This is a genomic window from Streptomyces sp. NPDC093591, from assembly GCF_044764885.1.
In the GTDB taxonomy this organism is placed as follows: domain Bacteria; phylum Actinomycetota; class Actinomycetes; order Streptomycetales; family Streptomycetaceae; genus Streptomyces.
Genome location: NZ_JBIWIY010000001.1, coordinates 485166 through 600508, shown reverse-complemented (window position 1 = coordinate 600508; position 115343 = coordinate 485166). Strand labels below are relative to the sequence as shown.

The 115343-nt window shown below is 70.7% G+C and carries 86 protein-coding genes and 6 pseudogenes (2 of these 92 cut by a window edge); 45 read left to right on the top strand and 47 right to left on the bottom strand.

Annotated features, from left to right (window positions below):
* Window positions 1–3277: the 5' portion of a pyruvate carboxylase gene (locus ACIREI_RS02555; RefSeq protein ID WP_403326532.1), read on the bottom strand. The gene continues 98 nt to the left of window position 1, outside the view; the window shows 3277 of its 3375 coding nt (coding positions 1–3277); it begins with the start codon at window positions 3275–3277; the stop codon falls past the left edge of the window.
* Window positions 3278–3419: 142 nt separating this feature from the next.
* On the opposite strand from ACIREI_RS02555, the gene ACIREI_RS02550 reads away from it, so the two are divergent.
* The 12 genes from ACIREI_RS02550 (at window position 3420) to ACIREI_RS02495 (ending at window position 24274) form a co-directional block, all read left to right on the top strand.
* Window positions 3420–5495 carry a SpoIIE family protein phosphatase gene (locus ACIREI_RS02550; RefSeq protein WP_403326529.1) on the top strand — a complete coding sequence of 692 codons (2076 nt, stop codon included), beginning with the start codon at window positions 3420–3422 and terminating at the stop codon, window positions 5493–5495.
* 179 nt (window positions 5496–5674) lie between these two features.
* The gene (locus ACIREI_RS02545; protein WP_403326526.1) at window positions 5675–8134 is read left to right on the top strand and encodes a SpoIIE family protein phosphatase; all 2460 of its coding nucleotides are present in this window, start codon (window positions 5675–5677) and stop codon (window positions 8132–8134) included.
* Window positions 8135–8294: 160 nt separating this feature from the next.
* Window positions 8295–13820 (top strand): glutamate synthase-related protein, encoded by a 5526-nt coding sequence (locus ACIREI_RS02540; RefSeq protein WP_403326523.1) that lies wholly within the window; start codon window positions 8295–8297, stop codon window positions 13818–13820.
* Window positions 13821–13825: 5 nt separating this feature from the next.
* Window positions 13826–15535, top strand: coding sequence for a sulfite reductase flavoprotein subunit alpha (locus ACIREI_RS02535; RefSeq protein WP_403326875.1), 1710 nt, complete (start codon window positions 13826–13828; stop codon window positions 15533–15535).
* Between the two features lie 2 nt (window positions 15536–15537).
* Window positions 15538–16446 carry a hypothetical protein gene (locus ACIREI_RS02530; protein ID WP_403326521.1) on the top strand — a complete coding sequence of 303 codons (909 nt, stop codon included), beginning with the start codon at window positions 15538–15540 and terminating at the stop codon, window positions 16444–16446.
* 358 nt (window positions 16447–16804) lie between these two features.
* Window positions 16805–18196 (top strand): family 2B encapsulin nanocompartment shell protein, encoded by a 1392-nt coding sequence (locus ACIREI_RS02525; protein WP_403326518.1) that lies wholly within the window; start codon window positions 16805–16807, stop codon window positions 18194–18196.
* Window positions 18183–19466, top strand: coding sequence for a SufS family cysteine desulfurase (locus ACIREI_RS02520; RefSeq protein WP_403326516.1), 1284 nt, complete (start codon window positions 18183–18185; stop codon window positions 19464–19466). The genes ACIREI_RS02525 and ACIREI_RS02520 overlap by 14 nt, the downstream gene beginning before the upstream one ends.
* Before the next feature lie 1078 nt (window positions 19467–20544).
* A complete protein-coding gene (locus ACIREI_RS02515) occupies window positions 20545–20838 on the top strand; it encodes a hypothetical protein (RefSeq protein ID WP_403326513.1) in 294 nt (97 codons plus the stop codon).
* Between the two features lie 159 nt (window positions 20839–20997).
* Window positions 20998–22182 carry an ABC transporter substrate-binding protein gene (locus ACIREI_RS02510; RefSeq protein ID WP_403326511.1) on the top strand — a complete coding sequence of 395 codons (1185 nt, stop codon included), beginning with the start codon at window positions 20998–21000 and terminating at the stop codon, window positions 22180–22182.
* Between the two features lie 25 nt (window positions 22183–22207).
* Window positions 22208–22450: a hypothetical protein gene (locus tag ACIREI_RS02505; RefSeq protein WP_403326509.1), complete on the top strand. Its 243-nt coding sequence runs from the start codon at window positions 22208–22210 to the stop codon at window positions 22448–22450.
* A 233-nt stretch (window positions 22451–22683) separates the two neighbouring features.
* Window positions 22684–23586, top strand: a complete 903-nt coding sequence (locus tag ACIREI_RS02500) for a class I SAM-dependent methyltransferase (protein WP_403326507.1) — start codon at window positions 22684–22686, stop codon at window positions 23584–23586.
* A gap of 337 nt (window positions 23587–23923) precedes the next feature.
* Window positions 23924–24274 (top strand): acyl carrier protein, encoded by a 351-nt coding sequence (locus ACIREI_RS02495; RefSeq protein ID WP_403326504.1) that lies wholly within the window; start codon window positions 23924–23926, stop codon window positions 24272–24274.
* A 362-nt stretch (window positions 24275–24636) separates the two neighbouring features.
* Here the strand turns inward: ACIREI_RS02495 and ACIREI_RS02490 are convergent, their stop codons facing one another.
* Window positions 24637–25119, bottom strand: coding sequence for a MarR family winged helix-turn-helix transcriptional regulator (locus ACIREI_RS02490; RefSeq protein ID WP_403326501.1), 483 nt, complete (start codon window positions 25117–25119; stop codon window positions 24637–24639).
* Between the two features lie 112 nt (window positions 25120–25231).
* Here ACIREI_RS02490 and ACIREI_RS02485 point away from each other — a divergent pair, with 112 nt between their 5' ends.
* From ACIREI_RS02485 to katG, 3 genes are all read left to right on the top strand, one after another.
* Window positions 25232–25981 (top strand): dienelactone hydrolase family protein, encoded by a 750-nt coding sequence (locus ACIREI_RS02485; RefSeq protein WP_403326873.1) that lies wholly within the window; start codon window positions 25232–25234, stop codon window positions 25979–25981.
* Between the two features lie 184 nt (window positions 25982–26165).
* Complete coding sequence (locus tag ACIREI_RS02480) at window positions 26166–26966, top strand: endonuclease/exonuclease/phosphatase family protein (RefSeq protein WP_403326498.1); 801 nt, start codon at window positions 26166–26168, stop codon at window positions 26964–26966.
* Window positions 26967–27218: 252 nt separating this feature from the next.
* Window positions 27219–29408, top strand: coding sequence for a catalase/peroxidase HPI (gene katG, locus ACIREI_RS02475; RefSeq protein ID WP_403326496.1), 2190 nt, complete (start codon window positions 27219–27221; stop codon window positions 29406–29408).
* Window positions 29409–29563: 155 nt separating this feature from the next.
* Here katG and ACIREI_RS02470 read toward each other — a convergent pair whose 3' ends face one another.
* Both ACIREI_RS02470 and ACIREI_RS02465 read right to left on the bottom strand, forming a co-directional pair.
* The gene (locus tag ACIREI_RS02470; protein WP_403326493.1) at window positions 29564–30016 is read right to left on the bottom strand and encodes a DUF6082 family protein; all 453 of its coding nucleotides are present in this window, start codon (window positions 30014–30016) and stop codon (window positions 29564–29566) included.
* 196 nt (window positions 30017–30212) lie between these two features.
* Window positions 30213–31958, bottom strand: coding sequence for a hypothetical protein (locus ACIREI_RS02465; RefSeq protein WP_403326491.1), 1746 nt, complete (start codon window positions 31956–31958; stop codon window positions 30213–30215).
* Window positions 31959–32104: 146 nt separating this feature from the next.
* Here ACIREI_RS02465 and ACIREI_RS02460 point away from each other — a divergent pair, with 146 nt between their 5' ends.
* Window positions 32105–33211 (top strand): YihY/virulence factor BrkB family protein, encoded by a 1107-nt coding sequence (locus tag ACIREI_RS02460; RefSeq protein WP_403326488.1) that lies wholly within the window; start codon window positions 32105–32107, stop codon window positions 33209–33211.
* An 86-nt stretch (window positions 33212–33297) separates the two neighbouring features.
* Window positions 33298–33699, top strand: a complete 402-nt coding sequence (locus tag ACIREI_RS02455) for a DUF3662 domain-containing protein (RefSeq protein WP_403326486.1) — start codon at window positions 33298–33300, stop codon at window positions 33697–33699.
* Between the two features lie 165 nt (window positions 33700–33864).
* On the opposite strand, the gene ACIREI_RS02450 is transcribed toward ACIREI_RS02455, so the two are convergent.
* The 3 genes from ACIREI_RS02450 to ACIREI_RS02440 form a co-directional block, all read right to left on the bottom strand.
* Window positions 33865–34221, bottom strand: a complete 357-nt coding sequence (locus ACIREI_RS02450; RefSeq protein WP_403326484.1) for a universal stress protein — start codon at window positions 34219–34221, stop codon at window positions 33865–33867.
* Window positions 34222–34266: 45 nt separating this feature from the next.
* Entirely contained in the window at window positions 34267–35694 is a 1428-nt protein-coding gene (locus tag ACIREI_RS02445) for a sugar porter family MFS transporter (protein ID WP_403326482.1), read from the bottom strand.
* Between the two features lie 522 nt (window positions 35695–36216).
* Window positions 36217–36939 carry a FadR/GntR family transcriptional regulator gene (locus ACIREI_RS02440; RefSeq protein ID WP_403326481.1) on the bottom strand — a complete coding sequence of 241 codons (723 nt, stop codon included), beginning with the start codon at window positions 36937–36939 and terminating at the stop codon, window positions 36217–36219.
* Between the two features lie 184 nt (window positions 36940–37123).
* On the opposite strand from ACIREI_RS02440, the gene ACIREI_RS02435 reads away from it, so the two are divergent.
* A complete protein-coding gene (locus ACIREI_RS02435) occupies window positions 37124–37687 on the top strand; it encodes a dihydrofolate reductase family protein (RefSeq protein ID WP_403326478.1) in 564 nt (187 codons plus the stop codon).
* Between the two features lie 146 nt (window positions 37688–37833).
* Window positions 37834–38814, top strand: a complete 981-nt coding sequence (locus ACIREI_RS02430) for an endonuclease/exonuclease/phosphatase family protein (protein WP_403326475.1) — start codon at window positions 37834–37836, stop codon at window positions 38812–38814.
* A gap of 130 nt (window positions 38815–38944) precedes the next feature.
* Here the strand turns inward: ACIREI_RS02430 and ACIREI_RS02425 are convergent.
* A pseudogene (locus tag ACIREI_RS02425) lies at window positions 38945–39163 on the bottom strand (IS1380 family transposase); the annotation flags it as partial.
* Window positions 39164–39279: 116 nt separating this feature from the next.
* On the opposite strand from ACIREI_RS02425, the gene ACIREI_RS02420 reads away from it, so the two are divergent.
* Complete coding sequence (locus tag ACIREI_RS02420; protein ID WP_403326907.1) at window positions 39280–39444, top strand: hypothetical protein; 165 nt, start codon at window positions 39280–39282, stop codon at window positions 39442–39444.
* Between the two features lie 67 nt (window positions 39445–39511).
* On the opposite strand, the pseudogene ACIREI_RS02415 reads toward ACIREI_RS02420, so the two are convergent.
* Together ACIREI_RS02415 and ACIREI_RS02410 are read right to left on the bottom strand one after the other, a co-directional pair.
* Window positions 39512–39796 (bottom strand): annotated as a pseudogene (locus tag ACIREI_RS02415) (GNAT family N-acetyltransferase); the annotation flags it as partial.
* Window positions 39797–40191: 395 nt separating this feature from the next.
* Window positions 40192–40851 (bottom strand): LuxR C-terminal-related transcriptional regulator, encoded by a 660-nt coding sequence (locus tag ACIREI_RS02410; RefSeq protein ID WP_403326473.1) that lies wholly within the window; start codon window positions 40849–40851, stop codon window positions 40192–40194.
* A gap of 404 nt (window positions 40852–41255) precedes the next feature.
* Between ACIREI_RS02410 and ACIREI_RS02405 the strand changes: the two genes are divergently transcribed.
* A complete protein-coding gene (locus ACIREI_RS02405) occupies window positions 41256–42092 on the top strand; it encodes a hypothetical protein (RefSeq protein ID WP_403326470.1) in 837 nt (278 codons plus the stop codon).
* Window positions 42093–42102: 10 nt separating this feature from the next.
* On the opposite strand, the gene ACIREI_RS02400 is transcribed toward ACIREI_RS02405, so the two are convergent.
* The 9 genes from ACIREI_RS02400 to ACIREI_RS02360 are packed head-to-tail and all read right to left on the bottom strand — an operon-like array spanning window position 42103 to window position 51444.
* Window positions 42103–43410 carry a GNAT family N-acetyltransferase gene (locus ACIREI_RS02400; RefSeq protein WP_403326467.1) on the bottom strand — a complete coding sequence of 436 codons (1308 nt, stop codon included), beginning with the start codon at window positions 43408–43410 and terminating at the stop codon, window positions 42103–42105.
* The gene (locus ACIREI_RS02395; RefSeq protein WP_403326464.1) at window positions 43400–44659 is read right to left on the bottom strand and encodes an MFS transporter; all 1260 of its coding nucleotides are present in this window, start codon (window positions 44657–44659) and stop codon (window positions 43400–43402) included. The genes ACIREI_RS02400 and ACIREI_RS02395 overlap by 11 nt, the downstream gene beginning before the upstream one ends.
* Window positions 44656–45699 (bottom strand): [LysW]-lysine hydrolase, encoded by a 1044-nt coding sequence (locus ACIREI_RS02390; RefSeq protein ID WP_403326463.1) that lies wholly within the window; start codon window positions 45697–45699, stop codon window positions 44656–44658. Before ACIREI_RS02390 ends, ACIREI_RS02395 begins: the two co-directional genes overlap by 4 nt.
* Window positions 45696–46577 carry a [LysW]-aminoadipate kinase gene (locus ACIREI_RS02385; protein ID WP_403326460.1) on the bottom strand — a complete coding sequence of 294 codons (882 nt, stop codon included), beginning with the start codon at window positions 46575–46577 and terminating at the stop codon, window positions 45696–45698. The genes ACIREI_RS02390 and ACIREI_RS02385 overlap by 4 nt, the downstream gene beginning before the upstream one ends.
* A gap of 35 nt (window positions 46578–46612) precedes the next feature.
* The gene (argC, locus tag ACIREI_RS02380; RefSeq protein ID WP_403326458.1) at window positions 46613–47638 is read right to left on the bottom strand and encodes an N-acetyl-gamma-glutamyl-phosphate reductase; all 1026 of its coding nucleotides are present in this window, start codon (window positions 47636–47638) and stop codon (window positions 46613–46615) included.
* Window positions 47635–48489, bottom strand: coding sequence for a RimK family alpha-L-glutamate ligase (locus ACIREI_RS02375; protein ID WP_403326455.1), 855 nt, complete (start codon window positions 48487–48489; stop codon window positions 47635–47637). The genes argC and ACIREI_RS02375 overlap by 4 nt, the downstream gene beginning before the upstream one ends.
* Window positions 48486–49793: a DegT/DnrJ/EryC1/StrS family aminotransferase gene (locus tag ACIREI_RS02370; RefSeq protein WP_403326452.1), complete on the bottom strand. Its 1308-nt coding sequence runs from the start codon at window positions 49791–49793 to the stop codon at window positions 48486–48488. The genes ACIREI_RS02375 and ACIREI_RS02370 overlap by 4 nt, the downstream gene beginning before the upstream one ends.
* Window positions 49790–50857, bottom strand: a complete 1068-nt coding sequence (locus ACIREI_RS02365; protein ID WP_403326449.1) for a BtrH N-terminal domain-containing protein — start codon at window positions 50855–50857, stop codon at window positions 49790–49792. The genes ACIREI_RS02370 and ACIREI_RS02365 overlap by 4 nt, the downstream gene beginning before the upstream one ends.
* Complete coding sequence (locus tag ACIREI_RS02360; RefSeq protein WP_403326446.1) at window positions 50854–51444, bottom strand: hypothetical protein; 591 nt, start codon at window positions 51442–51444, stop codon at window positions 50854–50856. The genes ACIREI_RS02365 and ACIREI_RS02360 overlap by 4 nt, the downstream gene beginning before the upstream one ends.
* Window positions 51445–51631: 187 nt before the next feature.
* Here ACIREI_RS02360 and ACIREI_RS02355 point away from each other — a divergent pair, with 187 nt between their 5' ends.
* Window positions 51632–52408: a sulfotransferase family protein gene (locus ACIREI_RS02355; RefSeq protein ID WP_403326443.1), complete on the top strand. Its 777-nt coding sequence runs from the start codon at window positions 51632–51634 to the stop codon at window positions 52406–52408.
* 15 nt (window positions 52409–52423) lie between these two features.
* On the opposite strand, the gene ACIREI_RS02350 is transcribed toward ACIREI_RS02355, so the two are convergent.
* The 7 genes from ACIREI_RS02350 to ACIREI_RS02320 form a co-directional block, all read right to left on the bottom strand.
* The gene (locus tag ACIREI_RS02350; RefSeq protein WP_403326441.1) at window positions 52424–54334 is read right to left on the bottom strand and encodes a beta-galactosidase; all 1911 of its coding nucleotides are present in this window, start codon (window positions 54332–54334) and stop codon (window positions 52424–52426) included.
* Window positions 54331–55842, bottom strand: a complete 1512-nt coding sequence (locus tag ACIREI_RS02345; RefSeq protein ID WP_403326438.1) for a pyridoxal phosphate-dependent decarboxylase family protein — start codon at window positions 55840–55842, stop codon at window positions 54331–54333. The genes ACIREI_RS02350 and ACIREI_RS02345 overlap by 4 nt, the downstream gene beginning before the upstream one ends.
* A gap of 32 nt (window positions 55843–55874) precedes the next feature.
* Window positions 55875–56801, bottom strand: a complete 927-nt coding sequence (locus ACIREI_RS02340; RefSeq protein ID WP_403326435.1) for a transketolase family protein — start codon at window positions 56799–56801, stop codon at window positions 55875–55877.
* Between the two features lie 71 nt (window positions 56802–56872).
* Window positions 56873–57727 (bottom strand): transketolase, encoded by an 855-nt coding sequence (locus ACIREI_RS02335; protein ID WP_403326432.1) that lies wholly within the window; start codon window positions 57725–57727, stop codon window positions 56873–56875.
* A complete protein-coding gene (locus ACIREI_RS02330) occupies window positions 57720–57884 on the bottom strand; it encodes a lysine biosynthesis protein LysW (RefSeq protein WP_403326429.1) in 165 nt (54 codons plus the stop codon). The genes ACIREI_RS02335 and ACIREI_RS02330 overlap by 8 nt, the downstream gene beginning before the upstream one ends.
* A 332-nt stretch (window positions 57885–58216) precedes the next feature.
* Entirely contained in the window at window positions 58217–58957 is a 741-nt protein-coding gene (locus ACIREI_RS02325; protein WP_403326426.1) for a DsbA family protein, read from the bottom strand.
* A gap of 213 nt (window positions 58958–59170) precedes the next feature.
* A complete protein-coding gene (locus ACIREI_RS02320; RefSeq protein WP_403326423.1) occupies window positions 59171–59635 on the bottom strand; it encodes a plastocyanin/azurin family copper-binding protein in 465 nt (154 codons plus the stop codon).
* Between the two features lie 132 nt (window positions 59636–59767).
* Between ACIREI_RS02320 and ACIREI_RS02315 the strand changes: the two genes are divergently transcribed.
* Together ACIREI_RS02315 and ACIREI_RS02310 are read left to right on the top strand one after the other, a co-directional pair.
* Entirely contained in the window at window positions 59768–60343 is a 576-nt protein-coding gene (locus ACIREI_RS02315) for an RNA polymerase sigma factor (RefSeq protein ID WP_403326420.1), read from the top strand.
* A gap of 5 nt (window positions 60344–60348) precedes the next feature.
* A complete protein-coding gene (locus ACIREI_RS02310) occupies window positions 60349–61011 on the top strand; it encodes an anti-sigma factor family protein (RefSeq protein ID WP_403326871.1) in 663 nt (220 codons plus the stop codon).
* 138 nt (window positions 61012–61149) lie between these two features.
* Here the strand turns inward: ACIREI_RS02310 and ACIREI_RS02305 are convergent, their stop codons facing one another.
* A complete protein-coding gene (locus tag ACIREI_RS02305) occupies window positions 61150–62271 on the bottom strand; it encodes a PP2C family protein-serine/threonine phosphatase (protein WP_403326417.1) in 1122 nt (373 codons plus the stop codon).
* 201 nt (window positions 62272–62472) lie between these two features.
* Here ACIREI_RS02305 and ACIREI_RS02300 point away from each other — a divergent pair, with 201 nt between their 5' ends.
* Entirely contained in the window at window positions 62473–65226 is a 2754-nt protein-coding gene (locus ACIREI_RS02300) for a SpoIIE family protein phosphatase (RefSeq protein WP_403326415.1), read from the top strand.
* An 806-nt stretch (window positions 65227–66032) separates the two neighbouring features.
* Here ACIREI_RS02300 and ACIREI_RS02295 read toward each other — a convergent pair.
* The 5 genes from ACIREI_RS02295 to ACIREI_RS02275 form a co-directional block, all read right to left on the bottom strand.
* Window positions 66033–66755, bottom strand: a complete 723-nt coding sequence (locus ACIREI_RS02295; RefSeq protein WP_403326412.1) for an FAD binding domain-containing protein — start codon at window positions 66753–66755, stop codon at window positions 66033–66035.
* Window positions 66756–66974: 219 nt separating this feature from the next.
* Window positions 66975–68096 (bottom strand): acyl-CoA dehydrogenase family protein, encoded by a 1122-nt coding sequence (locus ACIREI_RS02290; RefSeq protein ID WP_403326409.1) that lies wholly within the window; start codon window positions 68094–68096, stop codon window positions 66975–66977.
* Between the two features lie 490 nt (window positions 68097–68586).
* Window positions 68587–68874: a cupin domain-containing protein gene (locus ACIREI_RS02285; protein ID WP_403326406.1), complete on the bottom strand. Its 288-nt coding sequence runs from the start codon at window positions 68872–68874 to the stop codon at window positions 68587–68589.
* A gap of 20 nt (window positions 68875–68894) precedes the next feature.
* Window positions 68895–69119, bottom strand: coding sequence for a hypothetical protein (locus tag ACIREI_RS02280; protein WP_403326404.1), 225 nt, complete (start codon window positions 69117–69119; stop codon window positions 68895–68897).
* A 61-nt stretch (window positions 69120–69180) separates the two neighbouring features.
* A complete protein-coding gene (locus ACIREI_RS02275; RefSeq protein WP_403326401.1) occupies window positions 69181–70239 on the bottom strand; it encodes a phosphotransferase family protein in 1059 nt (352 codons plus the stop codon).
* A gap of 120 nt (window positions 70240–70359) precedes the next feature.
* On the opposite strand from ACIREI_RS02275, the gene ACIREI_RS02270 reads away from it, so the two are divergent.
* Window positions 70360–70533 carry a hypothetical protein gene (locus ACIREI_RS02270; protein ID WP_403326398.1) on the top strand — a complete coding sequence of 58 codons (174 nt, stop codon included), beginning with the start codon at window positions 70360–70362 and terminating at the stop codon, window positions 70531–70533.
* A gap of 56 nt (window positions 70534–70589) precedes the next feature.
* Here ACIREI_RS02270 and ACIREI_RS02265 read toward each other — a convergent pair whose 3' ends face one another.
* On the bottom strand, window positions 70590–71213 hold the full coding sequence (locus tag ACIREI_RS02265) for a TetR/AcrR family transcriptional regulator (RefSeq protein WP_403326396.1): 624 nt from the start codon (window positions 71211–71213) through the stop codon (window positions 70590–70592).
* A complete protein-coding gene (locus tag ACIREI_RS02260; RefSeq protein ID WP_403326393.1) occupies window positions 71210–71542 on the bottom strand; it encodes a non-heme iron oxygenase ferredoxin subunit in 333 nt (110 codons plus the stop codon). The genes ACIREI_RS02265 and ACIREI_RS02260 overlap by 4 nt, the downstream gene beginning before the upstream one ends.
* Before the next feature lie 1263 nt (window positions 71543–72805).
* On the opposite strand from ACIREI_RS02260, the gene ACIREI_RS02255 reads away from it, so the two are divergent.
* Together ACIREI_RS02255 and ACIREI_RS02250 are read left to right on the top strand one after the other, a co-directional pair.
* Window positions 72806–73534 carry a hypothetical protein gene (locus ACIREI_RS02255; RefSeq protein ID WP_403326388.1) on the top strand — a complete coding sequence of 243 codons (729 nt, stop codon included), beginning with the start codon at window positions 72806–72808 and terminating at the stop codon, window positions 73532–73534.
* 149 nt (window positions 73535–73683) lie between these two features.
* Window positions 73684–75903 carry a hypothetical protein gene (locus ACIREI_RS02250; RefSeq protein ID WP_403326385.1) on the top strand — a complete coding sequence of 740 codons (2220 nt, stop codon included), beginning with the start codon at window positions 73684–73686 and terminating at the stop codon, window positions 75901–75903.
* A 242-nt stretch (window positions 75904–76145) separates the two neighbouring features.
* On the opposite strand, the pseudogene ACIREI_RS02245 reads toward ACIREI_RS02250, so the two are convergent.
* The 3 genes and pseudogenes from ACIREI_RS02245 to ACIREI_RS02235 form a co-directional block, all read right to left on the bottom strand.
* Window positions 76146–76604 (bottom strand): annotated as a pseudogene (locus ACIREI_RS02245) (transposase family protein); the annotation flags it as partial.
* Between the two features lie 37 nt (window positions 76605–76641).
* On the bottom strand, window positions 76642–77253 hold the full coding sequence (locus ACIREI_RS02240; protein ID WP_403326382.1) for a DUF998 domain-containing protein: 612 nt from the start codon (window positions 77251–77253) through the stop codon (window positions 76642–76644).
* 172 nt (window positions 77254–77425) lie between these two features.
* Window positions 77426–79372 (bottom strand): BTAD domain-containing putative transcriptional regulator, encoded by a 1947-nt coding sequence (locus ACIREI_RS02235; protein WP_403326379.1) that lies wholly within the window; start codon window positions 79370–79372, stop codon window positions 77426–77428.
* Window positions 79373–79501: 129 nt separating this feature from the next.
* On the opposite strand from ACIREI_RS02235, the gene ACIREI_RS02230 reads away from it, so the two are divergent.
* On the top strand, window positions 79502–80380 hold the full coding sequence (locus ACIREI_RS02230; protein ID WP_403326376.1) for an alpha/beta fold hydrolase: 879 nt from the start codon (window positions 79502–79504) through the stop codon (window positions 80378–80380).
* A gap of 616 nt (window positions 80381–80996) precedes the next feature.
* Here the strand turns inward: ACIREI_RS02230 and ACIREI_RS02225 are convergent.
* Window positions 80997–82244 (bottom strand): MFS transporter, encoded by a 1248-nt coding sequence (locus ACIREI_RS02225; RefSeq protein ID WP_403326373.1) that lies wholly within the window; start codon window positions 82242–82244, stop codon window positions 80997–80999.
* 731 nt (window positions 82245–82975) lie between these two features.
* Here ACIREI_RS02225 and ACIREI_RS02220 point away from each other — a divergent pair.
* The 4 genes from ACIREI_RS02220 to ACIREI_RS02205 all read left to right on the top strand — a co-directional run bounded on the left by ACIREI_RS02220 (window position 82976) and on the right by ACIREI_RS02205 (window position 85947).
* Window positions 82976–83401, top strand: coding sequence for a WXG100 family type VII secretion target (locus ACIREI_RS02220; RefSeq protein ID WP_403326370.1), 426 nt, complete (start codon window positions 82976–82978; stop codon window positions 83399–83401).
* Window positions 83402–83465: 64 nt separating this feature from the next.
* Window positions 83466–85082: a WXG100 family type VII secretion target gene (locus tag ACIREI_RS02215; protein WP_403326367.1), complete on the top strand. Its 1617-nt coding sequence runs from the start codon at window positions 83466–83468 to the stop codon at window positions 85080–85082.
* 17 nt (window positions 85083–85099) lie between these two features.
* The gene (locus ACIREI_RS02210) at window positions 85100–85540 is read left to right on the top strand and encodes a protease inhibitor I42 family protein (RefSeq protein ID WP_403326364.1); all 441 of its coding nucleotides are present in this window, start codon (window positions 85100–85102) and stop codon (window positions 85538–85540) included.
* 17 nt (window positions 85541–85557) lie between these two features.
* Window positions 85558–85947 (top strand): hypothetical protein, encoded by a 390-nt coding sequence (locus ACIREI_RS02205; protein WP_403326869.1) that lies wholly within the window; start codon window positions 85558–85560, stop codon window positions 85945–85947.
* A gap of 26 nt (window positions 85948–85973) precedes the next feature.
* On the opposite strand, the pseudogene ACIREI_RS02200 reads toward ACIREI_RS02205, so the two are convergent.
* Both ACIREI_RS02200 and ACIREI_RS02195 read right to left on the bottom strand, forming a co-directional pair.
* Window positions 85974–86271: pseudogene (locus tag ACIREI_RS02200) on the bottom strand (IS5/IS1182 family transposase); the annotation flags it as partial.
* 219 nt (window positions 86272–86490) lie between these two features.
* Complete coding sequence (locus ACIREI_RS02195) at window positions 86491–87387, bottom strand: aminoglycoside phosphotransferase family protein (protein WP_403326361.1); 897 nt, start codon at window positions 87385–87387, stop codon at window positions 86491–86493.
* Window positions 87388–87529: 142 nt separating this feature from the next.
* Between ACIREI_RS02195 and ACIREI_RS02190 the strand changes: the two are divergent.
* Window positions 87530–87928, top strand: a pseudogene (locus ACIREI_RS02190) (dihydrofolate reductase family protein); the annotation flags it as partial.
* Window positions 87929–87994: 66 nt separating this feature from the next.
* Here ACIREI_RS02190 and ACIREI_RS02185 read toward each other — a convergent pair.
* Window positions 87995–88108, bottom strand: a pseudogene (locus ACIREI_RS02185) (transposase family protein); the annotation flags it as partial.
* 257 nt (window positions 88109–88365) lie between these two features.
* Between ACIREI_RS02185 and ACIREI_RS02180 the strand changes: the two are divergent.
* The gene (locus ACIREI_RS02180; protein WP_403326358.1) at window positions 88366–89103 is read left to right on the top strand and encodes a DUF1963 domain-containing protein; all 738 of its coding nucleotides are present in this window, start codon (window positions 88366–88368) and stop codon (window positions 89101–89103) included.
* A gap of 269 nt (window positions 89104–89372) precedes the next feature.
* On the opposite strand, the gene ACIREI_RS02175 is transcribed toward ACIREI_RS02180, so the two are convergent.
* Together ACIREI_RS02175 and ACIREI_RS02170 are read right to left on the bottom strand one after the other, a co-directional pair.
* The gene (locus ACIREI_RS02175; RefSeq protein ID WP_403326355.1) at window positions 89373–90239 is read right to left on the bottom strand and encodes an ergot alkaloid biosynthesis protein; all 867 of its coding nucleotides are present in this window, start codon (window positions 90237–90239) and stop codon (window positions 89373–89375) included.
* Window positions 90236–90667, bottom strand: a complete 432-nt coding sequence (locus ACIREI_RS02170; RefSeq protein WP_403326352.1) for a nuclear transport factor 2 family protein — start codon at window positions 90665–90667, stop codon at window positions 90236–90238. Before ACIREI_RS02170 ends, ACIREI_RS02175 begins: the two co-directional genes overlap by 4 nt.
* A gap of 91 nt (window positions 90668–90758) precedes the next feature.
* Here ACIREI_RS02170 and ACIREI_RS02165 point away from each other — a divergent pair, with 91 nt between their 5' ends.
* The 3 genes from ACIREI_RS02165 (at window position 90759) to ACIREI_RS02155 (ending at window position 92421) form a co-directional block, all read left to right on the top strand.
* Complete coding sequence (locus ACIREI_RS02165) at window positions 90759–91367, top strand: TetR/AcrR family transcriptional regulator (RefSeq protein ID WP_403326349.1); 609 nt, start codon at window positions 90759–90761, stop codon at window positions 91365–91367.
* A gap of 305 nt (window positions 91368–91672) precedes the next feature.
* A complete protein-coding gene (locus ACIREI_RS02160; protein WP_403326346.1) occupies window positions 91673–91987 on the top strand; it encodes a hypothetical protein in 315 nt (104 codons plus the stop codon).
* A gap of 38 nt (window positions 91988–92025) precedes the next feature.
* Window positions 92026–92421, top strand: a complete 396-nt coding sequence (locus tag ACIREI_RS02155; RefSeq protein ID WP_403326343.1) for a hypothetical protein — start codon at window positions 92026–92028, stop codon at window positions 92419–92421.
* 559 nt (window positions 92422–92980) lie between these two features.
* Here the strand turns inward: ACIREI_RS02155 and ACIREI_RS02150 are convergent.
* The gene (locus ACIREI_RS02150) at window positions 92981–93202 is read right to left on the bottom strand and encodes a hypothetical protein (RefSeq protein WP_403326340.1); all 222 of its coding nucleotides are present in this window, start codon (window positions 93200–93202) and stop codon (window positions 92981–92983) included.
* Between the two features lie 9 nt (window positions 93203–93211).
* Here ACIREI_RS02150 and ACIREI_RS02145 point away from each other — a divergent pair, with 9 nt between their 5' ends.
* The 7 genes from ACIREI_RS02145 to ACIREI_RS02115 all read left to right on the top strand — a co-directional run bounded on the left by ACIREI_RS02145 (window position 93212) and on the right by ACIREI_RS02115 (window position 104871).
* Entirely contained in the window at window positions 93212–93889 is a 678-nt protein-coding gene (locus tag ACIREI_RS02145; protein WP_403326867.1) for an NADPH-dependent F420 reductase, read from the top strand.
* A gap of 354 nt (window positions 93890–94243) precedes the next feature.
* On the top strand, window positions 94244–95782 hold the full coding sequence (locus ACIREI_RS02140; RefSeq protein WP_403326865.1) for an acyl-CoA carboxylase subunit beta: 1539 nt from the start codon (window positions 94244–94246) through the stop codon (window positions 95780–95782).
* A 49-nt stretch (window positions 95783–95831) separates the two neighbouring features.
* Window positions 95832–97643, top strand: coding sequence for a fatty acyl-AMP ligase (locus ACIREI_RS02135; protein WP_403326338.1), 1812 nt, complete (start codon window positions 95832–95834; stop codon window positions 97641–97643).
* Window positions 97640–101704 (top strand): beta-ketoacyl synthase N-terminal-like domain-containing protein, encoded by a 4065-nt coding sequence (locus ACIREI_RS02130; RefSeq protein ID WP_403326336.1) that lies wholly within the window; start codon window positions 97640–97642, stop codon window positions 101702–101704. Before ACIREI_RS02135 ends, ACIREI_RS02130 begins: the two co-directional genes overlap by 4 nt.
* Before the next feature lie 56 nt (window positions 101705–101760).
* On the top strand, window positions 101761–102705 hold the full coding sequence (locus ACIREI_RS02125) for an alpha/beta hydrolase (RefSeq protein ID WP_403326333.1): 945 nt from the start codon (window positions 101761–101763) through the stop codon (window positions 102703–102705).
* Window positions 102706–102827: 122 nt separating this feature from the next.
* On the top strand, window positions 102828–104048 hold the full coding sequence (locus ACIREI_RS02120) for a PucR family transcriptional regulator (RefSeq protein WP_403326330.1): 1221 nt from the start codon (window positions 102828–102830) through the stop codon (window positions 104046–104048).
* Window positions 104049–104229: 181 nt separating this feature from the next.
* Window positions 104230–104871, top strand: a complete 642-nt coding sequence (locus tag ACIREI_RS02115; protein ID WP_403326327.1) for a cutinase family protein — start codon at window positions 104230–104232, stop codon at window positions 104869–104871.
* A 153-nt stretch (window positions 104872–105024) separates the two neighbouring features.
* On the opposite strand, the gene ACIREI_RS02110 is transcribed toward ACIREI_RS02115, so the two are convergent.
* From ACIREI_RS02110 to ACIREI_RS02100, 3 genes are all read right to left on the bottom strand, one after another.
* Entirely contained in the window at window positions 105025–106536 is a 1512-nt protein-coding gene (locus ACIREI_RS02110) for a tryptophan 7-halogenase (protein ID WP_403326324.1), read from the bottom strand.
* A gap of 14 nt (window positions 106537–106550) precedes the next feature.
* Window positions 106551–114590, bottom strand: coding sequence for an SDR family NAD(P)-dependent oxidoreductase (locus ACIREI_RS02105; protein ID WP_403326321.1), 8040 nt, complete (start codon window positions 114588–114590; stop codon window positions 106551–106553).
* A 174-nt stretch (window positions 114591–114764) separates the two neighbouring features.
* Window positions 114765–115343, bottom strand: partial view of a S8 family peptidase gene (locus ACIREI_RS02100; RefSeq protein WP_403326317.1) — the end only. 648 nt of this gene lie beyond the right edge of the window; 579 of the gene's 1227 nt are visible here — the last part of the coding sequence; its start codon lies beyond the right edge, outside the window; its stop codon occupies window positions 114765–114767.

Below are 115343 nucleotides of genomic sequence, written 5' to 3'. Positions count from 1 at the left end.
CTTCCATCTTCATCGCCTCGATGGTGGCCACCGTGGCACCGGCCGCCACCTCCTCGCCCTCCGCGACCGTGAGGGTCACCACGCCGGCGAACGGCGCCGCGACATGGCCGGGGTTGGCGCGGTCGGCCTTCTCCGTCACCGGGACGTCCGAGGCGGCCGCCCGGTCGCGGACCTGGATCGGCCGCAACTGGCCGTTCAGGGACGACATCACGGTGCGCATGCCGCGTTCGTCGGCGTCGCCGACGGCCTGCAACTCGATCAGCAGCCGCACCCCGCGTTCGAGGTCGACGGCGTACTCCTTGCCCGGGCGCAGCCCGTAGAAGAAGTCCTTGCTGTCCAGCACGCTGGTGTCGCCGTAGGTGTCGCGGTGCGTGTCGAACTCGCGCGTCGGCCCGGGGAACAGCAGCCGGTTGAGCGTCGCGCGCCGGTCCTTGGCCAGTCCCTTGCGGTCGTCGGCGCTCAGTTCCTGCACCGGCTTGGCCTCGGCGCGGCCCTGCAGCGCCTTGCTGCGGAACGGCTCGGGCCAGCCGCCGGGCGGGGTGCCCAGCTCGCCGCGCAGGAAGCCGATGACGGAGTCGGGGATGTCGAACCGGTCCGGTTCCGCCTCGAAGTCCTTCGGGGACACGCCGGCGCCGACCAGGTGCAGTGCCAGGTCGCCGACCACCTTGGAGGAGGGGGTGACCTTCACCAGGCGGCCGAGCATCCGGTCGGCGGCGGCGTACATCGCCTCGATCTCCTCGAAGCGGTCGCCCAGTCCCAGCGCGACCGCCTGGGTGCGCAGGTTGGACAGCTGCCCGCCGGGGATCTCGTGGTGGTAGACGCGGCCGGTCGGCGAGGCGAGGCCCGCCTCGAAGGGGGCGTACACCTTGCGCACGCTCTCCCAGTACGGCTCCAGGTCGCCGACGGCCTGGAGGTCGAGGCCGGTGGGCCGGTCGGAGTGGTCGGTCGCGGCCACGAGCGCGGACAGCGACGGCTGCGAGGTCGTACCGGCCATGGAGGCCACCGCCCCGTCCACCGCGTCCGCGCCGGCCTGGATCGCGGCGAGGTAGGTGGCGAGCTGACCGCCCGCGGTGTCGTGGGTGTGGATGTGCACCGGCAGGTCGAACTCCCGGCGCAGGGCCGATACGAGAGTCGCCGCGGCCGGTGCCCGCAGCAGACCGGCCATGTCCTTGACGGCGAGCACGTGGGCGCCCGCGTTCACGATCTGCTCGGCCAGGCGCAGGTAGTAGTCCAGGGTGTACAGGCGCTCGGACGGGTCGGACAGGTCGGAGGTGTAGCACAGGGCCACCTCCGCGACGGCCGTTCCGGTCTCCCGTACGGCCTCGATGGCGGGCCGCATCTGTTCGACGTCGTTGAGGGCGTCGAAGATGCGGAAGATGTCGATGCCGGTGGCGGCCGCCTCCTGCACGAAGGCGTCGGTCACTTCGGTGGGGTACGGCGTGTAGCCGACGGTGTTGCGGCCGCGCAGCAGCATCTGGAGACAGATGTTCGGTGCCGCCTCCCGCAGGGCCGCCAGGCGCTCCCACGGGTCCTCGGCGAGGAAGCGCAGGGCGACGTCGTAGGTCGCGCCGCCCCAGCACTCCAGGGACAGCAGCTGGGGCAGGGTGCGGGCCACGACCGGGGCGACGGCGAGCATGTCCTTGGTGCGCACCCGGGTGGCCAGCAGCGACTGGTGGGCGTCGCGGAACGTGGTGTCGGTGACGCCGATGGTCGGCGAGGCGCGCAGCCAGCTCGCGAAGCCCTCCGGACCGAGTTCGGCGAGCCGCTGCCGGGACCCGGCCGGCGGCTCACCGGCCGGCAGCGCGGGCAGCTTGGTCAACGGGTCGATCAGGTCGGGCCGTTCGCCGTGCGGCTTGTTGACCGTGACGTCGGCCAGGTAGGTGAGCAGCTTCGTGCCGCGGTCGGCGGAGTGGCGGGCGGTGAGCAGGTGCGGGCGCCGCTCGATGAACGACGTGGTGACCTGGCCGGCCCGGAAGTCGGGGTCGTCAAGGACGGCCTGCAGGAAGGGGATGTTGGTGGCCACGCCGCGGATGCGGAACTCGGCCACGGCACGCCGGGCGCGGCCCACCGCGGTGGTGAAGTCCCGGCCCCGGCAGGTGAGTTTGACCAGCATGGAGTCGAAGTGCGCGCTGATCTCCGTACCGGCGTGGGTGGTGCCGCCGTCCAGGCGGATGCCCGAGCCGCCCGGTGAACGGTAGGCGCTGATCCGGCCGGTGTCGGGGCGGAAGCCGTTGGCCGGGTCCTCCGTGGTGATACGGCACTGCAGCGCGGCGCCGCGCAGGGTGACCGTCTCCTGGGCGAGGCCGAGATCGGCCAGTGTCTCGCCGGCGGCGATGCGCAGCTGCGACTGCACCAGGTCGACGTCGGTGACCTCCTCGGTCACCGTGTGCTCGACCTGGATGCGCGGGTTCATCTCGATGAAGACGTGGTTGCCGTCGCGGTCGAGGAGGAACTCGACGGTGCCGGCGTTGCGGTAGCCGATCTGCCGGGCGAACCGCACGGCGTCGGCGCAGATCCGCTCGCGCAGCGCCGGGTCGAGGTTGGGTGCGGGCGCCAGCTCGATCACCTTCTGGTGGCGGCGCTGCACCGAACAGTCCCGCTCGAACAGGTGGATGACGTTGCCCTGCCCGTCGGCGAGGATCTGCACCTCGATGTGGCGGGGCTCGACGACGGCCTTCTCCAGGAAGACCGTGGAGTCGCCGAACGCGGACGCCGCCTCACGGGACGCCGCCTCGATGGCCTCGCGCAGCTGGGCGGGCTCCTCGACCCGGCGCATGCCGCGCCCTCCGCCGCCCGCGACCGCCTTGACGAACACGGGGAAGCCGATGCTCTCTGCGGCGGCGACGAGGGCATCCACGTCGGTGGACGGCTCCGAGGAACCCAGCACCGGCACGCCGGCCTCGCGGGCCGCGGCCACCGCGCGCGCCTTGTTCCCGGTCAGCTCCAGGATGTCCGCGCTCGGCCCGACGAACGTGATGCCCGCCTCCTCGCACGCCCGGGCCAGATCGGGGTTCTCGGACAGGAACCCGTACCCCGGGTAGACGGCGTCCGCTCCCGCGCGGCGCGCCGCGCGGACGATCTCCTCCACAGAGAGATAGGCCCGAACCGGATGTCCCGGCTGGCCGATCTCGTAGGCCTCGTCGGCCTTCAGCCGGTGCAGGGAGTTGCGGTCCTCGTGCGGGAAGACGGCGACGGTGCGCGCGCCGAGCTCGTAGCCTGCGCGAAACGCACGAATCGCGATCTCGCCGCGGTTGGCGACCAGCACCTTGCGGAACATTCTTGATCCCTTCAGCCTGCCGGTGACGGAGAGCACCCATGGTGTCGGCGGCGCCTCTTTCACGCCATGTGAGCCGGGCCACTTGCGGCCTAGGCTGTCCTTGAGCCTCCCGGGTCAAGGGTGAGGTGAGCGAGGTGCCCTCATGACCAGCGCGAGTCACCGCGGTGCACGTGCCCACGATGCGATCGGCGAAACGCCGGACCGGCGCACGTCCGCGGTGGGGCATGCGGGGGTGTTCCAGGACCTGCTGCCGCTCGCGCTGTGGGTGGTCGATGCCGACGGGCTCGTGGCGCAGTGGTCACTGGCCGCGCAGGACCTGCTCGGTCACACGCCGGAGCAGATGGTGGGCCAGGACGCCAGACGCCTGCTCGTGCCCGAGGAGAACCTGGAACTGGCCGACCGGCTGGGCCGGACCGTGCAGACGGGTGCCGCGGTGGTCGCACGGCTGCCCGTCCGGCATCGCGACGGGACCCTCATCGACATGGAGATGTGGCACTGCCCGATCGCGGACGCTCGGGGGCGTACGGGTGTGCTGGCCATCGCGGCGGAGACATCCGCCGTGGAACGGATGCGGGACGCGCTGGCCGCGCTGGAGGGCCTGTTCACGCAGTCCCCCATCGGCCTGGCCATGCTCGGCCCCGACCTGCGTTTCCTGCGGGTCAACGAGGCCCTGGCCCGGATCGACGGCGTCCCGGTGGCGGAGCACGTCGGCAGACGCGTGACCGAGATCGCCCCCGGCGCCGGCGCGCTGGAGTCGGTGATGCGGCAGGTCCTGGACCGGGGTGAGGCGGTGGTCGACTTCCGCTATACCTCCGGCGCGTCGGACCCGGAACGGACGCGGACGTGGTCCTGCTCCTACGCCCCCTTGCTCGGCGGGGCCGGCCGGCGGATGGGCGTGATCGCGTCGCTGATCGACATCACGGAGGGGCAGCGGGCCCATCTGGAGGCGGAGCGGGCACGGCGGCGTCTCGCGCTGCTGGCGGAGGCGGGCACGCAGATGGGGTCCACTTTGGATCTGACGCAGACGGCGCAGGAGGTGGTCCGCGTCCTGGTGCCCCGGCTGGCCGACTCCGCCGACGTCCAGCTGCTGGAGGAGGCGATCGCCCCGGACGAGACCGCCGCGTCGGCGCACGGCGTGGTCCGCCGCGCCGCGGCGGCCTTCACCGATCCGGCCGCACCGGCCGACCATCTCGCGGTCGGCATGACCATGCAGGTCCCGCCCGGCTCGGTGTACGAGCAGGTCATCAGCGCCGGGCGGCCCATGAACCTCTACCTGGGCGACATCGGCCCGCTGATTCCCACGCCCGGCGCCGAACGGCTGCGGGAGTACCTGTACGCCCGCGTGGGCGCGGCACGCCTGGTGCCGCTGGTGGCCCGGGGCACCGTGCTCGGCGCGGTGGTGGTGACCCGCACGCGCGGCCGGGAGCCGTTCGACGACCAGGACACCCTGTTGATCGACGAGCTGGTCGCCCGGGCCGCGCTGAACATCGACAACGCGCGCATGTACAGCCGCGAACGCGACGCGGCCCTCACTCTCCAGCGCAGCCTGATGAACACCGCCCTGCCCACCGTCAGCGGGCTGGAACTCACCGGTCGCTACCTCCCGGCCGGCGACCACGAGGTCGGCGGCGACTGGTTCGACGCCATCGCCCTGCCGGACGACCGGACCGCCCTGGTGATCGGCGATGTGATGGGGCACGGCATCCACGCCGCGGCGGTCATGGGCCAGCTGCGCACGGCGGTACGGACCCTGGCACGCCGGGACACCCCGCCCGACCAGGTGCTGCGCGCCCTGGACGCCGCGGTGGCCGATCTGGGCGACAACGAGATGGCCACCTGCCTGTACGCCGTTCACGATCCGGCCACCGGCCACTGTCTGATCGCCAGGGCGGGCCACCCGCCCCCCGTGTTCGCCGACGAGCGGGGCACGGTCGCTTTCCTGGACGGACCCACGGGACCGCCGCTCGGCGTGGGCCGGCAGGACCGCGATGTCCAGCGGGTGCCCTTGCCGCCGCACAGCCTCCTGGTGACGTACACCGACGGTCTGATCGAGGCCCGCGGCACGGACCTCGACCAGGGCATGCGCCGCCTGGCCCAGGCCCTGCGGCGCCCCGGCCGCCCTCTGGAGGAGCTCTGCGACGGCCTGCTGGCCCACGTCATGCCCGAAGCGGCGGACGACGACGTGGCGGTACTTCTCGCCCGCGCCCTGCCCCGGTGACCCCGGGCGTCGCACCGTCACGGGCAGCACCCGGCGGACCGTCCCGGCCGTGACGACGAAGCACTCGGTGCCCGCACGGCCGATACTGGAGTGAGCCACTGCACGACAGGCATGCGCAACGGCAGGGGCGCCCGGGCCGCCGCACCAGGGCGCCGCGAACGGCGCGAGATGGGTGGGCGATGCACAACACATCCCCTACGTCGCTCAGCGAGAGCCCGGACGATCCGTTCTCGGTGCACCGATCCGCGTCGGCCGTGCTGGACGGCCGCGGACGGGTCGTCGCCTGGAGCGAACAGGCCACCGCGCTCCTCGGGTACCGGGCGGACGAGGTGCTGGGCCGGCCGGTGCGCGAGGTTCTCGTCGACCGCGCGGACGACGCCGTCATCGGCGAGGCGACCGCCGCGTGTCTGCGGGAGCACGGCTGGTTCGGGCTGCTGCCGGTCCGCAATCGCGCGGGCCACCGCGTGTACGTGGGGTTCAGAGCCCGACGGGTCCAGCGACTGGACGCCACCGTCGAGTGGCTCCTCATCGGCTCGCTCGCCGAGGACATCGCCCAGTGGGAGATCGACCGCGCGGTGCTGGACGGCTTCTTCAGCCGGTCCCCCGTGGGCGTCGCCGTCCTCGGCCCCGACCTGCGCGTGGTGCGGGTGAACCGGGCGATCGCGCGGTTCGGCGGACTTCCGACCGAGGGGTACCGCGGGCGCCGCACCTCCGACTTCCTGCTCGGCCCGGACGCGGAACTGATCGAGCAGCGGCTCCGGCGGGTTCTGCGGACGGGCGAGCCCCTGATCTTCGCCGAGCAGCCCTGCCGGTTGCTGCGGGACCCCCAGAAGGAGCTGATCGTCTCGGTGTCCGCCTTCCGGATGCAGGACCCCTCCGGCAGGGTGCTGGGCGTCACCGAGATCGTCGAGGACGTCACCGACCGCCATCGGGCGCGTCGGCGGCTCGCGCTGCTCAACGAGGCCGGTGCCAGGATCGGGAGCACCCTGGACGTGGCCAGGACGGCGCGCGAGCTGGCCGAGGCGGCGGTTCCCGCGCTCGCCGACGCCCTCTCGGTGGATCTGCTGGAGCCCGTGACGCGTGGGGAGGAGCCGGCTCCCGAGGCCACCGGCCCGCTGCGCAGGATGGCGGTGCGCGGCGTCCGGCCCGAGGCCCTGCAGGTGATGTATCCCGAGGGCCATCTGTTCTCCTTCCCCGAGGACACCGCGCCGGCCCGCTGCCTGGCCGAGCGGCGTCCGGTCCTGGAACCCCTTCTGGAGGCCAACCGCGGATGGTTCTCGGTCGACCCTGCACGGGCCGAGAAGGCGCTCGCGCTGGGTGTCCACTCGCTGATGGTGGTGCCGCTGGCCGCACGCGGTGTGGTTCTCGGCCTGGTCTGCCTGTGGCGCTCGCAGCGGGCGGAGCCGTTCGAGGAGGACGACCTCACCCTGGCGGAGGAGTTCGCCGCCCGGGCCGCGGTCTGCATCGACAACGCCCGCCGCTACACCCAGCAGCACAACGCCGCCGAGGCCCTCCAGCGCAGCCTGCTGCCGAGCGAGGTGCCCGAGCATCCGGCGGTCGACACGGCGCACCACTACCTGCCCGCGCATGCCTCCACCGGTGTCGGCGGAGACTGGTTCGACGTCATCCCTCTGTCGGGACTGCGCGTCGCACTGGTCGTCGGCGATGTCGTCGGCCACGGCATGCACGCCTCGGCGACCATGGGCCGGCTGCGTGCCGCCGTGCACACGCTGGCCCATCTCGACCTGGCCCCGGACGAGGTCCTCGCCCGGCTCGACGACCTGGTGGACCACTTGGCCACCGAACAGCGGCAGGCCGACGGGAACACACCGCAGATCGTGGGCGCGACCTGCCTGTACGCGATCTACGATCCGGTCTCCCGGCACTGCGCCATGGCCCGCGCGGGGCACCCGCCGCCGACCGTGGTGGGGCCGGACGGCCGGGTGCGCCCGATCGACCTGCCCGCCGGACCACCGCTCGGTCTGGGCGGGCTGCCGTTCGAGACGGCCGAGCTCGAACTCGACGAGGGCAGCCTGATCGCCCTGTACAGCGACGGTCTCCTGCTGGCCGACAACCGCGACATCGACCAGGGGCTGGCACTGCTGCTCTCCGCGCTGGGCGGTCCGTTCCATTCACTGGAGCAGACCTGCAAGGCGGTGGAGGACGCGATGCTGCCCGACCGGCCCGCCGACGACGTCACGCTGCTGCTGGGCCGCACCCGGGTGCTGGCGGCGGAGAACGTGGCGACCTGGCAGCTGTCGGCGGAGCCCACCGCGGCCGGCCGGGCCCGGTCGCTGGTGCGGGATCGGCTGACCGAGTGGGGGCTGGAGGAGTTCGCGTTCACCACCGAACTGATCGTGAGCGAACTGGTCACCAACGCCTACCGGTACGCCGGCGGCCCGGTGCTGCTGCGGCTGATCCGCAACGGCCACCTCATCTGCGAGGTCTCCGACACCAGCAGCACCTCTCCCCATCTGCGCCAGGCCCGCGGCACCGACGAGGGCGGGCGTGGCCTGTTCCTGGTGGCCCAGCTGTCCGAGCGGTGGGGCACGCGCTACGGCCGCAACCGGAAGACCATCTGGGCCGAGCAGCCGCTGCCCGCGCATATGCGCAGGGCACACACTTGCGGTGGAAGTTAGGTAAGGCTTACCGTTCTCAATCGCACCACTTCAGGGCGTCGACCGCCACACCGGTCCGCCCGCGGCGAGCGCTTCACCGACGCAGCCTGGCCGTTCCTCCCCCAGTGCCCCAAGGGCCTGGGAGGTACCCCAGCCGGAACCCGCTCACAGGACCCGCCACTTGAATCACGTATCCTCCTCGGCCTTCGGTCTGTACGACCCTGCCCGCGACCACAGCGACTGCGGCGTCGGCTTCATCACCCGCCTCGACGGGACGCCGAGTCATGACGTCATCCGCAAGGGCGACGAAGCGCTCTGCGCCATCCCGCACCGTGGCGGCGCGTCCGCCGAGGGTGTCGGCGACGGCGCGGGCGTGAGCGTCGACCTGTCGGTGGAGTTCTTCTCCGCGATCACCGGCGAGAGCCTGCGGGCCGGGCACTTCGGTGTCGCCAACTGCTTCGTGCCGACCGACGCCGGGCGCCGCGACGGCGCCGTGGACCTGGTCGGCCGCAGCATCGCCGAGCAGGGCTTCGACGTCCTGCTGGTCCGCGACGTGCCCGTGGATCACACGGTGGCCCGGCCCGCGGCCGAGCAGTACCAACTGCCCATCGTGCAGTGGGTGTTCCGCGCCCCCGAGGGATGGGAGCGCGCCGACGTCGACGCCGCCGCCCACCGCGCCCTGCTCGCCGTCGAAGCCGTCGCCTACGCCGACGACACGTCGTACGCGGGGCTGTACCCGCTGTCGTTGAGCGCGCGCACGCAGGTACTCAAGGGCCGCCTCAACTCCGGTGAGGTCATCGGGTACTTCCGCGACCTGTGCGATCCGCGGCACTCCGTCAGGTCCCTGTACTTCCACACCCGGTTCTCCACGAACACCGAGCCGCACCCGACCATGGCGCAGCCGTTCCGCCTCATGGCGCACAACGGCGAGCTCAACACCGACCGCAAGAACCGCCTGTCCGACGAGGCGCTCGCGCGTGCCCGCACCCGGAGCATCGTGCGGCCGCCGGGACAGTCCGACTCCAGCCGGCTCGACCAGACCCTGCAGAGCCGGGTGTTCGACGACGGCCTGGACCTCGTCGAGGCGGTCGTCTCGCTCATGCCGCCCGCCTGGGAGAACGACCGCGCCCTGCCCGCCGCCGTCCGGGACATGCTGGAGTACTTCTCGCTGTACGAGGAGAAGAACGACGGTCCGGCCGCCGTGATCTTCAGCGACGGCGACGTCGTCGGCGCCCGCCTCGACCGGCTCGGCCTGCGTCCGCTGCGTACCGTCGAGACCGCCGAGTACCTGATGGTGGCGTCGGAGGCCGGGCAGGTCGCGTTCCCCGACGACGAGGTCGTGCACCGCAGCCGTATCGAGGCCGGCGGCATGCTCGTCGTCGACCACCGCACCGGCCGCCGGATGCGCACCCGCGAGGTGCTGGACGCCCTCGCCGCGCGTCGGCCGTACAGCGAACTGCTCGCCGCGGCCCGGGTGAACCTCGACGACCTGCCAGCCCCCGACTACTATCGCGGCACGACGACGCTCGGGTACGACGGTGACCTCACGCTCGCCGGGCGGTATGTGGCGTACTCGCTGAACCAGGAGAGCTTCCGGTTCATGCTCGACCCGATGCTCGCCGACGGCTCGGAACGCATCTCGGCGATGGGATACGGCAACGCCATCAACGCGCTCAGCGACACCGAGGGCGGTATGGCGAAGTACTTCTCGCAGCGCTTCGCCCAGGTGACGAACCCGCCGCTGGACAGCATCCGCGAGGCCGACGGCATGAGCATGCGGGTCGCCCTCGGGCCGAAGCCCGACGGGACCCACGAGACCAACGGGCGGCAGCTCGTCGTGTCGTCGCCCGTGCTCGGGCACCTCGACATGGTCCGGCTGCGGGATCAGCGGATCGTGCCGCTGGAGCGGTTCGGCATGCTCTACGAGCCGGTGGCCGGGGACGAGTGCGCCAACGCCGACGCGCTGCGGGCCGCGCTGGAGCGACTCTGCGACGACGTCGAGCGGTTCGCCGGCGAGGGGGGCGGCATCGCGCTCCTCACCGACCGGGCGGTCTCGTCGACGCGCGCGCCGCTGCCCGTGATCCTCGCCGTCGCGGCCGTGAACCAGCGGCTCATCGAGACGGGACTGCGGCTGCGCGTGTCGATCGTCGCCGAGAGCGGTCAGCTGGCCTCGTCCCACCATGTCGCCACCGCGCTCGGCTTCGGTGCCTCCGCCGTCTACAGCCTCAGCGCGCGGCTGCGCGCCGAGGAGAAGTACCCGAGTGCCGCCGCGCCCGCGGGCGAGATCACGGAGACCGACCGGGCGCTGGCCAAGTTCCGCAAGGCCGCCGAGAAGTCGCTCGCGAAGACCATGGGCCGGGTCGGGCTGTGCACCGCCGAGAGCTACATCGGCGGCGAGTTCTTCGAACCGAACTACCTCGACACCCGCGACGACATCTTCGCGCGGATCTTCCCGCACATGGATGCCCCGGTCGGTGGTGTCGGCTTCACCCGGATCGCGCAGGCCGCGACGGAGTGGCACGAGCGGGCTCGTACGGTCGAGAGCGACCAGCAGATCCCGCTGCTCGGACTGTTCAAGGAGCGGTCGGACGGGGCCGGGCACTCGTTCGGCGTCACGGCCGTGCGGGGCTTCGGCGACATGACCGAGGAGAAGCCCGAGTTCGGCAAGGACGGTGACCCCGACGCGCTGCGCCTGCTCACCCTCGGCCAGCTCGACGACGCCTTCGGCATCACCGACGCCGCCTACCGCAACACCGGCTACGACGCCCTCAGCGACGCCGAGATCGACGCGTTCCGGATCACGCCCGGGTACCGCGCCTTCCTGCGGACCACGCACGAGGAGCGCTCACGCCGACCGTCCGCGCTGCGTGATGTGCTCGCGCTGCCCGCGGATGTGACCGGGCTGCGTACGCCGGAGGACTTCGCGCGCGAGCTGGGCCGTTTCTCGACGGCCGGCAACGCGAGCGTGACGGTCCGCGGAGTCACCGTGTCCGTCGCGGACGGCTCCACCGTCCGGCTGGGCCTCAACGGAGGAAGAGCCGACCGCCACGCCGCCCTCGCCGACGGACTCGCCCTCGCGTATCCCGGTCAGGTCGAGACGGTGGAGGTGACCGAGGACGGCGTCACCGTCACGGCCACCGGCACCGCCGCCCGCCTCCTCACCCTCCTCGACCGCGCCCCCGACAGCGTTCCCCTCGACGAGGTCCAGCCCGCCCACGAGATCACCCGCTCGCTCGCCTCCGGCGCGATGAGCCACGGCGCGCTCGTGGCGACCGCGCACGAGGCCGTCGCGCACGGCACGAACATGGTCGGCGCGATGTCGAACAGCGGTGAGGGCGGCGAGCACCACACCCGGTACGGCACCATCCGCGGTTCCCGGATCAAGCAGTTCGCGTCGGGCCGGTTCGGCATCTGGGCGGGCTATCTCGCCGACCCGATGCTTCAGGAGCTGGAGATCAAGATCGGGCAGGGTGCCAAGCCCGGCGAGGGCGGTCAGCTGCCCGCGCCGAAGGTCACCGTCGACATCGCGGCGGCGCGTGGCGGCACCCCGGGCATCGAGCTCATCTCCCCTCCCCCGCACCACGACACGTACTCGATCGAGGACCTCGCGCAGCTCATCCACGACTGCAAGGCCGCCCGGGTACGGGTGATCGTGAAGCTGGTGTCCTCGGAGGGCATCGGCACCATCGCGGTCGGCGTCGCCAAGGCCGGCGCGGATGTCATCAACGTCGCCGGGAACACCGGCGGCACGGGTGCCGCGGCCGTCACGAGCCTGAAGTACGCGGGGCGTTCGGCGGAGATCGGCGTCGCCGAGGTGCACCAGGCGCTCGTCGCGAACGGGCTCCGCCAGAAGGTCGTACTCCGTTGTTCCGGCGCGCACCAGACCGGCGGCGACGTCGTCACCTCCGCTCTCCTCGGCGCCGACAGCTTCGAGTTCGGTACGACCGCGCTGATGATGCTCGGCTGCGTCATGGCGAAGAACTGCAACGTCAAGTGCCCGGCCGGGCTCACCACGAACCCCGAGGTCTTCGAGGGCGATCCGCGCGCGCTGGCGCAGTACCTGCTCAACATCGCGCACGACGTCCGGCAGATCCTCGCCCGCCTGGGTCTGCGGTCCCTGCGGGAGGCCCGGGGACGCACGGACCTGCTGCAACTCCTCGACCACCCGGCGAGCGTGGGGCGCCTCGACGTCCGTCGTCTGCTCGCGCGCGTGCCCGAGAAGGCCGTAGCGGACCCGGAGTACCTGGAGAAGGACTTCACCACCGACGACGCCCTCATCGAGCGCGTCAGGGAAGCGCTCCTCGACCGGCGCGAACCGTCCCTGCTCATCGACGGCATCCGCCTCGGCAACAGCGACAAGTCGGTCGGCGGTCAGCTCTCCATCGACGTCGAGCGGCTCCTCAACCACGAGATCGACCCCGTGGGCGCACCCGCCGTCACCTGCGACGACCGCGGCCGCCACCGCCTCGTCGACGACGCCGTCCGCATCCGCACCACCGGCTCCGCCGGACAGTCGTACGGCGTGTTCTGCAACGACGGCATCACCCTCGAACACACCGGCACCGCCAACGACGGCGTCGGCAAGAGCCAGAGCGGCGGGCGGATCGTCGTCCGCGCCCCGGGCGGCGGCAGCGCCGAGCGCGGTGGCAACGTGCTCGTCGGGAACTTCGCGCTGTTCGGCGCGACCGGCGGCCGGACGTTCGTGCAGGGTGAGGCCGGTGACCGGTTCGCCGTGCGGAACTCGGGCGCGACCGCGGTCGTCGAGGGCCTCGGCGACTTCGGCTGCGAGTACATGACCGGCGGCACCGTGCTCAACCTCGGCGGCTTCGGCAAGGGCCTGGGCAACGGCATGAGCGGCGGGTTCCTGTACCAGTACGACCCGTCGGGCGAAATCCGCGACCGGGTGAGCGCCGATTCACTCCTCGTCTTCCCGGTGACCGACACCGAGCACGGCGCCTTCCACGAGGCGGCCGTACGGCTGCTGCTGGCATGGCACCTGGAGGCGACCGGCTCCCCGCTCGCGGCACGGCTGCTGGAGGACTGGGAGGGCGAACGGCGGCACGTGTACTGCGGGATGCCCCGCGCGCTGCTGCTGTACCAGGACGCGACGGAAATCCTCGCCGCGGCGACCCGCAACGAACTCCTCGACGAGCTGGCGACCTCGATCGCCTCCGACAAGCTGCGCGCGTTCAAGGTCGACTACCGCGACCGGCGCACCGTGCTCGGTGGTCGTGCCCCGGCGTTCGGCGATCAGGGCAGCGACGACATGTTCTCGCTGCTGTCGTCGTACACGGTGCTCGGCGTCGCGCAGGACCTCGCGCTCAAGCGGGTGCCCGGGGCGAGTGGCCCGGACGATCCGCGCGTGGCGGAGGCCGTCCGCAACCTCGTCCTCACCGAGGACTTCTTCGTCAAGCAGCGGGTCGTGAAGTATCTGCGCGGCACGCTGGAGCGGTTCGACGACGGCGAGCTGGCCACGCTCATCGCGATCAAGCGCCTCGACGACTACAAGCACGCGCTCCGGCAACGGAACAACCTCAGCGTGGACGCGCCCGGAACCTACGGCTGGATCATGCACCAGAACACCAAGAACGCCGGCCGCGTCCGCGCCGCCCGGTTCGACGAGCTGCTGGCGACGGCGGCGCTCGACGACATCGCCGGACGCCTCAGCCACATGCCGCAGGCCCCGACCGAGACGGTGACCGCGTGACCCTCATGCCCCCGACCGGGTCCCTCATCCCGGCCGACGCGCCGTTCTCCGCCCAGCAGGAGGCCTGGCTCGCCGGGTTCATCGCCGGGATCGCCGCCGCCGGACGCCGGGACGGCGCGGCGCCGGACGCACCCGCCGCGACGATCGACGTCCTGTTCGGCACCCAGACCGGCAACGCCGAGTTCCTCGCCGGTGAGCTCGTCGCCGGGGCCCGTGCCCGCGGCCTCGGCTCCACCGCCACCGCGCTCGACGACGTCACGCCCGAGCGGCTCGCCGCGATGTCCCACGTCATCGTGGTGACCTCGACGTACGGCGAGGGCGAGATGCCCGACAACGCCGGGCTGTTCTGGGAGGCGCTCCAGGCCGAGACGGCGCCGAGGCTGGAGGGTCTGCGGTACGCGGTCCTCGGGCTCGGCGACCAGGGATACGACGACTTCTGCCAGGCCGCGAAGGTCATCGACACCCGCCTCGAGCAGCTCGGGGCGACCCGGCTGCACGAACGCGTCGACTGCGACGTGGACTTCGAGGAGCCCGCCGCGCAGTGGACGGCGGAGGTGCTGGAGCGTCTAGTCGCGGAGACCGGCGCGTCGGGAGGCGCCACGGAGGCAGCCCCGGCCGCCGTGCCGCAGCGCTCCCAGTGGAACAAGCGCAATCCGTACCGCTCCCGGCTCGCGGTGAACCGTCTGCTGTCCTCACCCCGCAGCGCGAAGGAGATCCGCCACTACGAGTTCGACCTCGGCGACAGCGGCATCACGTACGATGCGGGCGACGCGCTGGCCGTCGTACCGGTGAACGACCCGGCTCTCGTCGGGGAGTTGCTGAGGCACCTCGGTGCGGGCGGTGACGAGGAGGCCGCCGAGCTGCTGCGCACCGAGCGTGAGATCCGCACCCCGTCGAAGGAGCTGATCGCGGACCTCGTGGAACGGGCACCGGCGAGCGAACTCGCCTCGGTCGTCGCGCACGGCGACCGGTCCGACCTGGACTCCTGGCTCTGGGGCCGGGACGTGCTCGACCTGCTCCGGGACGCCGGTTCCGCCGCGCCGGGTCTCGCCGAACTCCTGCCGCTCCTACGGCCGTTGCAGGCACGCCAGTACTCGATCTCGTCGAGCCCGCTCGCCCACGCGGGCCGCGTCCACCTCACGGTCGCCTCGGTGCGGTACGGCGACCGGTACGGGGGCGTCGCGTCGACCTACCTCGCGGACCGCGTGGACTCGCCCGTGAGCGTCTTCGTGCAGCCGAACGCCTCCTTCGGTGTCCCGGCCGACGACGACGCCCCGATGATCATGATCGGCCCCGGCACGGGCATCGCCCCCTTCCGCGGCTTCCTGCACGAGCGGGCCGCGCGGGGCGCCACCGGCCGCAACTGGCTGTTCTTCGGCGACCAGCACCGCGAGACGGACTTCGTGTACGAGGACGAACTGGTCTCCTTGCGCGACCGGGGCGTACTCACCGAACTGGACCTGGCGTTCTCACGCGACCAGGCCGAGAAGATCTACGTGCAGACCCGGATGCGCGAACGATCCCGCGAGCTCTACGCCTGGCTGGAGGACGGCGCCCACCTCTACGTCTGCGGCGACGCCTCCCGTATGGCGAAGGACGTCGAGGCGGCCCTGCTGTCCGTCATCGCCGAGCAGCGCGGACGCGGTGACGATGACGCGGCGGAGTACCTGGCGGGCCTGCGGCGGGCGAAGCGCTACGTACGGGACGTGTACTGAGCATGACGGACCACGACGCCCATGGTCACTGCGCGTTCGAGGGGTGCTGCGGCAGACGGCGGAGCAGCGTGCGGCTGATCGACGCCCGGATGCCGGAGCTGGCGCGGTGCCTGACGCTCTTTCAGTACGTCCAGGCGGTCACCGGCGGTCCGGTCGCCCGGATCGACCAGGCCGGCAGTTACGCGGCCCCGAGCCTGCGCGGCGAGGCGTTCGCCGTGCACCCGGGCTCGATCGCGCTCCGCGTCGACGGCGACGGTGTCACCTCGGCCGTGGTCGCGAGGGACGAGGACACCGGCGCGGTCGCCCTGCGCCTGCTGGACCCGGACGGCCGGACCGTGCACCAGGGGCGGCTGCTCTCCGAGGGGGACCGGCTGCTCACCGGACTCGTGGGCACGCTCGACGCCGGGGTACCGGCCGCGAGGCCGTCCGCGGCGCCCGAGGTGCCGGCGTGGGAGAACGGCGACCAGCTCGCCCAACTCGACGCGATCCTCACGGACGGCGGGATCGCCCGGCGTGCGGCCTTCGACGGATACCGCGGCGAGCACCGGCCGATCGACGCCGGCGTGCTGCCCGCCGTACTCGACCACGTCTGCTCGGTCGGGCTGCCGATCGGGGTCGCGGTGTTCGCCCCGGCGGCGATGCAGGCGTGCGGCGGCCGGGTGCACGTCACCGACCGGACCGTCGGCGGGCGGGTGTTCGCGGCGATCGCCCAGAGCTCGGTGGAGATCGACCTCGCGGGCGTCCGGTCCTGCCACCTGGTCCGCTCCACGGCGGCACACGGCCCGACCTCGGCGCTCGAACTCGACGACGAGGACGGACGCTGCGTCGCGGTCATCACACAGTTCGGGATCGTCGGGGAGGACGTCCACGCGGCCTGGGAGCACCTCACGGCGTCGCTGCCTGCCGCATAGCCACAACAATTTGCGGATTCAGGTAAATACGGCTCGGAGAGCGGTCACATAAGCACTCCTTTAAGCTGCCAAAAGCAGTGATACGGGGCCAAAACAAGCCGTCCCCAGGCGATGCGCACAGCGTCGGGCCGCTCGTCCTCGCTGTGCCCGGACCGTCGTCCGCCGCCACTGGCCCTTGGTGACGGGCCTGCCGACGTGCACGGTGTGACGCGGCGGCCCTGTCCTGAGCAGAGGGTTTTCGGCCCGGGCTCCGCCGGGTTGCATCCTGCGCATCTTGTGAGGCCCTCTCGCCGGCAGCACGATCGGCCTCGCTCGCACAGAAGTCCGCTCCCGGAGCAGTCCACTTGAGGAGGCCCCTGTGCCGACCGACCGCATCAGCCTCAGCCCCGAGTCCGCTCGGCAACTCGCGACCACCACGAAGACGGCACCGCAGATGCGGGGTATCACCCCGCGTTATCTCCTGCGCGCTCTTCCGTGGGTCGATGTCGAATCGGGTGTGTACCGCGTCAACCGGCGCCGCACCTACGTCCTGGGCGACGACCGCATCAGCACGCACACCGACGGGGGAAGTCCCCGCGTCGTCCAGGGCGACTTACGTGAGATCCCGTACCTGCGCGAGACCGATGACGCGCTCCTCGGTCAACTGGCCGACGCCTTCACCGAGACGAGCTTCGAGGCGGGGCAGGTGCTCGTCCAGGAGGGCGACCCGGCCGAGCACCTGTGGGTGATCGTCCGGGGCCGCGCCGAGAAGCGCGCCGCCGGGCGGTACGGCGACGAGGCGCTGATCCAGGTCATCGGCGACGGGCAGTACTTCGACCTCGAGGCGTGGACCAAGGGCGAGCCCATGCCGTACGCCGTCAAGGCCGTCACTCCCGGCGTCGCCCTGCGCGCCGAGCGTTCCGCCCTCGCCGGGCTCATCGAGCGCGACGAGTCGCTGCGCGGGGCGGTGGAGTCGTACACGGCGGGCGGCATGCCCGCGCCCGGCACCGAGGCGCCCATCGACCTGAGCGGCGGTCATGTGGGCGAGGTCGACCTGCCGAGCACCTACGTCGACTACGAGGACGTGCCGCGCGAGTACCACATGACGCTGGCCCAGACGCGGATGATGGTGCACTCCCGCGTCGCCGACCTCTACAACGGACCGATGGACCAGACGCGGACCCAGGCCAACCTGACCGTCCAGGCCCTGCGCGAGCGGCAGGAGAACCTGATGCTCAACCACCCCGACTTCGGGCTCCTCCGCAGTGTCCCGGCCGGCCAGCGCGTGCAGGCGCGCACCGGCGCTCCGACCCCCGACGACCTCGACGAGTTGCTCGCGAGGGTGTGGAAGCAGCCCGCCTACTTCGTGGCGCACCCGAGGGCGATCGCCGCGTTCGGGCGCGAATGTACGCGGCGGGGGGTGCCGCCGGTGACGGACAGCCGGTTCGGCAGTCCGCTGCTGACCTGGCGGGGCGTGCCACTGCTGCCCTCCGACAAGGTGCCGTGTCCGGGCGGCTCGGGCGAGGCGGCCGGTACCACCGAGATCCTGCTGATCCGGGTCGGCGAGGCCGAGCAGGGCGTGGTGGGACTGCGCCCCGCGGCCGTGCCGGACGAGGTCGAACCCGGCCTGTCCATGCGGAACATGGGCATGGACCAGAAGGGCATCACGTCCTACCTGATGACGGCCTACTTCAACACCGCCGTGCTGGTGGACGACGCCATCGCCGTACTCCAGAACGTCGAGGTGTCCAAGTACCATGACTACGCCTGACGTCACGGCGTGGCCGACGCCGACCGATCCCTTGGCGCTCAGGCGCCAACCGGGCGGTTTCACCGCCGAGTCGGTGCGTCACGACTTCCCGGTCCTGCACCGGCCCGTCAACGGCCACCCCCTCATCTGGCTCGACAACGCCGCCACCACCCAGAAGCCGCGGCAGGTCATCGAGGCGCTCACCGCCTACTACGGCATCGCCAACTCGAACATCCACCGCGGGGCCCACACCATGGCGCGGGAGGCCACCGAGGCGTACGAAGCGGGCCGGGCCGCCGTCGCCGACTTCCTCGGCGCCCCGAGCCCGGACGGTGTCGTCTTCGTGCGCGGCACCACGGAGGCCGTCAACCTGGTCGCGCAGAGCTGGGGCCGGGCCAACCTCGGGCCCGGCGACGACATTCTGGTGCCGGTCCTCGAACACCACTCGGACATCGTGCCGTGGCAGATGATCGCCAAGGAGACGCGAGCCCGGCTCGTTCCGGTCCCGCTCACCGCGGACGGAGAGATCGACCAGAACGCGTACGCGGATCTCCTGTCCTCGCGCACCCGGCTCGTCGCGATCAGCCACGCCTCGAACGTCCTCGGCACCGTCCCGCCCGTCAAGGAGATGACGGCGCTCGCCCACCGCTACGGGGCCAAGGTCCTGGTGGACGGTGCCCAGGCCGTCGCTCATTTCCCCGTCGACGTACAGGACTTGAACGCCGACTTCTACGCGTTCTCCGGTCACAAGCTGTTCGCGCCGACCGGCATCGGGGTCCTGTACGCGAAGCCCGACCTCCTCGCCGGCATGGCGCCGTGGCAGGGCGGCGGCAACATGATCGAGTCCGTGGACTTCGGGCAGACCACGTTCGCGGCCGCCCCGCACAGGATGGAGGCCGGCACCGGACACATCTCCGGCGTCATCGGACTGCTCGCCGCCGTGAACTGGCTGACGTCCCTCGACCGCGAGGCCGTCGCGGCGTACGAGGAGGGTCTCCTGTCGTATGCGCGCGAGGCCCTTGCCACGGTGCCCGGGCTCCAGCTGATCGGTTCGGCGCCCGACCGGATCGCGGTGCTCACGTTCACGCTCGCGGGACAGGACCCGGCCTCCGTCGCCGACTGGCTCGACCGCGACGGAATCGCCATCCGCGCCGGTCACCACTGCGCCCAACCGGCCCTCGCCCACTACGGGTTGGAGTCGGCGGCGCGCGCGTCTCTCGCGCTCTACAACACGGCCGACGAGGTGGACCAACTCGTCGCGTCGCTGCACCGACTGCAACAGAGCCTTTGACGAAGGGAGTAAGGACCTGACCGGGGCCCGTGCGCCGCAAAGTGGCCGCACGGACCCCGGTTCCCCTGCGCAGTGCCACCGGTCGTGGCGCACGGACCGATCGGTTCCCCGAGGCGCGGGCCGCCGGGCTCACCAGGAGCCCGCGGCGGACTCGGGACCGTCGCGCAGGGCAGGGGGTGGGAGTGGTGCCGGGGGGCGCCGGGTGAGTCACCGGCCCGGCAGCATGCTCGCGGCAGCCACCCCGGCGAAGACCGCGGCGCGCCGACCGATGCCCGCCAGACCGGGCCCCGCGCCGATCACCGGCCCGGCCCCCCCCCCGGAGAGCCACGGCGATGCCGTTCGTTGAAGGCAACGGCGTTCACCGCGCCGCCGGCACTCCTCCAGAAGGGCGCCCGGTGCGCCATCCCACCAGTCAGGGCCGGGCGGCCACCTGGTCCAGACCGGCCTCCGCCGCCCGAGCAGCATCCCGCTCGCCCGGCAATGTCCCCTGGAGCAACTCTCACGCCCCCCTGTGGGTCCTCGGGCACACGGCCGCCGCGCTCGTGCCGTACTCCGGCTTCCTGCCGCCCATGCGTGTGGTCACCGGCATGGCGTACGTCGGTTTCCGGGCGCCGGCCTCGGTCGCCGAGGTCTCCGTCGTCCCCGCCGGCCCTCGTCGCCGCCCACCGCCAGGGCGTACTGGCCCCCGATCAGCTGGCACGGTCGTGGCGGACCTCGCCCCCCGCCGGGCGATGCAGCCAGCCCCCTCGATGGGGGAGCCATGAGAGCAACGCCGCCAACATGCAGACCTCGCAACGGCAGATCGCCGCACCACCGGGACCGAACGAGCTCAACTCGATCAAGCACCACCTGCTGGACGACACCCAGGCCATGCCAACTTCACGGCCGCCCCACGCCGTTGGGTTCGTCGAGCGGGTCGTTTTCCCGGCGCACCTGCCTCGCTTTCTCCAGCGAGGGCTCCGCTGCGGGTACCGCCATGTGCGCCGCCTATTCGGGTGCCTGTGGGCCCATCAACGCATCTCGCGTGCGGGCCGGCGGCATACCTCTGGCGAGCACACACCGACCGAAGGAGACGCTCGTGCGTGCACCTACCCTGCTGGCCGCCACCGTTCTGGCCGGGACCGTTCTGCTCGGAGGCGCGGGCCAGGCCCTTGCCTACGACAGCGACGACATGAGTAACGCCGGAGCTGGTTTCGGAAACAGCTCTCCGGCCATGCCTGGTCTCGACCAGGGCGACTCCGGCTTCGGCCAGGGCGCGTCCACTGCCGGCCAGGGCGCGTCCGGTTCCGACCAGGACGAGTCCGGCTTCGACCAGGACGCATTCGGATTCGACCAGGACGAGTCCGGCGTCGACCGGGGCATCGGTCACTGACGGCTGCTGGGCCGCGCTTCCTCCCCTGCCCCGTATCGCGAGCATCGCGGTACGGGGCAGGGGGTTTCGCGGAGTACGGTTCCCGTTTCTTGCGGCTCGGCAGCCTGGCGGCTCGGCGAACAAATAATCGGTTGCCTGTCGGCGGCGGTCGTGGATGCAATGGCCGACATGATCACCCAGGGGCGCCCGCCACGGCGAGATGAGACGAGTCCGCACCCATCGTCACCTGGGACACGGCGGGCTGACGGCTCATCGGTCCGGGTCGGCGCTCTCGTTCCGCTGACTCGGCCTGGCTGGGTCGAGGCGGGTCGACACCTGCTGGCCGGACTCGAGCTGGCCGTTCACGACGTCAACGACGCCGGCGGGATCGACGGAAGGCCACTTGAGCTGGTCGTCCGGGACACCGCGGCCGATCCGCAGCAGGCCGCGGCGGCCGTGGACGAGTTGGCCAGCCTTGGCGTCGCCGCCTTGGCGGGCGAGTATCACAGCGTCGTCGCTCGCGCCGCCGCCACCCGGGCCGACGCCCTCGGCCTGCCGTTCCTCTGCTCGTCAGCGGTGCTCGACGCGCTCACCGAACAGCCGACGGAATGGGTCGCGCGTCTCTCCCCGCCGCAGTCCCGGGGCTGGCAGATCTACGCGGACTTCCTCCTCGGCGCGGGTCACCGTCGCATCGCCGTAGCAACCCAGCCGAGTGTCTACTGGGCTTGTGGGACCCGCATTCTGCGGGACCACTTCGCCGCACACGGCGGCACTGTCACCGAACTCGACATGAGCGCGCTGACACCTGCGGCCGTGTGCGACGCACTCGTCGACCGGCGCGCCACAGCCCTCCTCCTCCTGGTCGGTCACCCGGAGCCGGCGGTGTCGATCGTCCGGTCCGTACGCCGCGACCACCGCCTCGCCGACGTCATGATCGGTGCTCCGGCCGGGCAGCCGGAGTTCCCCGAGTGGGCGACGTCGCTGGGCCACGCCGGCGCGGCGATCCCGTTCCTGCGCTACCTGCCCGAGCGCCTCAGCCCCCTCGGCGCACGAGTCGAGACGGCCCTGCGCGAGCGGCTGGCCGAAGCGCCCTCCTTCGTCGCCTTCGAGGGCTACGACACGGTCGCCGTCCTGGCCGAGGCACTGCGTTCGCACGGCGTGGACCGGGCCCGCACGGCCGAATCCTGGCCGGACGTCGAAGTCGAAGGCACCCGCGGGCGGATCCAGTTCTCCCGCATGCCCGGCATCAGCGTGTGGCAATGGACGCGCACGCCCATCCAAGTCGTTGACCGGGACCCGGCGGAACCCGATCGCTTTCGGATCCTTTTCTCCAGTCCGCCAAAGGTGCGGAACAGAACATCCTGATGCCGGTCTCATCGTTGAGCCACGCATGAAGATCATCGCTGCCGCCGCACTCGCCGGTGCGGCCCTCCTCACCGCCGCCGTCCCCGCCTCAGCAGACGACGGGCCCATCGACTTCGGCATCTTCCAGGGCGTCAACGACACCACAGGCTCAGCATCCACCGGCTCGAGCCCGAACTGGAGGCAGACAGACAGCGGGTCGGGCGGCACCGTCCCGAAGTCGGCCCTGGAAATGCTGGTGGCCGACCTGGCGGCACCCAGCCAGCAGTGAGAGCCGGGAGGCACAGGTCCGGCTTGCGGCCACGGCGAGTGCGCCGCCGCCACTGACCGCCTGCGGCCCGGGCCGCTCCGACGACGGGTACGCCGGGGACCGTGCGGCGAAGTACGAGCGGGTCGTCAGACGGTCCTCGGCGGCGGCATTCCCTGGTCGTGACTTTGGCCGGGCGGCGGCATTTGTCCGATCACCAGGAAGTGATCACGTTCGCCCCTTCGACGAGAGCCCCCATGAACACGCCTCTCAACCTCGCTCACGCCTACGAGACCGACAACAACCCGCTCCTCTCCGTACTGCACTCCCTCGGCTGGGGAAGCCTCCTCAACCTCGGCTACTTCACTCCCCTCACGCTGCCCCGCCTCACCGGCGGCCTGGCGTCCTTCCAGGAGGAGCTCGTCAGCCGTTCGCTCGCCCTGCTGCGCATCCGGCCGGGCGAACAGGTTCTCGACGTCGCCTGCGGCACCGGCCACACCACCCGCCGCATCGCCGAGCAGGGCGCCTTCGCCACCGGCATCGACCTCTACCCGCCCCATGTGGCGCAGGCCGTCCAGCGGCACGGTGACCACGGCCGCACCCGTTTCCTCCAAGCCGACGCCACCGACCTGCGCGCGAATCCGTCCTTCGGCGACGCCGAGTTCGACAAGGTGCACTGCCTGGAGGCCGCGTTCCACTTCGGTCCCGAGGGCCGCCGCGCCTTCCTGGAGGAGGCCTACCGTCTCCTCAAGCCCGGCGGCCGGCTCGTCCTCGTCGACTTCGCCTGGGCCACCGGTGACCCCACCGAGATCAACGCGGCCGATCCCGGCCGTGTCGTCCGCGACACGTGGGCGTTCGAGGAGTTCGAACCGCTCGTCCGCTACATCCGTCACGCCATCGACATCGGATACCGTCCGTGCCGTGTCCATGACTGGACCCGCCCCGTCACCCGACGCTTCATGACCCTCGGCTTCCTTGGCGCCAGGCTGGCCCTCACCCCCGCCGGGCGCCGGCTCCTGGGCCGGCTGCTGCCCCCTCTGAAGGATCTGACCCACGCTCAGTGGCTCTCCCTCTCCAGCGTGGTTCTGGCCCACGTGCCCGTTCAGCGCGCCAGCCGGTACGTCGCGCTCGTCCTGGACAAGCCGGTCCGCGGGACGTGACGGGCGCACGCGTCGCAGGGCGGCCGGTCGGCGGCCGACGGGCGGGGCGATTACCCGAAACAGGCCGAGTCGCTCCTTCAGTACGACGCCGACGTGGCGGGTGTGATGCGCTGCGACTGGGCCCGTATGCGCGGTCTGCTGCGCCTGACGGCCGCCCCGCGCCTGGCCGGGCTGATTCCCGCCGGCGGTGCCGCACAGGACGGCCGGGAGGAACTGCTCCGCCGGCTCCGTCAGCTGCCGCCCGACGAGGCGCTGACCCTGCTCACCGAGAGCATCGCCGCGCTGATCGCCGAGGTGCTGGAGATGGAGGCCGCGGACATCGACGTTCACCGGCCCGGTGGACTCCCTCGGCCTGGACTCGCTCAGCGCGGCCGAGCTGCTCGTCAAGCTCCAGCAGGGCTTCGACATCGAGATCCCGCCCATGGAGTTGATGCGCAGCGCTCGCGGCACCATCGCGGAGCTCGCCCAGGCGGTCCACCTGCGCCTCGACCTGGCCCACAGCGCGGAGTGCGCGCCGGACCAACTGGCCCTGGAAGCCGAACAAGCGGAGCACTTCGAGGAGGCAGTCGTGCTGCCCCGTCAGGCGGGCTCCTCCTCGGGCGGTCCGGGGGCGACTCCTGCGGATCACCGGCTCCCCGTTGCCGGTGATCCGCGGAGTGACGGGGGCAGTTGGCCATCCACACCGTGACAACTCCCAGTTGAGGCCATCCAGGCCCAGCAGGAGGCGCTGGGCCTCGGCGTCATCGTCGCCGAGCCGGCGCGCTCGCGAGCACGGTCGGTCCGACCGGGCCTCGCACCTGATCTGGTCTGTTCGTGATGCCGGACAACGCACAGGGCCCGCCCGCGCAGTGCGCGGACGGGCCTTGTGATCGAGCGCTGGGCAGGCCTTGCACCTGCATCTCCCCGCAGGAAGCGGGGCGTCTTTCCTTGGACCACCAACGCAGCACCAGCCACCCTGAGTTGCGGCGACCAGCTCGTGATCGACTTTACCGTATGCCGACGACTCCTCCGCCCCGACGGGACGGGGCATGCGCGGCACTCCGCCAAGGATCAGGACGTCCGGTCGTGGTGGTCCAGCAAGCGGGTGAGCAACTGCACGAACTGGTCGCGTTCGGCCGGACTCAGCGGGGCGAGCAGTTCGTCGTGGAGGTCGTCCAGGACCTTGTCGAGGCGGCGTAGGTGACGGCGGCCTCGGTCGGAGATCGTGATGATGTTGCGGCGCTGGTCGTCGGGGTCCGGCGCCCGCTCGACGAGGTGACGCTCGGCGAGTTCGTTGAGCACGCCGACCATGTCGCTGCGGTAGATGCCGGTGCGCCTGCTCAGCGTCGCCTGGCTGCCGGGCCCGTGATCCTGCAGTGAGGCGAGCACGGCGTAGTGCCACTTGCGGGCGTCGACATCGGCCAGCCCTTCGTTGATCAGCCGGTCCGACCGCGTGGACAGCTGCGACAACAGTCGGCTCGCCTGTCGACGCAGCCTGTCGGGCGCCTCGGACGCGCTGTCATCGGGCACGTCCGCGGCGCCAGCTCTGGTCATGGCGCCAATCTTACTCATTGCGTTAGTCCCACTAACAATATACGTTCAGTGATGCAGACACCATTAGTGCGACTAACGCTGGTTGAGCGAACTACAGGAAGGAAGATTCGTCATTCCCACCAAGACGCTGCAGATTCCCACCCCTGACGGTCAGGCCGACGCATTCGCCGCCTTCCCCGACGGCGGCGAGCGACACCCCGGGGTCCTGCTGTACACCGATGCCTTCGGCGTGCGGCCCGAACTGGAGGAGAGGGCCCGCGAACTGGCCGGGCACGGCTACTACGTGCTCGTCCCCAACCTCTACTACCGGCACGGCCCGGCACCGGTGGCCGAACTTCCCGAGCACATCGGAGAAGAGATCAGGCCCGCGGTCATCGCCCGGCTGATGCCCCTGCTCGAGGAGCACACGACCGAACGGATCCTGCGCGACGCCGACGCCTACCTCGAGTTCCTCACCACTCGGCCCGAGGTCGGCACCGGACCGGTCGCCGTGATGGGCTACTGCATAGGTGGCGCCCTGGCGATGCGCACCGCGACGGCCCACCCCGACAAGGTGGCCGCCGTCGCCGGATTCCACCCCGGTTTCCTGGTCACCGACTCGCCCGACAGCCCGCACCGCCTCGTCTCCGAGCTCACCGCCGAAGTCCACCTCGGCCTCTCCGCGAACGACATGCCGCCCGAGGCCCTCGTCGAACTCCATCAGGCCCTGGATGCCGCAGGCGTCCGCTATACGTCCGAGACCTACCCCGGCACAGTCCACGGCTTCACCATGTCCGACACCGACGCCTTCAGCGCCTCCGGGCTGAAGCGCCACTGGGACCGCCTGCTCCCCCTCCTGGACCGCACTGTGGCCGGCAACTGAATCTCCGGCCCGGAACGCAGGGCTGAAGCATCCGGTCCCGTCGAATCCCCGGCGTATCGCGGATATCCACTCCCTGGGCCAAGCCCCTCCCATAACCTCGTCAAGGGAAAACGCCAGATGCCACAGGTATCCACTTTGAGGAGGCGATGTGCTCGGACGGGGCATGCGGTTGCTCGCGGGAGCCATGACCGTGGCCTTGATGGTGCTCGTCGGTCCCAGTGCCCCGAGCGGTGCCCTCTCCGCCAGGCCACTGCCCGACGACGCCGTCCGGGATGTCGTACCGAACCGGGTCATGACGTGGAACATCTGCAACCCCTGCGAGGCCAGTAACGTCGACCGGGCAGCGGAGATCGCCACGTTTGCGCCCCAGGTCATCGGCCTGCAAGAAGCGTGCGTGGGTGACGTCGAAAGGATCCGGAACTATCTGGAGGGCCTTTACGGGCTCGTTTACCAGGTCGAGTACGGGACGGTTCTTCAGAGTTGGGGCCGCTGCGGAGGCGTTCCGTGGAGTCCGGGGGCCTTCGGCCAGGCGGTCCTCTCGGCGGCACCGATGACGGACCACGTCAGTGTGGAATACCCCGACGGCGGATCCGAGGACCGCGGCTACATGGCGGTCACCACCACTGTGGGCGGTCGATCCGTCCGGGTCTTCAACACCCACCTCGCCCAACGACGTCAAGAGGCGGTCCGAGCAGACCAGACGGCCGTACTCGCCGCAGACGTCGCCCGGTACGACCGCGCAATCGTTCTCGGCGACTTCAACGCCGTCCCGTACGCCCCCGAACTCTCCGAGATGTGGGCACTGGCCGCGGACACAGACCCCCAGTGCCGTCCCTCCTCCGCCGGCACCTGCACGCCGACCACCGACTGGCACAGCAAGTTCGACTACGTCTTTCTGCGGGGCATCACTCCCCTCAGGCACCATGTGCACCCGACCCCGTACTCGGACCACCACATGCTGCACACCGACCTCGGCCCAGCATGAAGTGGGCCCTCCCTGACCGACTGGATCGGTAACCCCGAGAGCGGTTGTCAGGAGATTCCGGGAGGCGGATTCCGCTCGTGCCGAAGTCGACCCGGTAGCGGAAAAGCATTCTCTTCTCGCACGTTTGTCATGCGGGGGTGCTCTGCGTGTTTCGTAGCGGTGCCGTCTGTGGTGCGCGACGATACGGAACGCCGACACATCACAATCATCGGCATTGCGCGTGGAAACCCCGAGACAGAAAGAAGGACGGACGTGTCCGGCAGCGAAAGCGAAAACCCAGCAATCGCCTCCCCGACCCCCACGCCGACTCGGCCCAGGACAAACCGGGACTGGTGGCCGAATCAGCTGGACCTCCAAATTCTCCACCAGCACTCGTCCCGCTCCAACCCGATGGACGAGGACTTCGACTACGCGGATGAGTTCGCGACCCTCGACCTCGACGCGCTGAAGCGGGACGTCTTCGAGGTGATGACGGCGTCGCAGGACTGGTGGCCTGCCGACTACGGCCACTACGGGCCGCTCTTCATCCGGATGAGCTGGCACGCCGCGGGCACGTACCGTGTCGCCGACGGCCGGGGCGGTGGCGGCAGCGGCGCTCAGCGCTTCGCGCCCCTCAACAGTTGGCCGGACAACGCGAGCCTCGACAAAGCCCGCCGTTTGCTCTGGCCGGTCAAGCAGAAGTATGGCCAGAAAATCTCCTGGGCCGACCTTCTGGTCTTCGCCGGCAACTGCGCCATGGAATCCATGGGGTTCAAGACCTTCGGATTCGGCTTCGGGCGGGAGGATATCTGGGAACCCGAGGAAATCTTCTGGGGACCCGAGGACACCTGGCTCGGAGATGAGCGCTACAGCGGCGACCGGGAACTCGCCACTCCCTTCGGTGCCGTGCAGATGGGACTGATCTACGTCAATCCGGAGGGGCCCAACGGCAACCCGGATCCGATGGCCGCCGCCCGCGACATTCGCGAGACGTTCGGGCGCATGGCGATGAACGACGAGGAGACGGTCGCGCTCATCGTCGGCGGCCACACGTTCGGCAAATGTCATGGCGCCGTCGACCCCGCGTACATCGGCCCGGAACCCGAGGCGGCCTCCATCGAGCAGCAAGGCCTCGGCTGGCGGAACACGTACGGCAGCGGCAAGGGCGCAGACACACTCACGAGTGGACTGGAGGGCGCCTGGACTCCCGAGCCGACCAGGTGGGACAACGGGTACCTGGACACCCTGTTCCGGTACGACTGGGAGCTGACGACGAGCCCCGCCGGCGCCAAGCAGTGGACTCCCACGGACCCGTCGGCCAAGGACACGGTGCCCGATGCCCATGATCCGTCGAAGCGGCACGCTCCCATGATGCTGACGACGGACCTCGCGCTGAAGCTGGACCCGGTCTACGGCCCGATCTCGAAGAGCTTCCACGAGAACCCGGACAGGCTCGCGGAAGCGTTCGCCAAGGCGTGGTACAAGCTGTTGCACCGCGACATGGGGCCCGTCACCCGCTACCTCGGCCCGTGGGTTGCCGAGCCGCAGCTGTGGCAGGACCCCGTCCCCGAGGTCGATCACGAACTGGTCGCGGACGAGGACATCGCCGCCCTCAAGAGCAGGATCGTCGCCTCGGGGCTGTCCGTCTCCCAGCTGGTCACCACCGCTTGGGCGGCCGCGGCGAGCTTCCGCGGCACCGACAAGCGTGGCGGGGCCAACGGGGCGCGGATCCGCCTCGCACCGCAAAGGGACTGGGAGGTCAACGACCTGCCCGAGGTGGCCGAGACGTTGCAGAAGCTGGAGCAGATCCAGCAGGACTTCAACGCCTCCGATGCCGGCGGAACGAAGGTCTCGCTCGCCGACCTGATCGTCCTGGGCGGGTGCGCGGCCGTCGAGCAGGCCGCGAAGAACGCCGGGTACGACATCACGGTCCCGTTCGCGCCGGGGCGCACGGACGCCTCGCAGGAACAGACCGACGTGGAGTCGTTCGCCGTGCTGGAACCCAGGGCCGACGGGTTCCGCAACTACCTCCGGGCCGGAGAGAAGCTGTCGCCGGAGACCCTCCTGCTGGACCGGGCCAACCTGTTGACGCTGACCGCTCCCGAGATGACGGTGCTCGTCGGCGGCATGCGGGCCCTGAACACCGGCTTCAAGCGATCCCCGCACGGCGTGTTCACGCACCGGCCGGAGACTCTGACCAACGACTTCTTCATCAACCTGCTCGACATGGGCACGGAGTGGAAGGCGTCGGCTTCGGACGAGAACGTATTCGAAGGCCGGGATCGCGCCACGGGCGAGCTGAAGTGGACCGCCACCGCGGTCGACCTCATCTTCGGTTCACACTCCCAGCTCCGCGCGGTCTCGGAGGTCTACGCGTCCCAGGACGCGGGAGAGAAGTTCGTGCGTGACTTCGTGGCGGCGTGGGACAAGGTGATGAACCTCGACCGGTTCGACCTCAGCTGAACGAACCCGAGGTCCCGGCAGGGGAAGTGACGCGGATCGCACAGACCTCCGCGGCGCTCCTGTGGCGGGCACGCGTACTCCACCCCCAGCACGCGTGCCCGCCGCCCAGGGCACCACTCGGTACGCGGTATCCGCATGCAAGGGGCGGTTCCATCTCAGCGCGCGTCGGCAGGCTTCAGCGTTTGCCAGGCGGAGTCGAACACCCTGGTAAAGGTGCGCAGCTTCGGGTCGTCGCCGGCCAGGCCGGCGCGGGCGGTGCGGGTGCGCTCCCAGTACCGGCGCCCCTCCTCCCCGGCCAGAAGCGTCGAGGCGTGGGCGCGGAGCTGCTGCTGGGACAGGGCGCCGATGCACCACTGCAGTTCCCAGGCGGTCAACTGCGCCTCGAAGAACAGGTGCCGGCGGGCCTCTCCGGGCTCCGAGCCGGTGAGCTCCGGCCCGGCCACGGCCAGAGCCAGCTCCGGGTCGGCCGCCGCGGCCTTCAGCAGGTCCGCCTGCGTCTGCAGCACGGTGGCCCGCAGAGTCTCCCGGTGCTGCTCACGGAGCTGCACCACGCCCATCAGCAGAACGGCCACCACGGCAGCCAACAGCAGGGCGAACAGGATCGGCACAGCAACTCCCCCCGGAGCAACAGCAGTTGGCGCCGATGCTCCACCGCGCCCGTAGCGACAGCAAGGTCGGCCCGGCTTCCTTCCCTGAATCCTCACAACCGCATGCGCCGACCGGAGGTGCAGGGGACGGCGCGACCACTCCGGCTCGCCCCGGGCGCCGAGTCGCGCCGCTACGAACACACATCCGAGCGGTGAGTCAGACGATCGGCTCGAGGGGTTCGATCTCCGGGAGCTCCGGCAGGGTGGGAAGGCTGGGGTATCCCGGATAGCTGCTCTCGCTCACGACGTAGGTGCAGTTGGTGTACGTGTATCCGGGATCGATGCTCATTCCGTCGGCCTTGTTCGTCACGTCCTCCGCGTCCTCGTCGGCGTACTTGATGAGGGTGTGATAGTTGCCTGCGGGCAGGTTGAGGTAGCTGGTCGGGTAGTCGATCCCACTGTTCGAGCAGGCGGTGCTCTGGGCCTCCGACTCGCTGGAGTACTCGGTGCAGTCGGCGCACGCCGGAAGGTAGATGCTGCCGGTGACGGGGCCGGTGTAGAGGAACTCGACCGCGGTCGGGGCGTCGTTGCTGATCTCCATGGGCATCTTGGAGCCGCCCGGAGCGCGGGACGGCGGCAGTTTACGGCCCGCCTCGGGCCGTTCCTCGGCGATCTCCGCGGCGATGGCGATCTGCCGGGCGCGCTTCGCGTTCTTGTTGTCCTCGTACTTGTCGGCGAAGTCGTTGAGTGTCTCCGCCGCCGCGCCGAACTTGTCGTCCTCGAACTCGTCCACCCCGCAGGCGTAGACGCCGGACTCCACCGCGTTGACGGCGTCCGTGCGCAGTCCGTCACCGGGGGCGCCCGCGGGCAGGTCGACCATGGTCCGGCTGATGGCCTGCAATTCCTCGCCCGCAGGGCAGGGGTCGTCGCCCTTGAGCGCCTTGGACCGCTTCGCGATCTCCGCGCTGACGGCGGGTTCGACCTTGGCGGCCTGCGCCGAGTCGGGGAACGTCCGCAGGAGCTCGGCCAGCGCGCCGCCGTTCGCATCCGCTTCGGTCACGGCGTGGGAGCCGAGGTTCGTGATGCCGCACTCGTAGAGCGAGGTGGCCAGCGGCTCCTCGGGCCACTCGGCGAGGGAGCCGAGGCGCATGGCGCCCGTGGTGTTGGGCACGTTCCACAGATAGCGCAGCGGTGCGAGGGCCTCGCAGTACTCCTTCTCGCGGTAAGGCGCGGCGACAGTGTCGTAGAACCGGTCGAGGCGGTCGGGGATGCGCTGGGCGGCCCGGGTGCCGGGGTGGTCGTAGCTGAGTTCGCGGTAGGCCTTCAGTGCCCGCTCGTAGTCCTCCTTGGCCTCGGCGAAGCCGTCCCGCCGCGAGGCGGCGGTGACCAGGCGGTCCGTCTCGGCGAGCCGGTCGAGCAGCATCTGCTGGTACGCCTCTTCCCGCGCCGCCTCGTACCCCACCGCCCCACCGGCCGGTACGGCTAGCAGTACGAGCCCGAGCCCGGCGGCGACCGTCGACCGCCACGGCACCGTCAGCCGCGTACGGCGTGCCAGCCACGCCCCGTGGACCGCGGCCGACACCAGAACGAGGACGTACGCCCACACCGCGCCGTCCGGCAGCCCGTCGGGATCTGCGGGCAGCGCGGCCACCAGCAGGCAGCCGGTCGCGATCCAGCACAGGGCGGCTTGCGGCCAGCGCCGCAGGAGCACGTACCCGAGCCCGAGCCCGCCGAGGTTGAACAGCCCGGCTGCCGCGGCCCGCCACGGGTCCGGCGGCGCGGTGTCCTCGGGCTCTTCCGGCAGCGTGTAGGTCAACCACTCGGAGCTCGGCGGCTCTACGGCCGGCGCGCCATCGGGCAGCAGGGGCGGGAGCGACGACGGGGGGTCGGGCGGCGTGGATTCAGGGCCACCCGGCGGCTCTCCCGTGCCACCGACACCGTACGGCTCTTCGGACCGGTGCATACCGACTCACTCCCCCAACTGCCGTGCAGACAGGACAACTTGCTCTCTCACAGTTCCCCCATGTTCCGGCGGGCGGTTGGGGAGGGGTCCCGAACGCATGGAAGAACGGGCCGGGTGACTGCGCGTTTTGTGGTTACCCGCCCGGTATGGCGAAGCTCATGAAGCTGGGGCACGGACGCGAGGACGCCCGCCATGCCCGGGGCCGCCCACACGGCCCGGTGTCCGACGAGCAAGAACGCCGGGTCGATTCGCAAGGCGGCGCGGGCGGGCCGGAGCGGTTCGGGCCGGGTCCGGAGGTGGAGCGCAGGGAGCCGGATGCTCCCACCGACCTGCCGAGGGCCTCGTGGCGGGCGGCGCTGCGCGGCACGTTCAAGGAGTTCAAGGAGGACGAGCTGACCGACCGTGCGGCAGCCCTGACCTACTACGGCGTCCTGTCGCTGTTCCCCGCGCTGTTGGTGCTGGTTTCCCTGCTGGGCATCGCCGGCCAGTCGGCCGCGAAAACGGTCCTGGACAACGTCCACCAGCTCACGCCGGGGCCCGCGCGCGATGTGATCCGCAACGCGGTGCAGCAGCTGCAGGACAACGCCGGCACCGGGTCGGTCATGGCGATCGTGGGCCTGGCCCTGGCCGTGTGGTCGGCGTCCGGCTATGTGGCCGCGTTCATCCGCACCTCCAACGCCGTCTACGACATGCCGGAAGGCCGCCCGGTGTGGAAGGTGCTGCCGCTGCGGCTCGCCCTCACCGTCGTGCTGATGATCCTCGCGGTGGTCAGTGCCCTGATCGTGTTCTTCACCGGTCCCCTGGCCCGCCGCGCCGGCGACGTGCTCGGTGTCGGCGACACGGCTCTGGCCGTGTGGTCGATCGGGAAGTGGCCGGTCCTGGTGGTCCTGGTCGCCGTCATGATCGCGATCCTGTACTGGGCCGGCCCCAACGCGAAGATCCGCGGCTTCAAGTGGATCACCCCGGGCAGCTTCCTGGCCCTGACGATCTGGATGATCGCCTCCGCCGGGTTCGCGTTCTACGTGGCGAACTTCGCCTCGTACAACAAGACCTACGGCACCTTCGCCGGGGTGATCGTCTTCCTGGTGTGGCTGTGGATCACCAACCTCGCGATCCTGCTGGGGCTGGAGTTCGACGCCGAGACCGCCCGGCAGCGCGCGATCGCCGGTGGGTACCCGCCGCAGGAGGAGCCGTACGTCGAACCGCGCGATACCCGCACATGGGACGGTGAAGACCGGCGCCGCTTCGTGTGAACACGGGTGGTCGTCGCGGCCGGACCGGTGTTCCGGACCAGTGATTACGAGTGACGCATGACGAGCGAGAAGGAGTGACGACGTAGATGAGCACGCTCACCGCATGGGAACGGGCTCTGGAGCGCGTAGAGGGAGCTCTGGTGGCGCAGATCTTCCCCAGGGAACCGGTCGAACTGGTGGGGGCGCTGCGGCGTGAATGTGACAGCAACGCCGTGGTGTGCAGTCAGCGGCGGGTGGTGGTCCCGAACGCGTACGACGTGGAACTCGCCGAACACGTCCACGACGAACTCAATCCCAACGAAGGCCAGGTTGCGCAGGTTCTCACCGACAAGCTGGCACGACACGGCGAGCACAAGGGGTACGAATGGGCCGGCCCGCTGACCGTGCACGTCACCAAGTCCCGCGACGTCCCCAACGGCCGTTACCGCGTGACGAGCACCGTGATGTCCCACATCAGCGCCGGCGGGTTCCGGACCTCGGACAACTGAGGCTTCCAGACGGCGGGATTTGCTGCCTCGCTGGGCCCTGGCTCGGCACCTTCCTGGCCGCACCCCGCTGGTACGAGCGGCTGGTTGCCGAGCGGCTCGACCAGCGGAGTTGGCGGGCGGCGAGCCCCTCGCCGGCCAGGGGCCGGACGGGCCGTGGCTGTGGACTCAGTCGTCCTGTGCGCCCAGCTTCACCGCGAGGACCGGTATCGGGGAATCCAGCAGCAAGCGTTGACTGATGCTGCCCAGCAGTGCCTTGCCGACTGGCGAACGGCGCTTGATGCCGATGACGAGGCGGTCGACGGCGTGGTCCTGGATTTCGTCGAGGACGGCTTCGGCGGGGTCTCGGTCGTCCCTGCCCTTGCGTTCGATGATCTTGTAGGTGAGTGCGGGCGGTATCGACGAGGTGTCCACTTCCGTGAGGGACAGATTGACGATGATGAGGTCGGTGGCGAGTTGGTTGGCCTCGGCGACACCGGCGGCCAGGGCGGCTGCGCCCTCGGGACTGTCTGAAACGGCGACCATGACTGACATGGGGTGACCAATCGGGGAGTTGGCGGGTGGTGGGGGTCAGGCGTGCTTGGCCCGGAACTCGTCTTCGAACTCTTCCAGGGAGCGACCCCGGGTCTCGGGCACCATCGTGTGGATGAACAGCAGGGCCGCCACGCCCAGTCCCGCGAAGATGAAGAACGTGGGGGCGATACCCAGTGCGCTGACGACGGGCGGGAAGCCGAACGCGACGCCGGCGTTGGCGATCCACAGCATGAACACACACATGCCCATGGCGAAACTGCGGATCTTGAGCGGGAAGATCTCCGCCAGCAGAAGCCAGACCAGAGGTCCGATCGTGCCCTGCATGGAGAACACGAAGCCGATCACGAACAGCAGGATGATGTAGGGCTTGGCGGTGCTGTCCGGCAGGAGCGTCGCCGCGAGGCCGACGAGGATGTGGAAGGACGTCGTCAGGGCGAAGCCGCCGAGCAGCATCTTGCGGCGGTCGATCTTGTTCATGATCAGAATGCCGACCGTGATGCCCAGAACGCTGAACAGGCCGTTGGCCGTGTTGGCGATGATGGCGGCCTTCGCGGAGAACCCGGCGTCCTCGAGCAGCTGACTGCCGTAGTACATGATCGAGTTGATGCCGGTGAACTGCTGGAACACGCCCAGCCCGATGCCGATCAGGAGCAGCCTGCGGATCCACGGCACGGCGAGGTCGGCCCAACCGCCCGTCTGCGCCTGCTTCTCCTCCTCCGCCAGGGCGTGCACCTCGGCCATCTCCGCCGTGGCTCGTTCGGGGCTGCGGATCTGCTTGAGAACCTCCAGGGCCTCCGCCTCCCGGCCCTTGGAGATCAGCCATCGGGGACTCTCCGGCATCCGCAGCATGCCGAAGAACAGGGCGAAGGCGGGGAGTACGGCGACCACGAGCATGTAGCGCCAGACGCCGTCGTGCTCGCCCCAGATGTTGAAGATGAGGGCGTTGATGACGAACGCGGCGAACTGCCCGGAGACGATCATGACCTCGTTACGGGTCACCAGGCTGCCGCGCCGCTCGGCGGGAGAGACCTCCGCCAGATAGACCGGAACGGTGGCCGAGGCACCGCCCACGGCGAGACCCAGGATGAACCGGAAGAGCGCCAGGACTTCCCAGTTGGGGGCGACGACGCAGCCCAGCGTGCCGATCGTGAAGACACCCGCGAGCATCAGGATGTTGTGCCGGCGACCGTAGGTGTCGGCGAGCCGACCCCCGATCAGGGCACCGAACGCGGCACCGAAGATCAGGATGCTGACCACGAAGCCCTCCGTGAAGGCGGTCAGTCCGAGGTCCTCCTTCATCGGTGCCAGCGCACCGTTGATGACGCCCGTGTCGTAGCCGAACAGAAGCCCGCCGAAGGTCGCGATGACGGCGATCAGGCCGAGCCGCTTCGTATGAGGCCCGGGAGGGTCCGACGGCACCGCCGCCTGAGTCGAAGTCCGTGTCTCTCCATCGAGCATGGGCATACCTCCCCATAGCTGCCGATACCGGCAGGTTTCATCGGGTTTTCCGGGAGCTTGCCAGCCAATCGAGGGATCATCAATAGACAGGACAAAATAATGTCAGGACGTTTGACAGTCGTAGGGGTCAACCGTCCGGACGCGAGCACGCCAGGCAGCCGGCCGCTGGCAGCTGGCAGCCGACAGGCCGGACCTCGACCGCCCGACGGCGCATCGGTACGCCCCCTCCGGGGGCCGCGACCCGCGCGCCACCTCGGCGGACACCCCAGCGGAAACCTCGTAGCGACAAGCTATTGACATGACATTCAGACGGCGGCCATCGTACCCGGACTAGAGCGCACTATTAAAGCGCTCTAAACAAGATTGTTACTTCCCCCTCACATCCGCATCGGCGCGAGACGGAGGGCGTGATGCTGCCAAGTGACCACCTACGCCGACGAGAACGCGGGGCTCCGGCCCTGGGCTACTCCCGCTCGATGCGTGCAAGCCCAGCCCCTGGGCGCAGCCTCCCTGGAGGGCGCCGGCCCCTCAGCCCACCTTCCCGCCCTGCTCCAGCGCGGCCAGCAGCCGCTTCGTCGCCCCGTCCATGTGGTGCGCCATCGCCTCACGGGCAGCCTCGCCGTCACCCCGCTCGATGGCCTCGAGAATCGGCACATGGTCGTCGTAGGCGACCTGACGGCCGCGAGTCGGTACGGTGCGCTCGATCCAACCACGCTGGATCATGGCCCGCATCCCCTTGAGCATGTCCCGCAACACGACGTTGCCGCACAGGTCGGCCACGGTGGCGTGGAAGGCCATGTCGGCCTCGGGGAAGTCCTCGTCGGCGCAGGTCCGCATGGTCTCCAGCCGTGCACGCAGCAGCCCGGCACCCTCGGCGTCGATCGCCTCGGCGGCCAGCCCCGCCACCAGCACCTCCAGCTCCGCCCGGGCACGCAGCAGATCCTTGGAACCGCGCTCCCCCAGCACCAGACCGAGCTCGAACAGACGGTAGAGCACGTCCGAGTCGGGACCACGAAAGTAGGTACCGCTGCTCTGCCGGATCTCCAACAACCCCAGAAACCCCAGCGACTTGATCGCCTCACGCACGGTGGGCCGGTTGACACCGAGCATCTCGGTCAGCTGCCGCTCGGACGGGATCCGCTCCCCCGGTGCCACCTCGCCCGACATGAGATAGTCGATCAGCCGACGCGAGACCTCGGACGCCAGCGGCTCCCGCGGCTCCACCTTGATCCTGGACAGTTCGGCGGTCATGGCATCGCTTTCTGGTCTGGGTGCCACCTCACTCTACTTGGCACTGATCAACCGGTAAACCGGTGAGGTTTTCTCAGCGAAATGATCTCGTGCGGTGACTCGGCCCAGGGATTTCGGTGAGCCACGATGAGTCCTGCGGCGTCCCGGTCGTACGGTCGAACCCGCTACCCGAGGAGGACTTTCGATGCGCAGCGTCACGTATTCGATGAACGTCTCACTTGACGGCTACATCACCGGTCCGGACGGCGGCTTCGACTGGACGATGCCCGACAAGGAGGTCTTTCGCTTCTGGATCGACGAGATCCGAGAGGTCGGCGTCCACCTGTTGGGACGGCGGCTGTACGAGACGATGCTGTACTGGGAAACCGCCGACCAGAATTCCTCGCTCGACGACGCCGAGCTCGAGTGGGCCGCGCTCTGGAATCCGCTCCCGAAGGTGGTGTTCTCCACCACGCTCTCGGCGGTGCAGGGCAATGCCCGCCTGGCCTGCGGCGGCCTGGCGGAGGAGATCGAGCGGTTGCGAGCCGAGCCGGGCGAGGGCGACATCGCGATCGGCGGCGCGACTCTCGCCGCCGAGGCGGCCGCCTCGGGTCTGATCGACGAGTACCGGACGATGGTCTACCCGGTTCTGATCGGCGGTGGCACTCCGTTCTTTCCCCGAAACGAGCGCCGGGTGGATCTCGAACTCGTCGAGACCCGCACCTTCAACTCGAAAGTCGTCTACCTCCGTCACCGCGTGGCGCGCTAGCCGGCTCGTCCGCCGAGTCCCGGCTTCCGCACCAATTCTGCATTCAACAGCCAAGCCATCGGACCCGTTTTCGCCGGCTGGCCGATCGGGTTACGCTGGACAGGTTCGAGGCAACAGGGGGCAAATGGTCGATCTCGGAGGTCACCATGGATGTCGCCGTGGGAACATTCAACCTCAACAATCTCTTTTCACGGTTCAACTTCCAAGCGGAGATATCGGCTGTCCATCCCGTCGATGCCGACGGACAGTTGACCTCCAGCTATGTCTTCGACGACCCCCAGAGCGTGCGGATCCGTAGGTACAAAGGCAGGCTGGTCAAGGGAATCGCCCCCGAGGAGCAGCAGGTGCTCGCCCGACGGATCGGTGAAATGGACCTGGACATACTGGCCGTGCAGGAAGTCGAGGACATCGACACCCTGCGCTTCTTCGTTGCTCAGCACCTCGGCGGCGCCTACCCGCATCTCTCGCTGATCGAGGGAAATGATCCCCGTCTGATCGATGTCGCCGTACTGTCCAAATTCCCCGTCGGGGCGGTGACTTCCTGGCAACACGCGGTCCATCCGGACGTGCCCGGTGAACGCGTCTTCAGCCGGGACCTGCTGGAAGTGCACATACTGGATCCCCGTGACCCCGACAAGCATCTGCTGACCGTCTTCAACAACCATCTCAAGAGCCAGTTCGTCGACCGGGACACCGACCCCGAGGAGGGCAAGCGCCTCGCCGACGAGCGACGCACCCGCCAGGCTGACACCATCGTCCGGATCATCGGCGAGCGGACCCGCCCCGATGGGCGCTACATCGTGCTGGGCGACATGAACGACACTCCTGACGCACCGACGCTCGCCAAACTGGCCGAGCATACGGCCCAGTTGAGACTGACGGAGGCGCTCGCGCATCCGGAGGAAACCCGGGAACCCAAGCCGGACGATCCTCCGCCGCCTGCCTCGGGGTCGTGGACCCATCGGTTCAAGGAGGCCGGACAGCACGCCAAGTACGAGTTGTTCGACCAGATCTGGCTCAGCGAGAGCCTCACTGCGCGGCACAAGAGCTCTCACATCGACCGACGCACCAGGCACGGCGGTGACGGATCGGACCACGATCCCGCCTGGGTGGTCCTCGATCTCTAGCCTCGATCATTCATGAGTCCCCGTCGGCTTGCTGACGGGGACTTTGTGGCTGTGTGGTGGATCCCTTCGGGGCTTGGCGATACTCCCAGGTCACGCTGCCCTCGGCTGCCGGACCGTCCGCACCGGCCAACGCCGAGACCCGGCCGAACACGTGGGACTCGGCCCGCAGCATGGCGACATCGGCCAGGCAGTCCCCGCCCAGAGCCGTCGCGAGCGCGATATCCAGCAGGACATTGCCCGGGTCGTACACCGTCCGCGGCTTGCGCCACGGCGCCGCCGATATCGCGGTGTCCAGGCCCACCTTGCGGACCGTCTCTACCAACAGCACCGCTCCGGCCTGCGAGACCACTGCTCACCTGGAGAGTGCTTCTTTCCGTGCAGCCAACAGGACCTTAGACAAGTCCCATCGTTGCAGGTCAGAAGCACTCTCCGGTTATTTGATCAGGACGTGGAGTGCCAGGCTGGGTGGCTGGGAACGGCCAGCCGGCGTCGCCGATCAGCTTCCAGGGCTCGTGGTCGGCGTCGGCCCCGGTGCCCGGGGCGCTGCCCTTCGTCTCCCACTTGGCCTTCCAGACCTTGCCGTTGTACTTGACCGTGGTCTGCTCGATCGGCTGGCTCGCCGGGGAATAGACCTTGGTCGCGTCCCAGTTCCCGGCACTACAGCCACCGGCCGACGGAGTCGCCGTACCGAGTCCCTTGAGAGTACGCCCTGGCGTCGGTGCGAGGGCAGGACGCCGACGGCGGTCACCCCGGCGGCCGGGACGAGGGTTTCACCGGGGAGGGTGAGCTCGAAGGAGTGGGCGGCGGCGGTGCCGACTGGCCGCCCGTCCGCCGTCAGGGCGAGTAGGGAGCGCTCCATTTCGAGCGCCGACCACCAGAGCCCGCCGCCCTGGACCGGGGTTTCCGGGAAGCGCCCGAACGCGGCATGGACCGTGTCGACGAAGACGTCGAGATCCTCGTCGGTCGTGGGACGCATCTCCATTGCTGCCGCTGCCTCCTCGGGATACCGGCCCCACGACTGGTGGTGCCAGGCCACAGTGCAGCGTTGACCCGTGGCCCGGTCAAACGAATTACGGCTCGCCCGCGGCCGGCCACGGCACAGCCCGGGCCCAGCCCCGGCGCGGGGAGTGAGTGCGGCTGACGAGTTCGGCACGCCGGACGAGTTCAACATGCCGTTCGCCTCGGTCGAGTTGGCCGGCTCCCCGACCTGTGCCGTTCGAGAGGATCGGTCGCTCCGCCGAGATCGGCCTCGCCGTATCCCCCTCCAGTCCCTCGACCAGGTCCTGGGCCCGGCCTGATCTCCCCCAGGCCCGGTCGCGGCTGTCGTAGCACGTGCGACTGGCCCCCGGGAGCACGGTTCCTGGGGGCTTGTGCGGGTCATTCCATGAGGCCTGCCTGGAAGGCGAAGGACACCAGCTGAGCGCGGTCGCGCAGGTCGAGTTTGCGCTGCAGCCGGTAGAGGTGGGTGCGCACGGTGGTGGTTCCGATGGACAGCTTGTCGGCCATCTCGTCCACGCAGAGCCCCCGGGCCAGCAGGACCAGGACTTCCAGCTCGCGCGGGGTCAGACCCGCTAACCGCAGGCGATGCGTTTCCGACGCAGCGGAGGAACGATTGCGCACCCAGTCCACCAGCCGACCGGCGACGCGGGGGGTGACGTAGGTGTGGCCGTCCGCGGCGGCCCGCACGGCCAGGGAGACCTCCTCCTTGGTGGTCTCCCACACGAGGATGCCGTGCACGTCCGAGGCCAGCACCTTGCTGACGGTCTCGTCGCTGCCGTCCGTGGCGAACACGATGACGCGCGGTCGCGGGACCGAGGTCTCGCGGTTCAGACGCTCTATCAGGTCCAGGCCCGAGAACCCGCGCAGGGAGAGCCCGGTGATGAGCACGTCCGGTCTTCGGTCGCGGACGAGCATCATGGCGTGGACACCGCTGTCCGTCGAGTCGACCAGCCGGGTCTCAGCGTCCGACTCCAGAAGTCCGCACAGACCGGCGCGGACCACGGGAGTCTCTTCGCATACGACAACTTTGATGGGCATGACCACCTCGTCTGGCTCGGCGGGGTGGCCCGGACACACAGACCCCCGTGACACCCGCTGAACGTTCTCATCACGGCTCGAAGGTGGGAACGTTTCCACCCACGCGGAGTGTAGGCAGCTCTCGATCTCCCTTCACAGACTGGAAATTCGGCGGTCAGTGAGCTAAGCGATCTCACGAGAACTCTGTGAGCGATCACAGACGAGTGTCACGGACCGGTGTCGGCGCAGGCGTATCCGTCCTCGTGGGAGACGGCCGCCGCCAAGTCCATTCGTACGTTGACGACACGGGCCGACGCCGCCGCTAGCGTCACGACCGAGCCGACCCCGGGTTTGCTCCGCGTGTTCCCGCTGACCGGAAGGACGAGCCGCGTCCCATGCCCCCGCTGATCTCTGTGATAGGTCCTGTGGAACCCGACCTGCTGCGCGCTTTCGTGCAGCACTACCGAGGCCACGGCGTACGGGAGTTCCTGTTCGCCTTCCACTTCACCGCGCACGCACCGAAGCAGCGCCGCGAGGAACTGCTCGCCACGTGCGAGGAGTTGGTGGGTCCGCCGGTCCTCATCAGCCAGGGCCCCTGGCACGAAACCGTCCACAGCGAGCTGCGGGACCACCTGCGGATCCGGGCGGGCGAGGGCTGGCACATCATCGCCGACATCGACGAGTTCCACGACTATCCGGCACCGCCCGAGGAGCTGATCGCCGCGGCCGAGGCCGTGAACAGCCCCGTGGTCGGCGGGGTGATGCTGGACCGCGTGGCGGCGGACGGAAGCATCTCCGGCTGGCATCTCCAGGACGGGCTGGACGCCTCCTTCCCGCTCGGCGGCTTCCTGACGTACACCCTGCTGGACGCCAATCCCTGCAAGATCGTCATGGCCCGTTCCTCGGTCCGGCTCGCGCTCGGCAGTCACCGCAGTCCGGACCACGACCCCGTCAACCAACCTCTCGTCCCCGTCAACCACTTCAAGTGGCGCGACGGCATCCAGTCCGACCTCGCCAGGCGGGTCAGCGAGCACGGCAGCGGTGCCTGGCGGGAGAACTCGCCGGCCATCCGGACCGAGGCGGCGACCCTGCTGGCCCACGTCGAGGAGCACGGCGGACGGGTGGACATCGCCGATCCCCGCCTGAAGTTCCGGCCCGCCCGCCTCGGTTCCCTGCCCGAGAACTGGCACGAGGACAGCACCGCCATCGCCGACGACATCCGGCAGTTCTTCGAGAACTCGCCGCTGCCCGAGGTGTACTGAGCCACGCCGGTCAGAACTTGGTGACCGCCCAGGGCGCCAGGGCGGTGCGGAACATGCGGTCGAGGAGCGCGACCGCCCCGGCACGCTCCTCGACCAGCAGGCCGGCCTGGGCCGCCCGGACCGCGGAGAGCGAGCCCAAGTAGAGCGAGGCGAGCGTCGCCACGGGAAGAGTGACATCGGCTCCCCGTGTACTGCGGACGCACCGGGCCTCCGTCGGGCCGCCCTCCAGCAGATACGTCCCATCCGCCGGACCACGGGGATCGCGGATCCGCACCACAAGGCTGCCGGAGACCTCGTAGCGGCGTGCCGAGAGCAGGCCGGGGACGGACAGGATCCGCAGCCACAAGGTGTCCGACCGCATGATCTGCCGCATCGAGCGGGCGTCCTGCAGCATCCACGGCAGCGGTTCGTCCACGGGACGGTTCCAGGCGTCCACCTGCGTCACCCAGTCGTGCTCCCACAGGAAGCGCCACAGTGCGGCCTCCGACCGCGGCCCGTCGCCGGTCAGCTCCAGGAGATCGATGCGGTGATCGGGGCGCTCCGCCGTCCACGGTCGGCTCGCGGGGGCGTACACCACGTACCCGGTGGCCCGGCCGTCGACGTCGTGGGCGAGGGCGTACAGCACGTCGGCGGGCGGCGGGTCCCCCGGATCGAGGGCGAGGCGCGCGCAGTGGTGCCACTCCTCGGCCGTGCGCGACACCGCCCCCGGGACGCGGGCCCGCACGCGTTCGTGGACCGCCTCGGCCTCTGTGCGGAACGTCTCGTGGTCCACCAGTCGTACGGTGTCCGGCACGCTCAGGTCCGGCCGCAGCCGGGCCGAGCCCGCGTCCAGCGTGATGTTGGCGCCCTCCGCGGCGGCGCCGAAGCCGAACCGGCCGTAGACCGGCCACTCCGCCGCGATCAGCGCACAGGCCGGCTCGCCCCGCTCCTCGGCCGCCGTCAGCTCCGCCGACATCAGCGCCCTGAGCAGCCCCTGCCGTCGGTGGGAGGGCAGGACCGCCGCGGAACACAGGCCGGAGACCGCCACGGTCCCGCCGCCTGGCACGGTGAGATCCAGCGGCTTGCTGCGCAGCACGCCGAGCGGTCGCGGCCCGTCGAACGCGCCCCAGCAGCGGCCGAGGTCCACGTGTCGGCGCCACCGGGGGCCCTCACCGCGGCGCTCCGGCGTGAGAAAGCCGATCTGCGCGGTGTCCCACCACGCGGGGAACTCCTCCTCCGCCACGCGCCGGACGACCGCGTCGCCGCGCACCGTGCCGTCCGCGCCCGGCCCCCGGGCCGACACGGCCGTCATCCCGCCCCGGACGTGCTCACTCGGCACCGGCCACCTCCTTGTCGCCCGCGGGCGCGGCTTCGGCGGCCGCACCGGAACGGCTCGTGCGGAGCAACAGCAGCGCGCACACCGAGCCTCCGACGTACGTGGCGAGGATGACCACGAACAGGAGCAGGGGCCGCGCCTCGTACAGCACGGCCGCGAGGTACCCGCAGGGGATGGCCGCCACCGCGGCGGAGCCCTGCACCACCGAGAACATGCCCGCCCGGTCCTCGGCCGCCACCCGGCCCACCAGGATGGCGTCCCGGTAGGCCTCGGTGAGGAAGTGCCCGGCGGCGGTCAGCGCCGCGCTGACCAGCAGCAGGGTGAGCGTCCCCCGGGACACGGCCAGGAAGACGGACCAGCCCAGTACGTTGAGGAGGAGCGCGGCCAGCATGTACCGCTCCGAGGAGGTCCCCCGCAGTCGCGGCATCACCAGGAAGTAGCAGAGCAGGGAGACGGCGGCGCCGAACGCCGGGAACAGCGAGATGACACGGTCGCTGAAGTCCAGGGCCTCGGAGAGGTACACGGCCTGGAACACGTTGAGCTGCCAGCCCACGCTGGTCAGGATGTACAGCCCGATCAGCGGCAGCAGCAGCGGCGACCGGCAGGCCCGCCCGAACAGCCGCAGGTTGGGCCCGATGCTGCGCAGCACGCCCGTGGTGCCGTGCGCCTCCATGGCCGTACTGCCCGCCTCGGTCTCCGTGGTGACCCGCCGGTACCACAGCACGTGGACGAGCATGCTGACCCCGCCGACGAAGTAGACGACGCGGAGCGCGCTCACCGAGCCGAAGTGCTCCATGCTCACGCCGATGAGCGGGGTGAGCAGCCCGGCGGCCGTGATGATGAGCTTCATCGCCGCGTAGATCCGCGGGCGTTGCCGGTCCGTGGCGTCGTCGATGGCCAGCAGGCTGAAGGAGATGTCGATGACCTTCGACGAGGCGTTGAGCAGGTACGCGGCGAGGAACAGCCAGAAGTCGTGGGCCACCGACCAGATGAACATCGGGAAGATCCACGAGGTGAAGTAGAAGACGACGGTCGCCTGTTTGCGGCCGAGCCGGTTGATGATCCCGCCGGCCACGAGCTGGAAGACCAGCGCGAGGTACAGGTTGGCCGACAGGACGACACCGATGGACAGGGTGTCCAGGCCGTTGCCCTTCATGTAAAGGGCCAGGTAGAACAGGGCGGCGTTGCCGGGCACGGCCCACAGGGGCAGCAGCCGCAGGGTGTGTCTGGCGTTGGCGGGCAGGTCTCTCATCGGCCGGGCTCCGCCAGGGAGTTCAGGGCTCGGGTGAGCACCGAGACGCCCCTGAAGTAGTCGTCCAGCAGGATGTGTTCGTCCTGCGCGTGGTCGAGCCTGCTGTCGCCGGGGCCGTACGTCGCCATCGGCGCGGTCCAGGTCTCGGACAGCGTGTTCATGTCGGAGGTTCCCGTCTTGAGCTTGAGCCGGGGGCGTGCGCCCTCGGCGCGGATGGCCCCGGTCAGGGCCCGGACCGCGGGGTTGTTGCGGTCGGCCCGGCAGGCGGGGACGGAGTGGACGAGGGTGAGCTCCCCCTCGGGCAGGCGCGCCCGCAGCCGCCGTACCAGGTCCGCGTCGTCGAAACCGGGCGGCGTGCGTACGGTGAAGCGGGCCTCGGCGGCGGCGATGTCCCCGCCGATCGAGGTGAGCGTCGCCCCAGGACGGTCGAACGACGCGTGCGAGGCGTCGGCGCCCAGTTCAGCGGCCAGCGCCGTCCAGCCCGCGACGACGAGCTCGGACGCCTTGGGTTCGGGGTTGCTGGGATGGGTCGGGGGGCGTTCGACCCGGTAGTCCAGGTCGAGGCGGCCCTTGTAGCCGAGGACGACACAGTCCCAGCCGCTGGGTTCGCCGACGATCACGAGGTCCGGCTCCGGCCGGGTCGCCCGGATCGCCGTCGCGCCGCGTGAGCCCGGGGTCTCCTCCTCCACCGCGCCGGCGACGACGATCCGGCCCCGGAAACCGGTCGCCAGCGTCGCCGCGCAGATCATGGTCGCCAGCGGGCCCTTGGCATCGACGGTGCCACGCCCGTACAGCCGGCCGTCCTCGACCCTGACGGGCAGGTCGCCGGGCACGGTGTCCATGTGTCCGAGCAGCAGGACGTGCGGACCGTCGCCCCGGTCGATCTCCCCGATCGCGTTGCCCGCCTCGTCGACCTGGGAGGTCATGCCGTGCCGGCCCATGACGTCGGCCAAGTAGCCGGCGAGCCGCGCCTCCTCGCCGGACGGAGAGGGGATGTCCACCATCGTCCGCAGCAGTTCGACGGCCTCAGCGCGGTTCATCGCCTCTGCCCCGGTCCGGTGGTGACCGTGGCGGCCTGCCGCACGGGTCGGCCGGTGTCGAGCAGGATCCGGGTCGCGCGGCCGGACAGGGCGGCGCGCAGCGGGCCCGTCCCGCGGCCGTCCGCGACCAGTACGGTCTCCACGCCCGAGCGCAGGGCGTCCCGGGCGGCCGTCAGCTTGCTGCGCATGCCGCCTTGCGCGTACGGCGGGAGCCCGGTGGCCGGCAGCCTGCACTCGCGCAGGAGGGAGGTCTCGTCGCCGGGGCGGGACAGGACCCCGGGAGCGCCGGTGAGCAGAACGAGCGTCTCGGCGCCGAGCGCACCGGCCAGCGCGGCGGCGGCGCGATCGGCGTCCACGTTCACGCACTCGCCCTCGGCGGTGAGTGCGGGCGGGGAGACGACCGGTACGGCGCCGGCTTCGAGGAGGCGTGTGATCAGCCGGGGGTCGACCTCGACGATGCGTCCGCCGTGGTCGTCGCGCACCACCCTCGGTCCGCCCTCCCCGTCGACGACGGCCCGGATCGCCGCCGGGCGTCGGGCGCGCAGCAGGCCCGCGTCCAGTCCTGTCAGTCCCACGGCGGGCACGCCGGCTTGGGCCAGTTGGGCCAGCAGCCGGGGTTTGACGATGCCCGCGAGCGCCGTCACGACCACGTCCAGCGTCGCGGGATCGGTGTAGCGCGCGGTCCTTCCGTCGGGTCCGGTCAGACGGCGGTGCGGCACGCCGAGCCGGCCGGCGAGCCGGTCGATGTCCGCGGAGCCGCCGTGGACGAGCACGACGTACCGTCCGGCCCGCGCGAGGTCCGCCACATCGGCGCAGACGGCCGCGTGATCGACCGCCGCGTGGCCGCCGCACTTCACCACCAGGGGAGTCGGGTTCATGCCTTCCTCGGGTCGGAGGGGTCGGGGAGCCGGTGTCAGACCGGATGGAGGCCGGGGAATTCCAGGCCCGTGCGCTCCGGCAGGCCGAAGCGGACGTTCATGGCCTGCACGGCGTTGCCGCTGCCGCCCTTCATCAGGTTGTCGAGCGCCGCGATCAGCAGCGCCGATCCGGTGCCGGGGCGTACGGCCCAGCCGACGTCGCAGTGGTTGGAGCCGGAGAGGATCTTCGGTTCGGGGTAGCGGTAGCCGCCCCGCCGTTGGGCCACGAGGCGCACGAAGGGCTCGTCGGCGTAGTGGCGGCGCAGGCTGGAGCGCAGGGCGGCCTCGTCGACGCCGTCGGCCAGACGTACCCGGCACAGCACCTGCACGCCGCGCACCGCCTCCACGGCCGTGACCGTCATCCGTGCCGGGAGGCCCACGGCCTGGGTCAGCTCGGCCTCGTGGCGGTGGCCCGTCGGGGCGAACAGGCGCAGAACGCCGCTGCGTTCGGCGTGGGTGTTCTCCGGGCCGGCCGTGACGCCCGAACCGCTGGAGCCCGTGCGCGCGTCGACGTCGACCTCGCCCGTGAGCAGCCCGTCGGCGGCGGGAGCGTGCAGGGCGAGGATGCCGGCGGTGGCCATGCAGCCGGGCACGCTGATCCGGTTCGCGGTCCGCAGCCGGTCGCGGAACAGCTCCGGCAGCCCGGTGACGAAGCCGGACAGCAGCTCCGGGCGGACGTGCGGCACGCCGTAGTGGGCGGCGTACACCTCGGGGTCGGTGAGCCGGAAGTCGCCGGAGAGGTCGACGAGGACTTCGGCGTGTGCGCACAGGTCCGGCACGGTGTGCATGGCCTCCCGGTGCGGCAGCGCCGTGAACAGCACGTCGCACTCGGGGAGTTCGCCGACCTGGGTGAAGGTGAGCGAGGTCAGTCCCCGCAGGTTGGGGTGTGCGCCGTCGATCCGGCGGCCTGCCAGGCTTCGGGAGGTGGCCGCCACGAGGTCGACATGCGGATGGCCGAGCAGGAGGCGCAGCAGCTCGCCCCCGATGTAGCCGGCCCCTCCGACGACAGCCGCCCGGATCACGACGCGGCCCTCCGTTCCAGTACGTCGACGATGCGATCGGCCACGTCCACGGCGCCGCCCAGCGCCCGCTGGAAGCCGGCGAACTCGACCCCGGCGTTGACCTCCAGGACCAGCAGGCGTCCGTCCTCGGCCTCGACGAGGTCCACACCGGCCAGATCGGCGCCCACGGCAACGGCGGCGGTGGTAGCGAGCCGGGCGAGCTCGTCGGTCAGCGGACAGGGCCGCACCTCGGCGCCCCGCGCCACGTTGGTGCGCCACTCCCGTGCGGTGCGGTGGACGGCGCCGAGCGGAGTGCCGTCCACGACGACCACCCGGATGTCCCGGCCGGGCGTGCGGATCAGCTCCTGGACGTAGACGAGGTGGTCGGTCGGCGAGGGCAGGGCCTCGATGTGCTCCAGGACGGCCACGGCCGCCTCCCGGTCGTTGATCCGGGACACGCGCCGGCCCCAGGAACCCGTCAACGGCTTGAAGACGGCCGGGTAGTCCAGCTCGTCCAGCACCCGCAGGGCGGCCTCAGGGGTGAGGGCGAGAGCGCTGCGCGGGGTCGGCACCCCGGCCCTCACCAGGGCGAGGGTGGTCCGCCACTTGTCGCCGCACACCTCGGTGGCGGACGCGGAGTTGACCATGTGCAGGCCCTGCGCCTCCAGGGTGCGTGCCGCGTGGACCGCCCGCGACAGCGACAGCTCGCGGTTGAGGCCGACCCGCCAGCGCACGGGTGCCGCGTCCGCGAACCCGTACAGGCGCCGGGCGTCCACACCGACGTACGGCAGGTTCCGTCGTTCCAGGGCCTCGAACAGCGCCTTCTCCTCGGCGCGCACCCGGGAGTGCACGACCGCTATGTCCGCGCTCACCGTGCACGCGCCATACGGGCCACCGTGTCCATGTGCTGCCACACCTTCTCGAACCCGTCGGCGAACCGCTCCAGGGCGTCACCGGCGTCGGGATTCAGATGCCGTTTCTGCAGCGTGAGCGAGTCCTCGATGACGGCCTCCGTCACGGGGAAGTCGCCCGCCCGCGCTACGGGGCGGCGCGGAGCCGCCGTCCAGGGGTGCCCGCGCCCGAAGCCCGTGCGGTCCACGAACACCGGCTGCAGGGGCAGCGGAAGCACCTGGTAGCGGGAGACGGGCACCCCTTCGGCACGCAGCAGCCGGTGCACGCTCCTCCGGAACGCGGCCGGGGCGACGCCGTCCAGACCGGCCCGGACGGGGTCGAGGCGGAACCGCAGGATGTGCCAGGCGTGCGTGCTGCCCTGCGCCACCGTCGGCACGATCAGCCCGGGCAGGGCGGCGAGCCGCTCCAGCAGCCGCGTCACGTTCCGCCGGCGCGCCGCCTCGTAGGCGTCGAAGCGGCGCAGCTGGGACAGGGCGAAGGCCGCCTGGACCGGGTTCATCTTGTGGTTCCAGCCGAGCAGGTACGACACGTAGTCGCGCTCGGCGCCCGGCTCGATGACCTCACCGAACTCGCGTGCCATACGGGCCTTGCGGGCCACGTCGGCGTCCTGGGTGAGCAGCAGGCCGCCCTCGCCGCAGGTCGGCAGGTTCTTCGTCACCTGGAGGCTGAACGCGCCCGCGGTGCCGATCGTGCCGACCTTACGGCCGTAGTGCACGGCGCCGTGCGCCTGGGCGGCGTCCTCCAGGACGGCGAGGCGGTGCTGGTCGGCCAGTTCGCCGAGCGCGTCCATGTCCGCGGGGTGACCGTGCAGATGGACCGGGAGGATGGCCGCGGTGCGCGGTCCGATCAGGCTCCGTACCGCGTCCGGGTCCAGGGTGAAGGTCGCCGGGTCCACGTCGGCGAAGACGGGCACGGCCATCTGGTGCACCGGTGCCAGCGCGCTCGCGATGAAGCTCAGCGCCGGGACGATCACCTCGTCACCGGGGCCTATGTCCATCGCGGCCAGGGCCGCCGTCAGCGCGGTGGTCCCGTTCGACGTGGCCACGCACCAACGGGCGCCGCAGCGCTCGGCCCACGCGTCCTCCAGGTCGCTGACCGCACTCCTGCCGTCCACGTTGGAGACCAGCGGTCCCGTGCCGAGGACGTCCAGGACGGCCGCCCGGTCCTCCTCGGTGATCACCGGCCAGGGCGGGTTGCGCAGTTGCTTCGGCACCGACGGCCGACCGCCGAACGCGGCCAGGGTCTCGCTCGTCGCGGCGGTCACAGCACCTTCCTTGCGTCGTCGAGGGCCTCCACGGCGGTCGCGTAGGCGCGTTCGAGCCGACGTCCGTGCCGGAGCAGTGCGGGCAGCGCCGTGCGGGGGGTGCCGTGGCCGTGCGCGGCTGTCATCCGCACGCCGGTCCAGGCGTGCGCCACCTGCTCGACGCGGCGGCCCGCCTCGCGCAGGGCGGGGACGCCGTGCCGCTGTCCCCAGGCCCGCAGGAACTCGCCGTGCAGGCAGGCCTGGGCCTGCATGGCCCAGCCGAGGGGATACGTCTCGCGCAGGGCCGGGCCGTCGCCGCGCGCGGCGGCTTCGGCGGTCCGCTCCAGCCAGCGGAACAGCCCGGCCAGGCCGGTCCAGTCCGCCGATTCGTCCGTGACCGGATGCGCGCCGCCGACCGGAGGGACGCCGGTGAAGCCCGCCACGTTGTTCCCGAGCACGCGGGCCAGTGCGGCCGCGTCGAGTTCCGGCAGCGGGGTGTCGACGGTCACCGTCAGATACCGGGTGGCGAGGGGCGCGTCGCTGAAGAAGGCGTCCTGCTCGTCGTCGGGATTCGCCGACGTCCACGCCCGCAGGAAGTCCTCTGCCGCGATCGGGCCCTGGAAGGCCGGGGGCATGGCGTCGGACACCCAGACCGTCCCGGCGTGCTCGTCCACGCCGTACACGACGAGGAGGTGGGCGGCGTGCACGTCGTGGTAGGCCGGGCGGAACGGCAGGTGGTAGTTGTCCACGCCGGCCAGCACCAGCCGGCCCTCGGCGAGTTCGGCGGCGAGGGACGCCAGCGGGCGGTCGCGGTCGGCCGCGGTGTGCCACCGTGAGCGCAGCCCGTGGTACGGGGCGATGCTGCGGGCCGGGTCGCCGTCGAAGGCGCACGGGAAGTAGAACTCCTCCGGCCGTACGTCCCCCGGGCGGAAGCGGAACTCCCAGTGGGCGCCGAGGACTTCGAGGGGGTCACCGCCCGCGTTCAGGACCACCGAGCCCAGCGTGGCCTGCAGGCAGCTGATCGGGTCGCGGTACCACAGGGACACCGGCTCGCCGGTGCGCACCGGCGTGCCGGTGAGGGTCATCGGGGCGCTCCTCGGTCGATCTGCTCCAGGGTCATGGCGAACACGTGCAGGGCGATGTGGTCGGGAAGCCGCACCGCCGCCAGCGGGGCGCGCCGTGTCACCGGGATCCGCTGGGCCCACAGCAGGGCGGGAACCCCCTGCTGCACATGGTGCGGGTAGTGCATGACCGGGGTCCGGAAGGCCTCCCGCTCCCCGAAGACCGCGGGCGCCGCCCAGAAGTCCGACACGCGCACCGCCTCGAAGTCCACCTGCCCGTCGGCGAAGTGCAGGGCGACCTCGTCCTCCACGCGGCGCTCACCGGCCGCCAGCAGATGGATCCAGTCGTACTCGCCGTGCGGGACGCCCACGTGCTGGCCGGCGCAGCGGACGTTGTCGCCCCGGTCGGCGCCGGCCGGGAACACGAACGGGACTCCCCCGACGGTGACGCGCTCTCCCGGTCCCGGCAGGAACTCCCGGGCGAAGGAGTTGCCCCACACGTTGAACGCCCCGGACGAGGTGTCGGCGGCGGCGGACGTCGCGTGGTTGTTCCAGTGCTCCGCGAGGTCGAGCAGGCGGTGCCGGGCGACCGCCGGTGTGCTGGCGTGCATGTGTCTGCCTCCTTCCTCCCGCCGGGACACTAGGGGCGGGAGGGACTCTACGCGTCCCACCAGGTATGAGAGGGGGTGACGGATTCTGACGAGGCGCCCGGGGCGGGGGCTCCACGGTGCGCTGAGGACAGGTACACGGAACGGCTCCTAGAGTTCGGCGCACCGAAGCTGTCCTGGGAGGCAATCGATGACCGTTTCCGAGCAGCAGTCCCCGGGCGTGCTCGGGCTGTGGAGTGCGCCGCGGTCCCGGTCCACCGCGTTCCTGCGCATGATGGCCGAGCGCGGCGACTTCACCGTCGTGCATGAACCGTTCTCGCACGTCGCGGACTTCCACGAGAAGGAGATCGACGGCCGGGTGGTGCGCACCGAGGCGGAGCTCATCGAGGCGCTGACCGCCCTGGCGCGCGACAGGGCCGTGTTCTTCAAGGACACGACGGACTTCGCCTACCCGGGACTGCTGGCCGACCGGCGCTTCCTCGCCGAGGCGACCCACACGTTCATCGTCCGCGACCCCGCCGAGGTGATCGCCTCCCACTTCGCGCTCAACCCGGACCTGCGGTGCGAGGAGGTCGGCATCGAGCGGCTCCACGAGATCCATCGGGCGGTGACCGCGGCCACCGGCCGTCCCCCGGTCGTCGTCGACGCGCAGGACCTCGTACGACGGCCCCGGCAGACGGTCCGGGCGTACTGCGCGGCCGTGGGCATCCCGTTCCGGGCGCGGGCGTTGACGTGGCGGCCGGGCATGCGCGAGGACTGGATGTCGACGCGGCGCTGGCACGAGAACACGGGCCGGACCGACGGATTCGTGCCGACCCGCAGCGCGTACGCCGCGACGGTGCACAACCACCCGGTCCTCGCCGGCTATCTCCGCCACCATCTGCCGTTCTACGAGGAGTTGCACGCCGCCCGGCTGCGCGTGCCGGACGGGGACCCGGCGTCCGTGAGCGATCAGGCCCACCGCTGACGGACGCCGTACCGCTCAGGCCTCGCGGATCGTCACCGTCCGGTTGCCGTGGTCGAGCAGGAAGATCTTGTCGCCCCGGCGCACCGCCTCCACCTCGAACGGCAGGTCCGGCAGGACGGGTTCGACGCCCGCCTCGGCCGACGCGGTCCGCAGGATCAGCGCCAGCGCGTCCGGCTCGGGACACGTCGACACGTACCAGGCGGTGCCCGACCCGTACCGGTTGCGGGTCACCGCGGGGCGTCCGTCCAGCGGCCCGCCGTGGATCGAGGCCATCACCTCCGCGCCGTCGGCCGTCAGCCACTCCGCCCAGATCCGGCCGGTGAAGTTGCCGAACTCCTTCGACTCGCACGCCACGCTCTGGTGCTCACGCAGTGGCCAGAACTCCTCGCCCCACACCCCGAGCAGCTCACGCCAGCAGCCCGGGTAACCGCCCGGCCGTATCCGGTCGTCGGGGTCGACGACACCTGAGAACGGCCCCACCACGAGGGTGCCGCCGGCCGCCACGTACTCGGTCAGCAGACGTGCCTCGTCGTCGGAGACGAGATACAGGTTGGGCGCGAGCACCATTTTGTACCGGGTCAGATCGCGGCCGGGCGGCGCGAAGTCGACGGTCACCGACCGCTGCCACAGCGGCCGGTACCAGGCGTGGATCTGGTCCATGACCTTCAGCCGCTCGGACGGCACCTCGTCGGATTCCGCGGCCCACCAGCTGTCCCACGAGTGCAGGATGGCCACCTCGGTGTGCACCGGAGTGCCCACCACCCCGTCCAGCTCCTTCAGTTCACGGCCCAGCTCCCGCATCTCCCGGTGCACCCGGGTCTCGGTGCCGGCGTGCGGGATCATGCCGATGTGGAACTTCTCGGTGCCCTGCACGGACGTGCGCCACTGGAACTGCAGCAGCGAGTCGGAGCCGCGGGCCAGCGCCTGGTAGGACCAGAGCCGGAACAGTCCCGGCGCCTTGGGTGAGGCCACCGGCGCCCAGCCCGGTGCCGAGGGCGCCTGTTCCATCAGCAGCCAGGGCTTGCCCGAGCCCTCCGAGCGGGTCAGGTCCATCACCATCGCGCCGTACAGGGCGGCTTCCACCAGACCGTTGGGGTCGCCCGGGTCCGGGTACAGGTCGATCCCGACGACGTCCATCTCCGCGCCCCAGCGCCAACCGTCGACCCGCCGCTCCCAGTCCTGGAAGTTGGTGGTCACCGGAAGGTCCGAGCAGCGGCGGATGATGTCCCGCTCCGTGCGGAAGCAGTCGAGCAGGGCGTCCGAGCAGAACCTCTTGTAGTCGAGCAGCTGGGTCGGGTTCGAGTGGTAGACGGCCTGCCGGGGCGGGTTGATCTCCGTCCAGGCGTCGTAGCGCTGCGACCAGAACGCCGTCCCCCAGGCCTTGTTGAGGGCTTCGAGGGAGCCGTACTTGTCCTGCAGCCAGATGCGGAACCGGTTGCCGCATTCGGTGCAGAAGCACGTCGTGCCGTACTCGTTGTTGATGTGCCAGAACCGCAGCGCGGGGTGCGCGCCGTACCGCTCGGCGAGGTCGGTGACGATCCGGGCCGCGAACTCCCGGTAGACCGGGGAGGACATGCAGTAGTGGTTGCGGGAGGTGTTGCCGAGGCGGATGCCGTCCTCGTAGCAGGGGAGGGTCTGCGGCCAGCGGTCGCCCATCCACGGCGGCGGCGACGCGGTCGGGGTGGCGAGCGAGACCCCGATGCCGTTCTCGTGCAGCAGGTCGAGGAGCTCGTCCAGCCAGTCGAACTCCCTTGCACCGGGCCGTGGTTCGAGCCAGGCCCAGGAGAAGATGCCGACGATGACGAGGTTGACACCCGTTTCCCGCATCAGCCGGACGTCCTCCCGCCAGACGTCCTTCGACCACTGCTCGGGGTTGTAGTCACCGCCGAACAGCACCCGGTCGGTCTTCCACTCGACAGATGTCACGCCTGTCCCGCCTTCCCCGCGATGCCGCGGCCGATCTCACGTACGACGGAGACGAGGGCCGTCACGTCGTCCTCGGTGGTGGAGTGGTGCAGTACGCAGGCCCGCAGCACGTACGTGCCGTCCAGGACGGTGCCGGTCAGGAAGACCCGTCCGTCCGTCTGCACGTCGGCCACGAGCCGGCGGTTGATCCGGTCGAGGTCCTGCGCCGTGTACGGGTCGCCGGGGGGCACGTACCGGAAGCACACCACCGACAGCGGCGAGGCCGACATCCGCCGCAGGTCGTCCGCGGCGTCGACCAGTTCCGCCAGCCGCCGGGCGAGCCGGAGATGCCGGCGCACCAGGGTGCGCAGTCCGTCACGGCCCATGTGCTGCAAGGTCATCCAGGTCTTCAGCGCCCGGAAACCGCGGGTCTGCTGGAAGCCGTACTCGGCGTAGTCGAGCGTCCCGCCGATGCCCACGTTCTGCTCGGTCATCAGATACGGCGGTACGTGGCTGAAGGTGCGGCGCATCAGGGCGGCGTCACGCACCAGGGCGCATCCGGTCTCGATGGGCACGGAGAGCCATTTGTGCGGGTCGAGACTGACCGAGTCGGCCCGCTCCAGACCCCGGTACACCTCGCCGAGCTCGGGCAGCAGGGCCGCGGCGGCCCCGTAGGCGCCGTCCACGTGCAGCCACAGGCCGTGGCGCGCGCACAGGTCCGCGAGGGCGTCCAACCGGTCCACGGCGCCGGTGTTGACCGTGCCCGCGGTGGCGACGACGCAGAACGGCAGGTCGCCGTTGGCGAGGTCCTCGCGCACCGCGCGGTCGAGGTCGTCGGGGTCGAGGCGGCGGTCGGCGTCCACGGCGATCGTGCGGACGGCCGAGTGCCCGAGGCCCAGCAGCTCCACGGACTTGCGCAGGGAGGAGTGGACCTCGGCCGACGCGTACAGGCGCAGCCGCGGTCGTGACGGGTCCTGCAGGCCGTCGCGCCCGAGGTCCCAGTCGAGCCGTTCGGCGACCTGCTGCCGGGCCGCCGCCAGACAGGTGAGGGTGGCGGCCGAACCGCCGCTGACGAGGATGCCGCCGGTGTCGGCCGGGAAGCCGACCAGTTCGGCGAGCCAGCGGGTGACGGCCGTCTCCAGGTGGATCGACGCCAGGTCCCCGACGTCACAGCTGGGGTTCTGGGCCGCCGCGAGGAACTCGGCGATGATGCCCATGTGCGAGGGCGGTGAGTTGACCCAGCCGAAGAACCGCGGATGGCCGTTGCCCATCGGGTAGGGCAGCACATGCCGCGCGAAGTGGGTGAGCAGTTCCTCCGGCGCCGCGCCGTGCTCCGGGAACTCCTCCTGGGCCACGGCCCGTCGCCCGCTCTCGGTCATCGGCTGTACGACCGGCTGGTCACGGATGCCCGCGAGGTAGTCGGCCACCAGGTCCACCGCCAGTCGGCCGATGCGCCGGAACTCGTCGGTGTCCAGGGCGGGCGGCGCCGCGGGCTGGTGCTGTGCGGACGGTACGGACTCGAGTCGCATGTCTCCTCTGTCTTCGTGCGTGGGCCGACGGCTCACGTGTCGCCGATCGCGACGCCGCACAGGTCGGCGGCGGCCGCGGCGACGGCCGTGTCGGTGATCCGGTGATGGCGCAGGAGTTCCGCGTGGTCTCCCACGTACGTGGAGAAGCGGTCACGGACGCCGATCCGCCGGACGGGGACGGGCAGTTGTTCACTCAGGACCTCGGCGACCGCGCTGCCCAGTCCTCCGATGACGTTGTGCTCCTCGACGGTGACGATCCGGCCCGTCGCCGTCGCGGCGTCGAGCAGGGCCGATCCGTCGAGCGGCTTGAGCGTGGCCATCTCCAGGACCCGGGCGCTGATGCCCGCCGCGCCGAGGAGACCGGCCGCGTCGAGGGCGGCCCGGACGGGATGCGGCCCGCAGGCCACGATCGTGACGTCCCCTCCTGCCCGCAGCCGCCGTGCCCGTCCCAGTACGAAGGGCTCGTCCGAGACGGGGGACGGGTCACCGTCCCCGCGCCGCTCCAGCCGGCTGTAGCTCGGACCGGGCAGCTCGACGAGGAGCGGCACCAGCGCGGCGGCCGAGACGTTGTCGCTCGGCACCACCACGGTCATGTGGGGCAGGGCACGGGCGACGGCGAGGTCCTCGAGCGCGTGGTGGGTCGGGCCCAGGAGCCCGCCCGACAGGCCCCCGTGCGTCGCGGCGATGTGGACCGGCAGCCGGTTGTAGGCGATGTCCACCTTGACCTGCTCGCCGGCTCGCAGCATCGCGAAGGACGCCATCGTGTGCACGAACGGGATCTTCCCGCCGGCCGCGAGGCCCGCGGCGACGCCCATCAGGGCCGCTTCCGCGATGCCCACGTCGACGTACTGCTCGGGGAGTTCGGTGCCGAAGGAGCCGAGCAGGCCTCCCATGTCCGAGTCGCAGCACCACACACGACGGTCCCGCGCCGCGAGCCGGACCAGCGCGGAACGGAACACGTCCCGGCCGGACAACGGTCGCCCGGCGGTGGGGGACGCGTCACTCGGGCGGGGACCGGGAAGGACCTCGCTCACCGCGTCGGCACGGCGTCGGGCGCACCGGAGCGGCGGGCGGAGCGCTCCAGCGAGGCGAGCGCGCGTCGGCGCAGCCGTGGGGAGAGGACGGCGTAGTGACTGTTCACGTGGTGCTCCATGAAGGCTATGCCGCGTCCTTTGACGGTGTCGGCGATGAACACCGTCGGGGCTTGCGGGACCTGCGAGGCGGAGCCGGGGCAGGCGGACAGGACCCGGGAGAGTTCGGCCCTGTCGTGCCCCGGCACGTGCCGGACGTGCCAGCCGAAGCTTCGCCAGCGGTCGGCGAGTTGCCGGCGGGTGCCGTACTCCTCGGTGCTGCCGTTGATCTGCAGCCGGTTGTGGTCGACGATCGCGACGAGTCCGTCGAGGCCGAGCCGGCCCGCGGTCGAGGCCGCTTCCCACACACTGCCCTCCTGCAGTTCGCCGTCGCCGAGGAGGACGAAGACGCGGTGGTCCCGTCCGTCCCGGCGGGCGGCGAGGGCAAGACCGGTGCCGAGTGCGAGGCCGTGTCCGAGGGAGCCGGTCGGGAACTCGACGCCCGGCAGTTCCTTGCTCGGATGGCTGCCCAGCCTGCTGCCGGCCCGGCCGTAGTCGGCCAGTTCCCGCACGTCGATGAAGCCGCGCTCGGCGAGTACGGCGTACAGGGCCGCGGCCGCGTGTCCCTTGCTCAGGACGAAACGGTCCCGGTCCGGCCAGTCGGGCCGTCGGGGGTCCACCCGCATGACGTCGAAGTAGAGGGCGATGAGGATGTCGGCCGCGGAGAGCGAGCCGCCGAGATGGGTTCCAGCCGCCGTGGCGGCCATCTCGACGATGTGCCTGCGCACGCTCAGCGCGTTCCCGGCACTACTCACCCCAGTCTTCCTCGACCTCCGGGGCGAGCGCGATCAGCAGCGGCTCGAGAGCGACGACCTCCAGCTCGCAGAGACATTCCGGGCACTCGAACACCTCACTGATGCGCGGCTGCGCGGGAGGCGCGAGTTCTGCCTCGCATTCCAGGCAAAGAGGCATGAATGCTCCTGGTTCGGATGAGAGGGGCGAAAGGGCGCGGAGAACGCGCGGCTCCGAAAGTAGCGGGAGCCCGACGGCGGTACATCCCAGGAGAGTTGAGAAGACCTACGCACTGTGCTGACTGCGCGAGTGCGGGGAAAGTACGGGTGCTCAGGCAGGTCCGGCAGGAGCACTGGGGAGCGGGTCGCACGCACCGGGCCCCGGCCCGAGATCGAGGCCGCGTGAACGCAGCGGGGTTCATGGCCGCGGTGCGCCCACGCGGCATCCCGCTGAGGAGTCGGGCGCCCGGGCCCTGCCGAGCCGCTTGAGCCGACGGCGCACGGCAAGGCGGTTCACGCAGTGGTGTCCTCCCAGTCCTCCCACTCGCCGGGCCGGTCGTAGATGTTCTGCAGCAGCTCGGCGAAGGTGTCGCTCTCCAGGAGGAGGGCGTTGTACTTCAACGGGATCCGCTTGTCGTTGATCACCGCGGTGGGTGTGCCGGGACCTTCGGGTTCCTCGGCTCCCCCGGCCTTCTCGTAGGCCTTCTCGGAGGCGGTGACGAAGGCGCGGTACTTCATGGATCTCACGGCCGCGTCGAACTCCGGGCTGCGCAGGCCCTCCACTTGGTCGGCCAGTCGAAGCAGGTGGGCGTCGGTGTAGCCGTCGACGCTCTCCTCGGGCTGGTTGTCGTACAGCACCTCGTGGTACTCCACGAACTTGCCTTCCTCCAGCGCCGCGCGCAGCGCGTTGACCGCCTTCTTCGACCCGGTGCCGCCGACCCGGTCGTCCAGGAAGGAGGCGAGGGTGTACTCGGCCCTGGCCCACCGGTCGAGCATCGCCTCCCGCAGTTGCGGACCGCCGCCGGTGGTCTCGAACTGCTCGCAGTACGGACAGCGGGGATCCTCGTACAGGTGCACCTTCACCGGCGCTTCGGGATCGCCGACCGTGATGGTGACGCCGTCCGCACCGAGCCTTTCCGGCAGCTCCTCAGCGCTCGCGAAGTCAGGCTCGTGCTCCGCCGCTCGCTGTCCGCACCCCGCCACCATCAGCACCGCGGCCGCGCACAACACGACCCACCGCCCCCCACGCACCATGCGTCATCCCCTCCCCTTGAGAACAGCGCGACTGTAGATCATCCGTACGACAACGACACCGACAGGGCCTGGCGTCGAGGACGGTGGCGGTGCCCGAAGGCCCAGCGCGGAGGCCGTGAGCAGCGCGGTGCCGGCGACGACCGGGCCGAACCCACGCCCGGGCGTGACCAGCGGCGCCAGGGCGAGCGGGATGTGAGCCTCGCGGCCGCTCCGTCAGTAGCCACCGCCCGGAGAGGTGTTGTCGTTGTCGGACGGCGCCGAGGCTTCGCCGACGGTGATGTCCGTCTTCATACCGAGGTCCTTGTGTCCGCCGACCGGGCAGTAGACCTCGTACGAGCCGGACTCCAGCGTCACCGTGAGGGTCGTGGACTGCCCCGGCTCGAGCGTCTTGCTGCGGTTCTCGCCGCCGGGGCCCTCGATCTCCAGGGCGTGGTCGTGCGAGCCCGTGTTCTTCGCGGTGAAGGTGTACTGGCCGGGCTGGAACTTCTCCGTCGAGAGCTTGATGCGGAAGTCGGACAGCTCCGCCGTGACCCGGGTGCCGGTGCCACCGCTGTCGCTGGTGCTGTTGTCGTCACCGCTGCCGCCGTTGCCGCCGCCTCCACAGGCGGCGAGCAGGGCGGTCAGGCCGCCGGCGGCCACGCCGAGGAGCACGCGGTGGCGGGTGTGCGGGGTGGTCATGAGTCGGTCCTCCGTATCGTCCCCCGCAAGGGGTACGACGCTGCCGGGCCGAAGGATTGCGGCCCGCGGCATCACGCGGGCGGAGACTGGACGTAAGGCAATCCCTTCCGGGCGGCGGAACGTATCCCTGGCATGCGGCGCATGGGCCTCTCCCCCGGGCAGGCCCCCGACGAGGCACTGCTCACCGGTCTGACGACGGGCGATCCGGAGCTCGCCGTCGCCTTCGTACGCCGTTTCCAGCGCACGGTCTTCGGCGTGGCCCTCGCCGTCCTCGGCGACACCCAGCTCGCCGAGGACGTCGCCCAGCAGACCTTCGAGCGGGCCTGGCGGCACGCACAGGTGTACGACCCTCGGCGCGGCTCCGTGCGGTCCTGGCTGACGGCGATCGCGCACAACCTCGCGATCGACGCGGTACGGGCCCGGCGGACGAGCCCGATCGCCCCGGAGGACCTGGACGCGCTGCTCGGCATCGTGACCGAGACGCCCGAGCGGCGGGCGCTCGCGGACGACCGCGCGGAGCGGGTCCGGCGGGCGGTGGCGGAGCTGCCCCGTGAGCAGGCGCGGGCCCTGGTGATGGCCGGGGTCTACGGGATGACGGCGCGGGAGGTGGCCGACGCGGAGGATGTTCCGCTGGGCACGGCGAAGACCCGGATCCGGACCGGGACGCTCAAGGTACGAGCTCTCCTCGAAGCGGCGGAGAAGCGGTGAGCGGCATGGAGTGCGAGCGGCTGCGGGAGCTGGACGCCGAGCTGGCGCTCGGGGTCCTGCCCGCCCGCGAGCGCGCCGAGGCGGTCGCCCATCTGGACCGCTGCCCGGACTGCCGGCAGCACGTCGAGCGGCTGACGGTGGTCGGCGACGGTCTGCTCGCGCTGCTGCCGGGCGCCGAGCCGCCGGTCGGTTTCGAGGGCCGGGTCGTACGGGCCCTGGGCGCGGTGCCCGCACCGAAGCGGCGCAGGCACCGGCCAAGACTGGCGGCGGCCGCCGCGGCCGCGGCCCTGGCCTGCGGTTTCGGCGGATGGGCGATCGGCACGGCGGTCGAGGCCGCGCCACCGCCGGTCTCCCAGCGGGCCGACGGCGGCCTACGGGAGGCGGTCCTGGTCTCCGGCGGCCACGAGGTGGGCCGGGTCTACGCTCATGCCGGTGAGGAGGGCTGGGTGTACATGTCCGTCGACCTGGACGGGAACGGCCGGGGCTCGGTGCGCTGTCTGCTCGTACACGCCGACGGATCGACGGTCCCGGTGGGGTCCTTCCCCCTCAAGGACGGCTACGGACACTGGGGCGGCCCGGCCGCGATCGACCCGACGGCACTGACCGGCGCCCGCCTGCTGGCCCCGGACGGAGGCGTCCTGGCCACGGCGAGCTTCTCCACCAGCTAGGTCGGCGGTCCTGTCGGGCGGTCGGAGCACTTCATGGGGGGGGTGAGCCTACGGGTCCCCCGACGAGTACCGGCGCCGCCGCGGGCCAGGATTCCCGGAAGCGCTGACAGGCTCGGTCCGGCCTGCCGACACCAGGACTCACCCGTCCACGCCGACCGCTCCCCGATCCTGCACGTCGGAGCACCTCAGCGCGAGGGCCGCGATGTCGTCGTCGAGCCGTCCACCGCTGTGCTGGAGCAGATCCCGGTGCAGCTGGTCGAGCAGCTCGCGGGGCTGCTCCAGGCCCTGCCGCCGCATCCAGTCCGGTAGCGGGAAGAACTGGCCGGCGTGGTCCCGGGCCTCCGATACGCCGTCCGTGTAGAGCAGCAACTGGTCCCCCGGGGCGAAGGCGACCATGTCGACCCAGTAGCGGTCACCGATGAGCGCTGCGAGGTTGAGGGGCGGGGAGGGGATGGCGGGCTCCAGGACCCGGACCGTGCCGCAATGCGCGATCAGCGGCGGGGGGTGCCCGCAGTTGAGAAGTCGTACATGGCCGCCGCCGTGCGGGATCTCGGCGAGGAGAGCAGTGGCGAAGTGCTCGGGCTGGTCCTGGGCGGGAAACGCGGCGCTGTGGCGCGTGACGGTGGTCTCCAGGCGGTGGATGATGCCCTGCAGATCGGGCTCGTCGTACGCGGCCTCCCTGAAACAGCTGATCACCGCCGAGGCCGCCCCCACCGCGGACAGGCCCTTGCCCCGTACGTCGCCTATGAGCAGCCGGACCCCGTACGGCGTGCCGATCGCCTCATAGAAGTCGCCGCCGATCCGGGCCTGTTCCTGGGCCGCCAGATACAGCGACTCGATCTCGAGGTCCGCGATGCGGCGCGGCAGCGGGCGGAGCAGCACCTTCTGGGCCGCGTCAGCGACGAGCCGGACCTGGAAGAGCATCTCCTCTCGCTGGAGTCGGACATGACTCCCGTACGCGGCCGCCAAGGTGACCGCGACGATCGCGGCCGACGTGTACTGCGTCCCCAGGTCGGCGTAGAAGAAGCTGAGGACTGTCATGAGCAGGAGGCAGAACGTCCCCAACAGGATCGTCGGGAGCACGGGCCACATCGCGGCGGCAAGGGCGGGCGCGGCGGGCAGAAGGCGGCTGACGGCGATCTCCCTGGGTGTGGAGAACGCCAGGCCGGCGATGAGGACGGTCAGGACCACGGGTGACAGCCGGGCGACTTCCCATCGGCCGCTGAAGGCGGGGCGACGGCGCCACAGCCGTGCAGACATGATCACAAAATGCATCATATCGGCCTAAGCGGACAGAGGCCCCGGCAAAATCATGCACCGCACGCGAGGATGCGCAGCGGACGGCCGCGCCCGAAGGAGCCGCGGCGATGCAGCGCATGACCGCACGGACGCCCGAGGTCAGCCGAACAAGGATCGGTCGGGCCCTGGCCGCTGGGGATCATCGGTGTTAAAAAGGGTCGCATGGCGAATCGTTTCGCCCGTTTTCGACACCTACCGGTCAAGCGTCTGATCAGCAAGAGCACGCGGAGCGTAGCCGGGCAGGTGTTGGTTTTCCAGGTGGCTCTGGTGGTGCTGCTCGTCGCCTGCGGCGTCTTCGCTCTCATCCTGCAGTCGGAACGGGACACCAGCGCCGAGGCCAGGCGCCGCTCCACGGCCGTGGCCCAGACCTTCGCGCACTCCCCAGGCGTCCTCGCGGCATTGGAGACCCCGGATCCGAGCAAGATTCTCCAGCCGCTCACCGAGGCGGCCCGCCGGGCCGCCGGCGTCGACTTCATCGTGGTCATGGACACCAAGGGCATCCGGTACACGCACCCCTTGCCGGACCGCATCGGAAAGCGGTTCGTGGGCGAGATCGGGCCGTCGCTGGCAGGGCGGACCTACGTGGAGAGCGTCAACGGCCCGCTCGGTCGCGAGGTGCAGGCCACCGTCCCGATCGAGAAGGCCGACCGCGAGGTGGTGGCCCTCGTCTCGGCCGGGATGAAGGTCAAGAACGTCGAAAGTCAGCTGGCCCGGCAACTACCGATCATCCTGGGCGCCGGGGCCGGAGCACTCGTGCTGTCCACCGGTGTGACGGCACTGGTGGGCAGGCGGCTGCGACGGCAGACACACAGCCTGGCCCCGGACGAGATGAGCCTGATGTACGAGCACCACGACACGGTGCTCCACTCCGTTCGGGAAGGCGTGCTGATCGTGGCCTCCGACGGACGGCTGATCCTGGCGAACGACGAGGCCAGACGACTGCTGGAGCTGCCCCCGGACATCGAGGGACGGCTCGTCTCGGAACTGCCGGGCCTCGACGCCGAGATGAGGGCGCTGCTTGCCTCCGGGCGCGAGGCCACCGACGAGGTGCACCTCGCGGGAGAGCGGCTGCTCGCGGTCAACCAACGGCCCACGGATCGCGAGGGGGACCCGAGGGGCTCGGTGGTGACGCTGCGCGACTCCACCGAGCTGCAGGCGGTGACCGGCAGGGCGGAGGTGGCACGCGAGCGGCTCCGGCTGCTGTACGACGCCGGACTGCGTATCGGTACCACCCTGGACGTGCTGCGCACCGCCGACGAGCTGGCGCGGGTCCCCATTCCGCGCTTCGCGGACTTCGTCACCGTCGACCTGGCCGACGCCGTCCTGCACGGCGAGGAGCCGGCCCCCACCGCGACGGACATGCGGCGCGCGGCGGTGTGCGGCATCCGGGACGACCATCCGCTCTCCGCACAGGGCCGGCTGTTCGACTATCTTCCCGCCACGCCCCAGGCGCGCGGCTACGGCAGCGGCCGCTCCCAGCTGGTGAGCGATCTGCCGACCGCGACGAGCTGGCGCGTGCAGGACCCGGAGCGAGCCAAGGCGATCATCGACTACGGCATCCATTCCCTCATCACGGCCCCCATCCAGGCCCGTGGCGTCGTGCTCGGCGTGGCCAACTTCTGGCGCGCCCGACAGCATGAGCGCTTCAACGAGGAGGACCTGTCACTGGCGGAGGAGCTGGTGGCCCGTGCCGCGATCAGCATCGACAACGCCCGCCGCTACACCCGCGAGCACACCCTGGCGGTCACCCTCCAGCGCAGCCTGCTCCCGCAGGCCATGCCCCAGCAGAACGCCCTCGACATCGCCTACCGCTACCTCCCCGCCCAGTCGGGTGTGGGCGGAGACTGGTTCGACGTGATCCCCCTGCCGGGGAGCCGGGTGGCACTGGCCGTCGGCGATGTGGTCGGCCACGGTCTGCACGCCGCCGCCACGATGGGACGGCTGCGGACCGCCGTGCACAACTTCTCCGCCCTCGATCTGCCCCCCGACGAACTGCTGAGCCATCTGGACGACCTGGTCGGGAGCATCGACCAGCACGAGGCGGCGGAGAGTGCGGCGGGCGTCGTGGGCGCCACCTGCCTGTACGGGATCTACGACCCCGTGACGCGCCGCTACGTCATGGCACGTGCGGGGCATCTGGCGCCCGCGCTGGTCCAGCCCGACGGAACCGTCACCTTCCCGGACGTGCCCGCCGGTCCTCCCCTGGGCCTGGGCGGTATGCCGTTCCAGACGGCGGAGCTGTGCCTCGCGGAGGGAACCCAGCTCGTGCTGTACACCGACGGCCTCATCGAGGACCGCAGGCGCGACCTGGACGTGGGAATGGAACTGCTGCGCGACGCGCTCGCAGGCCATCCCGGCCGACCGCCCGAGGAGACCTGCCGGGACGTGCTGGACAGTCTGCTCCCCGAGCGCCCCAAGGACGACGTCGCCCTGCTCGTCGCCCGCACGCGGGAACTGCCGCCCGACCGGATCGCCGACTGGGACGTACCCCAGGATCCGGCCGCCGTCGCGGGTATGCGCGACGCCGTCTCGCGAAGGCTCGAAACGTGGGGCCTCTCAGAGTTCGCCTTCACCATGGAACTCATCCTGAGCGAGCTCATCACCAACGCGATCCGCTACGGCGCCGGGCCGATCCACGTACGGCTGATCCGCGACCGCAAGCTGATCTGCGAGGTGGCCGACGCCAGCAGCACCTCACCGCACCTGCGGTACGCCGCGACGACGGACGAGGGAGGCCGAGGCCTGTTCCTGGTGTCGCAGATGGCTGAGCGCTGGGGCACCCGGTACACCCCGCAGGGCAAGGTGATCTGGGCCGAACAGGCCCTGCCCGAGGTCCTCCAGCAGCCCGTCCGGACACCGGCCGACGCGGACACGCCCCCGGACGAAGAGGCAACCGACCCGAATGCCCCGAGGTGAATCCGGCGGCGATCAGCGGGACTTCGTCGACGACATGCCGTCCGGTGAGACCCACCCTCGACAGCCAAGTGCACGCCTCATGACCTCCCGACTTGGAAAGGGCGAACCCTCGGCCCCTGAGGTACGGGGTCGCTACAAGCGGGCATTGGCAGTCAGGAATTCGTCCAGAACGGTGTCTGGCCCGAGCGGGAATGCCGACCAGCCCTTGCGCCGGCCCTCGGACATCCACGGCGACTGCCACCGGCCCGCCCTCTGGTCGGAAAGACCGGATCCACGCAGGTGATTCCCGCCTTGGTGCACTTTTGAACAAACGGTCCGACCTCAACGGCACATGCACACGCTGCTGCGTGGTCCAATACATGCCGTACTCCCCACTCCGCTGCAGACCCGTCCGCGGGCCCGTGGTGAGAAGCCATCCCGCTCCACCAGGGTCGGTGCCCCTTCTTGTGCAGTCGATCGCCGAGCTGCGGGCCGGGAAGACACGGGAGAAGACTTCGGTGTCGACCTCGCGGCCCAGCGGCTCGATCAAAGACGCCGGGAGAGGCATGGACCGCAACCTCGACTTTTCAGAGGCCGGCCCGGACAAAACATGTCGCCCCGTACGGAGAACACGCACCAGTTACACGACCACGGACGGCTTTCTCTGCCGGGGAACCGCTCGGGTGCATCCGCTCCCGGAGCCGAGGAAGCCACCTCCGCACCCACCGCCCTCCCCCAGATACGAGCCAGAGGGATGTGCGCCGTCAGTCCGCCGCGCCGCCCGGCAAGGGCTCATCGCATTTCGGCGTCCTGACCCGGGAACCGGCTCAACGACCGGCCGGGCGCACCAGCAGTTCGCCGATGTGTTGGCGCACGGTCTCCCAGGCCGTGGCGGGGAGTGTGCCGACGCTCGTGCCGCGAAGCGCGTCGATCGCCTCGTCGGTGCCTGCGTCGCAGGGGACGTCGTCGCTGAGCACGTCATAGCCGTCGCGCACGGCGACGTGCAGGCGGGCGGCTCCGTCGGTGTCGGAGCGCAGGGCGGCCGCGACGACCAGGGGCGGCGGGCCACCCGCTTCGGCGGGCAGCTTGCGGTAGCTGCTGGTGACCGGATCACGCCAGTGCAGGCTGAGCAACAGGTGTTGCTTGGCCAGGAGTTCGGCGAGGTCGGTCTCAAAGACGCCGTCGTGCTCCAGCACCGTCGCGCGGGCGCCCAGCACCAGGGCGGCGGGCAACAGGCAGCGCAGCGTGCTGCCGACGATGTTGCCGCCGACGGTGGCGGCGCGGCGTACCGCGCCGGTGCCCACGTGGGCGGCCGCCTGCTGGAGGACCTCCGGCACGCGGTCGTCGATCCGGTTCAGCACCACGGCCGCGCCCAGCGTTCCGCGCCCGATCGCGGTGGCCTCCGGCATGTTGCGCAGCGACATCGCCTGTTCGGGGAACCCGTCACGTTGCCAGCCGGCCCACACGAGCGTGGCCCCGCCGACGGGCACCGCTCCCTCACGTATGCATTCCTGCGCTTCGGACACGGACTCGGGCAGACGCAACAGCACGGGCGGACCTGCTTTCTCGACGAGTTGGCGCTCAGGTACTCGATGACTCGGCCACCCGACCGAGACATGGCGCATTTTCGCCCACCCACATGGAGGCGCACACAGGGCTCACTGATGCACGGTGCGCGCCCCCGCCCGGTCGAACCCGAGCACCGGAACCATGCTGGGCAGCGTGACCGAAGGCGTGGACCTTCGTGTCATTCATCGGGTTCCTGTCGTTCAGGGGTAGCCACGGAAGGGCTGCACGCCCATCAGCACCGCGCCGGCACCGTCGTAAGTACTCTCCTGGAGGAAGGCGTGCTGCGGCACCACCGAGGCGTCCCGCAGGTAGCGCTGCATGGGGTCGCCGTCCTCGATGGCAGGGATGCCAGCGAGCTGGTACGCGGTCCGGACCACCTCGAAGGAGGTACTGGCGAGGTGGGTGGAGGCGAGCCTGAGCAGGCTCGCCTGTTCGGTGGTCGCGGGGTCTCCCCCTTCGACCGTCGACCAGACCTCTTCGGTGATCTCGTAGAAGAAGGCGCGGGCGGAGCGGAGTTGGGCTTCTGCCTGGCCGACCGCGATGCGGTAGGTGGCCCGCTCGGCGGGCTTGGGGGCACCGGTGTAGCCGGCGCGTCCGCCCTGGGCGATGACGCGGTCGAGGGCGGCGCGCGCGATGCCGAGGCCGACAACGGCCAGGACCTGGGCGGCGTACGGGACGCTCGGGTACCGGTAGAGCGGCTCGTCGACGGTGGGTGCGCCGCCCCGCGAGAACGTCCACTTTCTCGATACGACGGCCCCGTTGACCACCAGGTCGTGGCTGCCGGAGCCGCGCAGACCGATGACGTCCCAGTTCTCGGCGATCTCCACCTGGTCGGGGCGCAGTACGGCCGTGAGGGGCCGGCCGGCCCGGTCCGCGCCCGCGTCGATGCCCACACCGAGAACATCCGCGCCCTTGCAGCCGCTGGCGAACCTCCACCTCCCCGACACTCGGTAGCCCCCGTCCACGCGCTCGGCCGGCTGGACGGGGAACAGGCCGCCCGCGAAGACCACGTCGGGCCCGGCGGCGTACAGCTCTGCCTGCGTGTCGAGTGGCAGCGCCGCGAGATAGATCAGGGAGGAACCGAAGCTGGCGACCCAGCCGGCCGACCCGTCGGCGACCGATATCCGCTCGATGACAGGGAGGAATTCCGCCGGGGGCAGCGCATCACCACCGAACTGCTTCGGGGCGCTCGCCCGATAGATGCCCGCCCTCTTGAACGCTGCGACGACATCGCGCGGTATGTGCCGCTTCTCCTCGAACTCGGCCCGCCGCTCGGCCACCAGGGCGAGTACGCGGTCCAGTTCCGACGGTGTCTGCGTCATGCGCTTCCCCTCGCATTGCCAGGCGGTTCCTTCCCCGCCTCGCCACCACACCGAGTGTCCCAACTACCACCGGACAAGTGGCCATCACTGAGAGGGAGTTGGCCCTCTGGCTCCCCTTGCAGGTCGGGAATAGGGGGGCCTCTCGCCGCCGACACGGCAAGCAGAGGGGTGCGTTGCGAACGTGGTCGCGGTGGACTGAGGCCCCGTCGACGACAGGACCCGTTGCCCACCCCGTCGGATCGCGAGCGACGCCGGCCCTAGTCGGCAAGCTGCTCAACCGTCTTCAGGTGAGCGGTCGAGTCCGGGGGGATATTGCCTGGCAGGCATTCCCACAAGTCAGCGCGCGAGTCAGCGCGCCAGTCAGCGCGCCCCCTGCGATCCTGACGACACGGGCGGCGGTTTTTCCGGAGCGGGTAGCGGGGCACCGTCGTGCTCCTTCACCTCGCCGAGCCGTCTCCTTTCCGTCCAGTCCAGACGCACCTGCTCGACCTCAGTCGACGCTCTCCGCGCCGATGAGGACGAAGGCCATCGTGACCGGCCGACCGCTGCGGTTGCGCCAGGCGTGCCGGGTACCGTTCTGGATCACGATGTCCCCTGTCGCGAGCTGGGTGCAGTGGCCGTCGTCGAGTTCGAGGACGAGCTCGCCCTGCAGCACGATGCCGTAGTCCACGGTCGGCGTCGCGTGCATGCCGTCGGGCTCGATGAGTTCGGCGATGCCGGGCGAGTCGGCTCGCTGCTCCTCGTCGAAGGCGACGGGGTCGAACGCCGGGTCGGCCATCGCTGCCTCCGGTGGGAAGGTCAGGACGATGAACCGCGTGCCGCCGGGCGCCGGGAGCAGGCTGGTGATCTTCGGAGTGGGGTGTCCTCCCCTGTCCTGCTGACCTGTTGACCGGCCTCGGTGGCCCATGGCAGGCGGGAGACCCAGCCCGGCAGACTGGTGAACTCCCGGCTGCGCGGGATCGGGCCGTCGCTGACGACGATCGACCGGCCGTTCTCGTCATGTCCGGTGGCGACTCTGCGCATACGTCTCTCTCCTCGGCAGGGTCCGCCGGAGCTGTCGAATCGGCGGAGGCGGCGGAGGCGGTCAGGCCCGGCGGCCTGGCTCGGCCGGGGCCCGGAGGGCCGTTTCCCAGTCGTCCACGACGTCCCCCACCGTGGGGGCCGGTGCCCGCAGCAGGGCCGCTGCCACCGTGCGTACGAACAGCTGGTGCCGGTCGTCCGTGAGGTATTCCACCGGGGACTTGCCGTCGACGCGCGCGAGCAACAGCGCCGGCAGCAGTGACGCAGCCCGTGCTTGGAGGGCCGGCCGTGGCTCCCAGTCGACGTACCGGAGGTATTCCTCGGCCAGTACCCGCGCCGACCGCAGGAGTTCGGCGCGGCGCCCAGGAACCACCAGGCTCTTGAGGAGCAGGTGGTTGACGCAGAAGGCGAGGTCGAAGGCCGGGTCTCCGTACCAGGCGCATTCGGCGTCCAGCAGCACGGGCGCCGACGGGCCGATGAGGATGTTCTTGGGGCTGACATCCCCGTGCACCAGAGCCAGGCGGGTACTCGCCGTGCGGTCGGCGAGGCCCTGAAGTGCGGGGGCGAGGCCGGGGTGCGCGGCAGCTGTTGCCAGCAGGTACGGCTCGATGCGCAGCGCGTGGAAGTTGTCGTCCGTGGCGAATTCCTCGGCGAGGGCGGGGTCGCCCGCGCTCGCCGCGTGCAGGGCGCCCAGCAGTTCTCCGACGGCCGCCGCGGTCGCCACTCGCACCTCGCCGGCCAGCAGTTGTGCCTTCCACATCGGGTACCGCTCGGGGGGCAGGTACGCCATGGCGAAGAGGCCGGCTCCGGGGTCGTGGGCCAGCAGCTCCGGCACGCTGTCGGGGCGGTGCCTGGATGCGAACCGCATCCAGGCCCATTCGTAGGCGTTGCGCGACACCGGTGCCTGCCAGTCGGCTGCGACCTTCAACCTGGCCCGGGCGCGTTTCACACAGAGGGAACGGCCGGGCAGGTCGACCCGCCACAAGTCGGATGACACGCCTCCGGCCAACGGCGTCCATCTTGCGGCTTCACCGGGGTCGGCGAGCTCGTGGGCGATCAGGAAGTCCGTCAGCGCGATGTCCGGCTCGGGGACTGGCTCCGTCTGCTCGGTGGTCGACCTCATCGCTGGTCACCCGGCCCGGCGGGCAGGCCGCGAGGGCTGTTGCAGGCGTGGCCCGGCGCCTCGTCGGCCCCGACCGCCCCGGAGAACGGCGGCCACCGGAATCTCTCGCCCATCCCTGAGTTGATCGTCGTCCCTCCGGCGACCGCCCCGGCCGACTGGCAGCACGGCGTCACCGCCCTCGTCGCACAGCTGTCCCGTGATCTGGGAAACGTCGTCGTCCATCGCGGCGCCCATGACGTCCAGGAGGCGGCGGCCATGGGCGGCGCCAACGCCGTACGTGTTCTGCCGCTCTGACAGCCGCGGCGGGAGGCGACCGACGCGGACTCAGGTGTGGCCGAGCCCGACGGCCGTCATTCCGGGACGCGGCGGCGTGCTTGTTCGTCGCCGACGGTCACCAGTCGCACCAGGTCGGCCCAGGTGGACTGAAGGCGGGCGATCGGGATCCCGCGCTCGTTACGCAGGTAGTCGATGGTCTCGAAGTTCGTGAACACGAGCCTGGCGTGGGCGACCATCTCGTGATCGGCCTCTACTCCCGCCTCCCGCAGGAGAGATGCGAGGTGCTGCTGGAAAGACCGGCCGGGCTCCGACGAATGACGCCGTTCGAGGGGCACTTGGCGAGCGAGCGCGGCTCCCAGGTCCCCCTCGTCGGTGATGCGCTCGATCAGAGCCCGGCCGAACGCCGTCAGCCGGTCCCTCGCCGGTGCTCCCGGCCCGAGTGGAGGCGGGCCGGAGGTGTACGCCTCGTGGAATTCCGCCTCGGCGTCATCCATCAGGGCCAGCAGGAGTCCGGTGCGGTTGCCGAACCGGCGGAACAGCGTGCCCTTTCCCACCCCGGCCGCCTGGGCGACCTCGTGCATCGTCACATGTTCCGCCCCTTGTTCGGCCACCAGCCGAGCGGCCGCCTCCATCAGCCGGGCGCGGTTGCGGGCCGCGTCGGCCCGCTCCCCGGTGCAGCCGTCGGGCAACCGTGTCATCGTCCGCTCCGGCCTTCCACGAGCGCGTACACGCACCCGTCCTCGATCTGCACCGGGTACACGGGGACGGGACGAGTCGCCGGCGGGTCCAGGGGGTTGCCGGTGCGCAGGTCGAAACGGGAGCCGTGCAGCCAGCACTCGACCGTGCACCCTTCCACCTCGCCCTCGGAGAGCGAGACGGCGCTGTGCGAGCACACGTCGTGGATCGCGAACACCTGCTTCTCGGTCAGGACGAGGGAGACGGGAACACCCTCCACCTCGAACCGGCGGGGCACGTTCTCCTCCAGTACGGCGAACCTGCAGACGTACGTGTAACCGTCGCTCGGCATCGCTCTCCTCGGATGCGTCCATGCCATGGGAGGGCCAACCGTTCCATGGGATACGTCGGGCGGTCTCGCGCCGGTCAGGAGCATCACGCGCGTGATCGTGGCCGTGCGTCAACGATAGCGACGCCGCCCCGGGCGGGAACCCTCCCCCAGCCCGAGTCCGCCTCGGCACATGGACCTAGGACATGGAGTCGCCCTCGTCTTCGCACCCCTGGCCGCGCAGGCGTAGGCCTTCCTGCCCATCGCTGCTCGCACGCCTCGTCGCCTTCACCAGCGATGCGATCTTGCCCGTTTGCTGAGGGGTCACAGAGGGGCGCTCTCCACCTTGCCGGTGAACCGGCCACCCACTTGATCGGCGAGCCAATGGACGCGGGGGAGCTGGTCTCCGTTCCGGTTCCGGACGTGCACGTGGACGGTGTGGTCCTGCGATGGCTCTTCCTGATAAAGGTCCCGGGAATTCACTGTCAGGGTGAGGTACGCGTATTTCTGCGAGATCGCCTCCAGTTCTCGACCTCGCCCTGAGCGATGTCTGCGATGTCCAGCAAAGTACGCACCGCGCGTATCGCTTCGGACAGGTCAGCGGTTGTGAGGACAGCAGCCGCAGCAGAGTTGCTCATCCCGGAACCATTAGGCAGCACTCAGTCCCATGATCGGCCGGACAAGTCCGTCCTCGATCGGGCCACGGCCTTCTTCGCGGCGGAGGCCCGGGGGCGGCGCAGTACGCCCCCCGGGTCTCCTCCTCGGTTTTCGCCGGGATCACCCCGCCGGGGAAGCCGCGGGTACTGCAGCGCGGGGAAGCGGACGTCGTAGCGGGCGCTGGAGCCAACGGGCCGCCCGCGAGTTGCTCGGAGAAGACACCCCCGCCGCAGGCGCGAACGCAACTTTGATTGCAACAGCAAATCATGACGCGAGGGTCAAGAGGGGTCACATCGCGTAAATTGACCGGTCAACCAGCAGAGTTGCGGCGTCGGACGTCGCTCATAGCCCGTTTGACATCGTCGCGGATGCGACGCCTACTGGAATCAGGGGCCGTTCCGCGGATGGAGACCGACACGGCGCTCGACAGCCCTGGCGGCACACCGAATGCGCCTCGCGCCCGACTGCGCCTCGCGCCCGACTGCGCCCGTGACGGCGCAGACCCGTCGAACCTGGCGCTTATCGACAGCCCGCGGGCCCGAGAGACGGGCCGCCCCGCGCGAACGCATCGCCCTGCGCGGGAGCCCCGCACCGTCCCTTCCCGGTCCGGGGCGGAACAAGAGGAACACCATGAGTCGACAGCTCGGCCCCGAACGCTCCAGGACCTCTGGCGGCGTCCGCGAGCAGACGCTGAAGCAGGTCCGTGAGGGCCTGGAGGACTCGGGGATCGACTCGTTAGACGCGCTGGTCGACCACCTGGCGGACGTCGGCCCACCGACCTTCCACGAGGACCACGTCATGATGATCGGCGGCATCCGGGCCGGAGGCGAGCCGCCCCCACCCAAACCGCACCAGCCGCCCGAGATGCCTGTGGTGCTGGACGGCGAGACCAACGAGCCCGGGGTGGTCCGTGAGTTCGACGGGCAGGAGCTGTACTCGACGCCCGGTGTCAACGCCAAGGGCGACCCCGTGCTGTACAGCTTCACGACGCTCGAAGCGCTCCACGACCACCTGATCGGCGCGCGGCACAGCGACCTCGGCACCACCAACCCGGACTCGCTGCCCGAACTCTCGTACTACTACGAAGGCGACGACCTCGGCGGGGACTGGCTGCAGAACGGCCCCGGACAGGCCTGGCGGGACCTGCGCAGGGTCCGCAGGGGCTTCCTCGGCACGGGGAACTGGAACGACATCATCTCGTCGGTGAACTGGTGCCGGTGGCACATCACGCTCTGGGACACCCCCGGATACCGCGGCTCCCGACTCGAGATCCCTGGCGGGAACACGCGCTACCACCTCAGCCAGTACGGCTGGAACGACTGTACGTCCTCGACCGCGAATTGGGGACGGCGGTTCTGACCGCCTGGCCACAAGACCGTAGCGAGAGCGCAGGGCCACGTGGTTCCCGGACCCGCTGCCCATGCTCGCGTGAGACCCAACGCGCCAAGGACGCGGGGCGATGGACACCACCTCGCGGCCGACCTCACCACGCACAAGGAGGCAAACCCATGTCGATCACGTCGGATCCCACAACGCTGGACGGGATGGTGTGGCCGGCCAAGAGGAGCGATCTCGAAGGGCTGACGCTGACCCACAGGGCGGAGCAGAGCGGTGCCACGGAGGCCGTGCTCATGGAGCCGGAGGCCGAGGACATGGTCCAGCTCAGGGCTCGCGTGGCGCGACTCGAAGCGCAGGCCCTGTCGCGGCCGGCCGATCAGGCCGTACCGACCCTGGTCAGTGGCCGCTTCCGCAGCGCGGGAGCCGGAACACAGCTCGAACTGCGAGTGGACGTGGACGGCCCGCGGCCGCTGATGCGGATCAGCGGCGACTTCTTCCAGACCAGTGGGGCGACCACCAATTACGTCGGTTCCTTCGTCGTGGAGACGCTCACCGCCGCCGTCACCGAGGATCTGGTGAAGCTCACCGGCCGGGGCAGGTTCAGTTTCCCCGTCTTGTCCCCGCACGTGGAGGTGAGCATTGTCCGGGGTACGGACATGACACCCACCCCGGGCGAGGCCATCGTCCAGTTCTCCACCGACGGCGGAAGCCCCAGCGCAAGTTACCTGTGCGCGTTCGTCTCACCGTACTTCCGCAGCGTCCAGCTCGAACAGGACTCCGTGGCAGGGACCGTCCCGTTCGTCTCGTACGACACCGGATCGCTGCCGCAGCCGCCGTCGAGCCCGGCACGTGTCCTGACCGTGCCCGCCGCGTACGCGGAGGCGGGGATCGAGGTGCAGATCGGCGGGGCTCCCGACGTCGCCCCCACCGGCGCCGCGGGCGCAGACGCACGGTGGAACGACGCGGAGTTGCACAACGCAATGGTCAACCATTTCAGCCTCTGGCGGAACGTCCCCCGGTGGCAGATATGGCAGATGGTGGCCACCTCGTATGTCAGGACCGACGTCCGGGGCATTATGTTCGATGCCGGCGGGGCCTTCCAGCGACAGGGCTTCGCGGTGTTCCACGACGCGATCAAGGGCGAGGCCCCGGTCAGCCGGCGTGCGCAGTTGCGCACGTACGTCCACGAACTCGGGCACGCCTTCAACCTGCTGCACTCGTGGGAGAAGAACCTGGCCGAACCGCCTCAACCGCTCGGGCCCAATGGCGGTCTCGGGGACCTGTCCTGGATGAACTACGTGCAGAACTACCAGCCGCCGCCACCGGCGCCGGGCGGCTCGGCCGCCTACTGGGCCGCGTTCCCCTTCCAGTTCACGGACAGTGAACTCGTGCATCTGCGGCACGGCTTCTACCGGGACGTGATCATGGGCGGCAACCCGTTCGGTGTGGGTGCGGCCGAGGTCGACGTGGACCTGTTCGACGACCCGGTCGCCGACAACTCCGGCCTCGCCCTGGAACTGCGGTCCAACGGAACGTTCCGGTTCGGCGAGCCGGTCGTGGTCGAGATCAAGCTGGCCACCACTGACCTGCGCGGCCGCAGCACACATGGTCGACTGCACCCCAACGACGGATTCGTCACCGTCGCCATCCGCACCCCTTCGGGCGAGACCAGAACCTACCGGCCGCCACTGATCCGCTGCACGGACCACGAGCACCGGACGGTCCTGGACGCCGACCGGCCGGCGATCTACGAGAGTGCCTACGTCGGTTACGGCAAGGACGGCTTCTACTTCCAGCAGCCCGGCCAGTACCGACTGCGGGCCCAGTACCACGCGTCGGACGGTTCGCGGGTGCTCTCCGACATCCACCGGCTCACGGTCCGCAGGCCGCTCACCGAGGCCGACGAGGACGTCGCCGAGTTGATGATGTCCGGCGATGAGCAGGGCACGCTCCTCTACCTGCTCGGCTCCCGCGCCGAGAGCCTTGAGTCCGGGAACCGGGCCTTCGACCAGGTGCTGGACCAGTACCCCGAGCACCCGCTCGCCGTCTACCCGCGCATGGTCAAGGGCTTCAGCGTCTCAAGGGACTTCAAGGACCTCACCCCCCGCAAGGAGCTCCGCATCCGTCACGCCAACACCGAGGAGAGCATCCGGCAGCTCAGCAAGGTGGTGGAATCCTCGGCCGGTGACGAGGGTGTCGACAACATCACTCTCGGCCAGGTGATGCGGCGGCTGGCACGGGTGGAGGCCAAAGCGGGCAATCCGCAACGGGCGACCGAGGTGATGGACGAGATGGTGGAGATCTTCGACCGCAAGAACCTCAAGCCCCACGTCATGCGGGACATCCGGTCGGAGGCCGAACGCACCAAGGAAGAGATCACCCGTCGGTAGCCATGTCCCGCCCCTCCCCCTTCCCTCCAACAGCGCGGGCGGCGGCCAGGCGGCCGCCGCCCTCCGCATGGCCCTGCGTGCGGCGACGGGCCCGCACTCCGTCGGCGAACCGCCTCCCGCAGAACAACGTAGGGAAGTTTGATCAAGACTGGTCAGAGACCTGGCTTGGCCCTGGGGCGTGAGGTGTCTCAAGAAGCGCACGACCGTTGCGCTCGAAGTGTCTGCCCTCGTGCCATCGCCCAGCCTGTGCGCTGGCGATGCGGCATGACGAGCCCTGTGCCGGGATAGCCGCCGTCGCCGATCGTGGTGGTCCTGCAGACTGCGGCCTTGGCGCCGGATTCCGTCCATGCCTCGCAGCCGGCGCGGTTACCGGGAAGCGGTCGGCCGACCCTGACGACCAAGCGCGTGTCGGCGTCGATCACGACCTGGTGATTGGAGGAGTACCGGCAATTCTTCGACTGCCCGGCCACGGTGTGGTCCCGGGTGGATACGAGAGTGGCGTCCACGATGAGTACGGCGCCCTTGCGGAATCGCTTGCGTGCCTGGAGCGCGAGGTTGGGGCCGACGTGGTCGATGACGCGGTCAGCTGCGGACATTGAGATGCCGAACAGCGGGGCGAGCTGCCGCATCGTCAAGTTCGTGCGCCAGTAGGCCGTCACGAGCAAGGCTCGGTCCTCCAGCGGCGGGCTCCACGGCCGGCCTTCATCCCTGCCGTGACCAGAGGGTATGGGCCGACCATCAGCTGTGGAGAATGCGCACGGCGAGCAGCGTCTGCCAGGTCCAGCCGATCGTGAGCGAGACGCGCTGGATCAGTCCGCCCAGATCCACCCAGCGTCGATGTTGGCTGAACGCGGCACTGGCCAGCGCCATCGTGGCTGCGAAGAGCACTCCGCTGGCGATCGAATAGAGGGCCCATCCCGGCGAGTTGGAGAGGCTGAAGGCGAAACAGGCCGCAGCAAGGGCGAGGAACCCGACGAGGGAGAGCAGGTCATGCAGAGCCCCTGAGCGGGTCAGGCGCTGGAGCTGATCGGGGGTGCCGACGGGGTATCCGCTCACCGGATCCGTGCGGCAGATTCCTGCGCCCAGCAGACCGACCGCCCACACGCCGATCAGCAGTGCACCCCAGCGGGAGGGCCCAGCACGCCACAGGCCCACGGCGAAGATCAGGGACAGCAAGCCCGTAAAGAGGAAGTTGACGGTCTGGGTCCACCCGGAGGGGCCGAGGGCGAGCGAACTTACGGGATGGCGGAGCGGCTTGTAATCCACACGACTGGCGCCTTCCAGTAGGTACGCGAGGGTGAAGAGCGGGCCAGCGGCCACCCCGCAGGCAAGCAGCGTTTGATTACCCATCACGTCAACATAAGTTGACATGAGGGCGGCGTCAACCCTCGTTGACATGAAGGGTGGGTATCAGTCATCAGCCGAAACGTGTGATCAATTGCGGGACAGCCCTTACTTGTTGCGGGGTTGGACGTTGTCGACGCAGGACACTGGGCGTGGACTCGGTTCGAGGGGGCGGGTGTTATCGCCGAATGAGGTGCTGATCGAGGGTGGCCAGGATGTCGTTGACAGGACCGAAGGTGATCATGGCGGTTGTTCCGCCCGCGATCTCGCCGCGCAAGGGAGAGAGGGCGTCGTGCGCTTGTGTGGCGAGTGATGTGTGTTGGAGCAGGATCGCCGTATGTGCGTTGACGGCCCAGAGTGAGTCGTAAAGATGGTCGGCAGGGGGTGTGGGCAGGGTGGCGGCGGCTTCGCGGGCCGCCGCCAGGTTGCCGCGGGCGAGGTCGAGGAGGGGCTGGACCCAGGGACGGTAGGGGCCCCAGTCGAGCGCGGGGTCCGTTGGCGCGGGACGTTGGTGGCGCATGCGGAGTGACAGGAGCGCGAGCGGGAAGATGCCGGCTTCCACCCCGGGCATGCCGGCACCGGCGAGGTCGGTGGCTGTGGTGCGATAGGCGTGAGCGACCTCGGCGGGGTCGTTCGAGCGTTCTGACAACTGCATGGTCCGGAAAGCCGCGGTGAGAACGTGAACGAGCGGCGTCTCGTGGATGGTGGCAAGCCGCTCCGCCGCCACGACGTGGCGTTGCGCGGTCTCGGTGTCACCACGGGCCCCGCAGACCTGGATCTTGATCAGATGGCCAAGGATCTCGAACATCGGGAGATCATGCCGCGTGGAGAGATCGATGAGCTCCCTGGCGATCCCGTCGCGTTCGCCGGTGCGCCCGGGGTGCTGGAAGGACTGCACGAATCGGGCGTTGAGCGCGAGTACCAGCACGCTGGGGTCGTGCAGGTCCCGGGCGAGTTGTTCGGCTTCGGTCGCAGCCTCGGCAGCCCAGCGGTCTCGGGTTCCGCGATGCTCAAGCCCGATGGTGGCGAGGAGACGTGCTCGAAGCGCGGGTGGAGCCCCTGGTCCAAGTCGCTGCAGAGTGCGCCGAACGGTCGCGACCAGCGCCTCCGAACGTCTGGGATCGTCGGCGCGCGTCCAGATGGTGGGGACGTCGTACGCCGCGATCACGCGGGCAGTGAGGCCGGGGTCTTCGGTCCGTTCCGCTTCCGCGGCTGCCGCTGCGCGTTGCTCTTGGGCAAGTACCAGATTGGTTCCGCCGGTGACCGCTGCGGCCCTGGCGACCGTGCTCATCGAGCGCAGCCGGGTGTAGGTCCCTGTCGCTTCTGTACGCGTGAGCAGACGCAGCCGGTCCTCGTCCTGGGGTGCGGGCATGAGGTGCGGCGCATGGCGGAGAATGTCTCGTTCGAGGTGGTCGAGACTGTCCGCCGATTCCAGTCCGAACCGATCCAGCAGCCGGGCTCGCGCGTCACGCAGCGAGGCCAGCGCATCGACCTGGCGGCCGGCTTGGTAGTAGGCATGGGCAAGCAGAACCCAGGCATGCTCTCGCCACGGGTGTGCTGTGGCGAACGCCTCCAGCTCCGGGACGAGAGGCGCACCACGTCCGAGGTCGAGCACCGCCCGGGCGCGCAGCTCAACGGCTTGACGGTGAAGTTCTGTCAGCCGGGCGCGTTCTGCCGTCAGCCAGGGCGAGGCGCCGAGGTCTGCGTACGGCTCGCCCCGCCACCACGACAACGCTTCGCTCAGCGCACAGGCAGCCTGGCCGCTGGGCGCGTCGCGCACGGCCCGAAGGGTGTCCTCGAATCGGTGGGCGTCGACGTCCGCCCGTGGAACCCGCAGGGCGTATCCGGTACCGACGGTCTCGATGGTGTGCGACCGGGTTCGCGGAAGACGATCGGGTTCGAGGGCGCGGCGCAGCTCGGCGACGAAAGTGCGGACCGTCCCGGCCGCTGCGGGCGGAGGGTCCTCCCAGAGATCATCGACCAGCACCGAAAGCGGGACGGCCCGGCCGCCGGCCGCGACCAGCCGTCCCAGAAGCTCCCGGCGGCGCTGACTGCCCACCGATACAGGACGGCCCTCGGCATCCGTGACCTCGATCGGCCCGAGCACCTTGACGAGGATCTCCATGTCCTCATTGTCGTCGGTCTCGGGCCGCTGCTGATCCACTGCTAACCCGGCTCCCCGATCCTCCTCTCGTTCATGCATCCATGCAGGAACAGCAGCGACTCACGAGTCTGGGAGAAGGAGACGACAACGATGGGCATCGGCATTCTGGGGTTCGAGACCAGGTCGATCAGTGTGGCTGACGGCGTGGACCTGAACGCTGCGGTGGGCGGAGAAGGACCGGCCGTAGTGCTGCTCCACGGCTTTCCCGAGACCCACCTGATGTGGCGGCATGTCGCTCCCATCCTGGCCGAGCACCACACCGTGGTCTGCCCCGACCTTCGCGGTTATGGCGCCAGCGGCAAGCCGGAAGCGGTCGCCGAGGACACCTACTCGAAGCGGACGATGGCCGCGGACATCGTCGGCCTGGCCGACGCGCTCGGGTTCGACCGGTTCGCGCTGGTCGGGCACGACCGCGGCGCGCACGTTGCTTTCCGGGCCGGCCTGGATCACCCGAATCGCATCAGCCACCTCGGAATCCTGGACATCATTCCCACTCCGGACACCTGGAACGTCCTCCACGGGGTCAGCGCGGCGGTGGCCTTCCACCTGTATCTGATGGCCCAGCCGCCCGGTCTGCCCGAGCAGATGATCGCGGGCAGCGCCGACGCATTCTTCGGCCACTTCCTCGACGTATGGTCCACGAGCTGCGACGCGATTCCGGCAGAAGTGCGCGCCGAGTACCTTCGCGCATGCCGGGACGCGATTCCGTCGATCGTCGCCGACTATCGCGCCACCGCGACCGTCGACGTCAAACATGACCAGACCGACCTCGACGCCGGCAACCGGCTCACCATGCCGGTGACGGTCGTCCAGCAGGACTGGGGCCGGCAGCTGGGGTTCGACGCCACCGCGATCTGGCGGCCGTGGACCACCGACCTGCGGCACTTCACCACCCAGGCGGGCCACTTCATGGCCGAGGAGGCTCCGGAGGACATCGCCACGCTGATCCTGAACCTGCTGAAGCGATGATCGCCCCGGACGGGCCGGTATCGGCCACACTCACCGCAAGCTCTGGCGCCCTCCCGGCCTGCCACCTCCTTCCCCACGTCGTACCCACGACTCTCGGTACCGACGGTCTCCGCGGCCCGCACCGGCTGTGAGTCGTTGTTCGCGGCGGTCGGGTCGGTGTCCCGGCCCTCGGACCGGCGGACCTCATCACATGGGTCGTTGTGGTGGCGGCGGCCGTGACCGAACTGGCAGGCCCCACAAGGGCAGTCATCTCGCTCGTCCGGGGGGACAGAGGAGGTAGTGGCAGGGGCATACAACGGCATGACAGGCTCTCTTGGCGCGACTGCGCTTCGCCGTTCACCTTTGCGGTCGGCACGGACAGCGCGCTTCGGCCGGCATGGCGAGGAAGCGAGCACGTGGCCTGTACCGGCGGAGACATGGTGCCTGCGCGCCGACGAGATCAGTCTCGTGCGCGAGGCGGACGGCCGTGAGCGAGATCAGTAACCACTCCACCAGGTACAGCCCGGACGTCATCTCCTGGTCGGAGCATCGAAACCCAGCGTGCTCGGACCCGCTGGGCGCGCCACCGGGCCCGAAACACCACCCACGTGCGGTTGTCTACGCGTCGGAGTCGAGCTCAGCGAGGCACCGGATCTTCGGAGGCGGGCAGCGGTTCTGCGGTCTTCGGGGCCAGGGCGCGGATGGAGGGGGTCGCGACCATGGTCAGGGTCGCGAGGAGGATGAGCGTGGCGGCCGCGTAGAGGGTGGCATGGAGGCCCAGGAGGAGCACGGCGGGTCCGGCGGTGAACTGGGCGAGTGGGAGCGCGAGGTAGGAGCCGAGGTCGTCGTAGGCGTAGACGCGGGCAAGGCGGTCCTCGGGGATTTGCTCGTTGAGGGTCGAGTACCAGGCGACGCCGGCTTGCTCGCCGCCCACGCCCGCCACGAAGTTGGCCACGACCAGCAGCCAGGTGTAGGGGGCGAGCGCGAGCAGCAGCGGGGTCATCGCCGTCAGGCCCATCAGCGCGCAGCCGACCAGGATCGCACGCCGGGGTCGCCACCTCAGCGACAGGACGCCGCCGGCGACCGCGCCGAGTGAGCCCGCAGCGACGGCCAGGCCCCAGCCGGTGCGGCCGATCCCGGTGGTGTCGGCGACGGCCGGACCGAGGACGGTGAACGAGGCGGTGAGGCCGGCATTGAGGAAGCAGAAGGCCACCACGATCACCCACACCCAGCTGCGGGAGGTGAACTCCCGCCAGCCGACGCGCAGTTCGTGCACCAGACCGGGGCTGGGCGCGGGCGGCGCGACCTGGACGCGGACCAGTGCGAAGGACACTGCGGCGAACGCGAAGCTGAGCGCGTCGACGGCCAGGCCCCAGCCGGGGCCGACCGCGGCGACCAGTACGCCGCCCAGTGAGGCGCCCACGATCATCGCGCTGCTGCCCGCGATGCGTGAAAGCGCGAGGGCGGCGCGGCGGGACTCGGCCGGCACGGTCTGGGGCAGCAGGGCCTGGGAGGCGGGCTGATAGCAGGAACCCGACGCCCCGTTGACCGCGGCGAGCACCATGAGCAGGGGGATGGCGGCGCTGTGGGTGAGGATCAGGGCGGCGACCACCGCCTGGCTCGCGGCGCTGACCACACTGCTGCCGACCAGCAGCGGGCCGCGCGGCAGCCGGTCCGCCAACACCCCGCCGTACAGCAGGAAGAGGATGCTGGTGAGGGAGTGGGCGCCGACCACCAACCCGAGCGAGCCGACCGAACCGGTGGCGTCGAGCACGGCGAAGGCCAGGGCGATCGGCGCCACCCCGTTGCCGAGCAGGTTGGCCGTCGTACCGATGAAGAGGTGCCGGAACGGGCGGTGACGCAGAGGCGCCAGGGCGGCAGACATGCGCCTGATCGTCGGGGCCGGGCGGTGCGCCCGGCAACGGATTTTAGGACTGGCACCGGGCCAGGTGTGCCGCTGGCCGCTGAGTGCCGTCTCCTCGCAGCACGGCCTGCGGCTCGCCGACGTCGTCCTCGTTCCGCCCGGCACTGTCGCCCGCACCTCCAGCGGCAAGGTGTCACGGGCCCTGACCCGGGCGCAGCACTTGGAGGGTGCATACGCACAGGGCGGCGACACAGAGGCAGGGAGCAGACCACCGGCCGTCGCCGCGGCCGGCACCACGTCGAGGACCGCGGGAGGATGCCGGCACCGACACCGGGACACCGGGGCTCCTGGGATCGATCAGACGCCTGCCGTGCCACGCCGTACGACCTCGCCCGACCTGCTACCCCGGCCACCTGCAGTGCTCACCACCCTCTCCCCCACCCATCCGCAAGTCCTCCGCTCTCCATATCCTTCGAGCCAGCCGACCTTGCCCTTCCCAGCGGCCGGAAGTGACAAGGACCAGTCAACAAAGACATGCCCTCACCGGGCTCTCGAGTAGGCGTCACGGCGTTGCAGGCAGCGTCACCGTCTGTGCCGGTTGCCAAGCCTCCAGGCGGGGTGCGTCATGGTGTTCGCCAGTTAGGCGTAGTCCTCAACCCGCTGTTGTGCGCGGGGGCGGTGAAGGTCGTTGCGTTCATGTCACCGTCCCCTGCTACATTGCGCCCTCAAGATCAGAAAAACGGGGGCCGGAGATGACCGTGCAAGGGCACGCCGGGGGCTATCGCCTTCAGACGAGCGCGATGGACAGCGAGGCGCAGACACTCGACACGGCGGGTGACGACGTCGGTGCCATCGCCAGGGCGGTCAAGGACACCGCCTGCCACACCTCGGACGCACTCGGCGGCTCCGACGCGGGCCCCGCCTACAACAACTTCGCCGGTGACTGGCAGGCAGAGGCCAAGGTCCTGGAGAGCGCACTGCACGAACTGGCCGACAAGGTGCGGGTCTCCAAGGCGAACTACCAGGGCGCCGAGCACGCCTCCATCCGGGACATGAGCGCGGCCGGCGGCGAGGGCGTGACGACGATGCCCGCACCCGCGGGGGATGTTCCCGCGCCGGGCTACCGCACCATGCCCGCGCCCGGCACTCCGCCGCGCGGCCTGTCCGACTTCGGCTGAGCGCCCTTCGTACCGCGTACGAGTCCACACTCCTGCCCTCACCACGACAGAAGGCCGCACCGTCATGCCCGACGCAGGCGAATCCACCACCGACCGCCGCCAGAAGCTCGCCGAGTACCACGAGTCCATCTCCTCGGCCGACAGCAAGAACGATCTCATCGGGGCCATCAACAACGCCCTGGGCGTCTCGGCGCCGGTCGGTGAACCCGGGGTCCTCGAGGGTCTCGCCAAGACCTACCGCAAACAGATCGACGACATCGCCGACGTGCACCGGCGGGTGCAGAAGGTCGCCAACGAGGGCCTGCCCGACGCCTGGGTGGGCAGCACCGGGGCGCGGGCGTCGGAGGTCGTGATGGCGGCGGCCCGCTCCGCCGAGCAGATGGAGCAGGCGTTCATCGGCGCGGCCGGCGCCCTGTTCCGCTTGGCCGACGCGCTGACCAACGCGAAGTCCCAGGACAAAGGCGGACGCGAGCAGTTGCGCGAGGCGCTCGGCATGCTCGGCGGTGAGGACGGCTTCTTCGACGACATGGTGGAGAAGGACGCCGAGGAGGCGGAGCGCCTGCGGGCCCGCAACATCGCGGCCGCGGGCGCCAAGGCGATGCACACCGCGGCGGAGGTGGCCGACGACGCGGCGCGGGCCGCTGCGCGCGACCTCAACAAGCTGGCGTCCGAGGCCCGGGCGGGCCAGATGAAGACCGACAACATCTCCGCCGCCGACCGCCTCGTGCTCGCCGACATCGCGGGCCCCGGCGGCCCGGCGGAGATGAACGAGCTGCTGACCGCGAACGACCTGGAGCGCTCGGGCCGCGCGATGGAGCGCCTCAATGCCCGCGAGGAGGCCGAGTTCGAGCGCATGCTCGCCGAGGCGAAGACCCCGCAGGAACGGGCCTACCTGGTCAAGGCGCTGGCCGCCGGATACGACGTCAAGGAGGTCGGCGAGTTCCGCGACAAGATCCACGGCAAGGACCCGGACTGGCTGCAGCGGCACTTGACGCCGGTCACCACGGCCGGCGACAGCATGAAGGACGAGGGGATCAACACCAGCGGCCCCAACAAGGGTTCCAACCACAACACGGACCAGCAGACGTTCAACGGTGAGAGGTGGTCGCAGGAAGGCAACACCTGCGTGCCGTCGACCGTCGTCACCGGGCGCGCCATGGTCGATCCGGTGTACGCCCTCGAACTCACCGGCGGCCCGTCCGGGCAGGAGGACGACCCTGACGCCTTCCGGGAGCGGCTGCGCGACGAGCAGCTGCGGATGCACGACGAAGGCGACGGCAACGACGAGTACGACTTCCCCTTCGGCACGACACCCGACGGCATGGACAACGACGGCAAGACCGAGATCTCCAACAAGGAGATCAGCCCGCACACGGGCGGCGAGTACGAGTTCCAGGAGATCAGGAGCGCGGACGACCGCCGGGACGCGCTGCCCGACATCCAGCGGGCCGTCGCCGAGGGCAGACCGGTGCCGATCGGCGTCGAGGGCAAAGACGAGAACGGCGACCGAGTCGGCCACTCCATGATGATCATCGGTCAGGAGGGCGACATGCTGCAGGTCTACAACCCCTGGGGAACGACAACATGGGTCAGCGAGGACGACTTCGTCAACGGCAACATGGGCAAGGCCTCCGACAAGGACCTGCCCGACGCCTACGGCGTCCACCTGCCCGCCCAGTGAACGGAAGGCCGATCCCCGTGAAGTCCAGCCACCGCCTGTCCGCCGCCCTGGCCTTGCCGCTGACGGCCGTGCTGCTCTCCGGGTGCGGCCTCTTCGGCCCCGAGACGTTCGAGGCCGACGAGCAGTCCATCGAAGTGGACGCGGGCGACACGTTCGAGCTGACGCTCCCGGCCAACCCCTCTATGGGCCAGGACTGGAGCATCGTGGACCCCGGTCCCGACCGTGCCACGGTGCGCCAGGAGGGCCGCCGGGAGGAGGACTTCGGGGGCGACAGCGGTGTCGACGGGGGTGGTGACGGTACGCAGACCTTCACCTTCGAGGCCGTTGCCGCAGGCACCACGAAGATCAAAATGAGCTACTGCGTCCTGGGCGTCTGCCCCGACGGCGACGACCGCACTGCGACGGGCAGCCCCGGCAACGACCCGGCGTACTTCATCTACACGGTCACCGTGCGATGACCGGAACGGAGGTACCGATGAACCCCAGCAAGACCGACGAAGAGTCGGCGCAGGCCGACGTCGCCATGCTCCTGCGCTACGGCATCGGCGCCCCTGGCCCACGTCGCAGCGCCCTGTTCGGCGACGGAGCCGTGGGCGCCGCGGTCACGCTCGACCGCCTCGGGGTCCAGCCCCGCTCGGTGGCGTTCCTCGGCAGGACCGTCCGCAGCGGTGGCACCGGCTACACCGCCGGGCTGCCGGAGCTGCTGCCCGAGCCGGCGGCCTCCGACCTGGTGCGGGGCTGGCTGGTTGCGGCCGAGCCGGTGGCCCGGCCCGTGGAGGGCGACGAGGTCGTGGCCCGCTGGCTGGAGGCGGTCGCCGAACTCATCGGGCTGCGCCGCACTACCCGGGAGCGCGCCGCCCGCTGAGCTGAGCTCCTTGAGACCGTGTCCCACGTGGTGAGGCGGACGAGTCGCTTGTAGCAGCACAGGGCGGCGGCGAGGCCGAGAAAGGCCAGGTAGTCGCGGGGATTTCGTTCGTATCGAGGGCTGAGTCAACGGTAGCCGGACAGCCACGACACAGTCCGCTCGATGGCCCAGAGGCGTCGCCCCAATCGTTCGCTGGAATCGATGCCTTTGCGCGCGATGCACACTCCGCTCCGCTCCCATCGAAGTCATCTACGCAGGTCGGGGGCGGCCGTAGGCTTTGTCCGCGTACAGGAGCTGAGGCTTGAAGTGGCGGCCGCGTGGGGGTCGTTGGTCACGGTACTTCGCGCGTAGCCGCCCTGTTCGGCCATCCTGCAAGTGAGTCCCGAAGGTCCTTGGGCCTGAGAGAACCGGACTCGCGATACACATCAGCCAACGACTCGTGGGGCCCTTTCAATGCCGTCTGAGCCGGTCTGTTCCAGTTGGCGCTGTTGTCGGTGAGGGGGCAAACGCTCGTCTCTATCACGGCCTACGACCGAGGCGGCATCACTCCGTCGACTCCAGAATGCGGTCGAGTGTCCGGCGCCCCATTCTGCTCATCGTCGGATTACTCTCGACGTAGTACCAGACAACACCCATCGCCTGTTCGAACGCCCACGCCTTGCCGCGCTCCCACTCCAGATCGTCACAGACCAGTGTCCGCCGGAGCACTTCCCGCGGGCCTGGCTGCAACAGGTGCCAGGCACCGACCAGATCCAGCGCGGGGTCGGCCGGGCCAAAGCCGCCGGTGTCGAGTACGCCGCTGAGCCGGTCTCCCGCGACCAGTACATTGCCGGGAATCAAGTCACCATGGCTCATCACGTCGGCACCCGTGCGTGGCAACTCCCGAAAGCGGCTCCACACCTGACGCAGTCGGGGCACGTCGAGCAGCCTCTTACTCTCCTCGAAGCACTTCGCCATCCAGTCGTCGTGGTGAGCGAGAACGCCGCCACGATTTTCGCCGCTGAAAAGCCGCCCCCGCGTCTCGGCGCCCCTCAGGGCCGTGATGAAGGCGGCAAGGTCCTCGGCAAAAGCGTCCGACCCACTCGGGTCGGCATCAGAGGCGACCGTTCCCGGCAGCCATGTCTGGACCGACCACGGCATGGGGTAACCCGCTCCAGGCTTTCCCAGGGCGACGGGTTTCGGGGCGGGGAACCGAGACACTTCTGCCAGCTCCGCGCTCGCCTGGGCTTCCTGTTCCAGAACCGCCAGCGCCTCGTCAGCATCGGCCAGACGCAGTGGGAATCGCGCAGAGAGGTCGTTCCCGATACGGAAGATGGCGTTGACCGTCCCGGTCGACGGCAGGGGTTGGATCGCCTTGCCGCTCCACTGAGGGAACTGTTCTTGGATCAAGGTCGCAACGATTTCGGTGGTCACGTCCACCTGGTCATCGTGCATGGTCATGCTCGCAGGCCCTTCCACCAGTCCAATTCGAAACGCCGGAAGCAGACCAGATCTGCTGAGACGACAGCCAGTATTCATACGCCAGGGTCCAGATCAACTGAGTTTTACGGCCACCCAGGTGTCTCAACCGTTCCCGTTGCTCCAGGTCGAAGAAGAGGCGTCCGTCGACGAGCTCACGCAAACGTCCAAGGTGGTCTTCTCCTCCTCACTCGAGGAGCCACTGACGTGGGCCAACTCCACGCTCGTCCGCGACGACGCCATCGAGGCGGTCCGCGCCATGAAGTCGAGTGGCTCGGGGCTCCTCAGCACGATCGGCAGCCTCAGCCTGTACCGGTCCCTGCTACGAGCCGGACTCGTCGACCGCTTCCGGGTCGTGATGTTCCCGGTGATCACCGGGGCCACGGGCGAAGAACGCAGCTACGACGGCTATCCGGACGTTGCCCTCGAGATGATCGAGCACCGCACCTTCGACGGCCGCACCCAGATGGTCGAGTACAAGCCCCGCGTGCTCGAGCACCCACCCCTCGTCGTCCCCGCATGACGTCGCCCCACCCGCCCGTCTGGACAGCCGCCGGGCCGGCGCCGGCGGGCCCTGATCGCAGAAGAAGCGACGCACACGAAGCCGGACGATCAACCTGCGGCCTTCGACGGGCAGCCCATCGACGTGCCGCCGATACCAGCTGTGAACCCGCACGGCAGCATGCCGACAGTGGGGGCACATCCCTGGCGGTCGGTAGTCTGCTGCGCCGATCACCACTTTTTCATCGACGACCACGGCCTGCCACGCCACGAGATTCAGGCCCGGAAAGAGAACTTCTTCCAGCCTCTCCACCTTTATGTCGACGTGGTTCCCTGACGGAACGGTCCTGCAACCCACCCGGCTTGAAGGGCTCTTCCGCAGCGGCTTCGACCAATGCATCGTCCGCCTGTACTCCGGCGACTCGATCGGGTCGTGATCGCCCTGACATACTCCGCGAAATGAAATCGATGGAGCCGTTCCGCGACGAAGCCCGCAGCCGCGACTTACCGCAGGACGAGGTAGAGCGGTGGCTCGACACCGTCCGTCGCTGCGCGATGCTGAGCCCCGCTGGTCAGGCGCCGCCCGACAGCCCGGTGGCCGGACGGCTCGGCGGACTGCCGCCGATGCCCGCGGACGAGCCCGTTCCGGACCTGCCGTTCCTCGCCTCGGTCGACCTCGCGGCCATCCCACCGGGCGCGACGGTCCTCCCGCTGCCGAAGGACGGCTCGCTGCTCTTCTTCGCGGACACGGAGGACCCGTGGAGCGACGACGACTGGTCCCGGCTCGTGTACGTCCCGGTCGGCACGCCCGTCTGCGAACGCGGTCCGGGTGGCGAGTGGCCGCCGCCCGTCCACCCGGCCCAAGATCTGCATCTTGCGATCGAGCCCTCGCTGCCCAATCGCGGCTCGGACAGCGAGGACTTCCCGCACGGCAGCGAGCTGGGCTCGGTGTGGTGGAAGACCTGCGGCGCGATGCAGGGCAGCGGACCGGTGCAGATAGGCGGCTACCCCTGGGTCTGGAACGCGGATCCCATCACGGACCACGACCACGACCCGGGCGACTGGGTGCTGCTCGCGGAGATCGGCGGCGAGGACTTGACCGAAGGCGAACTGGGCATCGTCTACTGGGTGATTCGCCGGGACGACCTGGCCGACGGCCGCTTCACCCGGGCCCGGGCCTGCTTCGACATGGTGTGAACCTCAGACGGGGCACATGGCACACACCCCCGCGGAGGTCTGCCCGCCGCGCAGCTCGGCTCCACCCACGCGCCCGGCTCCATGAGTCCAGCACAGCGGCCGCCCCCGGCATCACGCCCGAGTTCACCAGAACCGACATCAGCACCATGAATGCGTCGCTACTGCGCGGCCAACTTGATGCTCGAAGTGGCCGACGGGCGGTCTCTGACCACGTCTGCGTGACGCCTACGCCCCCCGACGGACCGGGCGTGCGCAACAAGGTGGTGGCCTCATGGGGTTACGGGCCTCGTGGCCGGCCATCGTGTCGCGTGCTCCGCGTGCGCGCGGAAGCTGCGCGGCCGACGGCCGGTGACACGGTGGACGGTGTCGGTGATGCGGTCCTCGGCTCCTTCGGCGACAGCTCTGTCCATGCCGGCCAGCATCGCCGCGAACTCAGGAGGCATTGACAGTGCCAGGCGATCGCGCATCTGCTCGTACGTCAACTGCCGGTGGGCGACGGTGCGCCCGGTCACCTCGCTGAGGACGGTCGCGACGTCGCCGTAGCTGAGCGCCTCCGGACCGGTGATGACCAGGTCGGCGTTGGGCGCCTGGGCGTCGGTCAGTGTATGCACGGCGACGGCCGCGATGTCGTCGGCGTCAACGAAGGCCACGCGTCCCTCGCCCGCCGCGGTCAAGATCGTCCCCTCCTCGCGGATGCTCCGGGCGTGCATGTGGTCGCCGGTGAAGTTCTGCATGAACCATGACGGCCGTAGTGCCGCCCACTCGTCGAACAGGCCGGGCAGAGCCTGGTGCACCTGTCCAACAGCGGGGCCGCCGGCGGGGATCGCCGAGGAACTGAGCAGTACGGCGCGTCGCACTCCGGAAGCACGTGCTTGTTGCAGGAAGGGAAGCATGATGTCGGCCGGGTCCGCGGAGGTCAGGGGCGGGACGAGGTAGACGTGGTCGGTGCCGTCCAGGGCCTGTTCGTACGTCGTGCGGTCGTACCAGTCGAAGCGGACGCTCTGCGTGCCGTGGACGTGAGCGGTGCTTCGGCTGGCCGCCTTGACCCCGTACCCCCGGGCGGCGAGGCCCCGGGCGACCCGGCTGCCGGTGGTGCCGGTGGCTCCTGTGACCAAGACGGTGCCGGGGGCGGTCATCGGCCGCTCCGCGTGAAATCGGCCGCGCCGTCCTGGGGAACGGCGAGCGGGTTCCAGTAGTCGCGGTAGCGGGTGATGCGGCCGTCCACGACCGACACGACGGCGATGTACGTCATGTCGAAGGGGGCCCCGCTGTGGACCAGTCGCCCCACTCCACGCATCTCGACCACGATCGTCTCCGCATCGTCGGTCTGGTGGATCTTCAGGTCGGGGAAGTCGTGGAGGTCGATGTGGTTGGGGTAGTCGCGCATGTAGTCGCTGACGGCGGTCTTGCCCTCCAGCCTCCTCGGCCACCCTTCGGGGGCGAAGGGGAACTCGAAGACTCCGTCTTCGTCCCACAGGTCGACCCAGGCGGGGATGTCCTTGTCGAGCAGTAGCCGCAGGCCGTGACCGTACAGGTCCGCCGGTCGCGCAGGCGTCGTGGTCATGGGAGCTCCCTCCGATACGATACGGACCCTGGGTCCGCTTATCCGTGAACGATACGGACCCGTGGTCCGTTTATGCAACTGGAGGGACGCCGTGCCCGAACGCAAGCCCCGCGCGGACGCCGTACGCAACCGCGAGGCCGTCCTCGCGGCGGCCGACCGGCTCTTCGCCGACTGCGAGAGTCCCGAGCAGGTGACCATGGCCGACATCGCGGCTGCGGCCGGCGTCGGCAAAGCGACTCTCTTCCGCGGCTTCACCGATCGCACCGGCCTGATTCGCGCGCTGTACGAAACCCGGCTCGAACCGATTCGCCAGGCCATTACGGACGGCCCGCGCCCTCTCGGACCCACCACCCCGCCGATGGAGCGCGCCCTCGCGCTGCTCGACGCGGTCCTGTGCTTCAAACTCGACCATCGACACCTCTCCCTGGCGCTGGAAGCAACGGGAACCGACAGCCCCTACAGCGCAGAGCACTACGACTGGTGGCACGAGACGCTCCGCCGCGTACTGGAGCAGCTTCCCGGCTTCCAGGGCAGCGACTTCGCCGCGCACGCACTGCTCGCGGCCGTCCGCGCCGACCTCGTCGACCACCTGGTCGACCGTCAGAACATGCCTCGTGAGCAATTGCGGGCGGAACTGGCGACGTTCGCGGCCCGAGTCCTGACCGACTCGAGCCGCGAGGGACCGAATGCCGAGCACTGATCCGGACTGCGAGGCACGGCGAGCAGGTCCGATCAACTGCGGGCCAGTGGCCCAGCTGTGCAGTCAGGGATCCGCTGTCGCCCGCAGTCGGCTCGATGGAGTACGGCCGACGATGCTCTCGTCGTCCGCCGTCACGGAAGAGCGGTCACCCCCATCTGTCATTCTCATGACCAGGAGGCTGACCCAGAAGAAGCCTGCCCGCGGCTGGGCGAAAAAGCCGAGTCCCACCGGTCGAGCCGGTCTACGAGGAAGACTCGGGCCGTCGTCGCCGAACTGCCGGTGTCGGGTCATCGAGCCCTGAGAACGTGGGCCCACGGCTCATCGATGTCGGCCAGCCCGAGCACGGCGACCACGTTGTCGAGCATTCCGTGGACGCACTGGAGACCCATTACAACGGGTCCCACCAGCCGCCGGCCCATGCGAACGCCGCTGCAGCCGAGTTGCTGCTCTGGCTCGGGTTCACCGATGTGCAGCGTGATGCGGACGGTGAGGTCACCGGGTCAACCCCTGAGACGACGCCGGGGTTCATCCTCACTCAGGGCGCTGACCACCTCGGGCGCTGTGTCGCCCTGGTGGGCAAGGGGACTCCCCCGGTGCCAGCGGCGCTGACGTCGCCGTAGACGTCCCCCTGCTGAAGCAGACGGTCAACCACCACCTGGTGACGAAGGGACTGGCCTACCCCACGTTCTACCGCGGCCTCTTCAAGGACCTCCGCCTCGAACTGACCAAGGTGGGGCAGAAGGCCAGCGAGGACGACAAAGGGTTGTGGAAGGACGACGTGACGACGACCGGGGCAAAGATCACGGGCCTGTCGTCGATCACCGACGACGTCGTCATCCTGCCGAAGCTGTTCCGGAGAATGGTCGGCTACTTCGCCATCGGCACTTCGTCGGTCTCCTGCCTCCCCGCATACCTGGCGGGTAAGGAGGACCCCTTCACCATCCTGTCCACCAACGAGCGTCGCATCGGCCTGCATCACATCGTCGAGGTCACCAACGGCAACACCGTCCGCATGACACACCCGTCCACCGACCTGCTCTTCGACGAGGCGTAAGGAGGCCAGCTCCGAGGACCGGCACGCCAGACCTGGCCGGCTTCCAGGCGCTGTCCGGGCTGCTCACCGGGTAACAAGCCCTCGGCGCGGCCGCGGCGCCGGCCGCCGCCTACCACGAGCGTCTTGCCCGGGCCTGCCCGGCGGACCTCGCCGGGCTGATCAACGCCTGCCACTCCGCTGCCGGACAACCGAAGCGTCCACCACAGGGACCTGGCCAGGCAGTGGCACGCCGCCGTCCTGGCACCTTCATCCCTATACGCGTGAACGCCTCGGGTGTACGCCTGCGCAGGCAGGCGGTGCTGGTGTTGATCGTGCCGAGCCGGTGTCCCTTTGTCGCGTCGATCTGTGCGATGTCTCCGCTCTGGTCGCACAGGAAGATCTTCGCGTTTTCTTGGTCGAAGTGGGCGGTGCAGGCGAACCTTTGGCGCTCGGACAGTGCGCGTAATAGCTGCGGTGTGCAGCCGACCCATCCAATGGCGCCGAAGATCTCCACGGCGGCCGACCATTCACCAGAGACCTGGCATACGGCCAGCATGGGAGGCTGCCGCTCGGCGGCCTGCTACTGCTCCATGAACCACGCGTCGTCGTAGTGCTCGCGCAGGGCTGCCGCTACGTCCTCGAACGGCTGCGGATCGCTGACTGCGAGGATGGCGAGGCCCGGGGCCCGCCGCAGTCCATTCCCTCCCGCACCACCGCCACCGCCACCGCCACCAGGCGTTTGCCTCAGCCACGGAATAGTCCCGCTCTCCTCAGGGTTGCCACCCCACGAGAACATGCACATGCATTGATCCTGGAGGAGACTGTCATGAAGATCGGCATCATCGGCGCGGGCAACATCGGTGGCAACCTCACCCGGCGGCTCACCGCCCTCGGCCATGACGTGTCCGTGGCCAACTCCCGTGGCCCCGAGACCCTCGAGGCACTGGCCGAGGAGACCGGTGCGACCCCGGTCGCGGCGGTCGAGGCCGCCAAGGGCGCCCAGATCGTCGTGGTCACCGTCCCGCTCAAGCGAGTCCCCGACCTCCCCTCCGGACTACTGGACGGCGCGGCCGAAGGCGCGGCCGTGATCGACACCGGCAACTACTACCCGCAGCAGCGGGACGGCCGGATCGCCGCGATCGAGGACGAGGGTCTGACGGAGAGCCTCTGGACGGAACGGCACCTCGGCCACCCCGTGATCAAGGCCTTCAACGGCACCTACGCCCAGGACATCCTGGAGCGTCCCCGTCCGGCCGGCGACGCCGAGCGCATGGCCCTGCCGGTGGCCGGCGACGACGCGGCCGCCAAGCAGGCCGTCCGCGATCTCATCGACGAGCTCGGTTTCGACACGGTCGACGCGGGCGGCATCGACGACTCCTGGCGCCAGCAGCCGGGCACCCCGGTGTACGGCCTGCGGGCGGGTGCCGAAGCCGTACGGAAGGCTCTGACGGAGGCATCCCCGGAGCGGCCGGCGGACTTCCGCGGCTAGCACCGCAACGGTCTTTGTGCTGATTGCCGGGCATTTTCAGGGGCTGTGCCCCGGCTCGCGGGCGTCGCAGGACGGTCAGGCAGGCGCGGGCGGCCATGACCAGGGCCATGTGGCGGTGCCGGTCGGGACAGCGGCGGGCCTGGTAGTCGTCCGGGGCGCCACGACGAACGGCGAGTGGGACACGGTCCCTTGTCACACGGGGATGAAATTCCGTTCCTGAGGACTCAACTCCCCCACAGCCAAGGCTGATTCGCTCAAGCATTCGCACCGGCGCTGCCATATTCGACAACCACTGCGGAGGTGGTTGTGACCAAAGAGGCGACCAAAGAGGCGGCGACATCCGGTCCGGCGCAGGTGGTTGCGCCCGCGCCCCGGAGCACCGCGGAACGCGTCACCGACCTGGCCCGCCGCCGCGAACAGGCGCTGGTGCCGGGCGGCGCGAGGAGGCGCGGAGAGTTCGGGGCCCGGGAGCGGATCGACCGGCTGGTGGACAAGGGCTCCTTCACCGAGACCGGCCTGTTCGTGCGGGCGCGGCCCACCGGGGACGTCGACCGACGACCCTGCGGCGACGGGGTGGTCACCGGGTACGGCACGGTCGACGGGCGCCGGGTGTGCGTGTTCGCCCAGGACTCCGCGGTCTTCGGCGGCAGCATGGGCGAGGCGTTCGGCGAGAAGACCGTCGCCCTCATGGACCTCGCCCTGAAGACCGGCTGTCCGGTCGTCGGGCTCAACGACGGGGGCGGCGCCCGTATCCAGGAGGGTGTCGCCTCGCTCGCCCTCTATGCCGAGTTGGTGCGACGCAACGTGCAGGCGTCCGGGGTGATTCCGCAGATCTCGGTCGTGCTGGGGCCGTGTGCGGGCGGGGCGGCGTACTCTCCGGCGATCACCGACTTCACGGTGATGGTCGACGGCGCCTCGCACATGTTCGTCACCGGCCCCGACGTCATCGAGACGGTCACCGGCGAGCGCGCCACCGCCGAGGAACTGGGCGGCGCCCGCACCAGCAACACCGTCAACGGCAACGCGCACTTCCTCGCCGCCGACGAGGAGGACGCCCTGGACGTCGTACGCGATCTGCTGTCGTATCTTCCCGCCAACAACCTGGAGCGGCCCCCGGAGTACGCGCCCGGCGACGCCCCCGCGGGGGGCGGGCTCGACTCCGTCGTCCCGGACCGGCTCGGGCAGGCCTACGACATGCGGGAGATCCTGCGGGCGGTCGTCGACGACGGTGAACTGCTGGACGTGCAGGAGCTGTTCGCGCCGAACATCATCTGCGCCCTGGCGCGCGTCGAGGGCCGGTCGGTCGGCGTCGTCGCCAACCAGCCACTGCACGCCGCCGGTGTCCTCGACATCGACGCCTCCGAGAAGGCCGCACGGTTCGTACGGTTCTGCGACGCGTTCGGCATTCCGCTGCTGACCTTCGCCGACGTCCCGGGCTACCTGTCCGGCGTACGACAGGAGCGGGGCGGCATCATCCGCCGCGGCGCCAAGCTGCTGTACGCCTACGCCGAGGCCACCGTCCCCAAGGTCACGGTCGTGGTGCGCAAGGCGTACGGCGGCGGGTACGCGGTGATGGGCTCCAAGCACCTCGGCGCCGACATCAACCTCGCCTGGCCCACCGCCCGCATCGCCGTCATGGGGGCCGAGGGAGCGGTGGGTGTCCTGCACCGGCGCGAGCTGGCCGCCGCCGATGATCCCGAGGCGCTGCGTGCCCGCCTGGTCGCCGCGTACGAGCGCACGCACGGCACGCCCTACCTCGCCGCCGAACGCGGATACGTCGACGCCGTGATCGCCCCTCGCGACACCCGCGCCCACATCTGCCGCGCCCTGAACGCCCTGCACGGCAAACGCGCCCCGTTGCCGCAGCGCAGGCACGGCAACATCCCGCTCTGAGCCCCGAGCTGCGTCCCGCCCGATCCCGCGACGTCAGGAGCCACACCAGATGGACAGCCGCCGCCCCCCGCTCGCCCCCGTGTGCCGGACCCTGCCCCAGTACGTGCGGCACTGGGCCGAAACCACCCCCGACCGCCGGGCGTTCACCTTCGTCGAGTACCCGGCGCCGCACTCACGCGGCGTCCACCGCACCCTGACCTGGCGGCGCCTGGACGTGCGGGTGCGCGCGCTCGCCGCCCGCCTCGCCGAGCAGGCCGAACCGGGCGCGCGCGTCGCGTTGTTGTGTCCGCAGGGCACGGAGTACGTCATCGGATTCCTGGCGGCGCTCACGGCCGGGCTGGTCGCCGTGCCCCCGTATCCGCCCGGCCTGCCCGGGCACACGGACCGGCTCTCGGGTGTCCTGGCCGACGCCCGCCCCGCGGCCGTCGTGACCACGAGTCGCGTGCGGCAGGAGGTGCGGGACTTCTGTGCGCGTGCGGGCGAGGGCGACGGTGACGTGGTGGGCCGGATGCGGATCGTCTGTGCCGACGAGGTGCCGGACGACGATGCCCGGGGCCGGCGGCCGGTGGACCCGGATGCCGGAGCGACGGCCTATCTGCAGTACACCTCCGGTTCGACGCGCGCTCCGGCGGGTGTGGAGATCACCCACGCCAACGTCGTCGCCAACGCCCGGCAGGCGCTGGCCGCCTACGGCGCCGACGCCCATCCGGTGACCTGCGTGGGCTGGCTGCCGCTCTACCACGACATGGGGCTGGTGCTCAGCGTCGCCGCGCCCGTGGTGCGCGGTGCGCTGTCGGTGCTGATGGACCCGGCCGCCTTCCTGAACGAGCCCGTGCGGTGGCTGCGGCTGCTCGGCGCGCATCCGCGGGCCATCAGCGCCGCGCCCAACTTCGCGTACGACTACTGCGTCGGCGCCGTCACGGATGGTCAGAAGGCGGACCTGCGCCTCGACGGTGTCACCGCGCTGATCAACGGCAGCGAGCCGGTCCGTCCGGGCACGGCCGACCGTTTCCACGCCGCCTTCGCGGACCGGGGCCTGCCCGCCACGGCCCACTGTCCCTCGTACGGGCTCGCCGAGGCCACCGTCTTCGTCAGTGCCGCCCGGCCCGGTGCGTCGCTCGGCCGGTTCGCTCTCGACCGGGACGCCCTCGCCGCCGGGAAGGCACTGCCCGCGCGGCCCGACGACCCCAGGGCCGTTCTGCTGGCCGGCTGCGGCACCCCGGCGGGCCAGCGGGTCCGGATCGCCGACCCGGCCACCTGTGCCGTCCTGTCCGAGGGGGAGGTCGGGGAGATCTGGGTGCAGGGGCCCAACGTCGGCCGCGGCTACTGGAACCGGCGGGAGGAGAGCGAGCGGGTCTTCGGGGCCGAGTTCGACGGCGCCGCGGACGCGCCGGGCGGCCGTTGGCTTCGTACCGGCGACCTGGGCGCCGTGCTGGAGGGCCAGTTGATCGTCACCGGGCGGCTGAAGGATCTCGTCATCGTCGACGGCCGCAACCACTATCCGCAGGACCTGGAGGCCACGGCCCAGGAAGCGCATACGGCTGTACGCCGCGACCGGCTCGCCGCCTTCGCCGTGCCCGGCGGCGCGGGCGAGCGGGTGGTCGTGGTGGCCGAGCACGTACGCACCGTTTCCCTGGCCGAGCTCGATGTGCGGGCCGTCGTGCGGGCCGTGCGCGGTGCCGTCTCATCGCGGCACGGGCTGCGGCTCGCCGATGTCGTACTCGTGCCGCCGGGCGCGGTCGCCCGCACCTCCAGCGGCAAGGTGTCACGGGCCCTGACCCGGGCGCGGTACCTGGAAGGTGCATACGCGCCGCCCCGGGCCGACACCGCGGCCGGTAGCACGTCGAGGACCGCGGGATGAGGGGCGTCGACGCGGCGGCGCTCCGTCGGGTGATCGCCGAGCGGGTGGCTTCCTGGAACGGCACGGCGCCCGAGGACGTCCCGATGGACCGGCAGCTCGCGGACCTCGGCATGTCCTCGCGGGACGCGGTCGCCCTGGCCGGTGAGTTGTCCCGCGCAACGGGCTTCGAGCTGCCGCCGACGTTGCTGTGGGAGGCGCCCACCGGGGAGGCGCTGGTGGCGCGGCTGTGCGGTAGGGCCCCGGGGCCAGCGCCGCTCGTCAAGGCGCCCGGCTCCGGCTCGCCCGGTGAGCCCGTCGCGGTCATCGGCGTCGGCTGCCGGCTGCCCGGCGGGGTGCACGGGCCGGGCGACTACTGGCGGCTGCTGTGCGAGGGCGTGGACGCGATCCGGCGCGTACCCGAGGACCGCTGGCGGGACTTCACCGCCTACCCGCCCGCCGACGCGCACCCTTACGGCGGTTACCTCGACGACATCGCCGGGTTCGACGCGGACTTCTTCCGCATCACTCCGCGCGAGGCCGCGGTGATGGACCCCCAGCAGCGGATCCTGCTGGAGGTCGTCCACGAGGCGCTCGACCACGCCGCCGTCCCGGCCGCGTCCCTGGCGGGCACCGCCACGGGCGTCTTCGTCGGTGTCTCCGCCCCGGAGTACGGGCAGTTGACCGGCGCGGACCCCGACGCCGTGGACCCGTGGGCCCCGGCCGGTGCGGCCCTGAGCGTCACCGCGGGCCGGCTGGCGTACGTCCTGGACACGCGCGGGCCGTGCCTGGCCGTGGACACCGCCTGCTCGTCCTCGCTGGTCGCGGTGCACCACGCCTGCGTCAGCCTGCGGGCGGGCGAGAGCGACACGGCGATCGCCGCCGGGGTCAATCTGCTGCTGTCGCCCGCCGTCACGGTCGCTTTCCGGCGCGCGGGCGCCCTCGCGCCGGACGGACGGTGCAAACCGTTCTCGGCGGGGGCCGACGGCATCGGGCGCGGCGAGGGCTGCGCGGCCGTGGTCCTCAAGCGGCTGTCCCACGCCGAGCGGGACGGCGACCGGGTGCTGGCGGTGATCCGTACCACGGCAGTCAACTCCGATGGCCGGTCCAACGGTCTGATGGCCCCCAACCCCGCAGCCCAGCAGGCCCTGTTGGAGACGGCCTACGCGCGGGCCGGGCTCACCCCGGCGCACGTCGACCACGTCGAGGCGCACGGTACGGGCACCCCGTTGGGCGACCCGATCGAGGCGGGCGCACTCGGCGCGGTCCTCGGGCCGGGCCGCGACCCCGATCAGCCGCTGCTGCTCGGCTCGGTCAAGGGCAACCTCGGTCACCTGGAGTCCGCCGCGGGCGTGGTCGGCCTGGTGAAGACCGTCCTCGCCCTGCACCACGACCTCATCCCGCCCTCCCTGCACTGCGCGGACGGCAGCGCCCTGCGCGACCCCCGGCTGCGCGTGGTGACTGAGCCCGAACCGTGGCCCCGCTACGGCGGCACCGCGACCGCCGGGGTCTCCGGATTCGGGTTCGGCGGCACCAACGCCCATGCGGTGCTGGAGGAATGGCGACCCGTCAGTCCGCCGTCACCCCGGGCCGACGGGCCGGCCGCCCGCCTGCACCTCCTCTCCGACGCCGACCCCGAGCGGGTCCGCGACACCGCGGGCCGGCTCTCCACCTGGCTGCGGACGCCCGAGGGCCGCGCGGCGCACCCCGCCGACGTGGCCCGCACACTCGCCGGGCGCACCGGCCGCGGGCCCGTACGTGCCGCGGTCGTGGCCCGTGACCACGACGAACTCGCCACCGCCCTCGACGAGTTGGCGGCCGGTCGCCCGGACGGGCGGGTCACGACCGGTGACCGGGACCTCGTGGGGCCCGGCACGGTGTGGGTCTTCTCCGGATACGGCACCCAGTGGCCCGGCATGGGACGCCGACTGCTCGCCGAGGAACCCGCGTTCGCCGCCGCCGTGGAGAAACTCGACCCACAGCTCGCCGCCGAGTGCGGCGGCCTGTCCCTGTACGACCACCTGACGTCGGGCACCGGCCTGGACCGTCTCGAAACCGCCCAACCTCTCCTGTTCGGCCTGCAGTTGGCACTCGCCGAGCTGTGGCGCTCGTACGGTGTCGAGCCCGCGGCCGTGATCGGCCACTCCATGGGCGAGGTGGCGGCGAGTGTGTGCGCCGGGGCCCTGGACGTGGCCGACGGGGCGCGTGTCGTCGCCGTACGCGCTCGTCTGCTGAGCGGGCTGAGTGGCGGCGCGATGGCCGTGGCCGATCTGAACGACTCCGAACTCGACCGCCTGGAACGGGACTTCCCGGGGGTGCAGGTCGCCGTTCACTCCTCGCCGCGGCAGAAGGTCGTGACAGGAGGGGAGGCAGCGGTGGAGCGTCTGGTGAGCCGTCTCCAGCAGGAGGGCCGGGCCGTCCGGGCGATGCGGGTCGTGGGCGCCGGGCACTCCCCGCAGGTCGACGCGCTGCTGCCGGGGCTGACCGACGCGCTGGCCGGTGTGCGGGGGCGCCGGGCGCGCGTCCCCGTGTACTCCACCGTTCTCGACGACCCGCGCGGCGAGAGCGTGTTCGACGCCGCCCACTGGGCCGCCAACCTGCGGCGGCCGGTACATCTGGACCGGGCCGTCGCGGCGGCAGCGGCCGACGGGCATACGGCATTCGTCGAGATCTCACCCCATCCGGTGCTCACGGGCGCCCTCACCGACACCGTGCCCGGCGCGCTCGCCCTGGCCACGCTGCGCCGTGACGCGGACGGATCGGCGGCGTTCGCCGGGCAGTTGGGCGCCCTGTACACGGCGGGGCAGCGGCTGCCGCTTCCGCCCGGCAGGGTCATCGACCTGCCAGGTCCGCGCTGGCGGCATGCGCGGCACTGGTGGACGGACGGGAGGACGGGGCCGGTGGCTGTGCCGGCGTCGGCCGGGCGGCACGCCGGTGGCGACGCGGGCGCACCGGAGCATGGCGGCAGCCACGCGCATGCCGATGCGGCGGGACCCGCAGACGGCCGGGCGCACCTGGCGGAGCACTCCCCCGCACTGGCTCGCCTGACCCACCACATCGCCTCCGTGACCGGCCACGCCCCGATCCGGATCACCCCCGCCACCGCGCTCGCCGATCTCGGCCTGGACTCCCTCATGGCGATCCGCATCCGTACGGCCGTCGAGCGCGAGTTCGGCGTCGAACTGCCCCTGCGCGACCTGCTCGCCGCCGGCACGGTCGCCGAGGCGGCCGCCCGTGTCGAGCAAGCCCTCCCCCAGTCGGCCGGTGGCGTGTCCCCGCGTCCCTTGCGCGCCACCGGCTCCCGGCCCCCGCTGTTCCTCGTGCACGCGGCCGGCGGTCCCACCACCGTGTATCAGGCGCTCGCCGAAGGGCTGGGCGCCGAGCAGCCGGTGTTCGGGCTCGACCGGATCGACGAGGCCCGCACGGTGCCGGACAAGGCGCGCCACTACGCCGAGGTGATCAGTGCCGCGCACCCCGACGGGCCCGTCCTGCTGGGTGGCTGGTCCTTCGGCGGCTTCGTCGCCCAGGAGACCGCACGGCAGCTGGCGGCCGCAGGACGGGACGTACCGCTCGTGGTGCTCATCGACTCGGTACGGCCCCTCCCCCGGCCCGGACTGACACCGGCCGACCGGCTCCGGGCGCACTTCGAGGGGTTCGCGGGGCACGTCGCCGAAACCTACGGTGTGCGGCTGGAGTTGCCGTACGACGACCTGGTGGCGATGGACGACGACAGGGACCGTATCGACGCCGTGCTCCGGGCCGTGCGGGAGGCCGTCGACGTGCCGCGCGCCGCGTTGGAGCACCAGCGCGCCTCCTACCTGGACCTGAGGATCGGTGAGGCGCACCGGCCGGGCGGGTACGACGGCCGGGTTCTGCTCTACCGCGCCGGCGAGCCGGCGCCGCACACGGTGCGCGATCCGGCGTACGAGCGCGACGACGAGGCGCTGGGCTGGGACGAGGTGTGCCCGTGTCTGGAGGTCGTACGGGTGAGCGGACATCATCTGTCGCTGCTGGACCCGCCGTACGTCGACGAGATCGCCACGCATCTGAGCCGGGCGCTCGCCGAGCGCACCCCGTCCCCCTGAACCAGAGCCCGATTCCCCTGAACCGGAACCCGAAGCCCGGAACCCGAGGAGCCGCCATGCCCGACCGCATCACCGGAGTGTCCCGGCGCACCGTCGCCAAGGCGGCGACCGCCGCCGGTCTGACCGTTCTGTTCGGCACCGCGACCGGTACGGGTCGCGCCCGGGCGGCGACCCGGCTGGGACCGCGCACGTTCGAGGTGTCCGTGTCCTCCGCCGCCCTGGGCCGCGACGCACCGGTGCGGCTCATACTGCCGTCGGGCTTCGACGCGGACCCGGCGCGGACGTATCCGGTGCTGTATCTGCTGCACGGCGCCCACGACGACCACACGTCCTGGACGCGGGAGACGGACATCGAGGCCTTCACCGAGGGCCGCGACCTGATCGTGGCGATGCCGGACGCGGGGCCGACCGGCATTCCCAGCGTCTGGCGCGACGGCTCCGACTACGAGACCTTCCAGGTGAAGGAGGTGCCCGCGCTGCTCGCACGTGACTACCGGGCCTCCGGTGTACGGGCCGTCGCCGGTGTCTCGACCGGAGGGTACGGGGCGATGGCGCACGCGGCCCGGCATCCGGGCGTGTTCGCCGCGGCGGCCTCCTACAGCGGGGTCCTGGACACCACCGCGCCCGGCGTGCCCGCCATCGTGGACGCCATCGTGGCCCGGGAGAACCTGCCGACCGCCTCCCTGTGGGGCCACCCGGTACTGAATCTGCTGACCTGGCGGGACTTCAACCCTCGCGCCCGTGCCGCGGGGCTGAGCGGTACCGCTCTGTACGTATCGCAGGGCAGCGGTCTGTTCGGTGGCGGCGGCGATCCTCTGCCCAGCGCGCTGGAGAGCGCCCTGTGGCCCTCCGCGCACAGCTTCACCGACGCGCTGGCTCGTCTCGGCATCCCGGTGGACAGCCACTTCTACCCGGGGGGAGAACACAACTGGGCATACTGGAAGCAGGAGTTCACCGCGTCATGGCCGATGCTCGCCCGTGCCCTGGGCGTACCGGAGTGACTTCGTTGCCGTGGGGGCACGGAACGAATCGGAGGGAGCGTCCGTCCAACCAAGGACGCCTCACTCGCCCCACGGACAACACCGCGCGGGCGAACCGGTTCCGGGCGAAAGGAGTGTCCGCGATGGCGTTCCCCGCCCCGCACAACCTGACGAACGGCGCCGGGGCCACCCCGGTGCCGGCCGAGCTGGCGGAGCTGCTCCGCGCTCAGCTCACCGCCGTCGCCGATCAGGTGGAGGCGGAGGTCCGCCGTCAGGTTCCCGAATACGCCCAGCCGCCCGACGGCCCGTACGGCAGGAACCTGAGGGCCGGGGTGGTGCAGGCCCTGACCCTGTTCGTGGACCACATCGCCGACCCGCGCGACGACGGGGAGTCGATCGCCGCGACGTACAACGCCCTGGGGCGTGCCGTGGCCCAGGAAGGCCGGAACCTGGACGTGCTCCAGTCCGCCCTGCGGGTGGGCGGGATGCATGCCTGGCGGATCATGGGTCGCACGGCGGAGACACTCGGGCTGGACTCGACGGTCGTGGCCGCGCTGGGCGAACTCGCGTTCCGGACGGTGCACGAGGTCGCGGAGGCCGCCGCCGCCGGTTTCGCGGAGGAGCAGCTGCGCAGCTCGGACGAGCTGGAGCGGCGCCGTCGGCAACTGCTCGACCTGCTGCTGGGCGAGGGCCCGGTGGTCCCGGAGGCGGTCCGGAAACTGGCGCACGGCGCACGATGGACGGTGCCGCGGCAGGTGGCCGTCGTGGCGCTCGCGGGTGCCCCCGACCGGCGCGAGGAGGACCGGCCGCCGGCCTCGTCGGGGGCCCTGGTGGACATGGAGTCCCGGCCGCCCCGCATGCTGGTCCCCGTTCCCGACGGCTCCGGGAGGTGGGCCGGGCACGGTTTCGAACTCGCGCTGCGGGGACGTCCGGCCGCGATAGGCCCGACGGTGCCGCTCGCCGAGGCGGCGCAGTCACTGCGGTGGGCCACAAGGGCCCTGGGGCTGATGGGGCGCGGAGTCCTGCCCCGGCAGGACGTGGTGCGCTGCGCCGATCACCTGTCGACGCTGCTGCTTTACGCCGACGAGCCGCTGCTCGGCCGACTGCGGGCCGGCGCCCTCGCCCCGCTCGACTCGGCGTCGGCGGGACAGCGCGCACGGCTCGCCGAGACGCTGCTGGCGTGGCTGCTCAGCGGCAGCAACGTCCCGGACGTCGCCGCACGGCTGCACATCCATCCGCAGACGGTCCGCTACCGGCTGCGCCAGCTGGAGAAGCTGTTCGGCGACGCCCTGCACGATCCCGACACCCGCCTGGAGTTGATACTGGCGCTGCGCGCGGAATCGATGAACACCCCGCAGGACTGATTACCGGTACGCGTCCGGGATTCATCCGGCAGTCATACGACACTCGTCCGGCGCTCATCCGGCGACAAAAAATCGCGGCACTTCCATAATTCCGTCCATAACACTCCGCCCAGTACAGCGAATACGTTCGGGAAGTCCTTTTTCGCGGGCGCATCCCGCGCCCCCATTCGCGGAGGATCCCATGCGTATGCGCTTGTGCCTGGCCGCGCTCTCCCTGGTCGGCGGAGCCGGACTCGCCACCCTCTCAACGCCCCCAGCCGCGGCCGCGGCCTGCACGGACATCGACGTCGTCGCGGCCCGCGGCACCTTCGAACCGGGCACGCTCGGCTTCATCGTGGGCGACCCCGTGTATTCCGCGCTGCAGAAGAAAATCACCGGAAAATCCCTCTCCAGCTACAAGGTGAACTACCCCGCGGACCTTTCCCCGACCTCGGCCGCACAGGGCAACACGGATCTGGTGAACCACGTCAAACAGCAGACCGCCGCCTGCCCGAACCAGCGCTTCATCCTCGTCGGCTATTCGCAGGGGGCGAACGTCGTCGACAACTCCATCGGCATCAGCAGCGAGGGTGCGGTGGTCGGCAGCCCCATCGTGGCCACCCTGCCGGCCGCGGTCGAGCCGAAGGTCGCCGCGGTGCTGCTGTTCGGCAACCCGATCCGGGCCCTCGGCAAGAGCGTCACCGGCGTCTACCAGAGCCGCACGATCGACTTCTGCGCCGAGGGCGACCCCGTCTGCGAGAACGGCGGGAACGACGTGGGAGCGCACCTCGGCTACACGGCGAACGCCGACGCGGCGGCCGCGTTCGCCGCGGGCAAGGTCTGAGCCGCAGGGCATCACCCATGCCAAGGGTCCGGGAGGATCCCCTCCCGGGCCCGTTCCCGTACGGCTACTGCGGCGTCCTCGCGAATCGAGTGAGGTCGTGGATGGGCGACGGCCCGACGGTCCGCCCACCCGCCACCGACCTGTCTGCGCCCCCTACGCCTCAGGTTCGACCCAGGCCAGCCCGTCCGCCGACGCCACCAGACCGCCGGGCCGCAGCGGCGCCTCCTTCTCCAACGGCCCGCCGAACAGCCCGCGTTCCTGGAGGGCGGTTCCCTCCTGGAACACCTGTCGGAAGCTCTTGGACTCGTAGAGCGGATTGCGCAGGTCGTCGGCGTCGGGAAGGCGGCGCACGGCCCGCTCGAAGTCGTCGGCGACGGTCGCAAGCCGCGCGCCCACCGGCCCGGCCCCGGTGAGCGACGCGTCGCCGGACGCCAGACCGCCCACCAGCTCGACGAACGCCTCGAGTTCCGTCGAGCCGACGTTGGTGACCTTGCGCGCCTTCCAGAAGTACGACCGTTCGTCCTGGTGCATGTCGTAGAAGGAGACCAGGAAGTCGTGGAACAGGCCGTACTCGTGCCGGTAGCGGGCCTCGAACTCGGCGAACAGCCGGTCCTCGTCCAGGGCTGCGGAGAGGTAGCCGTTGATGGACCGGGCGGCGAGCAGCGCGCCGTACGTCGCGAGATGGACCCCGCTCGACAGCACCGGATCGACGAAGCACGCCGCGTCTCCGACGAGCACCATGCCTGGCCGCCACAGCCGTGACTTCCAGTACGACCAGTCCTTGCGGACGCGGACCTGGTCGTAAGGCGGCTCGATGGCCTGTGGGACGCCGTCGAGGAAGCCGCGTACCTCCGGGCAGGCGTCGATCAGGCGGCGCCAGGCGGTCGCCGGATCCCGCTGGATCGCCTCGGCGTTCTCGCGGGCGACCACGGCTCCGACGCTGGTCAGGTCGGACCGGAGCGGGATGTACCAGATCCAGCCCTCGTCGAAGGCGGCGCAGAAGATGTTGCCGTCGTTCGGCGCCGGGAGCCGCGCGCCGCCGGCGAAATAGCCGAACACCGCGATGTTGCGGAAGAAGTCGGAGTAGGTCCGTTTCCCGCCGACGTGCGGGTGGATCCTGCTGCCGTTGCCGGAGGCGTCCACGACGTACCGGGCGGTGGCCTCGCGGATCTCGCCGTCGGGACCGGTCCAGCGCACCCCGCGGACCCGCCCCTGCTCGCCTTCGTCGGCGAGCACGCCGGTCACGCGACAGCCCTCCCGGACGTCGACGCCGACCCTGCGTGCGTTGTCGAGGAGGATCGCGTCGAACCGGGACCGCTCGACCTGGTAGGCGAACGAGGTCGGGTCGGCCAGCCGGGGCGACAGTGCGAAGGAGAACTGCCAGGGGTCGCGGTTTCGGCCCCAGCGGAAAGTGCCGCCGCGCTTCGGCTTGAAGCCCGCGGCGGCCATCTCGCCCTCGACGCCGAGGATCCGGCACACACCGTGCACGGTCGACGGGAGCAGGGACTCGCCGATCTGATACCGGGGGAAGGTCTCCTTCTCGACGAGGAGGACGCGATGGCCGTGCAGGGCGACGGCCGCCGAGACGGTGGCCCCGGCCGGGCCACCGCCCACCACGATGACGTCGAAGTCCTGCGTGAGCCTGGCAGAACTTGCAGAACTCACGGAACTCACCGAACTCACTGGTCCCCCTTCGCCGTTCGTGCGTCGATCCAGGTGCGGATCGCCGACACGGTTGTCTCCGCGTGTTCCTGCATCATCGTCAGGTGGTCGCCGGGGACCTCCACGACGTCGTGCGCCGTGGGCCAGGAGGTCCGCCAGTCCTCCGCGTCCGAGAAGGCCGCCATGGCGGGCGTGGGCCGCAGGGCGCGCACCAGGAGCGTGGGCGTGGCGACCGGCTCGGGATCCCAGCCGAGAAAGATCCGGTTGTAGGCCCCGATCGCGGCCAGGGCGCTGTCGTCGTCCCCGGTGAGGACGGGCTCTGCGGTGTCCTGCGGCGGCGGGGCGGCCAGGGACAGCAGCCAGTCCTTGCCGCTGTTGTCCGGCGTGATGTGGTAGGTGTCCAGCAGTATCAGGCCGGTCGGCGCCCGGCCCTTGTTTTCCAGCTCGTGAGCCACCAGTTGCGCCACGTTGCCGCCCGCCGACCGTCCTACGACCACGAAGGGTCCGTCCCCGACGTGCCGCAGCACGCTCTCGGCGTGCGTACGCGCCAGCGCGGCGCGGTCCTCGGGCACGGCGGCACCGGCGCCGACACCGGGGTGCGGGAACTCCAGGACGTCCAGGTCGTCCTGGAAAGCGCGGTGGAAGCGAGGGAAGTCTCCTCCGCCCGATACGAGCGAGGGATGGTAGGCCGGGAAGTAGACGACCGTCGGCCTTCCGGAGCCGGGGCGGCCGTGGGAGCGGCGGATCGGGGGCAGAGCGTGCTCACGGCCTCGGGCGGCCGTGAAGGTGGGCAGTGCCCAGGACGCGGTGACGAGCAGGTGCACCGCCGCCACCGGTTGTCCGCAGGCGCTGACCGTGCGGAACAGAGAGGACAGGGTGTAGGCGGGCCGCTCAGCCCCAGCGGCCTTGGGCGCCTCTGTGGCCTCGATGGCTGCTGCGGCCACCGGCTCGCCGTCCAGCAGGCCGAGCAGGTGGCGTGCCAGCTCCTCGGCCGTGCGGTGCTCGAACACCACGGCCGCCGACAGCCGGAGCCCCAGCGCCATGCTCAGCCGGTTGCGGATCTGCACGGCAGTGAGGGAGTCGAACCCCAGGTCGGCAAGGTTCTTGCCGACCGGTAGCGCGTCGGCGTTCGGGTATCCGAGCACCGCCGCCACGTCGGCCCGCAGCAGCTCCACGAGCGCCGCCTCCCGCTCGCCCGGGGACATGCGGGACAGCCGCTTCCGCCAGGCTCCCGGCTCCAGCATCTCCCCAGGAGAGCCGGCGGAGCCGGAAGCCGACGCCGCGGCGGTCGGCCGGTGCTGACGCACCAGTCCGCGCAACGGCTGTGGCACGTGTCCCGCGCCGGACCGCAGTGCCGCCCGGTCCAGCAGGATCGGCGCCAGGACCGGCTCCGTCGAGTGCAGCGCGGCGTCGAACAGGGCCAGGCCCTGCTGGGTTGACAGGGGCACGAGCACGTCGCGTGGATCCGGGCGCTGTGGGCGCTGTCGGGGCTGCTCCCCCGCCATACCGCCGGCGTGCTCCCACGGGCCCCACGCCAGCGAGAGCGTCGGCAGTCCTTCGGCGGCGCGGCGCTGGGCGAGGGCGTCGAGGAAGGAGTTCGCGGCCGCGTAGTTGCCCTGGCCGACCCGGCCCAGCAGACCGGAGACGGAGGAGAACACGACGAACGCCGAAAGACCCATGTCCCGGGTCAGTTCATGCAGATTCCAGGCCGCGTCGGCCTTCGGCCGCAGTACGGCCGCCATCCGCTCGGGGGTCAGGGAGTCCAGCACGCCGTCGTCGATGACCCCGGCGGCGTGCACCACGGCGGTCAGCGGCGGCTCGCAGTGCTTGATCACCTCGGCCAGCGCGGCACGGTCGGCCGCGTCACAGGCGACGATGCCGACCTGCTCCGCCCCCGACTTCGCCAGTTCACCGCGCAGTTCCTCGGCTCCGGGTGCCTGCGGCCCGCGGCGTCCGGTCAGCAGCAAATGCCGTACGCCGTGTCCGGCGACCAGGTGACGTGCCAGTTCCGCGCCCAGGGCACCGGTGCCTCCGGTGATGAGCACCGTGCCGTCCACTCCGAAGGCAGCCCCCGCGCCGGAAACGTCATCGACCGCCGCCAGCCGTGGAACGGTCACCTGCCCGTCCCGCACGCGGAGCTGGGACTCACCGGTGGCGACGGCCGGCGGCAGCATCCGCAGCGACTCGGGCCGTCCGTCCACATCCACCAGGACGACACGACCGGGCAGTTCCGACTGCGCCGTACGCACCAGTCCCCAGACCGCCGCACCCGCCAGGTCCGGCACCGGGCCGGTGGCGTCCCGTGTCACCACGACGAGCCGTGAGCCGGCCGCACCCGGATCGTCCTGCCAGTCCTGGAGCGCCCTGAGCACCCTGCCGGTCAACTCGTGCAGGGCGGGCAGCGGATCGGAACCGGACCCACCGGGAGCGACGGCCGTGACGGCGACGAACTCGGGGTTCACAGCGCCGGGCAGGAACTCGGCGAGGTTCAGCTCGTCCGGCCCGCGCACCGCCCAGCCGCGCGTATCGGCGTTGCCGGGGAGTTCGAGGCCGGCCCATTCAGGGCGCAGCAGGGACCTTCGTACGATGTCGTCCGCAATGTCGCCCGTCACGTCGGCCCGGTCGGCCGGGAGCTCCCGGGTGGCCAGCGAGTCCACGCGCGCCACGAGCCGGCCGGACGGGTCGGCCAGGGTCAGCGAGACCGTGTCCGGGCCTGTCGACGTCACCGTGACCCGCACCTGTGTGGCGCCCGAGGCGTGCAGGCTCACTCCGCTCCACGCGAACGGCACCCGCACCGTGCCCGCGTCGGCGGGCGCGGCCAGCAACGGCGCGTGCAACGCGGCGTCGAACAGCGCCGGGTGGATTCCGAAGCGACCCGCTTCCGAGATGTGTGACGCGGACAGCCGGACCTCCGCGAAGACGTCGTCGCCGCGCCGCCAGAGCGCGCCGACATTCTGGAAGGCGGGCCCGTAGGCGAGCCCGGCATCGGCGAGGGCGGCGTACGCGTCGGTGAGATCCACCACCTCGGCGCCTTGGGGCGGCCACGGGGTGGCCTCGCCCTCCGCCGCACGTCCGCGGCCCAGTTGACCGGAGACGTTCCGGGTCCATGGGGCGTCCTCGGCGGAATCCTCGGCCGAGTCCTCCGGCCGGGAGTAGATGTCGACCGGCCGCCGTCCCGAGTCGTCCTGCGCACCCACCACGACCTGCACGCGCACCCTCGCGGAACCGGGCAGAGCGAGCGGCGACAGCATCACGAGGTCGTCGACCGCACCGCAGCCCGTCTCGTCGCCCGCCCGCACGGCCATCTCCACGAACACCGTCGCCGGCACGATCACCCTCCCGGCGACGACATGGTCCGCGAGCCACGGGTGGGCCGCCAGGGACAACAGCCCGGTCAGCACGGTCCGCTCGGTGTCCGGCACCGGGAACGCCGGACTCAGCAGCGTCCCGGCCTCGTCCGCCCCCGGGCGCGGTGCGTCCAGCCAGTACCGCTGCCGCTGGAAGGCGTACGTCGGCAGATCCACGCGCCGCGCGCCGGAACCCGCGTACACCGCAGTCCAGTCGACAGCGGCCCCGGCAACATGCAGCCGGGCCACGGCCGACAGGAGCGTCTCCGGTTCATACGCCCCGCCTCGCGTGGCCACGACGAGAACGGCGCCGCTCGTGGACGCGTCGGTCAGACAGTCGGTGGCGGCCGCGGTGAGTGTGGGCCCGGGGCCGAGTTCCAGGTGGGCCGAGACTCCGTCGTCCGCGAGCCGGCGCACGGCGTCGGCGAAGCGCACGGACTGCCGGGCGTGCCGCGCCCAGTACTCGGGCGAGCACAGTTCCGCAGGCTCGGCGAGTCCGCCCGTCACGGTGGAGACGACCGCGATGTGCGGTGGCCGGAAAGTCAACTCCCGAGCGACGCCCAGGAATTCGTCGAGAATCGGCTCCACCAGGGGCGAGTGGAAGGCGTGACTCACCCTCAGCCGTACGGCCCTGCGCCCACGTGCCTCGAAACCGGCCGCAACCGCGAGCACGGCGTCCTCCATGCCCGAGATCACCACCGAACGGGGCCCGTTGACGGATGCGATCGCCACCCGAGCCCCCAACTCCGCGAGCGCTGGGAGTACTTCCTCCTCGGTCGCGTCCAGCGCCACCATCGCGCCCCCGTCGGGCAACGCCTGCATCAGCCGGCCGCGCGCGGCGACAAGCGTTGCCGCGTCGGGCAGATCGAGTACACCGGCGACATGCGCGGCCGCCAACTCGCCGACGGAGTGGCCCACAAGCCGGTCCGCTCGAACGCCCCAGGACTCCAGCAGCCGGAACAACGCCACCTCGAAGGCGAACAGTCCGGCCTGCGTGAAGTCCGTACGGTCCACCAGCGCGGCTTCCGGTGTGCCCGGCTCGGCGGACAGCACCTCGCTCAGTGGCTGTGGGAGACGGTCGTCCAGACACCGGCACACCTCGTCGAAGGCTTCGGCGAAGACGGGGAAGGCGGCGCGCAGTTCGGCGCCCATCCGAGGCCGCTGGGCACCTTGTCCGGTGAACAGGAAGGCCGTACGGATCTCCGGGTCCGCCAGTCCTCGTACGACTCCGGTTGCGTCCCGGCCCTGCGCGAACGCGTTCAGCGCGTCCAGCATCCGGGTCCGGTCACCGGCCGGCACGAGGGCACGGTGGGTGAGGGCGGAGCGCGACACCGCGAGCGAGTGGGCGATGTCGGCGGGCGACAGGCTCGGCCGGTTCGCCGCTTCGGCCGCGAGCCGTCGGGCCTCGGCGCGCAAGGCTGTTTCGTCGGCGGCGGAGAGCAGCCACGGAACGGGCGGCGGCGCGGCCGCGTTCTCGGAGACCGCCGAAAGCCCGGCCCGGGGCCCTGACGCTGCCCGCGGTGCCTCTGCCTCCGGCGCCTCTTGCAGAATCACATGCGCGTTGGTCCCGCCGATCCCGAAGGCCGAGACCCCCGCACGCCGCGGGCGGTCCGAGGCCGGCCAGGGCCGGGACTCGGTCAGCAGTTCCACCTGGCCCGAGGACCAGTCGACGTGCGGTGTGGGCGAGTCGGCGTACAGGCTCCGGGGCAGTTCACCGTGCCGCATGGCCTGCACCATCTTGATGACTCCGGCGACTCCGGCCGCCGCCTGCGTGTGCCCCAGGTTGGACTTGACCGACCCGAGCCACAGCGGCTGCTCGCGCCCCTGTCCGTACGTGGCCAGGAGGGCCTGCGCCTCGATGGGGTCGCCCAGCCGGGTGCCCGTACCGTGGGCTTCCACCACGTCCACGTCACCGCCGCGCAGCCCCGCGTCCGCCAACGCCTGCCTGATCAGCTGCTGCTGAGCGGGCCCGTGGGGCGCGGTGAGTCCGTTGGACGCACCGTCGGAGTTGACGGCGGAGCCGCGGAGCACGGCCAGGACCGGATGGCCGGCTCGCCGCGCGTCGGACAGCCGCTCCAGCAGGACGAGTCCCACGCCCTCGCCCCAGGCCGTACCGTCGGCCGCCGCCGAGAACGACTTGCAGCGCCCGTCCGGCGACAGCCCGCGCTGCCGGCTGAAGGCGAGGAACGGTTTGGGCGTCGCCATCACCGTGACCCCGCCGGCCAGCGCCAGCGAGCACTCGCCCGAGCGCAGCGCCCGAGCGGCCCAGTGCAGCGCCACGAGCGAGGACGAGCACGCGGTGTCGATCGTGATCGCGGGACCGCGCAGCCCGTACGTATAGGAGATCCGCCCGGAAGCCACGCTGCCCGCCGAGCCCAGGCCCACGTGCGCCTCCAACTCGTGGGACCGGGTGAGGCGGGTGGAGTAGTCGCCGTACATCACGCCGACGAACACCCCGGTGTCGCTCTCGCGCAGCGACGCAGGGTCGATCCCGGCTCGCTCCCACACCTCCCAGGACGTCTCCAGGAGCAGCCGCTGCTGCGGATCCATCGCGAGAGCCTCGCGCGGCGAGATCCCGAACAGCCCGGCGTCGAACTCCGCGGCCCGGTGCAGGAATCCGCCGTGTCGCGTGTACGACGTGCCGATCCGGTCGGGGTCGGGGTCGTACAGGGCGTCCAGGTCCCAGCCGCGGTCGGTCGGGAACTCCGAGATGGCGTCCCGGCCCTGCGACACCAGCTCCCAGAGATCCTCCGGGGAGTTGACGTCACCGGGATACCGGCAGCCCATGGCGACGATCGCGATGGGGTCGTCCTGAAGGGACCGGTCCTGTCCGCCGTACGACTGCGGGTGCCGCGCGGGCTCGGCCTCGAAGAGCGCGGCGCGCAGGTACCGGGCCACCTCGGCCGGTGTCGGACGGTCGAAGACCAGCGTCGTCGGCAGGCTCAGGCCGCTCAGGGCGCCGAGCCGGTCCACCAGCTCGACCGCGCCGACGGACGTCATGCCGAGGTCGGCGAACGGACTGTCCGCGTCGGGCAGATCGCCCGGCGCACGCCGGCAGACCTCGGCCGTCTCGATGAGGACCGTCTCGCGCAGCGCGCGTTCCCGCTCGTCGAGCGAGAGCGCGTGCAGCCGTTCGCCCAGGGTGGCTTCGACCGAGACAGGGGCGGCCGGAGGGGGGACGACCAGCTGGTGCCGGGCGATCTTGCCGGACGCGGTACGGGGGACGGCGGCGATCTCGCGGATCTCGGCCGGCACCTTGTAGTCGGCCAGTCGGGCCCGGCACTCGGCGAGCACCCGCCGCGTGTCCATCCCGTCCGGACCCGGTACGACGAAGCCGACCGGCACCTCGCCCAGCACGTCGTGCGGCACACCCACGACCACGGCGTCGGACACGCCGGGACACTGCGACAGGACCTGTTCGATCTCCGTCGGGTGGATGTTCTCGCCGCCGCGGATGATCAGCTCGCTGACCCGGCCGGTGAGCCTGAGATGGCCGTGCTCGACACGGCGGCCCAGGTCGCCGGTGCGGTACCAGCCGTCCCGCAGCGCGGCGGCCGTCGCCTCGGGCTGCTCGTGATAGCCGCTCATCAGACCCGGCCCACGCACCCAGACCTCGCCCTCGGCCCCGTCCCGGACGTCCTCGCCGCTGCCCGGGTCGACGACACGTACCTCGACGCCCGGCACGGGAGGCCCGCAGGAACCGTCGACCCGGGGCCCTTCAGGACGGTTCACCGCGATCATGCCGCAGGTCTCGGTGCTGCCGTACGCGTCGAGCAGGGGCGCCCCGAGGGTGTCCTCGACGGCCGCGCGCAGAGCGGGACCACTCGGCGCACCGGCGATGACGCACATCCGCAGCGCCCGCGGGGGGTCGCCGGCCGAGTCGACCAGCCGGTGATACGTCGCGGGCACGCCGGCCAGCATGGTGAAGGGGCCGCCGAACCCCTCGTGGGCGGTGAGCAGTTCTTGCCGCAGACCGCCCGGCGGCAGCAGCTCACCGGCGATCCGGGCGCTGGCGCCCACGGCCGTCACGCCCAGGATCGCCAGCGAGTGGCTGAAGCTGTGGAACAGCGGAAGCGGCCAGAGCAGGCGGTCGTCGGGCGAGAGGCCGAAGATCGGGGCGTAGCAGGCGGCCACGGACCACAGCGCGGCCCGCTGCGTGGACAGCACTCCTTTGGGCCGGTGGGTGGTGCCGGAGGTGTACAGCATCCAGGCCGGATCGTCGAGCCCGAGCCCGTCGATCTCCGCGGACCCGTCGCTCTCAGCCGCGCTCTGGAACGACTGGGCCCCCTCCGGTATCGGACCGGTGCCGGTGACCAAAACATTCAAACCGTCGTACGGCTGTCCCAGGCGCCGCAGTTGTGCGAAGTGCGCGGCGTCGGTGATGACGAAGCCGGCGCCACTGTCCTGGAGGAAATGGGCCAGCTCCGCATCGGAGGACCGCGGATTGAGCGGGACGCCGATCATCCCGGCCCGCAGGACGGCGAGGCAACTCTCCACCATCTCCACGCAGTTGCCGAGGCAGATCGCAATGCGGTCCCCGCGACGCAGTCCCGTCCGGGTGAGATACGCCCCCAGCGCTCGGGTGCGACGCTCCAGCTCGGCGTAGGTGACGCTGCGCGAGGAGTCGGCGTAGGCGACCCGCTGCGCCGCCAGCTCGGCGTGCTCCTTCAACAGCTCCGGCAGCGGCCGGATCAGCTCCTCACGCCACATGGTCCCGCCTTCCAAGTCCCTCGCGGTTCAACGATGTTGAGCCTACGTGGACTGGCAGCCGCGACGCTCCGGACGACGTCGTCAACGTGGTGACACGACGCGGCCCGGCGATGCCGCTGCGCACGCGCAGGCGGCACCGCCGGGCCCGGTGTCCTGTGTAGATCTACTGTGGATCTACTCGGTCACCTTCAGCAGCTTGTTGGGCGTTCCGCTGCTCGGGTTGGTGATCTTGTCGCCGGTCGCCCCGCCGGTGAGCGCGGTGGCGACCTCGGCGGGAGCGGCGTCCGGGTGACCGGCCAGGTAGACGGCGGCGGCTCCCGTGACGTGGGGGGCGGCCATGGAGGTGCCGGAGATCGTCTTGGTCCCCTGGTCGCTGTCGTTCCAGTCGGAGGTGATGTCCGAGCCCGGCGCGTACAGGTCCACGATCGAGCCGAAGTTGGAGAAGTCCGACTGGGCGTCGTCCTTGGTGCTGGACGCGACCGTGATGGCCTCGGGGACCCGGGCCGGTGAATTCTGCCCCGCGTCCGCCGACTCGTTGCCGGCGGCGACCGCGAAGGTGACGCCGGAGGCGATGGCCTTCTTGACCGCCTCGTCGAGAGCGGGGTCCGCGCCGCCGCCGAGGCTCATGTTCGCCACCGAGGGGCCCTGGTGGTTCTGGGTCACCCAGTCGATGCCGGCGACGACCTGCTCGGTGGTGCCCGAGCCGTTGTCGTCGAGGACGCGAACCGCGACGATCTTGGCCTTCTTGGCCAC

Bases quoted from the DNA above. Each gene is read 5' to 3' on its own strand.
- ACIREI_RS02550 (WP_403326529.1), top strand. From the start codon at position 3,420: ATGACCAGCGCGAGTCACCGCGGTGCACGTGCCCACGATGCGATCGGC.
- ACIREI_RS02545 (WP_403326526.1), top strand. From the start codon at position 5,675: ATGCACAACACATCCCCTACGTCGCTCAGCGAGAGCCCGGACGATCCG.
- ACIREI_RS02535 (WP_403326875.1), top strand. From the start codon at position 13,826: ATGCCCCCGACCGGGTCCCTCATCCCGGCCGACGCGCCGTTCTCCGCC.
- ACIREI_RS02530 (WP_403326521.1), top strand. From the start codon at position 15,538: ATGACGGACCACGACGCCCATGGTCACTGCGCGTTCGAGGGGTGCTGC.
- ACIREI_RS02520 (WP_403326516.1), top strand. From the start codon at position 18,183: ATGACTACGCCTGACGTCACGGCGTGGCCGACGCCGACCGATCCCTTG.
- ACIREI_RS02510 (WP_403326511.1), top strand. From the start codon at position 20,998: ATGGCCGACATGATCACCCAGGGGCGCCCGCCACGGCGAGATGAGACG.
- ACIREI_RS02505 (WP_403326509.1), top strand. From the start codon at position 22,208: ATGAAGATCATCGCTGCCGCCGCACTCGCCGGTGCGGCCCTCCTCACC.
- ACIREI_RS02500 (WP_403326507.1), top strand. From the start codon at position 22,684: ATGAACACGCCTCTCAACCTCGCTCACGCCTACGAGACCGACAACAAC.
- ACIREI_RS02490 (WP_403326501.1), bottom strand. From the start codon at position 25,119: ATGACCAGAGCTGGCGCCGCGGACGTGCCCGATGACAGCGCGTCCGAG.
- ACIREI_RS02480 (WP_403326498.1), top strand. From the start codon at position 26,166: ATGACCGTGGCCTTGATGGTGCTCGTCGGTCCCAGTGCCCCGAGCGGT.
- ACIREI_RS02465 (WP_403326491.1), bottom strand. From the start codon at position 31,958: ATGCACCGGTCCGAAGAGCCGTACGGTGTCGGTGGCACGGGAGAGCCG.
- ACIREI_RS02460 (WP_403326488.1), top strand. From the start codon at position 32,105: ATGGCGAAGCTCATGAAGCTGGGGCACGGACGCGAGGACGCCCGCCAT.
- ACIREI_RS02455 (WP_403326486.1), top strand. From the start codon at position 33,298: ATGAGCACGCTCACCGCATGGGAACGGGCTCTGGAGCGCGTAGAGGGA.
- ACIREI_RS02450 (WP_403326484.1), bottom strand. From the start codon at position 34,221: ATGGTCGCCGTTTCAGACAGTCCCGAGGGCGCAGCCGCCCTGGCCGCC.
- ACIREI_RS02445 (WP_403326482.1), bottom strand. From the start codon at position 35,694: ATGCCCATGCTCGATGGAGAGACACGGACTTCGACTCAGGCGGCGGTG.
- ACIREI_RS02440 (WP_403326481.1), bottom strand. From the start codon at position 36,939: ATGACCGCCGAACTGTCCAGGATCAAGGTGGAGCCGCGGGAGCCGCTG.
- ACIREI_RS02435 (WP_403326478.1), top strand. From the start codon at position 37,124: ATGCGCAGCGTCACGTATTCGATGAACGTCTCACTTGACGGCTACATC.
- ACIREI_RS02430 (WP_403326475.1), top strand. From the start codon at position 37,834: ATGGATGTCGCCGTGGGAACATTCAACCTCAACAATCTCTTTTCACGG.
- ACIREI_RS02410 (WP_403326473.1), bottom strand. From the start codon at position 40,851: ATGCCCATCAAAGTTGTCGTATGCGAAGAGACTCCCGTGGTCCGCGCC.
- ACIREI_RS02395 (WP_403326464.1), bottom strand. From the start codon at position 44,659: ATGAGAGACCTGCCCGCCAACGCCAGACACACCCTGCGGCTGCTGCCC.
- ACIREI_RS02390 (WP_403326463.1), bottom strand. From the start codon at position 45,699: ATGAACCGCGCTGAGGCCGTCGAACTGCTGCGGACGATGGTGGACATC.
- ACIREI_RS02385 (WP_403326460.1), bottom strand. From the start codon at position 46,577: ATGAACCCGACTCCCCTGGTGGTGAAGTGCGGCGGCCACGCGGCGGTC.
- ACIREI_RS02365 (WP_403326449.1), bottom strand. From the start codon at position 50,857: ATGACCCTCACCGGCACGCCGGTGCGCACCGGCGAGCCGGTGTCCCTG.
- ACIREI_RS02360 (WP_403326446.1), bottom strand. From the start codon at position 51,444: ATGCACGCCAGCACACCGGCGGTCGCCCGGCACCGCCTGCTCGACCTC.
- ACIREI_RS02355 (WP_403326443.1), top strand. From the start codon at position 51,632: ATGACCGTTTCCGAGCAGCAGTCCCCGGGCGTGCTCGGGCTGTGGAGT.
- ACIREI_RS02345 (WP_403326438.1), bottom strand. From the start codon at position 55,842: ATGCGACTCGAGTCCGTACCGTCCGCACAGCACCAGCCCGCGGCGCCG.
- ACIREI_RS02330 (WP_403326429.1), bottom strand. From the start codon at position 57,884: ATGCCTCTTTGCCTGGAATGCGAGGCAGAACTCGCGCCTCCCGCGCAG.
- ACIREI_RS02325 (WP_403326426.1), bottom strand. From the start codon at position 58,957: ATGGTGCGTGGGGGGCGGTGGGTCGTGTTGTGCGCGGCCGCGGTGCTG.
- ACIREI_RS02320 (WP_403326423.1), bottom strand. From the start codon at position 59,635: ATGACCACCCCGCACACCCGCCACCGCGTGCTCCTCGGCGTGGCCGCC.
- ACIREI_RS02315 (WP_403326420.1), top strand. From the start codon at position 59,768: ATGCGGCGCATGGGCCTCTCCCCCGGGCAGGCCCCCGACGAGGCACTG.
- ACIREI_RS02310 (WP_403326871.1), top strand. From the start codon at position 60,349: ATGGAGTGCGAGCGGCTGCGGGAGCTGGACGCCGAGCTGGCGCTCGGG.
- ACIREI_RS02305 (WP_403326417.1), bottom strand. From the start codon at position 62,271: ATGTCTGCACGGCTGTGGCGCCGTCGCCCCGCCTTCAGCGGCCGATGG.
- ACIREI_RS02300 (WP_403326415.1), top strand. From the start codon at position 62,473: ATGGCGAATCGTTTCGCCCGTTTTCGACACCTACCGGTCAAGCGTCTG.
- ACIREI_RS02290 (WP_403326409.1), bottom strand. From the start codon at position 68,096: ATGACGCAGACACCGTCGGAACTGGACCGCGTACTCGCCCTGGTGGCC.
- ACIREI_RS02285 (WP_403326406.1), bottom strand. From the start codon at position 68,874: ATGGCCGACCCGGCGTTCGACCCCGTCGCCTTCGACGAGGAGCAGCGA.
- ACIREI_RS02280 (WP_403326404.1), bottom strand. From the start codon at position 69,119: ATGCGCAGAGTCGCCACCGGACATGACGAGAACGGCCGGTCGATCGTC.
- ACIREI_RS02275 (WP_403326401.1), bottom strand. From the start codon at position 70,239: ATGAGGTCGACCACCGAGCAGACGGAGCCAGTCCCCGAGCCGGACATC.
- ACIREI_RS02265 (WP_403326396.1), bottom strand. From the start codon at position 71,213: ATGACACGGTTGCCCGACGGCTGCACCGGGGAGCGGGCCGACGCGGCC.
- ACIREI_RS02260 (WP_403326393.1), bottom strand. From the start codon at position 71,542: ATGCCGAGCGACGGTTACACGTACGTCTGCAGGTTCGCCGTACTGGAG.
- ACIREI_RS02255 (WP_403326388.1), top strand. From the start codon at position 72,806: ATGAGTCGACAGCTCGGCCCCGAACGCTCCAGGACCTCTGGCGGCGTC.
- ACIREI_RS02250 (WP_403326385.1), top strand. From the start codon at position 73,684: ATGTCGATCACGTCGGATCCCACAACGCTGGACGGGATGGTGTGGCCG.
- ACIREI_RS02240 (WP_403326382.1), bottom strand. From the start codon at position 77,253: ATGGGTAATCAAACGCTGCTTGCCTGCGGGGTGGCCGCTGGCCCGCTC.
- ACIREI_RS02235 (WP_403326379.1), bottom strand. From the start codon at position 79,372: ATGGAGATCCTCGTCAAGGTGCTCGGGCCGATCGAGGTCACGGATGCC.
- ACIREI_RS02230 (WP_403326376.1), top strand. From the start codon at position 79,502: ATGGGCATCGGCATTCTGGGGTTCGAGACCAGGTCGATCAGTGTGGCT.
- ACIREI_RS02225 (WP_403326373.1), bottom strand. From the start codon at position 82,244: ATGTCTGCCGCCCTGGCGCCTCTGCGTCACCGCCCGTTCCGGCACCTC.
- ACIREI_RS02220 (WP_403326370.1), top strand. From the start codon at position 82,976: ATGACCGTGCAAGGGCACGCCGGGGGCTATCGCCTTCAGACGAGCGCG.
- ACIREI_RS02215 (WP_403326367.1), top strand. From the start codon at position 83,466: ATGCCCGACGCAGGCGAATCCACCACCGACCGCCGCCAGAAGCTCGCC.
- ACIREI_RS02205 (WP_403326869.1), top strand. From the start codon at position 85,558: ATGAACCCCAGCAAGACCGACGAAGAGTCGGCGCAGGCCGACGTCGCC.
- ACIREI_RS02195 (WP_403326361.1), bottom strand. From the start codon at position 87,387: ATGACCATGCACGATGACCAGGTGGACGTGACCACCGAAATCGTTGCG.
- ACIREI_RS02180 (WP_403326358.1), top strand. From the start codon at position 88,366: ATGAAATCGATGGAGCCGTTCCGCGACGAAGCCCGCAGCCGCGACTTA.
- ACIREI_RS02175 (WP_403326355.1), bottom strand. From the start codon at position 90,239: ATGACCGCCCCCGGCACCGTCTTGGTCACAGGAGCCACCGGCACCACC.
- ACIREI_RS02170 (WP_403326352.1), bottom strand. From the start codon at position 90,667: ATGACCACGACGCCTGCGCGACCGGCGGACCTGTACGGTCACGGCCTG.
- ACIREI_RS02150 (WP_403326340.1), bottom strand. From the start codon at position 93,202: ATGTGCATGTTCTCGTGGGGTGGCAACCCTGAGGAGAGCGGGACTATT.
- ACIREI_RS02135 (WP_403326338.1), top strand. From the start codon at position 95,832: ATGGACAGCCGCCGCCCCCCGCTCGCCCCCGTGTGCCGGACCCTGCCC.
- ACIREI_RS02130 (WP_403326336.1), top strand. From the start codon at position 97,640: ATGAGGGGCGTCGACGCGGCGGCGCTCCGTCGGGTGATCGCCGAGCGG.
- ACIREI_RS02125 (WP_403326333.1), top strand. From the start codon at position 101,761: ATGCCCGACCGCATCACCGGAGTGTCCCGGCGCACCGTCGCCAAGGCG.
- ACIREI_RS02120 (WP_403326330.1), top strand. From the start codon at position 102,828: ATGGCGTTCCCCGCCCCGCACAACCTGACGAACGGCGCCGGGGCCACC.
- ACIREI_RS02115 (WP_403326327.1), top strand. From the start codon at position 104,230: ATGCGTATGCGCTTGTGCCTGGCCGCGCTCTCCCTGGTCGGCGGAGCC.
- ACIREI_RS02105 (WP_403326321.1), bottom strand. From the start codon at position 114,590: ATGTGGCGTGAGGAGCTGATCCGGCCGCTGCCGGAGCTGTTGAAGGAG.